Here is a 115,343-nt window from a genome sequence, read left to right on the forward strand (position 1 = left end):
GCCATATCCAGAGCAACGCGTTCTGCATGGAGCTCGCCAGCGCGCAAGTGAGCCCCCATTCCGACAACCCTTCCATGGTTCACAATTACAGAACCGACGGGCGGATTGGGTGAAATTTGACCAGCCGCACCTTCAGCAAGTGAAAAAGCGATTTGCATATAGTGTTCAATTTCCAACGATAACAACACTCCTGAATCATAGATTCCTCATGTAACAAAAAAGCCCCGCAACAGATGTGCGGGGCTGGGTAAGCATGACTAAATAAGCGTCAGTCAAAAGAAAAATTTGAAAAACGCACCATTCCTTCTCCCATCCAGACTTTAACTGTCGGCCTTGGAGTTTCACCAAATCCACCGTCTGCAAAATTGCATCCGGGTCACGGACTAAGAGCCATAAAAGCTCATCACCGCCGGTAGGGAATTTCACCCTGCCCCGAAGGAATATTATTCGATTGTCTCAAAGTCTAGCACAGCTATCAGGGAGCATGCAACCTGCATGTTCAATTTAAAACGAGCAAGTCTTTCCATCTGCTAGAGATAAAATAGCAGTAGCGATAGACCCCATATAGAGTATATATATGGCAGCAGTAAATATTAATGCCGTGATTAGCAGACGTAATGCTTTACTCTATTTATTAACTAATTTGTGCTATTGCTTGCTGAATACTTGAAAAAGTTCGGATTTGCTCGTCGGCCATTTTTGTACTTACTAATGATTGTGCCACTTTTGGAGAGATGCCAGTAATATAAAGCTGAGCGCCCATAAGTCTAAGCACGTCTTGGACGGCCAGTAAACTAGAGAGTGGCGATTCATGATTCCAGTACAATCCGGTTATGTCGATTATGACATGTCCAATTCTGTGTAGCTGAACAAATTCACTAAGTTTTTCTGTTAATAAATTGAATCGATGCGGGCTCATTTCTCCTATAAGTGAAACAGCAGCCAAATCATCCTGAATCATCATAATCGGAAGCATTAGTTGTTCAATTACTGAGTCTTTAGTCGACAATTCATCGCGTTGTCTATATTCGACGGATACGTTGGTTTGTGTACCGATAAAGAAAGAACGACTTCCAATTTCCAAAGGGGTTATGGAAAGACGGTTCCAGAAAAGTGTTCCATCTTTCCTATAATTCTTAAGTGTAATAGTGAGGGGCTTCTTGTTATAAATTGCTGCACGGATTTTCTGGATTGCAAATGGATCGGTCTCCGCCCCTTGAAGAAAACGACAATTCTGGCCAATTGTTTCGGAAAGTGGATATCCAGTCATCGTTTCAAACGTCCGATTTGCGTAGATAATTGGATTATCCGGCTGTGAAGGATCTGTAACTAGGGTAGCGACCCGGCTGCCATCCAACATCGCTTCCAATAGTTGAGTTTGCATAGATTGAGTGAGGTTTTCCATTTTTTCACATCCCTACCTAATTAGAATATTGTCTGTCATTAGTTTAGCACGAGCTAGGAAATCATTTCAAAGTAATGGTTATGTTTTTACCGTTTCATATTGGTAGCTTATATAGTTATAGTTTTGTCGTTGGTACATCTCTTTTGGTGTATCCTCACCGTCAGCGACCAAAATGACTAGTTTGTCAGGATACTGATTTATCAACCATCGTTGCAACTGAGTCCCAATACCTCTATGTCTCATTTCAACTAACACATACAACCCGTCAATTTCGACTGTTTGTTCATTAACAATCAAATCTACAGTTCCTGCCAATTCCTTGTCACAGTGTGCAACCAGCTGCACAACATTAGGATCAGAGAAATTCTTTATATGCATTTTCTGTTTTTGCGCGGCAAACTCTTTCCCGAATTGCTCATCAATGATTCGATGTAAGTGAAGAAGTTCTTTAAGATTGTCAGCAGTTACTAGAGACACTTGGACATCCGCAGAAGGAAGAACCTCCGGAAAGTCTTTCGGATCAAGTACATATAACTCTAGAAAACCAGTATCATAATCATTCCGGTTTAAATAAGCCTTCACTTCTTTTGGAATGGGTTCATTCTCGGGAAATGTGAATTTTAGATGGTGCTGATCTCGTACGGAATGGTAGATCTTTAATGTTTGTTCTGCTTTTTGAAATTCACTGACTGTAGGCATCTTCTTAAATGCGATATAGTTGCTGTCATAATAAAGTGGCATATCCGGCAGGTGATAATGGATATATGTATCAGTAGCAGAAGCGACAAGCCCCGCATTATGGATATGTTCGAATGTAAACTGATTCAGAGTCAACCCCTCCTTCTGTTATCCTATCATATATTTTTAGAATCGGAATCCACTTTTCTGAACATTCTGGTTGACGTCATAAATTATCAGGAATATACTAACAATAACACTACTTTGTCTCACAAGGTAGTTGTTTTTTACACCGCTACCTTGTTAGACAATATACAGATGGAGAGTGGGCACATGTCAGTTAGAAGTGAATTACTTAAAGGGATTTTAGATGGCTGTGTCCTTGCCATTATTGAAAAGGAGACAGTGTATGGTTACGAGCTTTCCGCTAAGCTGCAAAAAGTTGGACTTGACGACGTGAGTGAAGGTACCATTTATCCTGTTTTGCTGAGATTACAGAAAAACAAATGGATTTCAGGTGAAATGCGTTCATCTGATACTGGACCAAGAAGGAAATATTATACGTTAACGCCAGATGGCAAAGAGGCACTGGAACTTATTCGCAGCGAATGGGGAAAACTCACGGTACCGGTAACGACATTGTTGAAAGGAGAGGTAGACCATGGTGACAACTAAGGAATTGATTCAGGAAAATAATGAAAAACGTGAACACTTGACTGAAGCAAACGAAAAGTACTATTCCAACATCCTCGTTTACATCCGTTCAAGGTTTTCACTGTCTGAACGGGCAATGGAAGAACTTCTAATGGAAATGCTGGAACACCTATTAGAAGGTCAACAAGACGGGAAGAGCGCAGAAGAAATCTTTGGGGGAGACCCAAGAGCGTATGCAGACGAAGTGATTGCACAAATGCCAAAAGAGAAGAAGAAAAACCAACTGTTATATGGAATACAGCTGATAGTCGGTGTGCTCGGTTGGATGGTGCTTAGCCGAGGTGCTATTTTGGGCATCTTATCATTTTTCCAACCGGTAGACGAACAACTTTATTTGATTTCAACTGCAGCATTGCTAGTAGCGGTACTTTTGATAGTTGGCATCGGTGTTGTATTGCTTATGAAATTTGTAAGGAAAACAGCATTTGAAGAAAAGAAAAGTACATGGAAGTTTACAATTGCCGGAGGAGTTTTTGGAGTACTAGTATTTGGTTTGTTCATGGGGATAGCCTTTTTCTTTAAGGATAAGGGGCCGGCTATACAATTTCCTTGGTTAGCCTCATTGTTAGCAGGTTTTTTACTATTACTTGTGAGTCAATGGATTGCCCGTAAAAATGAAAGCACTTATTGACGGAAACGAAACCGATGGGCCTCCTGATTCGTAGTATAGATAGACGTTAAAACGGATCAGGAGGTTTACACTATGAATGAAAGCTATTTTGTCGGCTGGGGGACCCTTGCACTGATCAATGCCGTATTAGCGCAAGGGAAAAATAGATCGGGTCTTAACTGGTTCTTGCTTTCACTTTTACTAGGACCTATTGCGACGTTCTTTTTAGCACTATCTGCAAAAAAATAACCTATTTCAAGCGCAGACTTAACTGTCTGCGCTTTTTTAGTGGGCATTTTCATTGCTTTTATATACCCATATAGGTATATTTGAAGAAATAGAAAACAATTGGAGGAATGTTCGATGAGTTGGATCATAATACTATTAATTGTGGCATTCTTTGTGTGGCGCATGAAACCGGCAAAAGGAATTAAGACACTGTCTGCGGCTGAAGTAAAAGCATTAACGAAGGATAGGACGAAGCAATTTGTAGATGTTCGAACACCTGGGGAATATAATTCCCGTCACGTAAAAGAATTTAAAAATATTCCCTTAAACGATTTAGGGAAAAGGTTAGACGAGCTGGACAAAAACAAAGAAACGTATGTGATTTGTCAAAGCGGGATGCGTAGTGCGCGTGCAGCTGGAATGCTGAAAAAGCAAGGATTCACTGATGTTGTCAATGTCAAAGGCGGGATGAGTGCGTGGCAGTGAAATAAGTAATGAGTTTGTTTAAACTGATCTGTTTCTATGCAGAATTACGGGAAATATCTTGTCGAAATCTAAATTATTTCCGGGGAAATAATTGAAATTTGTCGGGAAATAGTGGCTGATTTAACTTGCGAACTATTCAATCTTTGCTATAATGAACTGACTAACTGACAGAAAGGGTTGAGGGTGGCTGATGGATAACTAATTCCTGATTTTTCAAAACGAATGATTCGTTGTGTGAAAAAAGGGATTGGTCTGTCCATTTATAATTGCCGCTTTCAACCTTAGATAAGCATCTGACCGGGTGCTCACTAATAGTGTTGAGGCTATTTAGAGATGCTGACAGAACCGATCCTTCCGATTATGTTGCGGAGGGATCTTTTTTGTGTTCCCTCTTTACTGGAGGAATGTTGATGTTAAAAGGAATAGTGAATAAATTATCAGCGGGATATGGTGATGTAGTTATTTTTAATAACCTTCGTGCAGAAATACCGGAAGGAGCTAGAATCGCAATTGTCGGCCCAAATGGAGCGGGTAAAACTACATTTTTGTCCATTTTGGCAGGGGAGAGAGAACCTTCTTCAGGCAAAATTAGCTGGACTGGAAGGATGCCTTCCATTTCGTATTACCAACAAGAGGCTGAAACAGAAGAGCCGGTGGACTGGACACAAGCTGAATTATTTCTAAAACGCAGTCAATGGCATGTACCCAAAGAAACAAAATATGTTCACGCAAGCGGTGGAGAGCGTGTCAAACTGCGTCTTACAGCTGCGCTGGCAGAAGAACGTGAGATCCTGCTGTTGGATGAACCGACCAACCATTTGGACTCTGAAAGTGTGGAGCAACTCATTGAAACACTACAAGAACGTAAAGGCACGATACTGTTTGTCTCTCATGACAGGTATTTCATCGACCGTCTTGCGGACTGTATTTTCGAAATTGAGAATGGTGAATTGACCGTCTATGAAGGGGATTATACCGATTATCGGAAACAGAAAGAGTACGACCGTATTGTGCAGCAAAAGCATTACGATGAACAGCAAGAGCATATTGCTGAAATTGAAGGACAAATTGAACAGCTGGATAAGTGGTCTGCCAAAGGTCATGCGATGTCTACGAAACGAGGAGGCGCTAAAGAATATTATCGAAAGAAAGTAAAGAAACGGAACGTCCAAATCCGTTCAAAGCGAACGCGATTAGAAGCAGAACTGGAGAAAAGTCGAATAGAAGCACCTGAGGCAGGGACGTCAGTTTCGTTCGAACTGGAAGGGATGCGTAAAAAGGGAAAGCGCGTACTTGAACTGAAAGCTGCGAGCAAAGCATTTAAAAATAGGCAGCTCTTTCAGGATGTGACTTTTACTGTACAGTCAGGTGAACGACTCGCATTGTTCGGGCCAAATGGCGCGGGGAAAACGACACTGTTTCGTATGATTTTAGGAGAAATCGATTTTGAAGGCGATGTCTGGCTATCTGGAGGAATGACTGTTGGATATTTGCGTCAAACCGCATTCGATTTACCAGATGAACAAACGATGTCCGAATATTTTTATTCACCTTCATATGAAGAACAGGGGTTTCTTAGAATTCAGTTGACGAATTTAGGATTCACGGCCGATCAGTGGCAGCTCCCCCTCGGAGCACTTAGTCAAGGTGAACGGTTGAAAGTGAAACTGCTGGATTTCATCCGCAAAAGAACAGATGTGTTATTGCTCGATGAACCAACAAATCATTTGGATCTTCCATCCCGTGAAGAACTGGAGCGGACGTTGGAAACGTATCCGGGCACTTTGCTGTTTGCATCGCACGACCGGTATTTTACCGAGCGTATGGCAGATGGATTGCTGTTATTTGAAAAAGGGACTGTACGTAAAGTACCGTATAGTTTAGTTAACTGGGAAGCCCGAAAGCTTGCTGCCCCCATTCCATCATCTGAACAAGAAGAACTGCGGATTGAAACCGAATTGCAGGAAGTATTAGGAAAGTTGAGTTTGCTGACACCGGGCAATCCGGAATATAATAAGCTGGATCAACGGTTTTTTGAGTTATCTCGACAGCTTAGGGAACTGAAAAGCTAGAATTAGAAGAAGCAGAGACACCGCGCTCTGCTTTTTGTTTTCCGTAAAATGAGAATGAAACCATATTCCATTATGTGTTGTCTAACAGATAGAGGGAAAGTGGAGGTGGCGGATTGGAAAGACATGAACGTGACCGGCTGCTTGTCGAAGCGATGGATCTACATGGTGACTATCTGCTTCGAATTGTGTACGCAATCGTTAAAGAAAAGACCAAAGCAGAAGATATCGTCCAAGAGGTTTTCATTCAATATTACATACATATTGATGAGTTCGAGCACCGTTCCTCCGTTAAAACGTACTTATACCGAATAGCAATAAATCGATGCCGCAATCTGTTTAAAAGCTGGCATTATCGAAAGCTAGAGCTTTCCCATCAAGTAGGCCAATTACTAGTATCTATTCAAGATACGGAGGAACAAGTGATACATGAGGAATCGAGTGAAGAGCTAAAACGACTAATCAATCGACTTCCGTTAAAGTACAAAGAAGTGATCTGGCTTTTCTATTATGCAGAACTGAAGGTTTCTGAAATAGGAGAGGCACTCGGGTGTTCTGTAAATACAGTGAAAACTCGATTAGCGCGTGCGCGTAGACTGGTTAAAGGAATCCTGAAGGAGGAGAATGCTGTTGACTAAAAAAGTGCAGGTACAATTGGACGCAGTATTGCCCGAACGACTGGTTTTAGAAGACACGGTAAAGCAACGAATTCTCCAGCAAGCTCACCAACGGCTCGATGCCGAAGTGGTGCCAAAGCAGTTAACGCTGAAGCCGCTTATGACAGCCACAGCCATTGTCGTCTTGGCAGGAGTTCTGGCAGTTCCTTATGTGGAGCAAGAGCAGCAGGAACGTGCTTTTCAAGAAGCGCTGTCTAGTGAACAGATCCAAAAAGTCGTCGTGCCTAATGTAGCATATCCGAGTTTAATCAATTCCATTTATGTTGAAGAAAATAACGAAGTCATTCATACCGATGAAAAAGGAATCTACTCGTATTCCATCAATGATAAGACAGAGACCGTACTGGTTCCGCCTTCAGAGATTATTGAATTTTCCAGTGTGTCACTAGAGGCAAATGAAAACTGGATGATCTGGGGCAATAGTGAAATTCACATTTTAAATAGGAAAACAGGTAAAGAACATGTGCTGCAAGAGGAGTATATAGAGGTTCAATTGATAGGTGACCAAATTCTATATCTAGCAATCACCGACCACCCAGTATATTATCTTTATAATTTGGAAACCAATTTAAAAATTAAACTTCATGATATTAAAGGCAATGGGATCAGTGTGACGGATGTACGGAATGACAGAGCAGCTATGGTGGAGGAGTTAGAAGGAGAAACTGGCCCATCGGCTTCCGTATCCGTTTATAATCTTGAGAGCAGAAAGCTATGGCAAACCTATAAGATACCTTATGAGAGTGTATCTTATCTAACATTGAATGACGATCGAATGTATGGTCAATTTTCTTATAATGAGAATGACTTTTCCCTTGGTTATCTTGACTTAGATACTGGTAAAGTTCATATGCTGGATGTCCCTGGACATAGCGCGTATGCCATCTATGATAATTTTTTGGCGCTCAGTGTGGACAAAGGAGATAGCGATACCGTAAAACTATTCCACTTGAAAGAGGATGCGGGAGAAGAGATAAAGACGTTGAACGGTGTCGGTGAACGACTCGTTAAACCACGCTTCAATGATTCCGGCAAACTCATTGTAAACGGAGAAGGACAAAGAACACCACTTTACATTATAGACACACAAAAATTAGAGAATGATTAAAACGATTGTTTCATTTATCAGCCAAAGAATTCATTTTTCTATCGTTTTTGACCAAGCTAGGGGTAGTATACAGGTAAAGGGAGTGATGACGTGAGCTTAGAACAAGGATGGAATTTGGACAACAGCTATTGCCAACTGCCAGAAGTGTTTTTTGCAGAAACTGACCCTGAAAAGGCAGTTTCCCCAAAAGTGGTTTTGCTGAATAAAAACCTTGCGGAATCACTAGGATTGCAAGTGGAAAAGTTGAATCCTGAAGTACTCTCCGGAAGTGAACTGCCAGAACGAGCTGAACCGATAGCGCAAGCGTATGCAGGACATCAGTTTGGGAATTTTACGATGCTGGGTGATGGACGTGCAATTCTATTGGGGGAGCAGATTACCCCTTCTGGCGAGCGAATTGATATCGGATTAAAAGGATCAGGCTCTACAGCATTTTCACGAGGCGGTGACGGTCTGGCGGGACTCGGTCCCATGTTACGCGAATATATCATTAGCGAAGCGATGCATGCTTTAGGAATTCCTACATCGCGAAGTCTATCTGTTACATTGACCGGGAATGACGTATATCGTGAAGACGTATTGCCTGGTGCTGTTCTCATCCGGACAGCGAGCAGTTATTTACGGGTGGGGACATTCCAATACGCAGCGGCCCGACAAGTAACCGAGGACTTGGGTACGCTCGCGGATTACGCAATAGAGCGGCATTATCCAGAAGCAGCAACTGAAAATAATCGATATGAACTGCTGCTCGCAAATGTCATTGAGCGACAAGCAGCATTGGTTGCCAAGTGGCAGCTAGTCGGGTTTATCCACGGTGTTATGAATACCGATAATGTGACAATTAGCGGGGAAACGATTGACTATGGGCCATGTGCTTTTATGGACGAATACGATCCAGAAACCGTTTTTAGTTCTATTGATGTAAATGGTCGTTATAAATACGGCAATCAGCCAGGGATTACATCGTGGAACTTAGCGCGTTTTGCGGAAACCTTGTTGCCGCTGCTTGATAAGAATCAGGACACCGCTATTCAAATAGCGGAAAAGCAACTTGCTCAATTTGGTAAGGTGTTTGAGCGTGAATGGTTGAACGGCATGCGAGCAAAGCTTGGTTTGCTGGATGAAAAGCCTGAAGATGAAGCGCTTGCGAAAGAGTTATTGCTGATCATGAAAGATATGAGAGCGGATTACACGAATACATTCAGAGCGTTGACAGAGAAGAGTGCAGAGCAGCCAAATTGGTTCGCAAAGGATGCTTTTAGACAATGGAGAGTGAAGTGGGATGACCGCAGAAACCAACAAGTCGCATCCGCTGAAGCGTCTTATGGAGTAATGCGTCTTAGCAACCCAGTGGTGATTCCGCGCAACCATCGAGTGGAAGAAGCGATTAAAGCGGCGGAGAACGGCGACTTAAGTGTGCTGCACAAATTGAACCAAGTTCTCTCTACGCCCTACGCTTCTTCCAAAGAACAGGATCCTTATACAAGACCATCAATTTCTTCAGCACCTTACCAAACGTATTGTGGAACATAATTTGATGTCAAAAAGTGCGGACGCTTATGAAGCGTTCGTTTTTTTAATGATTGGATGAAATCATTGGTTGTATCCGCCCGGTTGCTCGAGGAACCTGCCCGATTCCACGAGGGACCCGCCCGATTCAGCGAGGAAGGCGCCCGTTTCTACGAGGGACCCGCCCGTTCCGGCGAGCAACCCGCCCGATTCCACGAGCCATCCGTCCGTTCTAACGGAAAACTCAACTCAATCGATTCCTAATATGTTATACTCCACCGTAGAATTTAACAGAAAAGGATTTGGGGAAATGACAAAAGCGATAATCACAAAGAAACCACTTCCCACACTTTGGCTCGTTGTGCTGCTCGGTTCATTGACAGCCTTCGGACCGTTGTCGATGGATATGTACTTGCCGGGATTGCCAGCGGTAGCGGAAGATATGAGTGCATCCACCTCGCTCGTTCAATTAAGTTTAACGGCTTGTCTTGTTGGACTTGGTGCAGGGCAGCTCGTATTTGGCCCGCTAAGTGATATTTATGGAAGACGACGACCACTCGTTCTGACGCTTGTTGTCTATGCCATTGCATCTGTTCTTTGTGCCTTCACAACATCGATATGGCCTTTCATTACCCTGCGATTTGTGCAAGGACTAACAGGCGCTGCGGGTATCGTAATTGCTAGAGCATGTGCCCGGGACCTGTATGCAGGACACGAACTTACAAAATTCATGGCCTTACTTTCCATCGTTAATGGAGCAGCTCCTATACTTGCGCCGATTGCTGGCGGTGCCATTTTAAGCTTTGCCTCATGGCCAGTTGTATTTTTTGTACTAGGCGGAATTGGATTATTGATGTTTGTTGGAACAGCCGGGTTCTTACCGGATACACTTACGATCGAAAACCGTGCAGAAAAAGGGATTCTTTCGGTATTCAAGACGTTCGGGCGGTTACTGAAGGATCATCAATTCATGGGAATTGCACTCACTCAAGCATTCGTTATGGCATCTATGTTCGCTTATATCGCAGGTTCTCCTTTTGTCCTGCAAAACATGTATGGTGTTACACCACAGCAGTTTTCCTTATTCTTCGCGTTAAATGGAATTGGAATTATTGTAGCCGCGCAAATCACGGGACGTCTATCGCATAAAATATCTGAACTGAACTTCCTCATGGCAGGCGTGCTGATTTCATTGATAGGAAGTATATTATTGCTAGTTGTCGTTTGGCAACAAGGGCCTTTGTTCATTGTTGCAACTGCCTTTTTCCTAGTAGTTTCAAGCGTAGGAATGGTCTCCACTTCAGCGTTTTCACTAGCGATGCATCGACAAAGTCACGCTGCAGGGAGTGCCTCGGCATTTCTAGGATTATTGCCATTTGTAGGAGGCGCAGTCGTCTCGCCACTTGTCGGCATTGCAGGTGACCAAACCGCATGGCCGCTAGGAATTGTGATTATGGGCTGCAGTTTGATGGCGTTCATGCTATGCATGGGGCTGGTGCGAAAATCGTCTGAAGTTGAGTAATATAAACTTTATAGAAGGTCACTAAAGAACCAATATGTTGTTTATCCAACATGCTGGTTCTTTTATGATGAAAATAATTGTCCCGCTGTTCACGTTAACTCTCTGTCCATCTTGCTAGAGTTTTGAAGCCTATACGAAATTAAAACTTTATGTTAACCTATTATTAAAATAGGTTAACACATATTTCTATAGTCAAAAGGGGCGTATTACATGAACTGGAAAGCACTCGCACAAGAAGTCATTGACGGAAAAGAAATTTCCAATGAAGAAGCATTATCGATTTTAAACACAAGTGATGACGATATTTTGACTCTATTAGATGGTGCCTATAGGATTAGGCATCATTACTTCGGGAAAAAAGTAAAACTGAATATGATTATGAACGCTAAGAGTGGCTTCTGTCCGGAAGACTGCGGGTATTGCTCACAATCTTCTAAATCGACAGCGCCGATTGAAAAGTATCCATTCATCTCGAAAGAAGAAATTTTAGAGGGCGCAAAACGGGCGTTTGACAATAATATTGGGACGTATTGCATCGTAGCAAGCGGGAGAGGACCGACACGAAAGGATGTGCGCGTTGTCAGTGAAGCCGTTGAGGAGATAAAAGAAAAGTATGGGTTAACTGTTTGTGCGTGTTTAGGGATATTAAAAGAAGAACAGGCAGAGCAGTTAAAAACGGCGGGGGTTGATCGATATAATCATAATTTAAATACTTCTGAACGTCATCATGATTTCATCACAACGTCACATACGTACAAGGATCGTGTGGACACAGTGGAAATTGCGAAGAAGTATGGAATCTCGCCTTGCTCCGGAGCAATTATTGGAATGAAGGAGACTAAAGAAGATGTCGTCGACATTACCCGTGCACTGCGCAAGTTAAATGCAGACTCTATTCCAGTAAACTTCTTGCATGCGATTGATGGAACGAAACTTGAAGGAACAAACGAATTGAATCCACGATATTGCTTAAAAGTGTTAGCGCTATTCCGCTATATGAATCCATCAAAGGAAATTCGAATTTCAGGCGGGCGTGAAGTCAATCTGCGTTCACTTCAACCCATGGGTATGTACGCAGCCAATAGTATATTCGTAGGAGATTATTTAACAACAGATGGTCAAGAACGCAATTCAGACTTTCGTATGTTGGAAGATTTGGGATTTGAAATTGAGCTGACTGAAAAACAAGCTCAAGTCGCTTATTCTTAAAACTCAAAACCCAGCTTAGCATGCAATTTCAATGCATGCTAAGCTGGGTTTTCTATCTAAATCCTGCTGGACGTCAGGAAAAGATTAATCGGATTTTATACTATTTTACGTGCATATCTAACTAGTGTTACATCATTGGATTCGTGTCAGTTTTCAAAAGGCTGAGGGCTTCTTCGATCAGGCGGATGTCAGTGAGGATCATCGATTTAAATTGGGTGGGCGCAAGTTGATATTCTTCGTTGAGGTGATGTAACTCACGAACCATCACATAACTTTCACACTCTGTCTTCATATTCTGTCCCTCCTCTTAAGCAATTTTACCCGGTAAAAGCAAGGTATAAACTAATTTCCAAGAATTCAAGCAAAATTTCCATTACAATTGTTACAACTAGATGACTGATGATTTCAAAAGGTACAATTAACTTATATAATTGATAGTCTAGGTTTAAATTCAAGAAAGTATACAAAAGAAAACTGAATTATAAAATCCGACCTGCTTTTAACTAGAGCAAGGTCGGATTTTCTATCTACTTTTATTTATGAAAGTCACTACTTGAAAAGTCAAAACACCGTCCGCAACGATGTTATCCTATGCAGACGGTATTTATAGGTCATGCTGTAATATCACGCTTTGTAAATACTGAATAGCTGACGATCAGGAAAACGACCAAGTAGACAGCTAACACAGCGAGCGAGAAGGGTAAAGTGATGGCATCGTTTATGACGAAATCAGACTCGTAAACTGTTAAATCCATATGGGTAAACAACAAGTATTTAACGATTTCAAATCTGCTGAGAAGAACGACAATGACATTCCCGGAAAAGTAGATGAACAGGGAAAGCCCAATTGCCATTCCGCTTGAACGGAACACACTCCCAATCATGAACGCGAATGTTGCAGTAATAATTACGTTACCAAACGACAGCAGTAACATGTAAAATCCATGTCCCCATGCAGAAGTCTCGACTACATTCCCGCCCGATACGGTAAGTGCTTGACCTCCACCTGAAGGGAAGAAAATGTAGGCACTCAAGATAGTTGTTGCAAAGCCAATTAGCATAAGTAATAAACCAAAAAGCAATACAGTTACATATTTGGACGTAAGGATTTTCCAGCGTTTCACGGGACGCGTCAGCAGCATTTTAATCGTACCTTGTGAAAACTCTGAAGCCACAATACCTGCAGCAACAACGACAGTGAGTAATAACGCTATGCTTCCGACAGAAGGATCATAAATCATACTTTCTCGGCTTGAATCGCTAAGGGGCGCTACGTCATTCGCAAGTCGATACTCATAGATTTGAACGTTTTCCTCTGCATGACGCTTGCTTTCACCTTTTAGTACATTTGTATCCAATGAGGCTTTTTCCATTTCTAAGTTTCCTTGTACAGTGGTTTTCCAATCAGAGTTGTTGTCATTTAAACCATCTGCCCATTTTACAATTCCAGACATAGAGAAAATCAGTATAATCATGAGCGCAGCCATGATCCAAGTTCCTTTTTTAGCCCAGAGTTTCATCCATTCATTTTGAAGAAGTTTCAGCAAGTTGACCGCCTCCCGTCATTTCGAGGAATTGGTCCTCAAGTGTTTTACGATGTGGTTGGATAGCGAAAAGTTCTATCCCAGCCGCAGCTAAATCTTGAACAAGTTCTGGAACTTGTGTTTTTTCTGCTTGGATCACAAATCCGTCATTCACACTTTCTGCCTGAAATCCAAGAGTAGTGAGAAGTTCAGATGTTTTATCGATAGGAAGGGCTTCTACATAATAATGGGTTTCTTGAGCTTCCCTCATGTCACGAAGGTTGACGAGTTTTCCGTTTTGAATAACGGCAATCCGGTCACACATGAGCTCAATCTCCGAAAGCATGTGGCTTGAAACAAAGACAGAAACATTTTCAGTTTTAGCGATGAGTCGCAAGTAATCTCGGAACTCCCGAATACCTGCAGGATCTAATCCATTTGTAGGTTCATCTAATATTAGAAACTTGGGACGATGCAATAATGCTTGCGCAAGTCCGAGACGCTGCCGCATGCCGAGAGAATACGTACCGACCTTTTCTTGGATACGATTTTGCATTCCGACTTGTTTGACAACTTCATCAATGCGTTCTTTAGTTACACCTTTGTGCATACGTGCAAAGTGTAAAAGGTTTTTGTATCCAGACATGAATTTATACATTTCTGGGTTTTCAACGATAACGCCTACTTTCGAAAGAGCCTCTTCAAAATCCGAAGACAGCGTTTGTCCGTCAATAACGACTTCACCGCCGCTTTTTTTCATCAGTCCTACCAGCATTCGTATTGTGGTTGTTTTGCCGGCTCCATTGGGACCAAGAAAACCCGTAATTTGACCGGGATATAGCTGTAGACTGAGGTCGTCTATAATTTTCTTTCCATGGATTGTTTTGGACAAATTCTTTAATTCCACAATTGCGTTTTGTTCCATGTATGTACCTCCTCCTATATAGTTAAACCTCTATTTAAACAAGATCTATCTATACTATACGGATTATCAATCAAAGCGTTTCACATTTATTAAACAATTTTCTTTTAATTGAAAGGAAAGGCATCCTCACATACGTTCAGACAGACTCACAAATCGATGTATGAAAAGCATTGTAACAACATTCCGAGAGATTCACGAGTACAATAGAAAAAACAACACAAACCTTAGGAGGAAGTAATGATGGAGATAGGAATTAGTACGTTTGTTGAGACAACACCAGATATGCAAACGGGAAAGTTGAAAAGTCATGCAGAGCGTCTGCGGGAAGTCGTGGAAGAGATTGTATTAGCGGATCGGGTAGGCTTGGATGTATTTGGCGTTGGCGAACATCATCGGGCAGATTATGCGGCATCATCTCCCGCGGTGTTGCTTGCTGCGGCAGCTTCCCAGACGTTCAACATTCGTCTGACAAGTGCGGTTACAGTATTGTCTTCTGCAGACCCAGTACGTGTATTTCAAGACTTCGCAACACTTGACGGAATCTCAAATGGGCGGGCTGAAATCATGGCAGGACGGGGTTCATTCATTGAATCATTCCCTTTATTCGGACAGGACTTATCGGATTACAACGAATTGTTCAATGAAAAGTTAGATTTATTATTAAAGCTGAGGGAATCGGAAATCGTTACATGGGATGGAAAACATCGAGCAGCAATTTACCAAAGGGGTGTATACCCGCGGCCTGTGCAAAATCCGCTTCCAGTATGGATTGGCAGTGGCGGTAATCCAGAATCTGTTGTACGGGCCGGAAAGTTAGGATTGCCGCTTGTACTGGCGATCATAGGTGGACGACCTACACAGTTTGCCCCGCTTGTTCAATTGTACAAGCGCACTGCAGCTGCAGCGGGACATGATGTGTCTAAACTGACAATCGCTTCGCATTCGCATGGATTTGTAGGCGAAACTACACGAGCTGCGGCAGACGCATTTTTCCCATCGACTGAATATGCAATGAATGTGATTGGAAAAGAGCGGGGCTGGGGTCCTTATGATCGACAAGCCTATGATGCTGCACGCAGTTTGGAAGGCGCATTATATGTTGGAGATGCTGATTACGTAGCAAAGAAGATTATTAAGTTAAGAAAAGAAGTTGGAATTACAAGGTTTTTACTCCACGTTCCGCTCGGCTCTATGCCACATGACGAAGTGATGAGCGCAATACGCTTGTTAGGTGCCGAAGTCGCACCTAGGGTTCGGGAAGCTATCGCTGAATGGGAAAGAGAATTTTGAAGTAAATAGAAAGAGCAGCAGTAGTCTAAAGATACTGCTGCTTTTTTGCGGATTAAGAGAACAAGGCTAAACTAAATAGCCACTTTTGAACGATCCATAAAGTGATTAGAAGACTTGCTAGTTTTAAAAACTGACCCCATCCTTTTTTATCAACAAAAAGGAAGACGAGTGCAAAATAGGCTGTCTCAATTCCACCTATGATCCATTCAGAAATTTGCAGCCAGCCACCAATACTTGCAATGACAAGAATAACGATTAGGTGAATCCCATCGTGTGGCTCATTAACCGTTTCATCTTGGGTGATTTCTTTCATCATGCAGCTCCTCTCATGTTCAGATTGGAATCTAATCATCATGATTCAATCCCAAAGCGTACTTCACTTCAATCAAGGTCTTAGTTCATACACTATCGGACAAAGGCATAAACTATATTGGAAGATAATCTATGGGACAGGCGACCTATTAGAGAAAGTATAACTAACTCATTAAATTCTGATTATTCTTTACTATAACAGTTTTTCTTGCGAAATAGTTGCTATACTAGAGAAAAATGGAAAGGAATTGGTGATGAATGCTAAACAAACGAACTGGAAAAAAAGTATTTTTAGTTGCGATATTGATCACTTTCGCTTTTCTCCCCATTGCTTATGAACAAACGTTTCCTGCTATTGCTGCCTCAGCGGCTTTCATTACGCCGCCTGCGAACGCTACAGTTACACTCTCGAAAAAATTAGACGTGCTGCTCGCAGATCCGAAATTGAAAGGCGGAATTACCGGAGTAAGTATTCGAAACGCAGATACAGGTAAGCAAATCTACTCTAATATGGGCGATATTCGACTGCGGCCTGCTTCTAACATGAAACTGCTGACAGGAGCTTCGGCTTTAGATGTGCTTGGAACAGACTATCAATTTCAAACAGAGGTAGCAGCCACAGGTAAAAAGAGGGGGTCTATCCTTCAAGGAGATGTCTATTTAGTGGGCAAAGGGGACCCAACACTTCTCGAGAAAGACCTTGTGAACTTCGCAAATGAGTTGAAACAGCAAGGCATCAAAACCATTCAAGGGGATCTGTTTGCTGATGATAGTTGGTATGACGATGACCGGTACTCTCAGGATCTTAATTGGTCAGATGAATTTAACTACGTGGGTGCGCAAGTGTCGGCTCTCACGCTTTCACCGAACGAAGACTATGATACAGGCACAATAATTGTAGAAGTAAAACCCGGCACAAAGTCGGGAGACCAGCCTTCTATTTCTTTAACCCCCGAAACGAAGACGTCAGTCATAGTGAATGAGGCAACCACAGTCGGAAAAGAAGGGAAAAAGACGATTTCCATCCATCGCGAACATGGTACAAATCGGATTATTGTAGAAGGTTCCATTCCAGTCGGGGCCTCAAGTTCGCGCTCTTGGACGGCTGTCTGGCAACCGTCAGAACTTGTGCTCGACGTATTTCAGAGCGCATTAAAAAAAGAGGGAATTCAAGTGCGTGGAAAGAATGGACTTCAACGTGGGGTTACACCTGAAGGCGCTGAAGTCTTGGCAACGAAGAAATCAATGCCATTGAATGAAATCTACGTTCCGTTTATGAAACTAAGTAATAACGGTCATGCAGAGATGCTTGTAAAAGAAATGGGGAGAGTGGTCAAGGGTGAAGGAAGTTGGAACGCGGGTCTTGCGGTAATGTCAGAAACATTAGAAGGATTCGGTATTCAAAAAAATACAGTTGTGCTGAGAGACGGTTCTGGAATGTCACATAAAAATCTAGTCTCATCAGAAACGTTAACTTCACTGCTCGTTCAGGCTCAAAAAGAATCGTGGTATCCGGCTTTCAGAGAATCATTACCACTCGCAGGTGAAGCCGAGCGCATGGTCGGAGGCACGCTTCGTAATCGGTTGACAGGAGACTCGACTAAAGGGAATGTAGCTGCAAAAACAGGTTCAATTACTGGAGTTTCCACACTGTCAGGATATGTAACCACGAAAAAAGGAACACCCCTAGTGTTTTCTATTATGATAAATAATTATATTACAGGTCCAGTGACGCCAATCGAAGACGCCTTAGTAACAGCTATTGCAGAAGCGGATTTATAATTTAAAAGCAGAATTTCCAAAGGATTCTCCTCGGAAGTTCTGCTTTTTTTGTGTTTCAAATTATGGCCATCTGGTTTTAAACAAATATTAACCACAAGATCATAGTAAATATGATTGTCGTGACGCCCATTAACAGGGTCGCCATGGTTTGTGCTTTATAGGCATCTGTCACTTTCATACCGCTGAACTCTGTAACTACCCAGAAGAAACTGTCGTTTACGTGACTCACTGTCATTGCGCCGGCTCCTACGGCCATAACAACAAGTGCTAAAGGAATTGCGCCTTCAATACCCATTGCAGGTAAGAGGGGCGCCACTAATGTAGAAGCAATTACTAAAGCAGCAGTAGATGATCCTTGCGCAGTTTTCAAAGCTGCAGATATGAAGAAAGGAACGAGCAAGAACAAGGCACCGCCTGCAAGGGCAGTGAAATTCATTTCTCCAATCAATTCTGCCACGCCGGATGTGGAAATTACTTTACCAAATGCACCGCCGGCTCCAGTGATCAGTAAGATTGGTGCTGCTTCTTTGAGGCCTTCTCCAATCCAACCCGTGAGCGTTTCTTCGTTCCATTTCGGAAGCAAAAGAAATGCTGCAAGGACTCCGAATAATAGCGCAACGGATGGTGAGCCCACGAACTGCAGGAATAAGCTAAATCCGGATTCACCCATGATGAGTTTGGCAACTGAACCAGCTCCAATTAGGATAATTGGCAAGACGATGGGTAAGAATGCCTTGAATGCAGATGGCATCTCACCAAATGATTTGACGATTTCATCGTAGTTGAAAGTAACAGACTCTTCGTCCTCAGGAACAGAAATCTTAGAACCTACTTTTACCGCCCATAAATATCCGACTAACGTTGCTGGAATCGCGACGATTAGGCCAATTATGATAATTACACCCAAATATCCTTCAGCACCAATATTTCCGGCTGCTGCAATGGGTCCAGGAGTCGGAGGGACTAGTGTATGAGTTGCAAATAATCCGGTTGCCAGTGCAACGGACATCGATGCGATTGTAACGCCAGCACGTTTTGCAAGCGCTTTCTTCAAACTCGATAAAATAACAAATCCAGAGTCACAAAACACAGGGATAGAGACGATGTAACCGATTAGGGACATAGCGAGCTGGGGTCTTTTTTCACCGATTACACGTAAAACAACTTCGGCCATGCGGTATGCAGCACCCGACTTTTCAAGAATAACACCGATAATTGTACCAGCGACAATAACAATCCCTATGCCTTTCATTAACCCGCCAAAGCCTTCATTAACCGTATCGACCACAGTTAAGAGTGGCATTCCAGATGTGATTCCTATAAAAAATGCACCGGCAAGCAGTGATAGGAATGGATGGACTTTCAAGACAGCCGTTAAAAAGATAATAAGAACTACACTGAGAATAATCATGGCAAATAACATTTAACATTCCTCCTTGTTTTTATACTCCAGAATTGCTTGGGTGGTAGTCTCTTTCAATAATCTAAATGGTTCTCTCATTGCATCCGTTACAGTAACGCTTTCTGAAGTGATCGCATGCACACCAGAAAATAAGTCAGCTAGCGCCGTTCGGCTTTCGGGAGTTATAGCGCCAGATACAAGCAGCACAGGAACGTTTTCTTGATGTGCCGCTTGGGCAATCCCGAATGGGGTCTTTCCTGAAAAGGTCTGACTGTCAGAACGACCTTCGCCAGTAATGACCAGATCAGCGCTTTTTAAGTGCTCAACAAAACGAAGAGTTTCGAGTACGACATGTATACCAGGTTGGAAAGTGCTTGGAAAAAATACTTGAAAGACACCTCCAGCACCTCCGGCTGCACCTGCTCCCGGTTTGTCATGAAGGGAAATACTTGTAAGTTTCTCTATGATGTCAGCGAAATTAGTAAGGCTTCTGTCTAAGAGCTTAATATCTTCAGCGGATGCCCCTTTCTGTGGGCCGAAGACAGCCGTTGCCCCTTCTGGTCCAATGAATGGATTGGTAACATCTGCGGCAATCAGAAATGTACTTTCTGCAATTCTCGGGTCAAAAAACTTTGGGTCAATCGAGTGCAATTGCAAAAGAGCAGCACCGCCTTTAGGTATTTCATCACCATTCGAGTCAAGTAACCTCATCCCGAGTGCTTGTAAGATACCTGCACCTCCATCGTTTGTTGCACTGCCGCCAAGGCCGATTATGAAATCACGGAAACCTGAATTCAGTGCGTGAACAATCAATTGTCCAGTTCCGAATGATGATGTTAAGAGCGGATTTCTATCATGAGGTTCTAATCGCATAAGACCGGATGCTTCTGCCACTTCTATTACGCATGTAGATCGATCCCCAAGTATCCCAAAGCGTGCAGGTATGGAATCACCGAGAGGTCCTTCTACAAGGAGAGATACGAACTTTCCATTGGTTGCATCGACTAAACTTTGCATGGTCCCTTCACCGCCATCAGCTGCTGGAAGCAAAATTGACTTACTTGTCGGGATAGCTTCAAGAATTCCTGCAGACATCGCTTCAGCTGCCTGCAGCGCAGACAAACTTCCTTTGAAGGAATCGGGCGCAACGAGTATCTTCATTCAAACATCATTCCTATCGAAAAGTAGTTGATGTCTATCATTATATGTACAGAAAAGTCTAAATACATTAGACTTGTTGTATAAGTACAAGATTATATTATAAGTATTTTTTATACATTGAGGTGATTATCGTGTTGACGAAGCGGCTTGCAGAGGAAATTGTAGAGCAAACGATGCTTAGGCTATCGAGGAATTTGAATGTGATGGATACAAATGGAATGATTCTAGCATCAGGAGAAAAAGACCGCGTGGATCGAATACATGAAGGGGCGGCCACTGTTGTGAAAACTGGGGAATCCCTATGGATAGATGACGATAACTTTATGAAGTGGCCGGGCTCAAAACCAGGAGTAAATTTACCGATTCACTATAAGAGTCAGCTTGTTGGAGTGATTGGAATTACAGGCACAAAGGAAGAATTGAGTGATGTTGCAACGCTCGTGCAGTTGACGACTGAAATGATGGTTCATCAATCATTGCTAACTTCAGAATCAGAATGGAAGCGATCCGCACGGGAATTAGTGTTCAAAGAATTAGTAAGCGGACAGACTCTTTCAGGGGCTGCACGGGATCGGATGAGCATGTTAGACATTTCTTTGGAAGGGCCGTTCACTATGGTGATTGTTCATCAAAATGAGATTGCACGAACCCCTAACCGATTATCGGATTGGCTAACAGAAACTATTGGAATTCGTGCTGTTTTATCAGGTCCGGATGACGGGAACGTATTACCTTTTTTGTTATGGGGAGTAGATCGAGAAGTGGTAAAAAAGAACGTAAAGTCTATTTGCAATCGAAAGGGAGTTTCAATACTGGAAGTTGGAATCGGTACAACGGTGGATGAAGAGAAGGATATTGCATTAGCATATGAATCTGCCCTTCAAGCCATCCGATTTGGTAGAAAGATTGAAATTATATGTGATTTCGAAGCTGTTGAAATGCATGTATTGATGGGAGCGTATCAGCAAACATTACATAGACAATATACAGAAAAGGTGATGGGTGATCTTGATGAGCCGCTAGTAAAGACACTGCACGCGTATTTTGAGTATGAACAGCATGCTCAAAATACTTCTAATGCGCTTGGAATTCATCGACATACACTTTCGTATCGACTAAAACGGATTTCAGAAATCACCGGACTGGATCCGACACAATTTACTTCTGCAGTTCAATTGTATTATGCGCTTGTTCTGTTAGAAAGCGCACAAATATAAAAACCGAGCGTATTCCGCTCGGTTATTTCAATGCAATGAATGCAAGATGACGTCCAGCATTTTTGTCTTGTCGATACGAAAACCCATCTTTGCTTTGAAAAGTACACATGTCGTCAACTTGAATTGCAGTACTTGGAATACCAGCAAGCTCACATTGTGTTTTTACAGTTTGCTGGTTATCAATGTGGTATTTACCTGTAGTGTCATTGAAAGAAACCCAAGAATCAGCATAACCTAGAGCATGGAATTTATCGTAAACATCTTGGTCAACTTCAAACTTGTCTTTACTTAGTGCTGGTCCGATATAGACTTCAAAGTCTTCCGGACGGCATTTTTCCTGTTCGATAAGATGCTTCAACAGCTTAGGTACAATCTCTTTGACTGTGCCTTGCCAGCCTGAATGGATGACACCTACAATTCCAGCCGGTTCATTGTATAAAAGAACAGGGACACAATCAGCCATGAAACCACCGAGCACAATGCCTTTCTCGAATGTATACAATGCATCGGTATCTGGAATGGCAGTGGCTTGATCAGTTGAGCCGCGTCCGCGATCCGTAAATGTGACTTTGTAAAAGTTTGCACTATGTGTTTGGTTTGCAAAGACAAAATCCCCAATGGAACAATCCAGAGACTTTGCAAGCATTTTACGGTTTGTCAGGATATCACTAGGATGTTGACAGGAATGTAAAGCCATATTATTTTGTTCAGGAGAGCAAGGATCTTTAAGGGTTATCCCTCCGAACCAATGATCATTCATTTTAATCATTTCTTTTTTCACAATTACCACCTCACCTCACTTTACTATATCGAAAGCCATCCTGTTCGAGAAGGAAATCATTCTATTTAATAGATATTGAAATAGCCAATGCGGAAGAGACCGTCTAAATAACGGTCTCTGTTCATTCTTTACATTTTATTCCGATATGGTAGGTAAGGCTGAATCGGTGTATTAATAATGGACGCAGGAATTTCCAGTGAAATCCCCATTTGAATTTCATACGGTGTCGTAATTTAATTGGCTGCGAGCAGTTCTTCTGATGTGATTCCATAGTTGGCTGCTATGGACTCTATAGAGTCACCTTTCTCTACTTGATGGGCATCTCGAATTTTTTCTACTTTACAAGCAGCCTGTTTGAATAAGGGTTGTTTGGAAAGAGGGTCGACAAGGTCAATGGTTAACTCATTGGCAGCCTCTTTCTTGTCCCAATTTCCGAAATGGAACGGAACAAAGACGATTCCCTTTTGAACTACGTTTCCGATACGTGCAGGCACTTCAATTACGCCTCGTGGAGAGGAAATACGGACAACCTCGCCTTCGACAATTTGAAGAGCATTCGCGTCCTCTTCATTAATTTCGACATAACCATGCTGTGCAGCCATATGAAGAATCGGTGAGCGTGCAGTTTTAGTACGGGTATGCCAATGCCAAACGAGTCGTCCAGTTGTCAACCACAACGGGTACTCATCATTCGGCTGTTCGAATGGAGGGACGTGACGGGTAGGTCGTAAAATTGCACGGCCATTAGCTCCGAGATCGGCAAACTCTTCTTTTGAAAGGGCGCGGCCGGTAAATTGGTCTTTCCCGAACGGCTGAGCATCGTCTGGTTTTGTATGGAAGTTGAAATCCGAGTAAAGACGCGGTGTTCCGTTGGATTGGTCATCCGGTACAGGCCAGCGAAGACCATTTTCTTTCTCCAAACGTTCGTACGTAATACCGGACATGTCACAAGGACGTCCTTTTGAAATAACCTTAAACTCTTCGAAACATTCCTCTGGTGTATTATATCCAACCGATGGCTGACCGTCTTTATCTTTAAAGTCCATACGTTTAGCAAATTCCAGTAAGATTTCAAAGTCTGTTTTAATGCCCTCGGGTGGATCTATCGCTTTTCTTAATAGATTGATGGTACGGTCTGCATTTTCCATCGTACCTTCCTTTTCTCCCCATAAAGCTGCTGGTAAAATGACATCCGCAACCGCAGAAGTTTCGGTTAAGAAAGGATCTTGAACGACGACAAAAGTACTTTCCAGTGCCTTTCGTGCTCTATCTCGATTTGGCAGAGAAACCATAGGATTTGTTCCGATGTTCCAAAATAGGCCGACTTTCTCTTTTTCTATCAAGGAAATAATGTCTTCAATTCCTTTCTCGGGTCCTGCGGGCAATTTCTTCTCCTCTACATTCCACAATTCAGCCATTTCTTTAATGTGCACAGGGTTTGTAGGATTGCGGTGCGCGGGATAAGTTCCTACACCGCCTGCTGTGCGATTTGCTGAAGAACTTGGCTGTCCGGCCATGTGAAGCGGACCGCTGCCAGGCTTTCCGATCAGTCCGCGTATAAGGTGGAGGTTGTTGACTGCCACACACGCAGTAGTGGCTTCCGCACTTTGATACACTCCCTGCAGCGTTGTCGTAACTAGTGAGTCAGTTGTACCCAGCACCTCGGCTAACTTTTTCAGTTTTTCAAGAGGCACACTTGTTGCTTCCGCAGTGCGTTCTAAAGACCAGTCACTTACGGAATCCTTCATATCTTTAAAACCCACCGTATGATTATCGATGAATGCATGGTCGAGTTTACCATTTTGTAAGACTTCATGGATGACACCGTTGAGAAGGGGCAGATTTGTACCCGGTTTTAATGCGATATGAAGATCCGCTTCTTTAGCAGTAAGGGTCTCACGGGGATCCACGACGATTATATATGGCTTGCCTGTCCTTTTTTTCGATCCATAATACGCTCAAATAGGACTGTTCCAGTTTCCGCCGCGTTATGGCCAAATAGCATAAGCGTATCCGTCTCATCGATGTCATCAGATGAAGCGGGCGTACCGTCTGCACCAAATGATTGCAACAGACAAAACTCGGTCGTGGCTGTACATAGCCTTGTATTTGCATCAAGCAGATGGGTTTGTAATCCAGCACGGCCTATTTTAGCGGTCGTATAATAGTCTTCTAGGAATCCTTGTCCCGTCGAGTAAATACTTATGCTATTAGGACCGAGCTCTTTCATAGATTGTTTACTCTTTTTTACAATCAATTCAAATGCTTGGTCCCACGTGGCTTTTTCGAGTAACCCTTGAGCATTCCGAATCATAGGAGAAGTTAGCCGGTCAGGTGCTTGGTTCGCCTGCCATTGATTTTCCCGTTTAGGGCCCAGTCTGCCACGGTTCGTTGGATGCTCCCCATTTCCTTTGATTCCTACAATTTGTTCGTCTTTCACAGCTATATAGCACCCACATCCGACAGAACAGATGTTGCACGTGCTGTATACCCACTTATCCGGTTCACCTTGACTGTAGAGGTTCTGATCGATTCGTTCCTCTTGCCAGGACATAAATTTTTAGCCTCCTTAGTTCGTTATAGGTAGATAAAAGGTTGGTACTACATACTTCACTTCCATATGACCGTAAGTCTGTTCGAGAATTTGAGCGACTGTCTCCAATTTGGAATGCATCTTATTCATAGATTGGCCGAGATCTTGTTTGATTTGAGTTGATTCGTCAGGAATCCAATCTACCGCGCGAGCCCAGGATTCGTAAAAAGGCATAGCAACTTCGTTTGCATGGTAAATATGAGTACACTCTTTTTTAAAAGCCGAAAGGGGCAGCGGGGATTGTGTTGGTAATATCTCCGACAAAGAGTTAAGTGCGCTGTCCTGGTCTTCAAGAGCTTTTTTCAGAAGTTGTAAAAGCGGATGCCTAAATGAGCCGATAGCAGCAATCGATCGTTTGTTTTCTTGATGGATTTCAGAAAAAAGCTGTTCAAGTTTTGAAGGCAATTCATATTCACTCCCTTTTAAAGATGTAGGGATTAGTAAACTACCACTCCTTGTATGGAATAAAACAACAATTCCAATAACTAATGAAGAGAATGAAGAGGATTAGTGTAAATACTAGCTTGATGGGGAATAAATAGTACTAAACGATGCGTTGTCAAAACAGAGACGTTGACAACCTTTATATGGTGCATTATTGTAGACTATTATATTCCCTAGTAAGCAGATAGGAATTAATCAGAAATATGAAGAAAAGGGGATGCCGAAATACATGAAAGCGCTCTGGAACCGATATGCGAACGCGTCTTTAATTCTTAAAATAACGATAGCATTAATACTCGGAATAGTGGTTGGATTGCTGATGGGAGAGCAAGCAACTGTGCTTGCGCCACTTGGTGATTTATTGATTCGTCTTCTGACGTTTTTAATCATTCCACTAATTCTCTTTACACTCATCGTCGGTGTAAATCAAACGACAATATCAAACCTTGGCCGCATGGGCGGTAAAGTATTCATCTATTACACGGTCAGTTCTGCAATCGCGATTACCGTGGGACTCGCAGTTGCCACACTGTTCCAGCCAGGGTCAGGCATGAAGTTGGATGGTAATGAGTCATTCGATGTGCCGGACAATCCTGGTATCGTCCATGTATTATTGAATATTGTTCCATCAAATATTGTCACGGCCTTTACGGAAATGAACTTGCTTGGGATCATTTTTACTGCACTCGTTTTCGGGATTGCCATTTCTGCAATGCGCAGTTCAGAAGGGTTGAATGAGCTAGGCAATCATCTGATGAAAACGGTCAGTGCATTGAATGAAGCATCATTATTCATCCTAAAAGGAATTTTGCAATATGTCCCAATTGGTGTGTTTGCCATTATGGCGAAAACAGTAGGAAGCCAAGGTGTGGACACGCTCCTTTCCTTAGGAGGCATGATTGGCGTGCTATACGCGGCCTTGCTTGCGCAAATCGTATTATACGTTGTTGCGATGTTGCTGTTTAAAGTGAATCCGCTCACGTTTTTCAAGCACGCTCGGACTCCGGTTGCAACAGCATTCGTTACGCAAAGCAGTGCAGGTGCATTGCCACTTTCGTTAACGGCAGCACATGATTTAGGTTTGCCGCGCAGTTTGTATGGATTCAGTTTACCGCTCGGCGCTACCATCAATATGGATGGTGCTGCGATACGGATCGCAGTATCTGCCGTTTTTGCTGCAAATATATCCGGTAATCCTCTGTCGTTGACTGATATGTTATTGGTTGTTTTGATCGGGACACTAGCTTCCATTGGCACTGCAGGCGTTCCTGGTGCAGGGATTGTTATGATTGCGACAGTTTTTGTACAACTCGGTTTGCCTATTGAAGCGGTCGCTTTGCTGACATCAATTGATGCTTTAATCGGCATGGGTGCTACAGCACTGAACGTTACGGGTGACCTTGTAGGAACCACACTTATCAGTCGGACTGAAAAACGAAAGAGTACATCAAAAGAACAAGAAGAAACAGCAGTACATTCTTAAAAATAGCCGCATATAGATTAGTAAAGGCAGTAGACAAGGACAGATAGATGTCTTTGTTTACTGCCTTTTGTATAAGTAACCTAGTTGAATGGGACCATCTGGAACTAATGAATGTTAGTTACAAATGACAGAACATTGTACTTTCACAGGTACTTAACTCGTTGGATTACTCTATTAGGTCACAGGAAATTGGAAAGTACCTTTAATGGTTCTTGTCGGGGTATATATTGTCATGACAGTTGCAGGAATAGAGGCTGGACGGGATAAGTTCGTAACGGAAGTAGTTACTAGAAAGCTGAAAGATTGATTTAATACCATTAGGGGTATATGATGAAGTCAATCACATCATAAGGAGTGTATATTATGACATCTCAAGCGACTGTTTATGTATCTTCTACGTGCCCTTATTGCACGATGATGACCAATTATTTGGAGGAACAAAAAATAACTTATGAAACAATTAATGTTTCACGAGATCCAGAAGCAGGAAAACATCTTGTGAAAACGACTGGACAGATGGGGGTGCCTCAAACCAAATTGAATGACGTTTGGATTTTAGGATTTGACCCTGAGGGCGTTCAAAAAGCGCTGCGCGGAGAATCTCAGTGAAACGTTTTATTAACAAATTCCGCTATATGACATGTTCGATTGAAACAGACGTGGAAAAAGAAATGACACAAAAAATCTTTCCAAAGTTTTGCATTGGACACGCAGCACTATTTGCAACTGGTGTTTTTCTTGTGATTATAGAATGGATGAACTAACAAACCGGCAATCCCTTTTCCCTAGCGTGAAAAGGGATTGCCGGTTTGATTTTTTTTCTTGAACTTGCGATACTTTACTAAAGGAGTGAATGAATTTTTTGTGAATTCATTCACATCATGCACTTATACGAAAAGGGGAGTGGCCATGAAGCTGGATCGATTGCGTCAGTCATTTGAAGAACTAGCGAAGTTTACAGACGAGGGCGAAGGCATCAATCGGCTTGCGTATACAGAAACAGAGCGGAACGCACGTGAATACATGATCCGTCAATTTGAAAAAGCGGGCTTAGTTGTGCGAACTGATTACGCAGGGAATGTCATCGCACGGCGAGAAGGATCGAACCCAGAGTTACCTGTAGTGGCGACAGGTTCCCACATCGATTCGGTTTACGCAGCAGGGGAGTTTGACGGGACGGCGGGTGTACTCGTCGGACTGGAAGTAATGCGTTCTCTTGCAGATGAAAATATTGAAACGAAGCACCCATTGGAAGTGATTATTTTCGCTTGTGAAGAATCATCACGTTTTGGTGCGTCAACCCTTGGAAGTAAAGCAATGTCAGGGCGATTAGATCCGGCATATACACGGTCCTTAACCGACAAAAATGGAATTACTTTAATGCAAGCATTTGAAGAAAACGGCTTGGATTTAGAAGAAGTCCATTTAGCTATGCGGTTTCAAGATGAATTCAAAGCATTTGTTGAATTGCACATTGAGCAAGGACCGGTATTAGAAAGACAACAGGCGGCAATCGGCGTTGTTTCTGCAATCGCTGCGCCTGTTCGATTCCACGTTCATGTGGGAGGGACAGCCGACCACTCGGGCACGACTCCGATGGATTATCGTCATGACGCTCTTCTCGGCGGGGCAGAAATCGCTTTAGCAGTTGAGCAAGCTGCTTTAGCTGAACTAAAATATGGGACTGTCGGAACGGTCGGAGTCTTCTCTATTCAACCGGGTGCGATGAATGTCGTACCGAGTGCTTCAGAAATGGATGTCGATATTCGTGGTACTAACATAGAGTCCCGGCAGCGTGTCGTCAGTGCACTTGAAGAAGCTGTTCAAGATGTTGCTGAGACACGTGGTTTAGATATATGGATGGAGCCGATTTCGAGTGAAGACCCCGTGCAAATGGATAGCGGTGTGGTGAAAGAGTTTCAGGAAGTGTGTGAAGAACGTGGGGTGAAGTGGCTTGAAATGCCTAGCGGTGCAGGCCATGATGCTATGAATATGGCGGCGTTTTGCCCGACGGGAATGATCTTTGTCCCTTCTAAAGAGGGGCTGAGTCACAACCCTGCTGAATACACTTCGATGGAAGAGTTGATGGAAGGTGCAGAAGTGATGCGTGCGTTCATGTTAAGACAAGCCGAAATTGTATAAGCGGGCAGCCAGCGTGGCGGGACAGAAGTTGTCTCGTCATGTTTTTTATTATAAAGCAGTAGGTGGAGACAGTTTGCCCTTCTTAAAATCCACGGAACACAGCTCAAAAGTCTTTTAACTAGGTTGAATTGTGTCCCGTTATTGGCAAACTTACTGAAGTGTCGGGGAATCCGCCCAATGTGTCGGAGAAAACCGCAAGAGTGATTGAGAATTCCCTCCAGATGAACGACAACCCTCCTAATATAATCGACAACCCTCCTAATATAATCGACAACAAAAGTGTACAAAAAAAATAGCCCGCGGGAAGCGGACTATCTGGATTATTTTGCAAAGGGATCTTTGTGGTCGTACTGGTTGTTGTGCACAACATCACTTCGTAAATACTCAAGGATGTCGTCGACAATCTCCACACCGTTTTTCAAAGATTCTTGTTCCTGAAGCGTTGTATTCTGTCCTGGATATAAAACCTGGTCAAACCCAGGCGCTGGTTTTACATTGTTTAATTCTTTCATCATTCCTGAAATATTGGCTCTGAATAGGTCGGCACTAGTGAAGGCACCCGGATCGATTACAACAAGTCAATGGATGAAGCAAACAAAGCGGTTATCGATAAAATTACCGGATCCGCACCATTCCTAGTGGATGTTGTTCCGGCGAAAGAAAAAATTAAAGAACTTAACGAAGGTAAAGTAATCCTGCATGCAGGTCCGCCTATCGAGTGGAATGACATGACAGGTCCGATGCAGGGTTCTTGTATCGGTGCGGCAATTTATGAAGGATGGGCATCTTCAGAAGAAGAGGCTGAAAAACAGCTTGCTGGCGGAGAAGTGAAGTTCATTCCTTGCCACCACGTAAATGCGGTAGGTCCAATGGGCGGAATCACGTCTGCAAATATGCCTGTATTCGTTGTTGAAAATCGTACAGAAGGCAACGAAGCCTATTGCATTATGAACGAAGGAATTGGTAAAGTTCTTCGTTTTGGTGCAAATTCACAAGAAGTAATTGATCGTTTGAAGTGGATGCAGGATATTCTTGGGCCTACAATCTCAAAAGCGCTTGCGCTTACTGAAGACGGCTTAAACTTAAACGTTATTATTGCGAAAGCCATTACAATGGGTGACGAATTCCACCAGCGTAATATTGCAGCTTCATTAATTTTCTTGAAAGAAATCAGCCCATATATCGTTCAATTGGATATGGATGCGAAAGATTGTAAAGATGTCATTCAGTTTTTGGCTGACACAGACCAATTCTTCCTTAACATCGCAATGGCAACAGGTAAAGCTGTCATGGACGGAGCACGTACTATTCAGGATGGTACAGTCGTTACGGCCATGTGCCATAATGGTAAAGACTTTGGTATCCGCATAAGCGGCATGGGAGATGAGTGGTTTACAGCGCCTGTAAATACACCACAGGGCTTGTTCTTCACTGGATTTTCTCAAGATGATGCCAATCCGGATATTGGAGACAGTGCAATTACTGAAACGTTCGGTGTCGGCGGTATGGCAATGATCGCGGCTCCAGGTGTAACTCGTTTCGTCGGAGCTGGCGGTTTTGATGATGCTCTCGCAACTAGTAATGAAATGACGGAAATCTGTGTTTCTCAAAATAGTAACTTTACAATTCCTACTTGGGATTTCCAAGGTGCTTGTCTTGGAATCGATGCTCGCAAAGTTGTTGAAACAGGTATCGAACCAATTATCAATACAGGTATTGCAAATAAGAAAGCGGGAATGGGTCAAGTAGGTGCCGGTACAGTTCGTGCACCTAAAGAATGTTTTGAAAAAGCAATCGAAGCATATGCCGTGAAGCTAGGATTAATTTAATGGAACGCCCGTCTGCAGAAGGGACGATTTTGCAAGCAGAGGGATATGAGCAAAATATTCCTCTGCTGCTGACTCGGCAACCAGCGGGCCGCGTTCACAGTGTTTTTCAAAATGGAGTTAACATTCGAATGGGCAAAAAACTGTTTTTCATCGGTACGACTAAAAATGGCCAATTGCCATTCGGAATCCATCTAGCTCAGAATCAGCTGCAAGAGTTATTGGAAGTGATTAAGTAAGAGACTGATGTCTCTTGGAATCCTGCTGAACTTTGCTTGACGTTTGATAACGGAGTTCCTTTTATTTCTCTTGAAAATGCTGTTCCTTTTTCATGGGAGCTATTCAGTCATGAAATGACCAGTCAGGAAGTTTCGGATAACCTGGCAATGCTTGTTTCTGTGCTGTTAACAGAACCCCGTATTACAGGTCTGCATATAGACATCGAATCTTTTTTAGTAACGTACTTAGAAAAGGGCACATTTGTTGACTCGGTCGGACAACATATAGAAAAACTATTAACTGTGTTGGATACATCTGGTGCGGCTGCAATTGAAACTGAACTAAGATACTTGTTAGGTCGCGGTAAAGGGTTAACTCCTTCAGGAGATGACCATTTAGTCGGCCTGCTTGCGATTCATGCAGCGACAGGAGTTGTGTCGGAAACATTTATCGAAACCATAAAGCTCCTTTTACAAAGCGAATCACTGACAACAGACATTGGAAAAGAGTATTTGCTGTATGCAATACAAGGGAAGTTTAGCTCATCTGTTGTAGGCTTATCTTCAGCATTGACACAGAAGCCAGATATTTATATGCTAAAACCACTGCTTTTGGAATTGCTCGATATGGGACACAGTTCTGGCATCGATACAATCTTTGGCATGTTACTCGGCTTATTAGCGCGAAGGAGGAAACTAGAATGACAGAAAAAGTAGTAATTGCACTTGGGGGCAACGCAATCCTGCAACCAAAACAGGAAGCGACGTATGAGAATCAGCGTGAAAACGTACGAATCAGTACTGAAATCATCGCAAAAATTGTCAAGAACGGTCATGAAGTCATTGTTACACATGGTAATGGCCCACAAGTAGGCAACATTCTTCGTCAAAACGAAGAAGCTAAAGATGTTGTTCCTGCACTTCCATTAGACGTTTGCAGCGCAGAATCACAAGGATTCATCGGGTACATGATGGAACAAACTTTAAAGAATGAACTTAATAAGTTGGGTCTCGACAATCAGGTAGTCAGCATGCTGACGCAAACAGAAGTAGATCGTAACGATCCTGCATTTAAAGATCCATCTAAGCCAATCGGTGTTTTCTATTCTGAAGAAGAAGCGAAACAACTAGCTGAAGAAAAAGGATGGGACGTAAAAGAGGACGCGGGTCGTGGTTGGAGACGCGTTGTTGCTTCACCAAATCCGAAGTCTATCCTTAGCTCAGAAACGATTAAAATGCTGACGGATAACAAAATCATCGTAATTGCTTCAGGTGGCGGCGGGATTCCAGTCGTACGTGAAGAAGATGGTAGTTTAACAGGAATTGAAGCAGTTATCGATAAGGACCGCAGCGCATTCCGATTAGCTAAAGAGGCTAAAGCGGATGTACTTATGATCTTAACTGATGTCGATAACGTATTTGTAAATTATGGTAAGCCCGATCAAAAAGCGCTTGGAACAATTACACTTGAAGAAGCAAAAAGGTATGCGGACGAAGGTCAGTTTTCTGCAGGCAGTATGGGGCCAAAAGTAGAAGCCGCTATGAAATTTGCTGAAATGGGTGGACGTGCAATTATTTGTTCACTAGGACAAGCGGACCTTGCAGTTGAAGGGAAAGCGGGAACACAAATTAAAAAGTAAACTACTGGATGGTATTGGCTAAAGTCTCGCAGACACTAGCCAACGTTGACGACGTAAAACCGGTAACTGAATAATAATCAACCAAAAGTTGTCCCATACTGGGGCAGCTTTTTTCTTTGGGAATTAATATGTTTCATATCCTGGATAGATCAATGATATAGGAATTGTCTGAACAGTGTATTTTCACGTATACTTAACAAAACATGTAAAGGGGGGATGAGATGAAATTCGTCATTTCTCCATTAGGAGATACAGCTGTTGTGCTGGAATTTGGAAGAGACGATCTTGAAGAATCAGAGAAAAAGATTAGAACCGTTACGTCTGTCTTGGACTTAAAACAACCAGGCTGGTTCATCGAGTACATACCTTCGTATACGTCCGTTACAATTTTTTATAATGTACATTGGTTTAAAAAAGGGAGTCATCCATATGAGAAGGTGTGCACAGAAATCGATAAGTTATTGAAGCACATTGAACCTTATGAGTTAAATAAGAGGCGTACAGTGAGAATTCCTGTACTATACGGTGGTGAATATGGCCCGGATTTATCAATTGTTGCTGAATTGAATGGCATGACAATAGACGAAGTGATTGAAATCCATACAGCTGGCGTCTACACGGTTCAAATGCTAGGGTTTGCGCCGGGTTTCCCATTTTTGACGGGCATGTCTGCTAAAATTACTGCACCTCGAAAGAAAAATCCCCGGCTGAGTATACCGCCCGGATCTGTAGGGATAGCAGGCGGACAGACGGGTGTTTATCCCATACAGACTCCAGGAGGATGGCAGCTAATAGGACAAACGCCAGTTGAGTTGTTCTTACCTCAAGAGACACCTCCTAGCTTATTACGTGCTGGTGATCGGCTTGAATTCTTCTCTATCACAAAAGCACAATATAATGCGTATCGGGAGGGAGCAACATGATACAAGTAGTAAAGGCAGGATTGTTAGATACGATTCAAGACAGCGGAAGAATCGGCTATCAACAATTTGGTGTCATTCAAAGTGGAACAATGGATACAGTATCCAGCCGAATTGCTAACCTTCTAGTAGGAAATGCAAAAGGTGAATCAGTCCTAGAAGTTACGTTAGTAGGACCGACGCTATTGTTCAAAGAAGCCTGTCTTATTTCTTTGTGCGGCGGGGATTTTACGCCCGAAATCGATGGAATGCCAGTTCCGATGTGGAAGCCGGTTATCGTAAAAGAAAATTCTATTTTGACAATAGGTGCTGCTAAAAAAGGAAGTCGTCTAGTAATTGCGGTTGCGGGAGGATTTGACGTACCACGCGTTCTTAACAGTAGTTCTACATACTTAAAAGCTGCAATTGGCGGATTTCTTGGCAGAAGTCTGCAAAAAGGAGATTCGTTACCTATTAAAACGTTGGGAGAAAAGTCTAAAAGGATGTACGAGAGCCTTTTTGGTAAACTAACTGAATCCTTTTGTACGACGACCTGGTCTGTTGCACACCTCATTCGACCATTTGTCGGGGAATCTTATTCAATTCGAGTTTTAGCAGGGAGACAAAAAGATTTATTCACTAGTCAAAGCCAGAACTTCTTTCTATCATCTGATTACACGATCAATTCTCAATCAGACCGCATGGGCTACAGACTGCACGGCCCGCAACTTCTATTAACTGAAACAAAAGAGCTCCTTTCGGAAGCTGTCACATTCGGCACTGTCCAAGTACCAGCAAATGGACAACCGATTGTTTTGATGGCGGATCGGCAAACGACAGGGGGCTATCCGAAAATTGCTCAGGTAATTTCAGTGGATCTACCGCTGCTTGCTCAAGCAAAACCAGGGGATTCAATTCGATTTAAAGAAGTTTCCTTACATACCGCACAGCAATTACTGCAACAACTGGAAACAACTATTAGCGACCTGCGTTTAGGCATTGAGCTTAAACTAATTGCTGGAGGGATTCGATCATGTTATTTGTAGATATTAATTGTGACTTAGGAGAAAGTTTCGGTGCTTATCAGCTAGGAAATGATGCAGAAATAATGAAATTCATTACTTCTGCGAATATTGCCTGCGGTTTTCATGCGGGGGATTCGAAAACGATGCATAACACGATAGATCTTGCCTGTAAGTATAATGTTGCGATTGGCGCACATCCAGGATTTCCTGATTTAAATGGGTTTGGCAGACGAGAAATGAAGCTAACAGAGCGAGAGATATATGACCTGATGATCTATCAAATTGGAGCACTTCAAGGGTTTGTAAAGGCAGCGGGTACAACGCTGCATCATGTAAAACCGCACGGGGCTCTGTATAACATGGCAGCTAAAGATAAAAATATCGCAGGAGCTATTGCGTTAGCTGTCAAAGCAGTTGCGCCTGAGGCAATAGTATATGCCTTAGCGGGTAGTGAACTTATTCTGGAAGCAGGAGCGGCGGGTCTTATTACTGCAAATGAGGTATTTGCTGATCGTACTTACGAGCCGGATCTTTCTCTTACACCTAGGTCGCATCCGGGTGCAGTCATTCAAGATGAAGATGCGATGATCAGACAAGTGTTAAAGATGGTGAAAGCAGGGGTCGTGCCTACTAAGAATCACAAGGAAATTAAAATTCAAGCAGATACGATTTGTATTCATGGTGATCATATTCGTTCGTTGTATTTTGCAGAACGACTTAATGAAGAGCTCGTAAAAGAAGAAGTGACTGTTACAAAAACAGGTGATTTCATCCATAAGATTCGATAACTTTTATTAAAAGTGATGACTCATGAACGATGACGGAATCTTTGCTATACTTAATGCATGACAACACTTACAGCGAACCAAATCAGCCAATTACATAGTAATGGTGTCTATACTACACCACCTGAACACCCGCTTTTTTCATTAACAACGTTGACAACCTATTCTAGAGAAAAAGATGTACTGACAGTTCTGCAGACAGTCAGTAAAAGTCCAAATACAACTGTAGCCGCTTCGTTTTTCATGCGCCGATACGGAATGTTTACAGCGATGCAGCTTGTCCAATACATTCTATATGAAGAACTCTGGCAAGGGGGCTCCGATCATCTGGAGTTTGGCGCTGTTCAAGAATACGGTAATCAAACAATCAGTACTTTTCCGATTGTGGACGGTTGGATGGAAGCATCCATAGACCGTGCGGGAGAAGTTGTTCGTCAGATTCTTCTTCAAATCCAGATGGTCATTGAAGCACTAAGGTCCGCGGCTGCAATCTCACCAAATGTTTTGTGGGAAAACGTATTTGGTTTCTGGTTATGGCAATTCCACGTCATGTTGAATGATCCCGTGACGTCGGATGATGCACGTACAGTTTTAAATTACTTGAAAAGTGATGACTTATGGGAAGGCATTTCGTCACAATCGAAGTTTGCCACTTACTTAAATGGATGTGAGCCAACGGAGTTATTGAATACAACCGTGAGGAAAACGTGTTGTCTCTCAAAAGATGTACCGGGGCTCATGCAATGTGGTTTTTGTCCACTTAAGCAATGAGGGATCTTCTACTTTGTACGAAAAGCTATATAAGATTGCTTCATTGAATAGAGCGCGCCCATTGCTGCGCCACTATAGAAAAAACCCATAAAGATGCCTGCTGAAAGACTATGCGGATGACTGATAAATATTGACAGGGTCAAGGCAACAACAGTAGAAACTGTAGAAAGCCATGTAGGGCGAACACGAAACACCCATTTTGCAATTAAAATTACAGCAAATGTAACAGGTACTGCCCAGAAGGCATCCCAAATATTTGTATGGATTGTTGGGAATTCCGTCAACATGGAAACCACTCCTTTTAGAGCTTAGTGTGGAACCATTCATAAAAGACTATACATAGACTGGAGCTATTTACATGCCGATTCAACGACAAATGAAAATAAGAAGCCGCGGTATCCAGATTGGCACACTGCCAACGGGGGAAAATAATTGTTTAACCGATATTGAAGGCATACGCGTAGGCCATGTAACTCTTGACGAGCCTTTACAAAATGGGGAATACATTGCGACAGGTGTGAGTGCTATTCTTCCTCATAACGGCAATCCTTTCCGAGAAAAGCTAGCTGCAGCAAGCTGCGTTATAAATGGGTTTGGGAAGACTACAGGGCTTGTTCAGCTAGACGAATTGGGTGTGCTGGAATCCCCGATTATGCTAACAAATACATTTAGTGTTCCAGCTGCAACAGAAGGCGCGCTCCGATGGTTACTTGACCAAACACCAGAAATTGGAGACACAACAGGCACTGTCAATATTGTGGTGGGGGAGTGTAATGACAGCCGGATTAACTCGATTAGAGAGCTGTCTGTAACATCCAAACACGCCATACAGGCGATCGAAAATGCTTCCAGTGAACCGTCTGCAGAAGGTGCCGTGGGAGCTGGAAAAGGAATGGTCTGTTTCGGTTACAAAGGAGGAATTGGAACGTCTTCTCGTATCGTTGAATTAGATGACGCTACCGACTCGTATTCAGTAGGATGCCTAGTATTGAGCAACTTTGGTAAAAGGGAAGAGTTTGCTCGTGATAGATATATTAAACGGACATCTGCTTCACAACCCGATGCCCCAGAGCCTGCAGATGGATCGATTATGATTGTTCTAGCAACAGACGCACCTCTAGATAGCCGGCAGTTAAAGCGAATTGCAAAACGTGCAAGTGTCGGTCTTGCACGAACAGGAAGTCATTACAGTAACGGTAGTGGAGATATTGTCATTGCGTTTTCAACAGCACAAAGATTCCCGCACGATCAAAACGACGCGGTTGAAAAAGTAATCTGCCTCCGCGATAGCCACCCTGTCATGAATCAATTGTTCCAAGCAACAGCTGAAGCGACGGAAGAAGCTATTTTAAATTCGTTATCCCAGGCAGTTGAGACGACAGGTAGAAATGGGTTAACAGTTTATCCGATGCCGTTCAGTTAACTGTTCCATGTGAAACAATCGACTAACTAACCTATTAAACTGAAGTACAGAAAAGAAAAAGCCGATACAACGCAAGCGTTGTATCAGCTTTTTCTTATTATAGAATTACTTCCAGTGACCTTCGTTAATAAGCTTCTTCTTACCAACAAATGCGTAAGTAACTAAAACTATATTTAAAACTAGCATTATGATTAAAATGTAGAGTGCTATGTTGTAACTTTTTGTAATGTCGAAGATATAACCATAAGCAGGCAGCGCCACAATCCCTGCGATTGCAAGTCCTAATGAAGCAGTTGAGTAAATTTGGCTGTACTCACGGCTTCCAAATAAGCTGCTTGTAAGAGCTGGTGCTAGCGTACCTACAGAGTTTGATACAGTAAATCCAAATAATGTGGTGGAAAGGATGATAAGTAAAGAGCTGTTTGTTCCGAACAAAAGACCGAACACCGAAACAATCGCTAAGACCATTGCCAAATAGATTGTGTTCCGAGAACCGATTTTATCGACTAGAAATCCTAGAACTAGCGCGCCTAACAATACACCGATCAAATACCCTGCCATTGCATTTCCAGCAAAAATCGAGTCATAGCCAGCAGGAAGTGACACAATATAGGATGGGATATGAATAGCGAAACTTGCGATTGATACTATGAGTAAGAAGAACAAGAATAATGAATAGAATGCAGCAGACTTTCTTGCAATCGTAAATGTTATGCCTTTATCTGCTTCAGTATCAACAGGTTCTGCACCTACAGCTGCTTCTTCTTCCGCTCCGTAAGGCATAATCCCAACGGCTTGTGGTGACTTACGGATTAGGAACAGGATTGTAGGTACAACGATGATAATTGCTGCTATACCTAATGAAATATAACCTGTACGCCATCCAGCATCTGCAATTGTACGGCCGACAAGTGGTTGTGCTAGTGCACCAAGAAGTCCCTGAGAGGCCCCAATTAGTCCAAGTGCCATACCATTTTTCTTTTTAAACCATTGATTGACAATAACCGGACCGGCGATAACTGTATTGAATACACCACCAACTGCCAACGGTATAGAGAAAATATACCAACCCCAAACCGAGTTGCTGAAACCGAATGCAACGAATGCGCCGGCTTGTAAAATCATTGCAGCAATCAGTACAACACGAGTGTCATACTTTGCTAGGATTTTACCGCCAATCGGTAAGAAAATCATAGTTACTATTGAAGCAATACTAAAGTATATTGTTAAATTTCCTGTAGAAATTCCTAAATCTGATGTAGCTTCTGGGATAAACAGACCCGCTGAGTTATTAAGCGCACCTTTCCCGACACCGACAATAATACATAGTGCTACGAGTGTCCACCAAGCATAGTGGATTTTTTTCTTGGACTTCGCCATTCATTGCCACTGCTTTCTATATTAGATTTTACAATCAATATTTGTAGTCTCTGTTAAGGCGATCCGTAATTAGTGAGAATGTACTCTCATCATAAAAAAACTGCAATCATGCAGTTAGTCAAAGTAAGTGTGATAGGTTTTACAAGATATCGTCTAGCAGAGTCTGCAAAATAAATCAACTGTAAACCGAGCATACGCAAACTATAAGGAGATGTCAATAGTAATTATTTAAGATTAAAACTTCTGATTTCAGTATACAATTATTTAAGGTTCAACTAACTCAAATGTAGGAAAAGGACTCTATCCAACAACTTTCAGAGTAGATAGAAATCAATCAAAACCCGTTGGGTAACAATCATTCTTTATAATCAGTGCTATCCGTATAGTACCCATTCATTAATCGCTCACTTTTGGAATAATAGTATTGCAAAAACATTAAATAGCATAAAATATAATTTCATTATACTAAATTATCTTGTTATTATGAAAATATTTTGGTAGAGTTAATTAACAGTAAAATCTGACAGACTGTATTTTCTGTTATGAATTCGGAGGTCTTTATGAAACTATATATTTCCGTCGATATGGAAGGTATTACAGGGTTACCTGACGAGTCATTTGTAGACTCTCATCGGCACAATTATGAACGTGCCAGAAAGATTATGACGCAAGAGGCGAATGCAATTGCATCAGCTGCATTTGAAAAAGGTGTACAAGAAGTACTCGTGAATGACAGCCATTCTAAAATGAATAATCTGCTTGTTGAGGAGCTGCATCCTGATGCGGAACTTATTACCGGTGAAATGAAACCGCTTTCAATGGTTCAATCGTTAGATCATACATTTGCGGGAGCGGTGTTTGCGGGCTATCATGCTCGGGCGGGACAGCCTGGAGTCATGAGCCATACGATGATTTTTGGTGTTCGTAACATCTATATAAACGATGTGGTCGTAGGCGAGCTTGGCTTTAACGCATACGTGGCCGGTCACTTCGATGTCCCCGTTTTGTTAGTCGCAGGTGATGACGGAGCGTGTCGGGAAGCTGAAGCGCTTATTCCAGGCGTTGTCACGGCACCAGTCAAACAATCGATTTCTCGTTCATCTGTAAAAACATTGCATCCCATAAAAGCACAAGCCTTACTAAAAGAGAAAATGACAGAAGCTCTTGAAAAACGAACTGCTATAAAACCGCTTAAAGCACCAGAGAATCCCGTAATGAGAATTGAGTTTACAAATTACGGCGAGGCAGAATGGGCAGCTATGATGCCTGGATGTGTTATTGAAGAAGGAACAACCATTGTTCGTTTTGAAGCAAAAGATATTATAGAAGCGTATCGTGCCATGCTTGTCATGACTGAGCTCGCTATGCAAACGAAATTTTGTTAAGGAGGAAACAGCGTGCCGCTATACATTTTGAAGCGTTTCATCATGATGATTGTCACCATTTTAATTATTGCCACGCTTACCTTTGTACTGATGCGAGCGATACCAGGTTCGCCATTTGACGAAGAACGAACGTCAAATCCTACAATTCAAGCAAATTTGGAAAAGTTTTATAAACTGGATCAGCCAATGCCGATTCAATACTTAAATTATTTGAAGTCTATTGTGACATTTGACTATGGACCTTCTATAAAAAAGCCAAATGAATCGGTTAACACTTTACTTGCCAGGGGGTTCCCGATTTCCTTTGAACTTGGAATAGCGACCATTGTTGTCGCTGTCATATCTGGAATTATACTAGGGACGTTTGCTGCGCTCAGGCATAACGGCATTATCGATTACGGGGCGATGACCTTTGCTGTGGTAGGGATTTCAATTCCAAACTTTGTATTAGCAACACTTCTCATTCAGCAAGTGGCAGTCAATTGGGCGATACTGCCTCCAGCCACCTGGAGCAGTCCAAAACATATGATTTTACCCGTTATCGCGCTCGCTACAGGTCCGACTGCCATTATTGCCCGGCTCACACGTGCGAGTATGCTTGAAGTATTGACTCAAGATTATATTAAAATGGCACGCGCAAAAGGGTTAAAGCCATTTAGAATTGTCGCGCGTCACGCACTTCGTAATGCACTAATGCCTGTTGTTACGATCATGGGGACAATGCTTGCAGGGATTTTAACAGGAACATTTGTTATCGAAAAGATTTTTGCGATTCCGGGCATGGGGAAATACTTCGTTGAGAGCATTAACAATCGAGACTATCCCGTTATTATGGGCTCAACCGTTTTTTATAGCGCATTTCTAGTGTTCATGCTGTTTTTGGTGGACATCGTGTACGGGTTCTTGGATCCCCGCATTAAGCTTCACAAAAAGGAAGGTGAAGTCTAATGGTTACAAACGATACAAGAGCCTCCATTCCTGATGAGTGGTTTCGTAAAAAAGGCGAAGACCACGAACAAGCCGAAGCGGTTGTCAGGCCATCCCTTTCCTATTGGAAAGACGCATGGCGCAGGCTGAGGAAAAACAAATTGGCTATGGGTGGATTGGTCTTTTTAGTCATCTTGACCTTACTCGCCATATTTGGCCCGATATTTTCACCGTATGAAGTGACAGCGACAAGTTTAAGAAACCAAAACATGGCTCCAAGCGCTGCGCATTGGTTCGGAACAGACGAAATGGGCCGGGATGTATTCACCCGTACGTGGTATGGCGCTCGTATTTCGTTATTCGTGGGCGTCATGGCAGCATTGATCGACTTTTTCATTGGCATTATATATGGCGGAGTCAGCGGATATAAAGGCGGACGAACAGACTCATTCATGATGCGCATTATTGAAATTCTTTACGGTCTGCCCCATTTGCTAGTGGTCATCTTGTTAATGGTAGTGATGGGACCGAGCCTGACAACCATCATATTGGCACTCACCATTACGGGATGGGTAGGAATGGCGCGAATTGTGAGAGGTCAAGTATTGCAAATCAAGAATTATGAATTCGTCACGGCTTCCAAATCTTTCGGAGCACGGACGCCGCGTATTATTCGTAAAAATTTACTCCCTAATACGATGGGCCCCATTATTGTTCAAATGACACTGACTGTCCCAAGTGCAATCTTTGCTGAAGCATTTCTAAGTTTCTTAGGACTTGGTATTCAAGCGCCCTATGCAAGTTGGGGAGTCATGGCGAACGATGCACTGCCAGTAATCCTGTCGGGTGACTGGTGGCGATTATTCTTCCCGGCGTTCTTCATCTCGATTACGATGTTTGCGTTTAACGTACTGGGAGATGGGATGCAGGATGCGCTCGATCCGAAATTGAGGGGGTAATGAATGTGTTAGGACAACAGCTGGCAAGTCTGTCCAGTTTGACAGATGCTCCGCGTAGTGAGCAAGAATCATCTGGATACAGTCATGCCACAGAAGAAAAAAAGAGACTATCAAAAGTGATCTCACAAGATACGATGCTCTCAGTTCGCAATTTGGAAGTATCATTTAAAACGTTTGGCGGGGAAGTTCAAGCAATACGCGGTGTTTCTTTTGATCTTTATAAAGGAGAAACTCTGGCCGTCGTCGGGGAATCCGGATGTGGTAAAAGTGTCACAGCGAATACGATCATGGGGCTGATTCCACAACCTCCAGGCAGAATTCGAAACGGTGAGGTACTTTTCAAAGATAGAGATTTGACGAAACTAAGCAAAAGAGCATTACGGGAGATTCAAGGAGTAGATATTTCCATGATCTTTCAGGATCCAATGACTGCACTCAATCCAACGTTAAAAATCGGCGAACAATTAATGGATGGGTTACGCACTCACCATAAGGTCACGCGGGCAGAAGCGAAAAAGAAGGCAGTTGAAATGCTGAATCTCGTTGGGATATCCAATCCCGAAGAGCGGCTTAAACAATATCCCCATCAGTTCTCGGGGGGGATGCGCCAACGAATTGTTATTGCAATCGCGCTGATCTGTGAGCCTGAACTATTGATAGCGGATGAACCCACGACAGCACTCGATGTGACCATTCAAGCACAGATTCTAGAGCTATTTAATGAGATACAGCGAAAAACAGGTGTGGCGATTATTCTCATTACCCATGACCTGGGCGTTGTGGCAAAGATTGCGGACCGCATCGCAGTCATGTATGCAGGAAAGATCATTGAAATCGGGAATAAGCGGGAGATTTTTTACACCCCGCAGCATCCATATACGAAAGGCCTCTTAAACTCAGTACCGCGTCTGGACTTGCAAGAAGAAGAGCTCCAGCCCATTGAAGGTACGCCGCCGGACTTGTTTGCACCACCCGAAGGATGTCCCTTTGCAGCACGATGCCCTTTCGCCATGGAAGTATGCGATCGCGTTTATCCAGTAACTACAGAGTTAACTGCGCAGCATACCGTAGACTGCTGGCTGCAAGATCCGAGAGCTCAAGCCGCGCTATCTTAACTGTATGTGCTTTCGCATAGATCTCGGTAGCAGTACTCACCGTTGTCTGAAACGAAAAGTAACATTGCTCATCTCCAACGTGTACAAAGCATCAAAGGATTCATTATAAAAAAGGGGGAAGTCACATTGAAGAAGTGGATCAAGTTTGTATTGTTTACCGCACTAATCGTAGTACTAGCTGCTTGTACGGCAAACGAAGATGCAGGGAAGAAGCCTGAAGCAGGATCAGAAAACACCGGTAAAGAAAGCGATACCGATAAGTCTACAGCAGAAAAAGTACTCTATTTGAATAATGGGGAAGAACCTACATCATTTGACCCGTCCGTTGGTTTTAACGCGGTTTCATGGAGTGCGCTCAACAACTTAATGGAAGGTCTTACTCGTTTGTCTAAAGATCACTTGGCAGAAGAAGCCGCTGCTGAAAAGATCGACGTCTCTGAAGATGGTTTAACGTACACATTTACAATTCGAGATGGTGCAAAGTGGTCAAATGGAGACCCGCTTACAGCAAACGATTTTGTCTTTGCTTGGCAGCATATGTTAGATCCTGAAACTGCGTCTCCTGCAGCATTCCTAGCATACTTCATTGAAGGCGCTGAAGACTATAACAATGGAGAAGGCACTGTTGAAGATATTGGAATTGACGCACCTGATGAAAAAACATTTGTTGTAAAACTTACAGCTCCAAACGAAGCATTTTTGAATATTATTACAAACCCAAGCTTTTTCCCAATCAATGAAAAAGTTGCAACAGATAATCCTAAATGGTTTACCGAAGCAGATACATTCGTATCCAATGGTCCGTTCAAATTGGCACAATGGGACCACGACGTAAAGTTCGTATTTGAAAAGAACGAAAACTACTGGGATGCAGACAAAGTGAAACTAGACAAAGTCAATTGGGAAATGGTCAGCGATTCAACAACTGCGTACCAGATGTACCAATCAGGCGAGCTTGACAGCACAGATGTCCCATCCGAAATTGCAGAAGATTTGAAAGGCAATGATGAAGTGAAAATGGAAGACCAAGCGGGTCTGTACTTCTTCCGTTTCAATACATCAATGGAACCATTCCAAAACAAGAAAATCCGCAGAGCATTTGGTGAAGCGGTCAATCAAGAAGATATCGTCGAGTTCGTTACGAAGAATGGTGAAAAGCCGGCTCACGGTTTTGTTTCTTACGGATTCATCGGGCCGGATGGTAAGGAATTCCGTGACGCAGCAGGAGATCTAGTCGCTTTTGATCCTGAGAATGCGAAGAAATTACTAGAAGAAGGTATGAAAGAAGAAGGATACTCGGAGCTCCCTAAAGTGACGTTGACGTACTCGACAAGTGAGTCGCATCAAAAAATTGCAGTTGCTTTGCAGTCAATGTATAAAGAAAACCTTGGTGTAGATGTCGAGTTGCAAAACGTAGAAGCAGGAGTATTCCTTGCAGATCAAAAAGAATTTAAATACCAGTTCTCTCGCTCGTCTTTCTTGCATGACTATGCAGATCCTGTGAATGCACTCGAAAGTTTCATCACGGATTCATCGATGAACCGTACAACATGGTCAAATCCTGATTACGACAAACTGATCGAAGCGATTAAAAATGAAACAGATGAGAACAAGCGCTGGACATTGTTACAACAAGCGGACAAGATGCTGATGGACGAAATGCCAGTATTCCCACTTTACTATTACAACCAGTCAACATTAGAAAAGCCTGGCGTTACAGGAATTCTCCGTCACCCAGTCGGCTATCTGGATCTGAAGTTTGCTGACAAAGAATAAGTAGGAGAAAACTGTGTGCGTCGGGTGGTCGTCGCACACAGTTTTTATTGTCTGTACAGGGATAGAGGAGGACTAATGTATGAAAATCCAGTCAATTGAATGGAGTAGAGTTGCCGTTCCGTTAACAAAACCATTTAAAACCGCATTACGAACGGTGCACACCGCTTATTCAATTTATGTAAAAGTCACAACAGAAGATGGAAAAAAAGGCTGGGGTGAAGCACCGCCAACCCATGTCATTACAGGCGATTCGATGGCGAGTATTGCCCATGCAATTGAAGAAGTACTTGCGCCGAAGCTGATAGGGCTAGATATCTGTAACCGGGCGGAACTATTCACGGTCATGCATAAATCGATCATAGGGAATTCGAGCGCGAAAGCTGCGTTAGATATGGCCATACACGATTTGCTGGGTCAACTAGCTGGTATGCCTTTGTATCAGTTTTTAGGAGGCCATAAGAACACACTCGAAACAAATTTCACGGTAAGTGTGAATGATCCTGTAGAAATGTCAGAGGATGCGGTTCGCTATGTAGCAGAAGGATTTACAACTTTGAAGGTGAAGGTCGGTACAGGATCTGCCGAGTTAGACATTGAACGGGTGAAAGCGATTCGTGATCGGGTAGGGCCTACAGTTAAAATTCGATTAGACGCCAACCAAGGCTGGCAAGCAAAAGAGGCAGTTCGCACAATAGGATTGATGGAAGATGCGGGTCTTGGAATCGAACTTGTGGAACAGCCCGTCCATGCGGATGACATCGAAGGATTGCGCTACGTTACTCAACACACATTAACACCGATTATGGCCGATGAAAGTGTCTTTTCACCTAAAGATGCGTTGCGTGTATTACAAAATAGAGCTGCGGACCTCATTAACATTAAGCTCATGAAGTCGGGTGGCATTCACGAAGCACTCAAGATTAATTCACTTGCAGAAAGCTACGGAGTGGAGTGCATGACGGGCAGTATGATTGAAACAAAGCTAGGTATCACGGCTGCTGCACACTTTGCAGCAAGTCAGCCTAATGTAACGCGGTGTGACTTTGATGCTCCTCTGATGCTTAACGGCGATCCAATAGTAGGCGGAGTTCAGTATTCACAAAAGACCATCACACTTCCGCAGCAGACAGGGCTCGGCGTACAGATTGACTCATCTTGGTTAACGCATCATAGAACATCTGGAAACGAGGAGGAATTACGATGACAGAGTCACCATCCGTATTGTTGTCTGTGAAAAATTTGAAACGACATTTTGACGTAGGCAAAGGGAAAACACTAAAGGCAGTAGATGGACTGAGTTTTGACGTCTATAAAGGAGAGACTTTCGGTCTGGTTGGAGAGTCGGGTTGTGGAAAGTCGACTGCGGGAAGAACCATTTTAGGGTTGTATAACAACACGGACGGCGAGGTTTTGTTCGAAGGGGAAAACGTTCACGGTATGAACGATAAAGAACGTCAAAAGTTCTTGAAAAAGATGCAAATGGTTTTCCAAGATCCGTATGCTTCACTTAACCCGCGTTCCACAGTTTTTGAAATCATTGCGGAACCGATGGAAATCCACAAAATGTACTCATCAAAAAAAGAATTGCGTAAACGAGTTCATGAACTGTTGGAAGACGTTGGATTGAATCGTGATCATGCCAATCGGTATCCCCATGAATTTTCTGGCGGACAACGACAACGGATTGGGATTGCACGGGCGCTTGCACTTGACCCGGAATTCATCATTGCAGATGAACCCATTTCCGCTTTGGATGTATCTGTCCAAGCTCAAGTTGTGATGCTTTTTCAAAGGCTGCAGCGTGAGAAAGGGTTGACTTATTTATTCATCGCGCATGATTTGTCGATGGTCAAGTATATTTCAGATCGGATTGGCGTCATGTATTTAGGTCATCTAGTCGAGTTGACGACGAGTGATCAGCTATACAATAAGCCGCTTCATCCTTATACAGAAGCGTTATTGTCTGCAATTCCGATACCAGATCCTGATATAGAAGAATCGAGAGAACGCATATTACTAGAAGGAGAGCTGCCAAGTCCAATCGAACCGCCTTCAGGGTGTGTATTCCGTACACGATGCGCGTATGCGATGGATGTTTGTGCAGAGCGTAAACCGCAGTGGCTGGAAAAAGAGGAAGACCATTTCGTCGCATGTCATCTGCATGATGAAACGATTATGAAAGATAGTAGGAATCCAAGGAAACAAGTACAAGTATAAGTATAAAGGGGAGTTTGATGATGAAGAAATTACTGCTTACTGGATTTGAACCTTTTTTAGCCTATCCGCAAAATCCAACTATGCAAATCGTTGAGAAACTCCATGGTTCCGTCATAGGAGACTACATGATTAGCGGGAAAATTTTATCCGTCGACTTTAACGCGTCTGGATCAGAGTTACTAAGGCTTATTGAAGAAGAAGAACCCAATGCATTACTATCATTAGGGCTTGCAGGCGGCCGTCATAAGATGACTCCTGAGCGGGTAGCGCTGAATGTCAAAGACGGAGAGCCGGACAATAATGGGCACCAGCCAGTTGATGAAGTAATACGGCCAGGTGGCCCGCCAGCCTACTTTTCTACGTTGCCCATTCGTGAAATGGTGAATCGTTTGTCTGAGGAAGGACTGCCTGCTGCGATTTCGAATTCTGCGGGTACATATTTATGCAACAATGTTATGTATGAAGGGTTGTATTGGGCTGCAGAGCATAATCCTGAAATGTCCGCTGGATTTTTACACATACCAGCTTCATTTGAATTAGCTATTCAAAATGGAAAAATTCCGGGATGGTCTTTAGAAGATTTGCTTAGAGGAGTTACAATTTGTATTCGTACACTTTCTGAGTAGAAGTCTGTCAAATTGTTATTGTACAGTGTCTTTTCGTGTCGCGAATTGTCGTGAAATATGTAATAAAGACCATGGGCGAAATAGGATAATAAGGATAACTTTTGAAGAAGACCATTTATTTTAATGGTACGCAGTATATTGAATATTTTATAACTAAGAATTAGTAATCCCTTTATAGAGCGATTTACCATCACTGAAAAATAAATAATGACTATTCTAGGGAAATTTAATGTCGCTCGCACCGCCCTACTACTCACTTTGTTACACATTTGTCACAATTGAAATAATCTATGTATTTGGTATTCTGAAAAAATAGTATTGCCAACCTAAATATTGTGTAGTATAGTTGAAAAAGCTTATAAAGTCTGAAAATTACATCTACCTTTTTTTGTACATATCACCAAGGGCAAGGAGGAACTACGTTGGCTGAGACAGTTTTGGAAATTGAGAACCTGCGAACATCATTCAACATTAAAGGGAACTATTACGCAGCTGTGGACGGTGTATCACTAACTGTTCATAAAAATGAAGTCGTGGCGATTGTCGGTGAATCAGGATGTGGAAAAAGTGCACTCGCACTATCCATCATGGGTCTTCATAATGCGAAGACTACAAAACTGGAAGGTCAAGCAAACTTGAAAGGGCAGAATCTTCTGAGCCTGCCGGTAGAAAAGTTGAATAAGATTCGCGGAAAAGACTTGGGCATGATCTTTCAAGATCCGATGACAGCTCTTAATCCGCTCGCAACAATTGGCAGACAAATCGAAGAGCCGATGGACTATCATATGAAACTTTCAGGATCAGCAAAAAGAAAACGTGTCCTGGAGCTGCTCGAACAGGTTGGTATCAAAAACGGTCCACGAGTCTACAAACAATATCCTCACGAATTATCGGGTGGGATGAGACAACGTGTCGTCATTGCAATCGCGCTTGCATGTAATCCGGTAATGCTCATTGCTGACGAGCCAACTACAGCGTTGGATGTAACAATCCAAGCTCAGATTATGGACTTGATGAAAGACTTACAACGAATTACAGACTCTGGCATCATTCTTATCACTCATGACCTTGGAGTCGTTGCAGAAATGGCAGACCGCGTAGCAGTTATGTATGCGGGTCAATTCGTGGAGATTGCAGACGTGAATACATTATTCGCCAAACCATTGCATCCTTACACACGCTCACTATTGAGCTCAATCCCTTCTAACATGACAGATAAGGAAGAGCTGCATGTAATAGAAGGAATCGTACCGTCGATTCAGAACTTAGATCGCGAAGGATGCCGCTTCGCACCTCGGATCCCATGGATTTCTGAGGAAGCGCATGAAGACAATCCAACGCTCCATGAAGTGGAACCAGGACATTTTGTACGCTGTACGTGCTACAAAGACTTCCACTTCCCAGAAGAACGAGTGGAGGATGAAAACTATGTCACTACTTAATGTAAAAGATTTAGAAGTACACTTTCCAATCCGCGGAGGTTTCTTCCGCAGGGTAGTCGATCAAGTACGTGCAGTCGATGGAGTCAGTTTCGAATTGGAACCTGGTGAAACGTATGGGCTAGTTGGAGAGTCAGGTTGTGGGAAAACGACAACTGGACGCGCAATTATCGGACTTAACAAAGCAACTGGCGGGGAAGTCTTGTTCAACGGACAGAATCTTGCAAACATGAATAGTCACGATCGCAAAAAACATATTCGAGACATTCAAATGATTTTCCAAGATCCTTATTCTTCACTAAACGGGAGAAAGAATGTCCTGAATATCATTGCTGAACCACTTCGCAACTTCGAACGGTTATCGCCTAAAGAAGAGTTGACACGGGTACAGAACATGATTGAGCGTGTTGGCTTAAGTCCAGAATCGATTTACAAATACCCGCACCAATTCTCAGGCGGACAGCGTCAACGAATCGGGATTGCGAGAGCACTAATGCTCAATCCAAAACTGATTATTGCAGACGAACCTGTTTCAGCATTAGACGTATCTGTACAGGCTCAAGTTTTGAACTTTATGCAAGAGATTCAAAAAGACTTTGGATTAACTTACTTATTCATATCCCACGACCTCGGCGTCATTAAACATATTTGCGATCGTATCGGCATTATGTATAAGGGTCGTTTTGTTGAGGAAGGTACAGCTAAAGATGTGTATACGAATCCGCAGCACTTATACACGAAACGGTTAATCGCATCGATTCCAGAAATGGATCCTGAAAAACGTTTTGAGAAAAAGGAAATCCGTGAAGAAATCAACAACGCATACCGAAATGAATACGATAGCTACTTCGACAAAGACGGCAGGATGTTCGACTTGAAACCGCTTACGCCCACACATTCAGTTGCTGTGCAGCAAGGGGGTATGTAAAGATGGTTAAGTTTGTCATTCGACGCATGCTCGTCATGATTCCACAGCTCTTCTTGTTAAGTCTCATCATATTTGTACTGGCAAAACAAATGCCGGGTGATGCAGTTACAGGAGCATTCATGGGGAATCCGAACGTGACTGCTGAACAAGTGGAAAAAATCCGTGAACAATATGGATTGAACGATCCTTGGTACGTACAGTACGGGGCGTGGGTAGGAAAAGCTGTCAAAGGTGATTTAGGACAATCCTATACTCACAAGCAGCCGGTTACCTCGCTGCTGGCTGGACGCGTAGTAAACACAGTGACTTTATCGCTCTTTGTCTTAATCGTTTCCTATGCAGTCGCTATACCGCTAGGCATAATAGCGGGGAGGTGGACGGACTCCTGGGCGGATAAACTGATAGTCACCTATAACTACTTTTCGTTCGCTACACCGTTGTTCGTATTTGCATTACTTATGTTGTTCGTGTTCGGTTTCATACTCGGCTGGTTCCCAACTGGAGGCAGTGTTGATATCCGAATCGAATCAGGCACCTTTGCACAATTCATGAGTAAATTACATCACTTAGTACTGCCAGGATTGTCCGGAGCTTTACTTGCAACTTTCGGAACAATCCAATATTTACGGAATGACATTATCGATACAAAGTTAAAAGACTTTGTTAAAACAGCACGCTCGAAAGGTGTCCCTGAAGGTAAAGTCTACACACGGCACATTTTGCGTAACTCTCTGTTGCCAATCGCAGCATTCCTAGGATATGAAATTACAGGATTGATTGGCGGTTCAATTTTCTTAGAAACCATCTTTAGTTATCCAGGCCTCGGTCAGCTCTTCATTCAATCGATTACAGGACGCGACTTCACCGTCGTAACAGCTATTGTCATGATTTCAGGAACAGCTGTTATTGTCGGAACCATGCTCTCAGATGTCATATTGAGTGCAATCGATCCGCGTATCCGAATTGAATAGAATAGCAGATGAGGAGGGAGCACAGATATGGTTACAGTAAATCAAAAAGAATTGATTGCTAAAGAAAAAGCGAATAATCCGTCACTGTTAAAAACGATTTGGCGGGAAATCAGACACGATAAGATGGCAATGATTTCGTTAGTGTTGTTACTTGGTATTATTATCACGGCGTATAGCTCACCGTTATTTATCGACCAGGAACAACTGCAGCGTGTTAATTTCTTGGAAACATGGGAAGAACCTTCCGAAACCCATCTGCTTGGAACGGATGATGGCGGAAGAGATGTATTCGGTCAATTACTCATAGGAACGAGAAACTCCTTTACAATTGGACTCAGTGTGACACTTATCGCCGGTCTGTTTGGTTTAACAGTCGGTCTGATCGCAGGATACTTCGGCGGTTTGGTGGATAACGTCATTATGAGAATAATAGACTTCTTGCTGGTATTACCGAGTACGATGTTCATCATCGTATTCATCGTAATCGTCCCGGACTACTCAGTGTTTACATTCGTCTTAATGATGAGTGCATTCGCCTGGTTCGGAAAGGCCAGGCTTATTCGATCCAAAGGGCTTGCCGAACGAGAATTGGATTACATCAATGCATCCAAAACACTCGGCACACCAAGTTGGAAAATCATGTTCTTTGAAATGTTCCCGAATTTAAGCTCACTTGTCATTGTAAATATGACATTGACGCTCGCGGGTAACATCGGTCTTGAGACCAGTTTGACATTCCTAGGTTTTGGACTTCCGGCAAGTACTCCGTCTCTCGGGACGCTGATTGCATTTGCGACAAATCCGGATATCGTTCAAAACAAATGGTGGGTATGGTTACCTGCATCGTTACTGATTCTAATAATGATGCTGTGTATAAATTACATCGGGCAAGCGGTGAAACGCGCGTCGGATGCAAGACAAAGATTGGCTTAAAAAAAGGGGAGGTAAGACAATTGAAGAAAAGAAGTTTAATGTTGCTGGCAAGTCTAATGCTCGTCCTCAGTGTATTCCTAGCTGCTTGTAATGGCGACAATAGTGCTGACGGCGGAAAAGACACAGGTAAGGATAAAGGAAAAGACGATGGGAAAACAGAACAAGGCGGAGAAGATACTACAGCAAAACTTGACTTCCCACTAGATGTATCAAATGATGCTGAACCAATGGAAGATGGAGAAATGACAATTGCAATGGTTGCTGGTGAGCCATTCGAAGGTACATTGAACCGTAACTTCTATTCAGGTACTTATGACGCTGAAATCCTTAGTTATTTTGACGAAGCACTTCTAGATACAGATGGTGACTATTTGATCACTAACGATGGTGCTGCAACATATGAACTTTCAGAAGATAACAAAACACTAACTTTGAAAATCAAAGACGGCGTAAAATGGCATGATGGAGAGCCAGTTAAAACTAGCGATCTCCTTTACTCTTATGAGCTTCTAGGACATCCTGATTATGCAGGAAACCGTTATGACTTCATGATTGAAAACGTAGTAGGTATGCCTGAATACCACGAAGGTAAAACAAAAGAAATCTCTGGTATCGAAATCATTGATGATCAAGAGATGAAGTTCACGTACACTGAAGCAACACCTTCAATCCTTTCAGGATTCTGGTCATATGCAACTCCACGTCATCATGTAGGAGACGTTATGACTGGCGAAGTTACTATCAAAGATCTTGAATCTTCAGACAAAATACGTGTAAATCCAATCGGTTTCGGTCCTTACAAAATTGACAAGATTGTACCAGGTGAGTCTGTTCTTTACTCACGTAACGATGACTATTGGAGAGGCAAGCCGGCTCTTAAGTCAATCGTACAAAAAGTTGTAAGCCCAGCAACAATTGTTGAATCAGTTAAAAAAGGCGATATCGACCTAGCTAGTATCCCAGCAGATCAGTACGAAACAGTTAAAGACGTTGACAATATCGAATTGTTGGCACAAGTTGACTATGCATACACGTACATTGGTTTCAAACAAGGTAAGTGGGATGCAACTAAGAAAGAAAACGTAACAGATCCAGATGCAAAAATGGCAAGCAAAGAACTTCGTCAGGCAATGTGGTATGCAATGGATAACGCGACAATTGGTGAAAAACTTTACCACGGTCTTCGTTTCCCAGCAACATCACTAATCATTCCTGTATTTGAAAGCTTCCACGATGAAAGCGTTGAAGGACGCATGTTTGACCCGGAAAAAGCGAAACAACTTCTTGATGACGCTGGCTTTGAAGATAAAGATGGCGACGGATTCCGTGAAGATCAGAATGGTGAAGAATTGGTTATCAACTTCGCTTCTATGTCAGGCGGAGAAACTGCTGAGCCAATCGCTAAAGCTTACATGCAAAACTGGGCTGACGTTGGTTTGAAAGTTGAACTAGTTGACGGTCGTCTGCACGACTTCAACGCATTCTACGACATGGTTGAAAATGATGATCCTAAGATTGACATCTACCAAGGTGCTTGGGGAACTGGTTCTGACCCAGATCCATCTGGTCTATACGGCCGCACAGCATCATTCAACTACACTCGCTACACTAGCGAAAAGAACGACGAGTTGTTGAAAGCTGGTACTTCTGAAAAGGCATTCGATACTGAATACCGTAAAGATATCTACAACCAGTGGCAGGAGCTTATGTTTGAGGATGTTCCAGTTGCACCAACGGTTTACCGTTATGCACTAACATCAGCTAACAAGCGCGTAGTTAACTACTCAATCGATCCAGGTTCAGATCTTCGTCTGTTCCAGATGGGGGTTGCTGAATAAGTCACGAAATGTAACCGTCCCTTACAAAAGGGACGGTTTTTTTGTGCGATTCAATTGAATTTAATGGGTATACTACCTGTAAGGAGTTGATGATGACATGTCTGCAAAAAATTCAGATCGATTTATTATTGCCTATAATCGTATTGAAAAAACACTCTCTAAAAAAGTGGATGAAAGTGGATTTCTGCCGTTTTATCGTCTCATTGAAAAAGCAAAAGTCAAAAATTCAGTAGTTCGTAATTATGAAGAAGACTTACGGGAATTTGGTGATTTGCGAAACGCGATTGTTCATCACCGAACGGGGTTAGACTACGTGATTGCCGAACCGCATGATGATATAGTGGAACTGATTGAATTGATTGAACGCAAAGTAAGCAACCCGTTGAATGTGGGCGCGCTATTCGGTTGTAAGGTACATACGTTAAAAGCATCAGACCCCCTTACGACTGCCCTTAGGCTAATGCAGCACAACAAATTTGGCCAGGTGCCGATCTACGAAAATGACAAATTCAAAGGACTCATTACAGCTGCTGGTATTACTCATTGGCTCGCGGGCCAATCGACAGAGAAAACTATTTCCCGGGAAATACCGACACTTTCTGACGTGTACAACTATGAAAAACGTAAAGAATCGTTTGAATTTGTCAAAAAAGATCTATCTGTGTATGAAGCGGAGGATTATTTTAAACGTGCTATTTCAAAGGGGACGCGCCTTGAGGCGCTTCTAATCACGGAGAATGCCGGCCATAATGAGGAGTTGATTGGGATTATCACCCCTTATGATTTGTTGAAGATTGACTGATGGAACTGCGATTCGGGAGTGATGAATGATTGAGCGCCCATAAACACCGAGAAACGGTCATCACTTATGGAGTGAACCATATCTATAAGCCCGGATAAGTAATTCCTAAAGAAATACCTCCATACCTCTGCATTGGCAGACGATTGGAGGTGTTTTTTGTCATCCTGTATGGACACGATCATAGGAATACTTAAAACTTTCTTTCTTAGGACGAATCAGCAAGAAAAATAACGTAAGCGGTCCGATTCTTCCTAAAAACATAACTGCGCAAATAATCCACTCTCCAACGGGACTTAAATCACCGGTAATTCCTGCAGATAATCCTACGGTCCCGAATGCCGATACCGTCTCCATTAACAGAGGCAAGAAAGGAAAACTTTCTGTGATGGTCAACATGAAGAACGCAGTAAATACGAGCATGGAGCTAACCGCTGCGATTGCAAGAGAGCGAAAAATGATTTCCGATTTAACCGTGCGTTTGAATAAATGTGGTTCCGTCATCCCTCGGAAATAGGCAAGTGTTGCGACTACAATAACGATAAACGTAGTCAATTTAATACCTGATGCTGTAGAAGCGCTGCCTCCGCCGATAAACATCAGGAGTAAAGTAAGTAAAAGAGAACTGTCTTCCATGTCTCCCACATGTACCATGTTGAATCCAGCTGTTCTAGGAGTTACCGCTTGAAAATAAGACGTCAGTACTTTGTCTCCTATCGGCATGCTGCCGATGGTTTTCATGTTGTGATATTCCAGAGCAAATAATAGAACTGTTGCAATAAGATTAATCGTCAGTGTCCCGGCAAGCATGATTTTTGTATGGAGGGACCATTGTTTGCGAGAACGTTTTGTCACAACGTCCATGACAACTGTAAAGCCAAGTCCTCCGATGATGAAGAGGGAGGATAGAATGAGAGTGACAGGCAAGTCTCCCGCAAATCCTATTAAGTTTTCAGGGAATAACGAAAAACCAGCGTTGTTAAAAGCGGAAATAACATGGAATAGACTATAGTAAAGACCGTGTTTCCAGCCAAATTCCGGAACCCATAAAAGAGATAATAAAATAAATGCTATTCCTTCTGTTATGAATACAAAACCTAAAATGTTTTTCAAAAACTTGACGGTTCCTCCTAATGATTGCTGGCTGAAGGACTCCTGGAGAAACATACGGTTTTTCATCCCGACCCTTCGTTTTAGCAGCATTAAAAGGGCTACTGCAAATGCCATTAATCCGACCCCGCCTATTTGGATCAGGGCAAGCAACACAATCTCCCCAAACAGTGTAAGAGTAGATGCTATGTCAAAGACACTTAGCCCCGTAACAGTTGTCGCGGAGGTTGCAGTAAATAATGCGTTTGTCCATGTAATTGGCGCAGTCGTTGCAAATGGCAGTTTAAGTAACACAGTTCCAATTAGTATCGTAATCATAAAACTGGTAGCAATCAGAACTGGGGGAGTTAGCCGTCTTTTCTTATGAATGAACGAGGTGAACACCGGAAGACCTCCTTGGCTAATGGGATATGTTATTGTTTGATTATTGATCGAATCGAAAAAATTACAATAGGTCAATAGATGGAATAAACCGGAAAGTTAAAAGGTATGTTCATCAATAAGTTCAACGTGATAGGAGATAGTTAACTTGAATCTAGAAACTGGAAACATCCCTTCCTCACCAGCTGCACTGGAGTTCAACTGTGTAAGTTATAGTGTCAAACAAACAAAAATTATTAAAGAAGTAAGCGGACGGATTCATAAAGGAAAGATTACGGCATTAATCGGACCGTCCGGAGCAGGAAAGACAACATTGCTTAAACTGTGTAATGGGCTCATCAGTCCAGTGAGCGGAGCGATATACGTAGAAGACGAGAGAATTGAAGAACAATCTCCAATGTCAGTCAGAAGACGTGTCGGAATTGTGCTTCAAAATTCTCCTATGGTACATGGTACAGTCCGTGATAACTTAGCACTTCCTTTACAACTGCAAGGACTCGCATTGTCTGATGAACGAGCAACCACGATTATGGACCGTGTCGGACTTCCAGCCTCTTTGCTAACCCGAGACGCCCGCGAACTCTCAGGAGGTCAAAAGCAAAAAGTATCAATCGCTCGTACTTTAATCAATCAATCTCAAATTTTGTTGTTAGATGAAATCACAGCTTCTCTGGACCCCTCATCACTTCAGGAAATAGAAGAATTGATTGTTAAATTGAATGAAACGGAACAGATTACCGTTGTTTGGATCACCCATAACCTTGAACAGGCTAGCCGGGTAGGAGATTACTTTTGGGTGATGATGAATGGGGAATTGCGTGCTGAAGGTTCTAAGGAAGATATACATGCATCTGAGGATGAACAAGTGAAGCGGTTCATGAAAGAGGTGTTGTCATGAGTTGGATGACATTAAGTTTAACGCTGATTTTTGTATTCATCCCTCTGTTATTATCAAAAACGCTCAATCTAGGTCTGGAACGAGATACGATTATCGCAACAGTGCGCTCGACTGTCCAGCTTATTGCGGTTGGGTTTGTATTGAAGTTTGTGTTCGACTCCAATCATTCTGTGTTCATCCTTTTCATGGTGCTATTGATGATTATAGCGGCGGTACAAAATGCCCGCCACAAAGGGAAAGCAATTAAGGGGATTACGTGGAAGTTATTTGTCACGTTTGTCGCAATTGAAGCGTTGACACAAGCCGTGCTGCTCGGGTTACATATTGTTCCTGCTACTGCTCAGTATATTATTTCATTAAGTGGCATGGTGATCGGGAATTCGATGGTTCTTGCGATTTTGTTTTTAAACCGATTCACGGCTGAAGTAGAAGCGCACCGGGAGGAAAGTGAATTGATTCTATCCCTCGGCGGTACGCCTAAACAGTCCATCAATCGTCAGTTGCTGAAAGCGATTCAGGCGAGTATGATTCCGACGATTGAAAGTCAGAAAACAATAGGACTTGTTCAACTGCCAGGTATGATGAGCGGACAAATCATTGCAGGTGCGGATCCAATTCAGGCAGTCCAGTTCCAATTGCTTGTTGTGTTTTTACTTCTAGCCACTGCAGCCATGACGAGTGTTTTGCTCGGCTTTTTGTCTTATAGAAGTTTGTTTTCAGAACGTATGCAATTGTTGAAGATGGAATCGGACTAATTCAGGATCAGCGCTGTGTCAGTCTTCTAGATAGCGGATAAATGCCTATGCTTTGAAAGACAAGGGATAGAAGGACGACCGCGAATCCAAGAGAAACGATGAGGTCAGCATCTCCGTTCGCTTCTGCTTCTAAACTAAGCAGCAAGAACACGGACATCGTTCCACGAATGCCGGACCAGGATAGAAGGAAGGCATCACTAAAACTAATGCGCTGTTTTAATCCGTCAAAAACTTGCATCGTTCCAGAGATGACTAAAAATCGTATGAAAACCGAAACGAGAAAGATGATAACCGCGAGTATCCAGTGATCAAACAAAAGGTATTTTGCTGATGTAATTCCGATCAGTAAAAATAGCAGCGAAAGCAAGGCGGGTTCTATCACTTCCCAAAACCCATTTAGTGCTGTCCTGTATTCTTTCTCGTTCGCAGTACGTTCAAGTTCCGCGGATAACATGACTCCAGCTGACACCGTCGCAAGGACACCCGAAAAGCCAAAGAATTCGGCAAGGTGAAAAACTCCGTAAGCAATGACAATGCTGAGCAGAACTTGGTTTTCTTTTTGAGGAGCAAGGTGGAGGGCTTTACTGAAAAGCCATCCGATGAGTAAACCAAGTCCCGCGCCCCCGATGGATACATATAGAAAGTCTCCAAAAAAGGACAGCAGATGAAAAGATGTGCCGTTGGTAAACATACCGAGGAACACTCCGAATAGAACAACGCTTGTCCCGTCATTAATCATCGACTCACCGTCCACGATTTGAGAAATGGCGGGATCGTCTGTAGATTGTCTCAAGATCGAAACGACGGACACTGGATCAGTTGGCGTAAGAATGGATGCAAATAATAAAGCCCCTACGAACGTAATGCTGATGAACAGTCCGCCAAACGCATAGACAAAGCCGCCAAGTGCCATCGCAGTTAAGATTAGACCGATTGTACTAAGCGTCCCAATCACTCCTTTATGGGTGCTCAGGGCTTTTGCAGAGTATTGATAAGCGGAGACAAACAGAAGTCCAGGAAGGAAAACGTCATAGATGACATCTTTGGATACGGACATGTTGGAGAAGTAGGGGATGAAGGACAATCCAATTCCAACGAGTACCAGAAATACGGGCAGCGGAAAGTTCTTTTGCCACCGATCGATTGTAATCGCGGCATAACCGATTGTAAGTAATAGCGTAATTTGTACAGCAACCATAACTTCTCACCCTTCCCTCCACTTATTCCATCTGTACCACTGGATGTAGGGGTTGAAACGGATGAAAGAGGATGGTAAGTAGTCTTGACCTGAGGAACACAACAAAAAAACACTCAGCCGACAACCCTAAAGTTGCCAGCTAAGCAGCTTTTCCTTTCACTCCTGAAATTGTTGAAACATATCACCTAAGCAAGTAACCATCCGACTCATCACAGCGCCGCTTCCTAAAGCCGCGGCTGTGCTGCAGGCTTCTAACACTTCCTGCTCCGAACACCCTGCGTCTACACAGCCTTTGGCATGAAAAGCAATACAAGTTTCATCTCCTGCATATACACTGACAGCTAGCGCAATCAGTTGCTTCTGCTTCCCGTCAAGTGCGCCCTCTGCAAAACAACTTTCAGTAAAGTTATGAAAGCCGCTGCCGATTTTAGGTAATTGTTCAGTGAAGTGGCTAACCCCTTCTTTGTACCTTTTTAACACGCCGTCTGCTGAATAATCATCCATCTGTCAAACACCCTCCTGTTCAATTCAGGAGTAGCATATGTATTTTTGCACCAATCATACGGTTACAGCATTACGACTTGTCGCGAAATAAGACGAGTTCAGGAAGAAGTTCGTCACCCACCTCCAACGTGATAAATGAATAGAAGGGCAACTTTCTTTTGTCTGTAGGCGATCCGGGATTCATAAGAAGAGTCCCTTTAAAATACTTAATAACTGGAATGTGCGAGTGACCAAAGACAATGGCATCCACGGACTCGTCAGCAAATGCTTCTACCGCACGTTGTTCAGTTGTTTTCTTTTCACCATGCCCATGGACTAAACCAATTCGCAATCCACCCACTTCAATGACTTGCTGCGCCGGAACAATAGTGCGGATCTCTTCACCATCGACATTCCCATAGACACCTACCACTTCCGTGTATGCAGAGAGTGTTTCATATACGTCAGGTGAACGCCAATCCCCTGTATGAATGATCAAGTCAGCCTTGCTGCAAGCAGCCAGCAAACGCTCTGGTAATTTTTTGCCTCTGCCTGGAATGTGAGTATCACCAGTGATGATTACTTTTACACTCATTTCACTCCATCCTTTCCTGAACATAATAATGTTCATAAAGCTGTGTCAGTCATATCACTTCGCTGAGGTAAGCAAACGTAATGTTTGTTGTTTTTCAACCAGTTTTTCGGTATCAAGCGCTTCAAAAAAGGAGTGGTCAAATCGGTTCCATACATATTCACTAATCCGACGAACATCATACAACGTTGCTTCGCAAGACGAACGGGCACGTGCAATGTAAAGAAGGGAATCTAGCATTGCGTTTAGTACACTTGCGTCTTGTCGTCCGTAAAAACTCATTTGGCTGTAAGCTGCATATAGATAATCTTTAAAACTAAAACGGGGAACTATCAAGCTGGGCCGGTTTTCTTTTGTATACGTAACTGTCATCCCGCCGGGTAAGCGGGAAGCGCATTGCAGAACTTCGCCCAAAGAGTGTATGCAGCGCACTGCAGTATTTGGATCATTGATACCTGGCGAAAGGGTGCGAAGCCCAATTTCAGAAATTTTTTCAATTCCGTATTCTATATCTTGAAGGGTCGATCGTTCCACACCTATTTTAAAATGAGCAGATAGATCGGTTTCAGGAAGTGTCTGTTGATGATAAACCGTCGCCAAGGTAGTCTCTGTTCCTGCAAATGATCCGATTGGAGTAGTCACGTCTATCACCGCATCATTCTTTTCAGCCCATTCTCTCAACGCATCAAAGTGAATATACTGTACATAACCAAATGTAGTACTTTTAAATTCCGTGACCCGAGAATAATCCGTGCTGAGTGAAGGTTTTTCATTTGTCGTCACAACAGGGTCTTCATTTACGATTGCTTGGTTACTTTCAATCGTACGCAGCACATCCTCTACAAGCTCTCGAATAAGACGGCTCACTTGAATGGACGTACCGACTTTATGGATGAAGTATGCAAAAAATGCTAAACAGACAACAGCTAAAAATACAGCAACTGAAGCTGAAATGACTTCATGTGTAATCGATTGTTTCCTCATGAACAGCAGCGACAAAATGGAATAGACAAAACCACCCATGAATAGCCCCAGTACACGTTGAGTAGAAGGTGCATTTAAAAAGGTTTGCAGCGTTCGCGGTGAAAATTGAGAAGAATACATGGTGAGTACGACCATGATTGTAGAGAATGTGATTGTTGTCATTGTAAGAAGTGCACCTGAAATCGTCCCTAAAATCGTTTGAGCCAAATCGACCGAAGTCCTTAGATATGAAGGGATGTAATCTTTCACTTCAGCATTGAACGTTGTATCGATGAGTACAGTTGCTAACGATAGAAGTGAGGCAAGAACAGAATAGAAACTGGGAATGAACCAAATGCTCTCACGCATTTTTATAATCAATCTTTTGAGCATTTAGTGTGGCCTCCTGTCCATAGTGAACGCGTACTTTTCGTTACTACTAGCGTACCCTTCAATTCAAATGTAAAAACAGAAACACATGCGTTATGAAACTTTCCAATACACAATACGTAATATAGAAAAGCAATAATAAAAACAGCCGTCCCTCCTTTTGGAAGAACGACTGTAAAGTTAATCAATTACTTTATCAAGAAACTGTGAAAGTTTTGCTTCATACTCACCCGTGATATTGTCAAACGCTTTCGTATGACCCGCATCTGGTACAATCCATAACTCGTTATCACCACTAGCTGCATCAGACAACTCTGCAGCCATTTCAGTAGGAACCAAGTCATCTGCGTCTCCATGAATCAGCAGCAAAGGAACTTCGTTATTTTTTACTTGCTTCACTGCAGATGCTTCTTGAAGCGTATAGCCAGCGCGTATTTTAGCAATGACACTCGTCACGTCAAGTAAAGGAAATGCTGGTAATCCATAAATGGATTTCAGCTGATGCGAGAGTTCTTTCTTCACAGTACTGTAAGCACTGTCGGCGATAATTCCTTTTACTTGCGGAGGCAGCTGTTCACCACTTGTCATTAAAACGGTTGCCGCTCCCATGGAATTTCCTTGCAAAATGATTTGTTCCGCGTCATGCTGTTGAATGAGATATTTAATCCAATCTTTGTAGTCTAGGCGTTCATGCCAGCCGTAACCAATATAATCGCCTTCACTGTCTCCATGACCGCGTGCATCAGGGAGCAGAATATCGAATCCTCGATCGTAATAAAACTTGGCGTATTTCCCCATGTCTTCGCCAGTATTGCGGAAACCGTGGGCAAGAATGATTGCTTTATGTGTATTGCTTTTATCGTTTTTGATGAATTGGGCTTTGAGTTTTAAATGATCATAGGACTGCATCGTAATTGTATTTTTAGGCTGATCAGCATACCAGTCTTTCGCTTCTTTTAACAGTAGCTGGTCTGGTTCACTAGCCAGTTCGTTAACAGCTGCAGGCTCGCTATGAAGTTTTACTTCAGTGCCGCGCTTAATGCCTTGGTCGTAAAAGTAATTGCCGGCAAAGACTAACGCAACTAGCAATACAACAATGAGTGTACTGACAGCAATTGCTATTTTTCTTTTCAAAAAATTCCACCCCCTAAAAATTAGTGTACCATCTTTTTCATCAAATGGGAGTGACAAGTTCTAAGGAGGACAATTCATGAATTTAAAACCATTACTTACAATTTGGAGCAGACCGACTGAAACATTACGGTACTTGAAGGACGAGACAAATACAGGTTATGCTATTCTTATTTTTGCCATCGCCGCACTTGCCTCGGGGGGGTACCAAGCAGGAAGTTCAGGGTTACTTAGCAATTTACCACTGGGTGCGCTCATTCCACTGTTCATCTTATTCACATTTGTGGGTGCCCTCATTTCGTGGGTGATTGGCGCAGCAATCTACCACTGGATAGGAAAAGCGATGTTTGGGGGAACCGGTACATTTGCTGATATGCTCCGTGTTGTGCCGGGTACTACACTACCCACCATTTGGCTGGCACCAGTCAACTATCTAGTGATTTTGGGTTATGGAAAGTTAGCATTCGAAGCACCCCCTGCAGAAGCGTTAGCGATAACGAACCTGCCAATGGGAGTCTACTTGATCTCTATGTTTCTGACATTTGCAGTTGGAATTTATAGTACAGTCATATCATGTAAAGGAATCGGTATAGTACATGGATTCTCCGCATGGCGAGGTCTTGGGGTCGTTCTCGTTACGGTCGTCATTGCCATTATCGCATCTATCGTGATTTCATTAATAATCGGGATCATTTTCGCTTCAATCTTTACACTATAATCACAAAAAAACCGGAATCCCCATTTAAGGGGTTCCGGTTTTTGTAATCATTGAAGTGATTTATCGTAAGTATAAACCAACACAGTAAATCATAATTAATAGACTTTATCGCCATTAAAAATGGAATTCTTCACAATGGCATAATCCACTGTACGAATGGCGTCTAGGCTCTTACCGCCTGAATAGGAAATGGACGACTGCAAATCTTGCTCCATTTCAGTAAGAGTATCTTGAAGGGGACCTTTGTATTCTACATACATTTTCTTACCTTCAACGTTTTTCTTTTCGCCTTTTTGAAACTCTGAAGCAGAACCGAAGTACTCTTTGAACTGCTCGCCGTCACGCTCAACTGTTTGACCAGGTGATTCCTCGTGGCCTGCAAAGAGTGAACCGATCATCACCATACTTGCGCCAAAACGGACTGATTTTGCAATATCCCCGTGTGTGCGGATACCGCCATCGGCAATAATTGGCTTCGAGGCAGCTTTTGCACACCAGCGAACTGCTGCTAGTTGCCAGCCGCCTGTACCGAAACCGGTCTTTATCTTTGTGATACACACTTTACCAGGCCCGATACCGACTTTTGTTGCATCAGCTCCAGCATTCTCAAGTTCACGTACGGCTTCTGGTGTACCAACGTTACCCGCAATAACAAAACTCTCAGGTAAGTGCTTTTTAATATGTTGAATCATACGGATCACGGCGTTAGAATGACCGTGCGCAATATCAATTGTAATATAATCAGGAATTAGTGAATCTGCAGCAAGCTGTTCCACAAATCCATACTCGTCTTCTTTAACACCAACACTAATTGAAGCAATTAGTCCTCGGCTATGCATGTCACGGATGAATGCTGGACGAGATGCAGGGTCAAAACGGTGCATAATATAGAAATAACCGCCTTCAGCAAGTTGAATGGCAATTTTTTCGTCAATGATTGTCTGCATATTAGCAGGAACGACAGGCAAGCGGAATGTATGTTTTCCTAGTTTAACGGAAGTATCACATTCAGAACGGCTGTCTACGATACATTTAGCGGGAATTAGTTGAATATCTTCATAATCGAATACTACATCCATTATTGAACACTCCTAAAAGCGAATAATTTGTTTGAGGCGAGCTATAATTGTTCGTCCTTATGTAATGTACAAGATTCTGGGGTTGTTGTCAAACAATTATTAGACTATTTTTGGGGTTTCTAAAATTGTGATTGATAGCCTGCTGTGTCAATATAAAGTAAACACATAGTTTTCTATTGAAAGCGTTATCAAAATGAGAGAGGAAGGACATCTATGGCCTTTTTATTGAAGCGGAGTAAATTATTTATTTTCCTGATTTTCATTCTTATGCTAGTGGGGGTTTATACGTTTTTAACTCTCCCGAAGCGAGAGATTCCTGAAACACCCGTAGATCTAGTGATGGTATCCTCTATTCTTCCAGGTGCAGAACCAGAAGAAGTCGAAAGAACCGTGACAAATCCGCTTGAAAGGGCAGTTAAGAAAGTGGACGGCATCGATACGATGAAGTCAGTTTCTGCAAATTCAGCTTCGATTATTACTCTGTCATTGAAGGATGGAATCGATTCCGAACAGACGATTAACAAATTACAGCAAGAAGTCCAGCGTTCTGCGAGTGAACTGCCTGAAAATGCACAAACGCCTGAAGTGAAAAAACTCGATTTGGCCTTTCCGCTCGTTTCTTATATGTTTACAGGAGACGAAACGGCGCTTGCGGACTTAGAGACCTCATTCGCAACTCTATCAGATGACCTCCAGTCTATAGAAGGAGTCGCAGGAACCACTGTCAAAGGATTTGCAGAGAAGGAAGTTATGATCACACTGGATCCTGACAAATTAGCTGAAAATCGTCTACAGCCATTTGATGTGCTCAATGTGCTGCAGCAAGCGAATCAGCCGCTGTCACTGGGAACACACGATGACGGCAAAGAGCGTGTCGTCTTAACCGTGAAACAGGATGAGGGAATTGAAAGACTGAAACAATTACAAATTGGAGATGCTGCAATTCCGCTGTCTAAATTAGCCGATATTGGAGAAGTGGCAAAAGATGCGAAGGACATTGTTACGTTTGACGGACAATCAGCAATTTCCTACACAGTTTTCCTACAGCCTGGCCAAGACATCCCTTCTATGGATAAAACCATTGCAAAGAAACTGGATCGTTATATGGAAGATCTTCCTAAAGAAGTAACAGCTCATACGTATGAATCTCAAGCTGAAAATGTGAACTCAATTTTTGATAGTTTGTATATTTCATTACTCATTGCGGTTATTGCCGTACTCGTGGTGACAACTGCTGGACTGACATTGTACGGTTCGTTTGCAGTTGCGTTGACCGTTCTCGCATCTGTGCTTGTCGGCCTGATTCCAATTCCATTTATGGGGGGTGACTTGAATCAGATTTCAGTCATTGGGCTTATTATCGCTATCGGAATTCTGGTCGATGACAGCATCGTTGTGAATGACAACATTCAGCGGCGATACAAACTTGGGGATTCACCTCTGGATGGTGCTGTAAACGGTGTCAAAGAAGTGTATACATCCATTATCTCTTCCAGTTTGGCAATTGTTGTAACGTTTTCACCGCTGCTTTTGCTTTCGGGAGGAAATGGTGCATTCATTAAAGCACTGCCAAGTATATTAATTACAACTATTATTGCTTCAACTGTATTATCCGTAACGCTCGTTCCAATGCTTCAATACATCAAAACGAAAAAACGCAATAAAAAAATATCGGATACTCCAGGATTCTTAGGAAAGCCTTTGGAGAAAATCGCGGTATTCTATTCAGAAAAAGTATTGCGCACTGTTTTAAAAAGACCGTTACTTGTAGGGATTGGCGGGCTAGTTATCGCGACAGGACTGCTGTTCTTAGCGATGCTGACACCGTTCGAATTCTTCCCAGCTGCGGACAAAGAAGAAGTGACCATGAATGTCCGGCTCGCGGCAGGGACGACAATAGACGAAACAAATAACGAAATCCAAAAGATTATTGACGAAGTTTCAAGCGAAGATGAAAACGTAAAAGAAACGGCCATTTTCACAGGCAGCGGGTTACCGAATCTATTTGCTGCTTCTATGGAGAATACGGGTGAAAATACCGGGCAAGCCGTATTCCGTATTAAAAAAGACAATACAAGTGCTTCTGAATTCATCGACAAGTGGGAACCGGAATTACGCGATCGTTTTAGCGATGCGGAAATCTTCCTGGATACAATTGTTCAAGGACCGCCCGTCGGTGCTCCGGTGACTGTGACGATTAAAGGCGAGGATATCGACCAGCTCGCACAGCTGCGAGATGACTTGAAAAATCGCTTGCTTGAAAAGGGCGCAGACATTGTAACGGATAACTTAGGAGAACCCGTTCCAGCAATTCAGTATGAGCCGAATCGTCAAGCACTTGAGGACAATGGGATTTCCTTAAGCTTAGTAACGAATCAGCTGCAGCTGCTGACGCAAGGTGTCCCTTTGTTCAAGTTGTATGAAGGGGATATTTCAAAGCAAGTTGTATTAAAGGAAAAAGGTGTGAACGAAGGGGAGGAGATAGACCTTTCGCAAAGTGTTGTCCCTTCCATGACAACCCAAGGTCCACCTAAACTTATTCCGTTGAATGAATTGCTTTCTTCGGAAAAAACATCTCTTATTGCACAAGTTCCTCATGAAAAGGGGGAGCGTGCGATTACGCTGAAAGCATATGGCGATGCAGATGGATTTAAAGCGGGTATGTTAGACGCCGCAGATACAGAGAAGAAAGATTTACCAGAAGGCTATACGATTTCGACTGGCGGCGAGAATTCAGATCAACAGGCATTCTTTGCAGAAATCGGTATTCTGTTCCTAGTCGTTCTGTTACTCGTGTACCTAGTAATTGCATTCCAATTCAAATCGTTCAGTCTGCCGTTACTCGTTTTGTTTGCGGTGTATCTCGGTATTTCTGGTGCGATCCTAGGATTGTTCATCACACAGACGCCTCTCAGCTTCCTTGGCGTCATGGGGATTGTGTCGTTGACAGGGATTGTTGTACGAAATGCAGTGGTGCTCATCGATTTCGTAGAAGCACGCCGTCTCCTTGGCAATATGGATGTCATTGAAGCGATCGTTGAATCAGGCTACGCACGTATCAAGCCAATCATCCTGACTTCACTGACGTCGATTGTTGCCTTGATACCAGTGGCTGTCTCCGGTGACCCATTGTTTGAAGCACTGGCAATTACAATCATTGCCGGGCTGGCATTCTCAAGTTTGTTTACATTAGTGATGATACCATCGTTGTATCTGGTATATTACAAACTGATCGGACGTAAAGCAGAACGTGTTTAATAGAACAAAAAAATCCACAGCCATCCAGCTGTGGATTTTTTGTATTCATTTTATCGTGCATTGCTTAACGCAACGGCTATTTTAGCTCCAACTACTGCATTATGTTTCACAAGTGCAATGTTGGCGACTAAACTTTTGCCGTCTGTAAGATCTTTAACTTTTCCTAGCATGAAGGGTGTAACATCTTTTCCTTTAATGCCTTTTTCTTTTGCTTCAGTTAAGGCCTCGTCAATAATTTTGTTAATCATTTCAGGGTCAAGTTCATCTGCTTCAGGGATCGGATTCGCAATTACAGCTCCGCCTGCAAGCCCCAGATGCCATTTCACAGCTAGTGTATCCGCAATAACTTCAGGATTGTCCGCACGGAAGTTTACAGGGAATCCACTCTTACGTGTATAGAATGCAGGCAATTCATCCGTTTCATATCCGATAACAGGTACACCTTTTGTCTCCAGGTATTCCATCGTCAAGCCAATATCCAGAATCGATTTGGCACCTGCACAAACAACAGCGACGTCTGTTTTCGCAAGTTCTTCTAAATCTGCAGAGATGTCCATTGTCGTTTCAGCTCCACGGTGTACTCCACCAATTCCACCTGTTACAAACATACGGATTTCAGCAAGATCTGCACAAATCATAGTTGCAGCGACAGTGGTAGCTCCGAGTTGCTTTGTTGCAAGTAAGTGTCCGATATCCCGACGTGAAACTTTTGCTACATTATCACTTTTCCCGAACATTTCAAGCTCATCGTATGACAAACCGATCTTAATTTGACCGTCAATTAGTGCAATTGTTGCGGGAACAGCACCGTTGTCGCGGATAATTTGTTCTACGGCACGTGCAGTTTCCACGTTTTGTGGATAAGGCATTCCGTGAGAGATGATTGTCGATTCTAGTGCCACGATTGGCTGTCCAGCGGCTTTAGCGTTTAAAACTTCTTCTGAGAAGACGATATATGATTTCATTTGTATTCCTCCAGTTCGTTTTTTAATCCATTGGCAGTTAGTTCTGGTCTGACGGTGTAATCTGATGCAAGTGTTTTTGCTGCATTTACGAGTCCGTAAGCAATTGCGTCATTAAGGGGATATTCAGAAACCGCGGCGTGCAGAACGCCTGATACGAAGGCATCTCCAGCGCCTGTAACGTCCTCTACCGAAACGCCAGGAATTGCTGGGTGATGGAGAATGGCACGTGTACTTCGATCACCAGCCATCACGCCTTTTTTACCACGTGTAATAATTGCATGTTCGGTTCCGGAGTTGAGGAGTTCCGAAACCGCAGCCTTCCAATCCTCTTCCGAGTCAATGGTAACTCCGGTTAACGTTTCAGCTTCATCCTCATTGCAGATGAACCACGTCAGACCTTCTAGAGTATCAGGTAAGTTTGCCATTTTAGGGCCTGAGACAGGAACGACAGCAAGCGGAACTTGGTGTCGGATGGCGGCACCCCGAATAACTTCTGCCGTTTCTTTCGTTACATTAAGATCCATAACAATCATCTTTGCGCGTGCCAAATGACGTTCTAGAGAAGTGATGTATTCTGCGTTCAAAGCTGAATAAACGTCCATTACCGCCATTGCAATAACGAGCTCACCATGGCTATCCAATACTGCGGAATAGGATCCTGTAGATGCATCTGGAAGTAACTGGACAGAGGTCAAATCCATATAAGGAGATGAATGCGTTGCAATCAAGTCCCAGTCTGCATCTTTACCCGCAGTTGTAAGCAATCGGACGGGATGATCTAGCCGCCCTAGGTTTTCAGCAATGTTACGCGCAACGCCGCCAATCGTGACGGAGAGTTCAGCAGGATTAGAAGTTCCTGAAGCAACCTGTCCAACTACATGGAACTTCCTATCGACGTTTGCGCCGCCAATACAAATGATTTCGTCTTCTGGAGCTAACACATACGCTCTTCCAGTGATGTACCCGCGTTTTGTTAATGATGATAATAGATTAGCTGCTGCAGGTCTTGAGAGACCCAGATTGTCTGCCAATTCTTGTTGGGAATAGTAAGGATTTTGACGCAGCAGCCGGATGAGCTGTTGTTCTTTTTCGTTCATCTTCAACACCTCCTCACTCTCTTTAAACTTATGTTTACATTATAAACATAAGTTTATTGCGTTGCAAATCAAATGTTTAACCTTTTCTAGATGACTCTTTTTTCTAAAAAGCGTACACTCGAAAGTGGACAGGCGAAAGCCGGATTAGATTTACGGTTTTTTAGCCTAATAATGAAAGATTCATTTACTAGAGGAGGGTTTTTATGGCAAACCAACATACCGAAACTAAACTACAATGGGACACACCTGAAACGCTGCGTGCGTTACTATGTGAGCTTGTGAGCTGGGAAAGCAGAACCACAACCGAAGGAGAAAAAGCCTTCCCGCATCGCCTCGCAGAAAGATTACGAAGCATTCCTTACTTTGAATCGCATTCTGAACAGGTAGAATTACATGATGCAGGTCTTGGCCGGAATTCTGTCACCGCGTTATATAAAAACCATGAAGCACAAGACACAATCGTGCTCATCAGCCATTACGACACAGTTTGGACAGAGGAATATGGCGCGCTTGAACCCTTCGCATTTCATCCAGAGGAGCTAACTGCAAAATTACATGAATATAAAGAAGAACTGCCTGAAGAAGCAATAAACGATTTAGAATCAGGAGAGTATTTGTTTGGCCGCGGAACTATGGATATGAAAATGGGACTGGCATTACATATGTCTTTAATAGAAAAAGCGTCCTTAGAACAATGGCCAGTTAACTTAGTTCTGCTTGCTGTACCGGACGAAGAGGTAAGCTCAGCCGGAATGCGTACTGCAGTTAAGTCACTCGTTCGCATGAAGCAGGAACATGACTTAACATATACGTTGTTCTTAAATGGCGAACCCGTTTTCTCTCAAGAGCCAGGCGACCCGAAAGAGTACATTTACTCTGGTTCCATTGGTAAAATCATGCCTGCTGCCTTGTTTTATGGAAAAGAAACGCATGTTGGAGAACCGTTAAAAGGAATTACTTCAACATTTATGGCGTCATTCTTAACGCAGCGTATGGAATGGAATAATATTTTTGAAGAAACAGATCATGGGGAAACGACACCGCTGCCTGTTACATTGCAGCAAAAAGATTTAAAAGCGCACTACTCTGTGCAAACACCATATCGCTCGACTGCACTTTACAACGTCTTCACAATGAGACGTACAGCAGCAGAAGTGATGGAGTTATTTGAAGATATCGCAAAGGATGCAGTCCAAGCATGTAGTGCAGCATATACTGAAATTAGTAAACGTGAAGGAATTGCTAAGGTGGGGGAAATCAACCTGCTCAAGTTCGAGGAATTGATGGATTACGCCAATAACAAATTAGGCGAAGCTGAAGTGAAACGGATTATTACGGAAGTGTCAGGTGATTGGGAACTCGATGATCGCGACAAATCATTTAAAATCGTTGATGTGCTCATGATTGAATGCCAAGAGCTTGCACCTGCAACCGTTCTATTATTCGCACCGCCATATTATCCTGCCGTGAATACATCAGACGATGCACTCGTTCAGGAGCTTGTCACACTCATGCAAGATAAAGCAATTTCACTCGGAACTGAAGTTTCACAAATCCACTATTTCAATGGGATTAGTGATTTAAGTTATGTCCATTATGAAGATGAAGGAACAGGCTGGAAATCATTTGAACGAAATACACCTGTATGGGGTGCAACTTATTGGATGCCGTTTGAAGAGATGAAAGCGCTCGATGCGCCTGTTTTGAATGTTGGACCGTTTGGTAAAGACGCCCACCAGCGCACAGAAAGACTGCATATCGAAAGTGCATTCGTTCGTCTTCCTCAAATGTTAGAGACGCTTGCCCAACACTTTTGTGGGAAGTAACGCAGCAGAACAGGATAGAGAAAGCTTGTTTAGTTAACCATATACATGAATAGACGGAAGGAGAGTGAATGAGATGGCAAATTTCTTTAAAAAAATGGCTCAGTCGCTAAAAGGGGATACGTCAGCCAAAGATCAGCAGCCAAAGACAGAAACACGTGGTACAAAAGACATTGAAGAGGAAGCTTTTGTCATGCCGATTGATGGAACTGTTATTCCATTATCGAAAGTACCTGATCCTGTATTCGCACAGGAAATGATGGGGCCAGGATTTGCAATTGACCCTTTAGGAGATACAATCTGCTCGCCTGTCGACGGTAAGGTTGTGAGCGTGTTTCCGACAAAACACGCGATTGGACTGGAATCGGATTCAGGCGTGGAAATCTTAATTCATGTAGGTTTGGATACGGTTAAATTGAACGGGGAAAGTTTCGGTCTGTTGGTTGAAAACGGCCAATCAATAAAGCGCGGAGATGCTCTTTTGAAAATTGATGTCGACTATATTCGAGCAAACGCACCCTCTGCTATTACCCCGGTCATTTTCACAAACACGGGGAAAGAGAAAATCCATTTACTGAAGGAAGGCAGCCTAACGAGCGGTGAAAGTGGTCTCGTTCGTGTAGATGCTTAAAGAAAAATAGACAAAAAGTCGATTGCAGAACTCGCTGCAATCGCTTTTTTATGCATATCCGAAAACTTTTTAACATAAATTCGTAAAAACGCTTACATTCTTTCTGTTTTTTTGGTTTAATTGGTATAGACAACTAGACCAATAGAACGGTATAGTGAATAGTAAGATAACTAAAAAGGAGTGAGAAGAAGATGATGAACTTTATTCAGCGCATCGGTAAATCTTTGATGTTTCCGATTGCGACCTTGCCGGCAGCTGCTTTGCTTTTACGACTTGGGCAGCCTGACCTGCTAAACATTCCGCTAATCGCTGCAGCGGGAGATGGAATTATTGGTAACTTAGCTCTAATCTTTGCCATTGGTATCGCAATGGGATTTGCTCATGATAATAGTGGCGGAGCAGCATTGGCCGGGGCTGTCGGTTTCTTGGTACTTACTAGTGCTTTAAAAGCAGTCGATGAATCAATCAACATGGGTGTCTTCGGCGGTATCATTTCCGGTATTGTTGCTGGAGCTCTTTACAACCGTTTTTATAATATAAAACTTCCTGATTTCCTAGCATTCTTTGGTGGACGAAGATTCGTCCCTATTGTTACAGCAGCTACAATGACAGTACTTGCAGGTGTTCTCTTCTTTGCATGGCCGCCAATTCAAAGTGTTATCGATAGTATCGGTAACTGGGTACTCGGCGCAGGAACACTTGGGGTAGGCGCATATGGATTCTTAAACCGTCTATTGATCCCTACAGGCCTTCACCACGTTATTAACACAGTAGTTTGGTTCGACTTCGGTACATTCACTGATGCAAGTGGAGAAGTTGTTAAAGGGGAAATCAACCGATTCCTTAAGGGAGATCCAACAGCAGGACCATTCTTGTCCGGTTTCTTCCCGATTATGATGTTTGGTCTTCCAGCAGCATGTCTTGCAATGTATGCTGCAGCAAAAAAGGAAAAGAAGGCAATTGTCGGCGGTATGCTATTCAGTATCGCATTCACTTCATTCCTAACTGGTATTACAGAGCCGATCGAATTCGCGTTCATGTTCCTTTCACCAGTTCTATATGTAGTGCACGCATTGCTAACAGGTGCGTCAATGATCGTTTCGTATATGTTTGACGTCCATCATGGGTTCGGATTCTCAGCAGGTGCAATTGACTACGTCCTGAACTTTGGATTGGCACAAAATCCATTGATTCTTCTAGTCATCGGTCTCGTATTCGGTGTCATCTACTTTGTAGTCTTCTACTTCCTTATTGTGAAGCTAGACTTGAAAACACCAGGCCGTGAAGATGACGAAGATATGGTAGAAGATACTGCAGTCTACAGCGACGATATCGTTGAAGTTAAGGCTTATCACACAATTGAAGCGCTTGGAGGTCTTGACAATATTCAAGCCATTGACTACTGTACAACTCGTTTACGTCTAACTGTTAAAAATTCTGATGTTGTCGATGAAAAAGAATTGAAGCGTTATGGCGCGATGGGTTACATGAAGATTAGTAAAACAAACGTTCAAGTCGTTATCGGAACAGCTGTTGAATTCTTAGCTGAAGCGATGAAACGACGCATGAAGAACGGAAACCCAGCTCCGAAGACAGAAGAGTCCATGGAACTGGATACACAGCCGCACAGTGTTAAAGCATTACCTGAATCTGATTTCCATATGCCGATTGACGGAGACATCATTGAGCTTTCAGAAGTTCCAGATGAAGTGTTTGCGAAGGAAATGATGGGGCCTGGTTTCGGAATCATGCCGAAAGGGAAAACGATTCATTCACCGATTGACGGTAAAGTCGTCAGCGTATTCCCGACAAATCATGCCATTGGTCTAGAAACAGATACAGGGGTAGAAGTTCTCATCCACGTAGGACTTGATACAGTAAAGTTAAACGGTAAAGGATTTGAATTGCTTGTAGAAAACGGTCAGCTTATTCAGCGAGGCGATGCATTGTTGAACATTGACTTAGACTACATCAAAGCAAATGCTCCGTCCGTTGTAACACCTGTCATCTTTACGAACGTTGATAAAGCCAACTTGCATATTTTGAAAACAGGTTTCCAACGTAAGGGTACAGACTCAATTGTAAAAGTTGATGAATAATAAATGATTACGCCGGCGGGAGAGACGACAGTCACTCTTCCGGCGTATTTTCTTAAGGAGTGGACGACGATGACACATACAATTTTACTTACGAATGGAACGGTCGTAACACCTGAAGGAGTTTTAGAGAACACAGATCTTTTTATCAAAGATGGGATCATTCAGGAAATAGCAACGTCTATAGAACGCGAAGCAGACGAAGTGATACAGGCAAACGGAGGGTACGTTCTTCCCGGTTTCATCGACATGCACATTCACGGTGCAGCGGGTGCAGACGTGATGGATGCGACAGAAGAAGCACTTGAAACGATGGCAAACGTATTGCCGAATGAAGGAACGACGTCATTTTTAGCAACTTCCATGACGCAATCACCTGAAGCAATCGAAGCTGCGATGAAAAATGTTGCGTCATTCTCAACTAAACCAGGACAAGCACAAATGATTGGTCTTCACTTGGAAGGACCGTTTGTTTCACCAAAACGAGCAGGCGCACAACCGTTAGAGCATATTTGTCCACCCGATGCAGAGCAATTTGACGTGTGGCAACGAGCATCTGGCGATAAAATTAAGATGGTAACACTTGCTCCAGAAGAACCGAACGGATTTTCTTTTATTCAAAAGTTAGCATCTGAAGGAATCGTTGCATCAATGGGACATACAGACGCTACCATTGCACAAATGGAAGAAGCCGCTAAAGCTGGAGCGTGTCAAGCGACACATCTTTATAATCAGATGTCACCTTTCCACCATCGTGAGCCAGGCGCAATCGGCGGAGTTCTTCTTGAGGATGAACTATCTGCAGAAGTCATTGCGGATTTCATCCACAGCCATCCAAAAGCAGTGGAACTCGCATACCGTGTGAAAGGCCCCGACGGAATCATTTTAATTACCGATGCAATGCGGGCGAAAGGCCTTGAACCAGGCGAATATGAGCTTGGGGGTCAGCCTGTTCATGTGTCTGAAAAAGATGCACGACTTCAAGACGGAACACTCGCTGGAAGTATTTTAACGATGGAAAATGCAGTGAAAAATATTGTAAGTATATTAAACATTAGTCCTTTAGAAGTAGCAAAGATATCCTCAGGAAATGCCGCGCGACAGCTGGGTCTGACTCAAAAAGGAAGTTTGGTCGCTGGAAACGATGCAGATATCGTTATTCTCGATAAAGAGTGGTCAATCATGCAGACGATTTGCGGTGGCATAACAGGGTATGAACGTAATGCTGTGGGATAAGCTGGGCCCGAGCCAATCAAGTGGTGCAGTGTATAAGAGAAGGATGGATTGGTGGTGCTTTAAATGCTTGATAAACAATCAGCTATTCCGATATATGTACAAATTGAAGACTATTTAAAACAGCAGATTGCGCAAGACGTGTATCCTGTTAAGTCAATCATTCCTTCAGAGCGTGAGCTGTCGGAGTTGTTTGGGGTCAGTCGAATGACAGTTCGGCAGTCACTGACAAACCTTGTCAAAGAGGGATTATTGTATCGTGAAAAAGGTCGAGGTACATTTGTTGCAGAAGAAAAGATGGAACAGCCTTTGAACGGTCTGACTAGCTTCACAGAAGATATGAAAGCACGTGGGCTGTCACCAGGAACAAAGCTGATCGGCTTCAGCCAGGTGCGTCCCGATCCGCAAATTAGGGCTAGATTAGGTCTATCTTCAGAAGCGCTTGTGCATAAGGTGGTTCGAATACGCTATGCGGACAATACACCGATGGCAATTGAACGGTCTTATCTGCCAGTTGACTTACTTCCGACACTTTCAGAGGAAGCCTTGCAAGGATCTTTGTATGCGTTCATAGAGCAACAAGAAAAACTAGTGATCGGACAAGCGACTCAACGTATGGAGGCAGCCCTTGCAAAAAAAGAGGACGCTGAATACTTACAAATTGCCATTCCGGCGGCCGTTGTGCAGATAGAACGAGTGAGCACGCTTGAAGATGGCCGGACATTTGAAGTAGTGCGGAGTACGTATCGTTCAGATCGTTATAAATTCATAAGTGAAATCGGAAGGTGAGTGTCATGAATTCATATTTTAGTGAAATCATTACTCTTTTGTCTGAAATAGAACAGGAAGCAAAAGAACCAATTGAAAATGCTGCTGCACAAGTCGCGGAACGCCTTGGTAACGGCGGAATTATCCAACTCTTTGGATCTGGACATTCTCAACTGATTGCACAAGAAGGCTTTTACAGGGCGGGAAGCTTAGCTCCTGTTAAACCTATATCGATCGGTTCGCTGATGCTGCACGAAGGGGCATTACTATCTTCCAGAAATGAAAAGGATCCTGATTTTAGCGAAACCTTTATATCAGAACTTGATATACGTCCAGAGGATGTTGTCATCGTCATATCAAATTCAGGTCGTAATCCTGTCCCGATCGATATTGCGCAGTATGCAGTATCACAAGGCGCTTATACGGTTTCCATTCAATCTTTGTTGTATACTGAAGAAGAACATCCTTCGCGTCATGGTTCCGGTAAACGGCTAGAAGCTATGAGTTCCGTCGTGCTGGACACGAAAGTACCGCCGGGTGACGGTATCCTCCATATTAACGAGGTACAATGCGGTCCGGCTTCATCTATAACAGGGAATGCATTATTGCATTCATTGTTTTGTGAAGTAGTTTTGTGTATGACTGCGAATGGGGTGGAACCGCCTGTTTTTAAGAGCGGTAACTTAGAAGGAAATGCTGAACATAACGATGCACTTGTCGCACACTATAGCGACCGCATCGAGTTTTGAATTAAAAGGAGAGATTTTTCATGGAAAAGAAAACGTACACGATTACAAGCAGCGAAGGGCTGCACGCACGACCATGTTCTATGCTCGTATCTGCTGTGACACCATTCCAATCGGAAGTCACAATTACGTATAAAGAACGCACAGCCAATTTGAAATCCATCATGGGTGTTATGGGGATGGGAATCGAATCAGGTGCACAAGTTGAAATCGTTGCAGAGGGCGCTGATGAGGCAGAGGCGATCGCAAAAGTGGACAGCATTATGAAATCAGAAAGCATCGGCGAGTGAAGCAAACAATAACAGGTATTGGTGTTTCTGACGGCATTGCGATCGCCAAAGCGTACCGCTTGGAAACGCCTGACCTAACAGTGGAAAAAACAACAATCGACAAGCCTGAACAAGAACTGGCGCGATTCGAATCCGCAAAATCAGAGGCTGCCGTAGAACTGGAAGCAATTCGAGCGAAAGCCGCTGAAAACTTTGGAGCAGACAAAGCCGAAATTTTCAGTGCGCATTTGCTTGTTTTAAATGACCCTGAACTTGCGAATACCGTTAAAGGCAGTATCGAACAAGGTATTAATGCGGAATATGCCTTGCAGCAGGCTGCAGATACGTTCACGGCGATGTTCGAAGCGATGGACAATGAATACATGAGAGAACGAGCTGCAGATATACGAGATGTTACAAAACGTCTCCTTGCGAAGTTGCTCGGTGTCCATGTATCAGACCCATCCACAATCGATGAAGAGGTAATCATCATAGCTGATGACTTAACACCTTCTGCTACTGCTCAATTGAACAAGCAGTTTGTTAAAGGATTTGTTACTGATATCGGCGGACGTACATCGCACTCTGCCATCCTTGGAAGAATGCTGGAAATTCCAGCGGTTGTCGGTACGAAAACTGCGATGGCATCCATCGAACAAGGCACGTCGCTGATTGTCGATGGAACGGACGGTACCGTTTTACTGGAACCGACTGGAGAAGAACTGAACTCGTATGAAACGAAGAAATCACAATTTGAACAAGACAAAGAACTGCTAAAACGTTTTGTTACGGAAGCAACGATTACGAGTGATGGACACCACGTAGAAGTTGGAGCGAACATCGCATCTACAGAAGACTTACCATTAGCGGACAAAAACGGAGCTGAAGGTGTTGGGTTGTTCCGGACAGAATTCCTCTATATGGGTAAAAGCGATTTTCCGACAGAAGAAGAGCAGTTCGATGCTTATAAAACTGTTTTGTCATCTATGAACGGCCGTCCAACGGTTGTTCGTACGCTCGATATTGGGGGAGACAAAGAGCTCAGCTACTTCAGTACGCCGGAAGAGATGAATCCTTTTCTAGGTGAACGTGCGATTCGTTTATGCTTTGAACACCCTGAAATGTTCCGCACACAGCTCCGCGCTTTACTGCGGGCAAGTGTTCACGGCAATCTGAAAATCATGTTTCCAATGATTGCGACGCTTGAAGAATTCCGTCGCGCAAAAGGCATGCTGTTAGAAGAACAAGAGAAACTTCATGCGGAAGGCATTGAAGTAAGTGATTCGTATGAGGTTGGCATGATGTTGGAAATTCCTGCCGCTGCGGTTATTGCTGACTTATTTGCCAAAGAAGTCGACTTTTTCTCTATCGGAACAAATGACTTGATTCAATATACGATGGCTGCTGATCGCATGAATGAAACAGTATCGTATTTATATCAGCCGAACCACCCATCGATTTTACGTTTGATTAATAACGTTATTCAAGCCGCTCATAAAGAAGGCAAGTGGGTTGGCATGTGTGGGGAAGTAGCGGGAGATCCGTTATCCATCCCAGTGTTACTTGGTATGGGATTGGACGAGTTTTCCATGAGTCCGTCGAGCATTTTGAAAGCGCGTGCTCAGTTTGCAAGCCTTTCTAAAGCGGAGTGGGAAAGCTATATTCCAGAAATCCTGCAAATGGAGACGTCTGAAAAAATTATCGAGTTTGTAAAAGCGCATAGCTAAAATAGAAAAGCGGAACCGTCATGACGGTTCCGCTTTTGCCAATTTACTTTTTATCTTCAAACTCAATTTTTTGACCATCAGGCATTGTGATTTCAATTTCAAATTTGACGTAGTCATCTTTTAAATCGAATGCGTCCAATGTTTGTTTGATTGCTTCTTCTTTAGAAGTTGTTTCTGAAATGTCCAGATTTTCAAGTCTTGGGTAGATTTCATCGAAAGCATCTTTGCCTTTCAAGTTGTTATTAGAAAGTTCGTCCTCAACAGCGGCTTCAATTTTGCCATTGTCTTGTTCAATTTCAATTTCATATTCTTTGTCTTTCCCGTAGTCCACTTCCAATTCAAATTCATCATAAGCGAGTTTATCCATTTGTTCTTTCATATAATCCTGATCATTGTCAGAACTTGCAGCATCGTCGTTTGTGCCCGAATTGGTTGAATCTGTTGACTCGTCCGTTCCAGTCGTGGAATCATCTGTAACGGTTCCAGGTTCCGTGGCCGTGTCTTCAGTGCCTGTCGTATTCGTATCGTTCGCGTCGCCATTACCGCAAGCTCCGAGAAGTAGTGCAGTCGCCAAAACGCTTCCAGCTATGGATGCTGACTTTTTCATGTTGAACAAACCTCCTGGTGTATTCGCATTTCTTATAGTGTTCCCCTCATTTTGGATTACAAACGGGTTTGTTAAGAGTTACAATTGTTAGAATGCAGGGATTAATTAAAATTGGAAGGAATGATTGGATGACTGATACAGTAGAAAAGCTTTTTGAAGAATTAAGCACATTCTTAGATCGTGAACAAGTGACGCGAAATGAGACCGTTCGAAACTTACATAGCAAGGATGAATCTTACCACACTCCGAGCTTGCCAGATCTTGTGGCGTTTCCAAAAAGTACACAAGAAGTGAGCCGTATTGTAGAAGCAGCGAGCGGATTACAAATTCCAGTTATTCCGTTTGGTGTCGGATCGAGTTTGGAAGGACACGTCATCCCATATGATCACGGGATCACAATCGACTTTTCTATGATGAATCGGATATTAGAAGTGAATCCGGCAGATATGTTAGTTACTGTACAACCGGGTGTAACACGCTCAGAATTGAATAAAGAACTGAAAAAGCATGGATTGTTTTTCTCAGTCGACCCAGGAGCAGATGCGACACTTGGCGGAATGGCAGCAACGAATGCCAGTGGAACGACTTCGGTTAAATATGGTGTTATGCGAGATCAGGTCAGAGATTTGGAAGTTGTTCTAGCAGATGGAACGATTATACACACGGGGAACAAAGCAGCAAAATCCTCATCAGGCTACCATTTGAACGGATTATTCGTCGGTTCAGAAGGGACACTCGGCTGCTTTACAGAATTGACGCTGCGTGTATTTGGAATTCCTGAAGTAACAACTGCCGCACGTGCAACGTTTACATCCATTACCAATGCGATTGAAGCGGTACCGGCCATATTGCAAGCAGGGATTCCTATTGCGCGGGTGGAACTGGTCGATACTGAATCGATTCGCCAAGTGAATGCCTATAGTGAAACGGACTATGCAGAACTTCCCACACTATTTTTGGAGTTTCACGGTAACGAAGCAGGTCTCGCTCAAGATGTAGCCTTCACAGAAGACATTGTTGCAGACTACGAGTGCAAGGAAATCCTATTTGAAACGGAAACAGCAAGCCGCAATCGGTTGTGGGAAGCACGACACAATGCAGCCTATGCCTATACACATGGTTTTCCAGGCAAACAAATGATGTTAACAGATGTATGTGTACCAATTTCTAAATTAGCAGAAGCCGTAGTTTTCGCTCGCGAAGAACTAGACAGAACCGGATTAGAGGGCGGAATAGTTGGGCACGTCGGGGATGGTAACTTCCACGTATTGCTGATGATCGACCATGACAATGAAGAAGAATTAAAGAAAGCGGATGCGTACAATGAAACCATTGTCCGCCGTGCACTCGCTTGTGGCGGGACATGCACAGGCGAGCATGGCGTAGGAGTCGGCAAGCAGAAATACCAGCGCGAAGAGCACGGGGCTGCGTATGACGTTATGCTGAAGATCAAGCACGTGCTCGACCCTGAGAATTTATTGAATCCAGGGAAGTTAATCAAATGAGTTAAGTGGAAAGGGCTCTTGCAAAGCCCTTTTTTACATGGAGTGAACCAGCATGTGGTTCACGCGCGCGGCAGTGTGCTCATAAATCTTGATATCTGCTCATAAAACTCAAAATGTGATCATAAACATGGAAATCCGCTCATAAACTCAGCAAAGTGATCATAACCAGGAAAAAACGCTCATAAACTAAAAAATGCGCTCATAAAACTTGATTTCCGCTCATAACGCCACCTGCAGGTAGAGCCCTGTTGACCTTCTCAAAGCATCGCGGTTTTTACATTAACATTCCCGAAACAATGTCAACTCACGATTATTGAGCAGCAGCTCCAAAAAGACTTTTAGCGCCTTTGTCTGGTACTGCGAACTGGTCACGATTGAAAATTGGCGGACAAAAGGTAAGTCTTTTACGGGTAATTGCACTAACTCCCCATAACGAATGTCCTTTTGAACCGCCCACTCTGATAACAGACTAATTCCTAATCCTGCCCCTACGGCTTCCTTAATGGGCTGGGTACTGGTGAACTGCATAGTTCGGACAGGAGAGATGGAGTGGCGGTCGAAGATGGATTCTGCAGCTTCTCTTGTGCCGGAGCCTTCTTCGCGGATGATCCACGTCTGTGCTTCTAACTCTTTCCATTCAAGATCTCGTTCTGTTAACGTGAGTGGATGATCTGCGGATGCTACTAGGATCATCCGGTCTTCGGCAAATGCTTGAGTGGTCAATTGGCGGTTTTCCTTAAACCGTCCTTCCACGATGCCCACATCAAGCTGCCTGCTCATGATAAGGTCGGCAATCTCTGCTGTATTTCCAATTGTTACATCAGGCTGAATGCGCGGATAATCTTTCAGTAAGCGAGCCAAGATATGAGGCAGCACGTATTCACCAAACGTATAGCTGGCTCCAATTGACAGCTGCCCGCTTGCTTCGTTGGACAAATCGTTGACCAAGTGCTGCATGCGGCCATAGAGCCCGACAATCTCTTTCGCATGGTGGTAAACAATCTCGCCGGCTTTTGTCAGCCTAACATATTTGTTGGTCCTTTCAAGCAAGCGCACATCCATCGTTTCTTCCAAGGAACGTATATACTGACTGACAGCAGGTTGTGTCATGTGAAGTTCTTCAGCTGCGCGTGAGAAGTTCTGCTTTTCGGCAACCATTACAAACACATTCAAACTCTGGTCCATAGGATCACTTCTTTCTCATATATACATTTACTTATGACAGCTATTATATATTGTTATTTTCCTTATAGAAAGTAGAAGCGTATACTAAATTTCAGGAGGTGTTTCATATGAATTCAACCATAATAACACCGTCACCAAAGAAACCATCAAAAGGGGTAGCTTGGATCGGCGGAATCGCATTTACATTTTTTATAGCATTTTTAGGATATTTACTCGCAAAGTTACCAGGCTTTGATCATATTGGGCAATTAGCGTCTGCTATTATTATTGCGGTTGTCTTCCGTCAGTTCTTTGGCTATCCTGAAGCAATTCGCTCAGGAATTGCTTTTTCTTCTAAACGGTTACTAAGAGCGGCGATTATTTTGTACGGTATAAAGCTTAATATCGACACCGTATTAAGTGATGGACTTGGCTTGCTTGCACGTGATGTAGGAGTAATCATCTTTGCTATCTTCATGACACTCTGGCTTGCTAAAATGTTTAAGGCTGATAAAAACATATCACTCTTATTGGGCGTCGGAACGGGAGTTTGCGGCGCAGCTGCGATTGCAGCAATTGCGCCAATTGTGAAAGCTAAAGATGAAGATACCGCGATCGGTGTCGGCATCATCGCACTAATGGGTACAGTCTTTGCGATAGGTTATACCATACTGCGTCCATTTCTGCCAATTGACGCTATTCAGTACGGAATGTGGTCGGGCATCAGTTTGCATGAAGTTGCGCACGTTGCATTGGCGGGTGCTCCTGCAGGCGAAGATGGCTTGGCGATTGCATTGCTTGCAAAGCTGGGCCGGGTATTCTTGCTTGTTCCATTATGCTTCATCTTCATCGCAATTATGAAACGTAAAAGTAAAGGAACAGAAGAAGCGGATGCAAAAATTGAATTTCCATGGTTCCTGGTTGGCTTCATCATTTTAAGTGTACTAGGAAGTTATGTATTTGGACCGATCATTCCAGTATCGGACGGCGTGTACGAATTCGTCTCCGTGTTAACAACATGGCTCTTAACAGCCGCAATGGTAGGACTTGGGTTGAATGTTAGCCTGCGTGATTTGCGTTCTCGTGCACTTCGACCGCTTGCTGCCATGGCTGTTACATCCATCTTGCTTTCTGTTATTGCATACTTCATTGTTTAAACGAAAGTCTTTAATAGAAAAACCACGTACGACAGGAAATTTCCTGTCGTACGTGGTTTTTATAAATTTAAAGAAATTTTCGAGAAGATAAGAACAAACAGGTTATTCAATCGAGAAGCAAAAAGTGCGACTCTCTGTGAGAGTAGTCGCTACATTCGGCCCGATTTGAAAATCGAAAACAGAAGAAATATAAACATTAAAATGGCGATAATTGCTCCGATTTCGATGACTGGCAGATTCAGCAGCATATTATTTTCTCCAGCAATGGCGGATCCGATAATTAGTCCCGTCATTAGAATGCTGAAAGCGAGAAGAATGACACTGAAAGCAAGTCGGTTGCTTATAATATCCATACGTCTAAGTATGAAGCTCGTCTGTCGCAAGTTAATATCCAGCTTTAGTTTTCCCTTTTTGGCGGCTGTACTAATGTCTTTGAAATCGCGCGGTATATTCGCAAGGATTTCAGCATTTTCACTAAAATTTTCCCAGGCCGTTCTAAGCAAAGAGGAAGGACTATAATATTCTTTGATAAGTTTTTTACCAAAAGGCTCCACACCGTCCATGATGCTCATATCAGGGTCTAACTTTGAGACAAGCCCTTCTAACGTTAATATAGTTTTGCCGAGCACCGTGATTTCACTCGGAATCTTTACTTGATGACGATAGGCAACTCCAAACAAATCCATGAAGATGTCACCCAGGCTCATGTTTTGCAAAGGGACGTCATAATACTTCGTCTTCAGCATGCCTAAATCTTTTTGAAGGCTTTTGATATCCGTTTCGTCTTGTAAAATTCCCATTGAATCCATTACTTTAATAATTCCTTTTGTGCTTCCTCGCTCCAATTCCATAATTAGCTTTGCAAATTGAAGTTTGAGATCATCATCCATAACGCCAATCATTCCAAAATCGATAAATGAAATAACATTACCAGGCATTATGTATATATTTCCCGGATGAGGGTCGCCATGGAAAAAACCATGATTTAGTACTTGGCTAAACATGGAATGCACTAGTCTTCTCGCAATCAGCTTTCGATCATATCCGTTTTTGTCGAGCAAGTCGATATCATTGGACTTAATACCCTCGATCATCTCCATTGTCAAAACCTTTTTGGACGTTAACTCCCAGTAAATCTCCGGAATGTATACAGAAGGATCTTTTTTGACTTGTCGAGCGATGCGCTCAGCATTTCTACCTTCGTTCTCATAATCGAGCTCACTTAGAAGCGAGTCCGCAAATTCATTGATAATGGCACGAACACCATACAACTTTCCCCATTCTGTGTTGTTTTCTATAATAGAAGCTATTTCTTTTAAGATTGATAAATCCGTTCCGACAGTTTGTCGTATGTCAGGTCGCTGAACTTTCACTGCAACTTTCTCGCCGCTGTGGAGAAAAGCAGCATGTACTTGACCGATGGAGGCAGTTGCGAGTGGTTTGTCATTGAATGATTCGAATAGCTCGTTTAATGGTTTACCCAATTCTCTCTCGATAATCTCCTGGACATCATCAAACGGAAAAGGTTCCGCATGATCCTGGAGTTTCTCCAGCTCGCGTATGATTTCCGGTGGGACTAAATCGCGTCGTGTACTTGCAATCTGACCTAACTTTATGAATGTTGGGCCGAGTTCTTGCAAAGTTCGATTTAATTTCTGTCCTATATGTTGAAGGTTGGTGTCCATAGGTTCGCTTTTCATCGTTGCCGCAGCTCTGCGTTCGGTAATCCCGAGGCGGAACAACACGTGGCTAAATCCATTTTTTAAAAATGCATTCACTATTTCTTGAAAACGATACGTTCTTCGGATTGAAATTTTAATCACACCAACACCTCCATTCAACTTATTATAATACCCTATAAAGCTTTCTCGCAAACGAGTTAACGATGTCTTAACCTGTGAAAGTAATAGAAACGACCTTGACAGGTGGATTTCTAAAACATATACTGTTCAACATTGACTTGTTAGTCAATCAAAAAAGAGAGGGTTGAAAAACAGTTAATGACTCCTAAAAATGAAGAACAATTTAAAAAAATTCGCGATCAACGTCAGCAAGAATTAAGACGTTCTGCAATTCAAATGTTTAGTCAGAAAGGATTTGCAGCTGCAAAAATTAGCGATATCACTTCTCATGCTAATCTGAGTCACGGACTTTTCTATCATTACTTTACCTCGAAAGAAGAACTGTATATTGAAGTAATTCAAGAGATTTTGGCTGACTTTATCGAACTAGTTGAAGAAGCAAATGAACTACAAAAAAGTTCACTTGGTAAAATGGAGTGGTTAACAGATGCAACGCATTCAGGTTCTATCCGAGAAGGCGTTTACCGTCATATTTTAATCCTTCAAGCGCTGTACTCTGACCACTTAAACGAACCGGTTAAACTTGAAATCGTTGCTTTGTATAAGAGAGCGGTAGATGGGATTGCAACTATTATTCAAGAGGGTCAACAAGAAGGTCATTTCATCGAGGGTGATCCTGAAGAGCTGGCAACATACCATTTAGCTTTAGCGCATGGGCTGCTGTTGTGGAATGCGAGAACGGATAGCCCGATTGAACTGTCTACTGAAAAAGTGTTAAGACAGTTAAAAAGAAGCGGAAATGGAGGAATGTGTCAATGAATAAAAAGATGTTAGCACCAACAATTATTTCAATTGCAATGGCAACTGTCATGGCGGGTGCAGCAATTTCACCAGCAGTTGGGTTAATCGCTTCTAACTTCCCAAATGCAGATCCTGTTCTAATTAAACTCATTTTGACAGCTCCTTCATTGATTATCATCCCGTTTTCTTTTGTATCCAGCTATTTAACGACGAAAATCTCTAAACGTGCAATCGTCATGATTGGTTTGATAATTTATATAGTGAGCGGAGTAGGTGCACAGTTTACCAATACAATTGAAACGTTACTTGCTTTTAGATTTGTATTGGGTGCAGGGGTTGGACTAGTTATGCCACTTTCAATTTCACTAATCAGTGATCATTTTGTTCGGAGACAACAAGTAAAGATGATGGGATACAGCTCTGCATTCAGTAATCTAGGCGGCATCGTTACAATGACGCTTGCAGGATTTTTGGCTACATTTGGCTGGAAGGTTCCATTCAACGTGTATTGGATGGGTGCCGTTATTTTCATTTTAGTATACTTTTTCTTACCGAAGAATGAACCGGTTAAGCCACATGGAACTGGTCCAAAAAAAAAACTGCCATTATCTGTTTACGGGTATGCGCTTGCTTCAGCAAGCATTATGCTTGTATACTACGGGATTGCGACCAACATGGCGCTGTATCTTGAACAAGGAAAATTAGGCGGTTCCAGTGTTGCGGGGGCAGTAATTTCCTTTACTACAATTGGAGGAATGATTACAAGTTTAACATTAGCTCAACTTCAGGATACCCTTCGGAAGTATCTCATTCCGGTTAGTTTGTTGTTGATGGGCTTGGCATTCGCTAGTCTATCGTTAACTTCATCGATACCAGTAATTTTGGCATCCGTCTGTGTTGTAGGTTTAGGACAAGGGATTTTGTTTCCCCTTATCAATGTAAAAGCACTTGGATTAGTCAATCCGTTAAATAGTGACAGAGTAATTGCGGTAGTTTCTAGCTGCATCTACATCGGACAATTCAGTTCGCCTCTAGTATTGGACTCGATTGCAAGGCTGCTTGGACATCCGACTATTCGTTTTCAATACTTCTTCATCGGTTCAGCGTTAGTAGTGAGCGTCGTAGTAATGATGATTATCATGTTTGCTTCAAAATCTAAAAAAGATTCTTTAATTGAAGAAAACCTTCTTTAAAAGATAATTTTATACACAACAAAACGGGCACGCCATTAAAAGGCATGCCCGTTTTGTCGGTTATATTTTCTTTTCTAGACGTTCTATTTGAAGAATACGGAAACCGGCTTTCTCCAGCTTAGTACGAAGCGCATCAATTTCACTCTCTGACTTTTCACCTTCGAGCGTTAACACTACACGTCTAACGAGCACGGAGCCGTTATCTAATGTAAGCATACCTTCGATATTTTCTCCACGAAGTGTACGGGCTAGCTTTTCAATCATTCCACGTGCTTCTGTAGAGGAAATTGTGAGATTCAAACCACCTGTATTGACGCCGAAAGCATCTTCAAACACACCTTCAATTTTGTTATGTGTCAAAATCCCAGACAGCTTGCCATGATCGGTAACTGCAATGAAAGGCAGAGCTTTAATCTTTAACAGTGCATCTAAGAACGATGAATTCTCTTCAATGCAGTCTTCTTGATGTTTAACGATTTTATCAAGCGTTTCATCGGCATTCCCATTTTGTTCATACAAGTATTCGATAAGGTGTATCTTGTAGATCATACCCTTATAGTTATCGTTGGAATCTACGACAGGAACGGAACGAAAGCCGCTCTTTCTAATCTTCTCTAATGCCTGTGCTGCAGTGTCAGTATCATTCACTGTCGTCACATAATTTCTTTCAACGAATAAGTCGCGTACGCGCATCCATAACCCCTCCAATTGTTTTCAATCATTTCAAAATGTTTTGTCAATACCATTATAAATGGAAAAGAGAGTATTGAGCAAGAAGCTTTTTTAGGCGCTATTCAACTTCTATTGTATAGTACATAGCCCGAAATGTCTTAAAAGCCACTGAGTTGTCACAACACGTTTAGTGTATTCCCGTTTTCCCTTAAATATAATCTGTTTTTAACAGGTTGCTTCATAGCGAAGAAGGGGTAAACTAAGGAGAAGAGATAGTCGGAAAAGAGGGACGTGCATGTATTTTTCATTCAAGCATGATGATTGGGAATGGATTGAAGTGGAGCAGAAAGTGGATTTGAAGGCTGAACTCGCCCATCAATCTCATATGAGCAGTAAATGGCTCGAAACCCTTGAAAAAAACAAGCAAGATGTTATTGGAAACTTTACTGGAGTTGAAGGTGAAGAAGCGCTGTGGGGAAGGTTAACATACGACCAAAGTATGGAAAGTAAAAAGGACACTAAGACTTTCTCGTTTTTTTTAACAAAAGACACTTTGTTAACTTCACAGTTGAATCAGAATTTGTTTTCAGTAGAATCACGCGAAGAAATGGAACAAAAGCTTAATGTTTCTGCAAATGCAACTCAAGCTTTCATTGTGCTTATAAATACAGTACTGCATAAGTTTCTTGAACAAATTGATCAGTTTGAGTATCGGCTGCGCGAGCTGATTTGGGGCATTAAAGAAAACAACAATCTAGATTTATTGGAACGAATCGCTCAAAGTAGGCATGAGTTAATTATATGGAACAACCTAGTAATTCCTTTGGTAGAAATCCAGTTTACACTAAAAGAGACATTTGATGATAAGATCCTTCAAACTCCTGAATACAGTCGGCTGCGTACGAGACTAGATCGGATACGAATGCTCATAAAAGAGTACAGTCAAGAAGTAGAAGCCTTGACGGATATGGAGAATTTAGTTTCCAATCAACGAGGTAATGAAATCATCAAAACGCTAACTGTTATTACAACAATATTTACCCCTGCTGCAGTGTTTGGTGCGATATGGGGAATGAACTTTAAGTCCATTCCTGAGTTTGAATGGGCGCACGGTTATGCGTTTGCCTTAACGGTTATCCTTACGACGACATTTAGTTTGTTCTTTTACTTAAAAAAGAAAGGCTGGATGGGCGAAATCCTCAAAACAAAGTCAAATAAATCTATGTTCCGTTAAAAGTATCGAGGAGTGTATGAAATGACAGACCAAGAACTAGATAAGTTCCTTCATATTCGTACGGAAGGAACGATTGAAGTTTTACAAAGTTCAGCACACTACAATCGATACGAAGCTACACCGTATCAAGTGTTAGATGTGCTTTTTGATACATACCCTTTGAAACCAACCGATCATATTGTCGATTTCGGATGTGGTAAAGGCCGCGTCCCTATTTACAGTGCCTATCGGTTTAAAAACCATGCAACGGGTATCGATCTGAATGGAAGATTGCTGCAAGAAGCCTACGTTAATTTGGCTGAGTTCCGAGCAGGACAAAAACGTTCAGGCGGTTCAATTGAATTCGAGCAAAAGACAGCTGAAACTTATGAAATTCAAGCTGGACAAAACATATTTTACTTTTTCAATCCATTTTCTGTCGAGATCTTTCAATCTGTAATTGACAATGTCTTGAAATCTACAGAATCTAAAAAGCGGAAGGTAGATGTAATTCTTTACTACCCCACAAATGCTTTTGTGTTTTTCTTAGAAGAAGAGACCCCATTTGAACGGATAGAAGAAATACTGATACCCACTTTATCCATTGATAACGATGATGAAAGAATCTTGATATACCGATATGAATGAGAAATAGCCAGCCCATATAGGCTGGCCGTTTCAATATACGAATGATTTTAGCAGATCTTCCACTTTGTCTTTTGTAAGAGGACGTGAGTACAAGTAGCCTTGCACTTCATCACACCGCAGCGTACTCAAGAAAGAAGCTTGCTCTGCTGTCTCAACACCTTCTGCAATCACATCGATATTCAGGTTTTTTGCAAGTTCAATAATGGTCTTAATGATTGCAGTATTACTGCTGTTTAAATCTTGTAAAAATACCTGGTCAATCTTTAAGTGGGTAATGGGGAACTTACTTAAATAACTTAGGGACGAATAGCCAGTTCCAAAATCATCAATGCTTACACGAATTCCTTCGGTGTGAAGACGCTGTAAAATCTTTTGAGAATAGATGACATCTGTTGTCATGCTCTCAGTAATCTCTATATTTAAGTAAGCAGGATCTAACCCTGTCTTATGCAACACATCAAGTACTTCGTCTACAAAAGAGGGCTGCTTAAATTGACGGATTGAGACGTTCACACTCATGCGAAGACTTTGGAAGTTTTCACATTGCCAAGTTTTTGCTTGCGCGCAAGCAGTTTCAAGAACCCATAACCCAATAGGAAGAATAAGTCCGCTCTCTTCTGCTATTGGAATGAATGTACCCGGGGAGATAAGTCCTTTTGTAGAGTGGTTCCATCGTACAAGCGCTTCAACACCTGTCATTAAGCCAGTTTTCATGTCGTATTGCGGCTGGTAATATAGCTCTAATTCATCCTTGCTAATCGCTTGCCTTAAGTCCATTTCCAATAAAGTTTTCTCCATCAAATTATTGTTCAATTCTTGAGTGAAGAAACGAAATGTATTTTTACCTTGTTCTTTTGCCATGAACAGAGCCGTATCCGCATTTCGCAAGAGCCTATCATAATCTTCCCCATCTAAAGGAAAACGGCTGATTCCGATACTTGGGGTGATATACACTTCAATCGAATTGAATGTATAAGGATGTGAAATAGCATCAATGATTTGCTGTGAAACTTCATCTAACTTTTCTCGCTTCGTTTCTCTCAGCATGATAACGAATTCATCTCCGCCAAGACGACAAGCTAAATCGTCCGGACCAATGCAGCGAGACAATCGGTCAGCAACCGCTTTTAACACTTCATCGCCTATAAAGTGGCCAAGCGAATCATTAATGTTTTTGAACCGATCTAAATCCAAATACATAATTGAAAACTCACTATTGGCTTGCTCAATCGCTTCGCTGACGTCTAACTTGAATAACCTACGATTCGGTAACCCAGTTAATGAATCATAATAGGCCATATGTTCAACAAGTTTTTCAGCCTTTTTTCGATCAGTTATATCCATACAAGTACCTACTACTTCTACAACAACGTCATTTTCACGAACGGGTGACAAATAAATGATGAACGTGTGGTTCGAGTAGTCTATTTCAAAATGGCAGGACTTCCCTTTTAATGCTGCATGTATGTAAGGACGCAGCAGCGTAAGTTCTTTTTCACTAAAAGGATACGCTTCGGTTTTACTATTCAATAAAGTTTTGGTTAGGCCGAGCTTCTTACAAATTTGCCCTTCCAATAATGTAATGCGAATTTTTCCGTTTTCGTCTTGTTCATATCTGAAAATCGCATTTTGTAAATTTTCCACAGTCTTTCGAAAGTCATTTTTTAAAGCGGACTCCAACGCCTGTTCCGCTTCGATACGTGCAGTAATGTCTGAACGTATTGAAATATATTCATATGGTTTATCGTTACTATCTTTAAAAGGAACAATTGCGGTACTCATCCAATAAAACGTGCCGTCTTTGGCTCTGTTCTTCACTTCGCCTTGCCAAATCTGTCCGCTCTTTATCGTTTGCCACATATTAGCAAAGAATTCTTCAGGATGATGGCCAGAGTTAATAATCCGATGTGTATTACCTAAAAGTTCTTCTGCTGTGTACTTAGAAAGCTCACAAAATTTATCATTAACGTATTTAATAACCCCTGAAGCATCAGTTGCCGCAACAACGGAAGATTGATCTAGAGCTTCTTCTAGATTATGAAGCATTTGTAACGTGGCACTATACGCTTCGGATTGTATTTGTTCAGAAGTAATGTCCACGTCAATGGAAATATAATGAGTCGTTTTTCCCTCATTATTCATAACAGGAACCATTGTCGCGCTCGCCCAATAAGGAGAACCATCCTTCTTGAGGCCTTTTACGACAAACTGTCTGATGAGCTGATGGCTGTCTGCTTGATTCATCTCGTCAAACATTTCTTGCGGATCATGATTTGGAGATAATAATTGATAAGTATTGCCTATTAACTCTTGTTCACTAAATTTAGTTAGCTCACAAAAACGAGAATTTACATAGGTAATGATTCCATTTGTGTTTGTAATCGAAACACAGAACTTTTCTTCTAGTAACCGGGAGAGAGAAGTTGCATGTTGAACTTCTGTTAGCACCATAGTTTCAGAATCCTTTCTGGTTATAGGTGGTATATGCAAGACTTTAGGTACTTTTCTGACTGAATCCCATATTCAATGTAAACAAATGAGCAAAATTACCTAACTGCAATAATTTGATTATAACATTGTACCCTCACACCATCTAGTGTTTTATAAATGGAAATTGCAGTGCTCATTTCACTATCAATAATTTTATGGGAATGGGAATACCCTTGGCTGGTTGCGGCAAATGGAATAGGGGGGTATTATATAGAGTATATAAGGATTTATAAGAATATTATCGGCATTCATACTAAAGTTTACATAACTTCTTGAACCACTTTTTAAAATACACTAACACCACTAAGGAGCTGTCAGAAATGGAAGGACAGTTAGACAGAATTAGAAGAGATTCTTTAAAAAACAAAGTAGTTTCGGCAGAAGAAGCGGCGTCATGGATAGAAGATGGAATGACTCTTGGTCTTAGCGGCTTTACTCGTGCAGGAGATGCGAAAGCGATACCGGAGGCATTAGTAAAACGTGCTGAAACCGAAACGTTTAAAGTGAATGTGTTTACTGGTGCATCTTTAGGTCATGACATCGACAAATTATTTACAGAAGCAGGGATTGTCGATAAACGCCTACCTTTCCAAGCGGATCCAACGATGCGGAAGGGTATTAATAATGGAGAATTACTGTTTGTGGATCATCACTTATCCAACACATCTGAACTTGTACGCGGAGGCGTCTTACCCCAAATAGATATTGCAGTTATTGAAGCAGTCGCAATCGCTGAGGATGGTTCCATCATCCCTTCGACGTCGATTGGCAATTCTTTGATATATGCGGAACACGCAAAGGCTATTATTGTTGAAATCAATGTCGCCCATTCTGAAGAATGGGAAGGAGTTCACGATATATATGATCCAGGAGTCCTCGGTGACCGTGAACCGATTCCTTTGAAGCATCCTGATGAAAGAATTGGTACTTACGGAATTCCGATCGATCCTGAAAAAATAGCAGGTATTGTGTTAACAGAAGAATATGATTCGTTTTCTACGATTGACCAGCCGGATGATGAAACTGAAGTAATGGCTGAACATTTACTTCAGTTTTTACGCAGCGAAATTAAAGCAGGAAGATTAACTAATGAACTTGCACCTCTTCAGTCTGGAATTGGTTCTCAGGCCAATGCTGTCCTTCACGGGATGATCAATTCTGAATTTGAAAACTTGGAATTGTATTCAGAAGTCCTGCAAGATTCAGTATTCGAACTGATCGATGCGGGGAAAGTGAAGTCAGCTTCTTGTACTTCGATTACGGTCACAGAGGAACGAATGAATAAATTACGCAATAATTTATCGTTTTATAAAGAAAAGATTGTGATGCGGCCTCAGGAAATTTCGAATCATCCGGAAGTTATACGCAGACTCGGTACAATCTCGATTAATACAGCTCTAGAGTTCGATATTTACGGGAACGTAAACTCCACTCACGTGACAGGAACTAAAATGATGAATGGGATCGGTGGGTCAGGGGACTTCGCCCGGAATGCCCGGCTTGCTATATTCGTTACGAAATCACTTGCGAAAAAAGGAGCAATCTCAAGTTGTGTGCCATTTGTATCTCATGTGGACCACACAGAGCATGACGTCGATATTATAGTTACAGAACAGGGGTATGCAGACTTAAGAGGGCTCGCTCCTAAAGAGCGTGTACCGCTTATTATTAACCAATGTGCACATCCTTCTTTCCGAGATGAATTATGGGCATATTATGAGGAAGCTGCCTTACGCGGCGGGCATACTCCGCACATTTTGGAGAAAGCGTTAAGCTGGCATATTCGTCTTTCCGAAACGGGAACAATGCGTGAGTCTAAGGAAGGGGTGACACATCAATGAGAATTTCCATGTTTGGAGGCACTGGCCGAGTAGGGTCATTGATGTTGAAGCAGCTTTTAGAAAATGGACATCATGTTACAGCTCTTGCTAGAAATCCTGAAAAGGTTCCTCAGCATCCGAATCTGACAGTCATTCAAGGAGATGCAAAAGAGGCAGCGGCGATTGCTTCTACCATACTTGGATCAGAAGTTGTAGTCAGTGCCCTTGGCACAGACAAAACAACTACATTGAGCGATGCGCTGCCCGAGATCATTCAAGCGATGAAAGATGAAGATATAAAAAGAATTATTACAATTGGAACGGCAGGCATTTTACAAAGCAGAATCGATTCCAATCTGCTCCGTTATGAAGCAGGAGATTCGAATCGCAAACTAACGGCTGCTGCCGAAGAGCACCACGCTGCTTATCGTGCTCTTGAAGCGTCTGATTTAGACTGGACCATTGTCTGTCCTACCTATTTACCTGACGGAGAAGCAACAGGTAATTACCGCACCGAAGACAATTTGCTTCCAGAAGACGGTAAACAGATTTCAACTGAAGATACTGCAAACTTTGCTGCATTTGAGTTGTTTGCATGCAATCATCTTCGAGCTCGTGTAGGGATTGCTTACTAAGAATAGAAATGAGTTCTACTGACTGAAAAAACGTCCATTCCTCTATTAAAGGAATGGACGTTTTTTAGGATAATTGAGACAAAAACATGGTTGCGATGCCAAAGTAAATAAGTAATGACAATATATCGTTCAAGGTCGTGATAAGAGGACCTGAAGCAACAGCTGGATCTACTTTAAATTTGTTTAAAATTAAAGGGATCACTGTACCAGCAATCGTGCCGATGATTAACGTTGCAAGCAAGGAGATGCCGACAACAAATCCTAGCACCATATTGCCTTGCCAGAAAAATGCAATCACAGCAATCAGCAGTCCGCAAGTAACACCGATAACTATTCCTACGAATAATTCCCGTAACACTAATTTAATTGCCTTTTTCCAAGTCATCTCTTCCGAAGCCAGTCCTCTTACGACAACTGCTAATGATTGTGTTCCTGTATTACCTGTCATACCTGCAATCATGGGCATGAAAAAAGCAAGAGCCACTACTGCATCCAGCGTTTCCTCGAACTTAGAGATAATGCTCCCGGACACTAGTCCAATCATTAATAACAAAATAAGCCATGGTAATCTTCGACGTGCTGCGACAAGCGGTTTTGTTCTAAAGTCAATCGACTTTCCGGAAGCGAGCAGCATTTCAATATCTTCATCCGCTTCTCGAACGACAATATCCAAAACTTGTTCGCCTGAAATAGTACCTACTAGAATATTAGCGCCTGTTGTAATTGGAATAGCCTCGAAATCGTAGCGGCCAATTAGTCTAGCTACATCTTCTTGTTTGGTTAGTGCATCAACTTGAACTGGCTGGTCTCTCATGATTTCAGAAATGAGCTGATGCTCTTCCGACAAAAGCAAATCTCTAAATGTAACAACCCCAATTAATCTTTGACTGTCGTCTACCACGTAAAGATAATTCACGAAGTGAGCTAGATTTTCGAAGTTCTTTATCTTCTGCTCCGCCTCTCTCACTGTAGCATCTGGAGAGATCGGGATGTATCGATTGGTCATTACCCGTCCTGCTGTTTTAGCGGGATAGTCCATAATGTGCAGTATAGATTCCATTTCTTCGCGGCGCATCTGAGAGATTAAGTCATCCATCTTAGTTTTAGATAGCCCCGTAAGCAAAAAAGCTAAATCATTATTCTGCATCATATGTAATAGTTCAGTTGAACGGTCCGGGCCGATACTTTCCAAGACAGCGAGCTGCTCGTCTTTGTTGAGATAACGTAATATCTCGGTGATTTGTTGAATTGATAGCCACTCTAGAAACAATGATTTTCGTTTGCGGGGAAGTTCTTTGTACTGCAAAGCGATTTCATGACTTTTTAGTTCGTGAATAATTTCTAAGAAAGTATCTTTTTTTCCTTCGTTAAGCACTCGAATGATAGCCCTGCCTAATTTAGCCTTGTCTAATTTCTTTTTCACTTTTTCTTTTTGGAACAGCGCCAAAAGATTCACCCCACGATAACTATAATAATTTTTTCATCATATAAGCCATATGCCCTTTAGTTGAGACGAAGAAACAACCGAATGGTTAATGATTTGAATAATAAGTAGGTATTTTTGAATAAACATTCACTTTTTAGATAATTCATGTTTTAATAGAAAACATACACTTTCAGAAGGAGATGATTATTCGATATGAAAAAGACAAGGATTACCGGATACACATCTCCACCAGATCCAAGTTAGCCCCTTCAAAATAGAGTCACAAAATAAAGGAGGGACTTTAGAAAAATATCAATATTACAGTTTTATTACCGTTTTTGTAATTTTCGTGTTTAATTGAATTTTAATAGGGAAAAAGAAAATAGGGTGTACCACTAAATAGCCACTTGGCTAAAAAAGGGGAGTTTTATAGAATGGGAAAATTGAAATTGATGTTAGTGATGCTAATTGCATCCGTATTAATGCTGGCAGCATGCGGTAAAGATGACGATGAAAAATCGACCGGAAGTGCGGGCGACGGGGACGCTGGCTATGACTTAGTTAAAAAAGGGAAGTTTACGTATGCTGCAAGTGGTGTATACAAACCTTTCAGTTTTGAAGAAAATGGTGAGTTGACAGGTTTTGATATTGAAATTGGTAAAGCGCTTGCAGAAAAAATGGACCTTGAGCCCAACCCTGTGACGAATCCATTTGAAACGATTTTACAAGGTTTAGTTGGTAAGAAGTTTGATGCAATTATTGGTTCAATGGCATATACAAAAGAACGTGCTAAACAAGCGGACTTCACAGAACCCTATTACTATTCAGGCGGTATGGTTTTCGTAGCTAAAGATAATGACGAAATTAAGAACCCAGATGATTTAAAAGGAAAGAAAATTGGTGTAGTTGCACAGTCCACATACGAGCCCCCAGCTAAAGAACTCACTGATGACGTTCAATATTATACAAGCGACGTTGTAGCGCTAAAGGATTTAACTGTTAAAGGTCGTTTGGACGGCGTAATTACATCTGACGTAGTAGGTTTTGAGGCAATCGATAATGGATTTGAAGTCAAAGAAGTTGGAAAGCCGATGTGGGTTGAGCAAGCGTCTATCGCAGTCCACAAAGATAATCCTGAGTTAACAAATGCACTGGATGAGGCACTTAAAGCAATAATAGACGATGGCACATACAAAGAGATTTCAGATAAGTGGTTCGGTCGCGATCTGCTTGATATTGATTTGGAAGGTGTCGAGTTATTAGAATGAGTGAACTTCCCACCTATTTAATGGAAAGTTGGTGTGCCGGTGCCTGAGATATTTGTAACGTTTTATGAAGTATTTATGCAAACGTATAAAGGTTTTCTAAAAGCAGGGTTATTAACAATTGAAATCACAGCGATTGCAGTCGTGATAGGAACAGTTCTTGGTGTCATCTTCGCACTGATGAAGATTTCCAATTCAAAAATATTACAGACGATTGCAAACTTATATATTACGCTGATTCGGGGAACTCCGTTAATTGTCCAGATTATGTTTCTCTACTTTGGAATTACTTCAATCATTGTACTTGAAAACTTTTGGGCGGGTGCAATTGCCCTAGGTATTCATAATGGCGCATACATTGCAGAGATATTCCGCGGATCCATTCAAGGAATTGACAGAGGACAGCGGGAAGCTAGTCTTGCACTCGGGATGAATAGTTCTCAAACGATGAGAAGGATTGTATTCCCCCAAGCATTACGACGTGCAATTCCGCCACTGGGCAATCAGTTTATCATTACATTGAAAGACTCATCGCTAGTCTATGTAATCGGAGTATCTGAATTGTTCGGTTTGGCTAACCGTGTAGCAGCCTCCAACTTCAAACAATTTGAAACGTTTCTTGTAGTCGGTCTTTACTATCTTATTCTCGTTCTGATATTCACAGCATTACTCAAGTGGTATGAGAACAAACTGGACGTGGATAAATAATGGGGGCAGATTCTATGATTAAAGCAAATAACGTTCATAAGTATTTTGGGAAACTGGAAGTATTAAAAGGAATTGACATGGAAGTGCATCCTGGAGAAGTTGTCGTACTTGTTGGAGTCAGCGGCTCAGGTAAAAGCACTCTTCTTAGATGTTTAAACTTCTTAGAATTGACTAATGAAGGTACAATTACGATTGATGGAAAAAAGGTGAATCAAAAGAAGGATAATCTTGCAAAAGTTCGAGCTGAAGTGGGGATGGTATTTCAGCATTTCAACTTGTTTCCTCACAAAACAGTGCTTGAAAATGTAATGGAAGCACCCTTGATGGTAAAGAAGATGGAGAAATCAAAAGTCAAAACAATGGCGCTTGATATTCTGGAAAAGGTGGGGCTGTCTGATAAGGCAGATGTCTATCCAAACAAGTTATCTGGCGGTCAAAAGCAACGTGTGGCGATTGCCCGGGCACTCGCAATGGAACCGAAAGCACTGCTGTTTGACGAGCCGACGTCGGCGCTGGATCCCGAATTGGTCGGGGAAGTCTTGCAAGTTATGAAAGACTTGGCTAATGAAGGAATGACAATGGTGGTCGTTACCCATGAGATGAAGTTCGCGAAAGAAGTTGCGGATCGAGTGATTATGTTAAACGAAGGTGTTATTATCGAAGACGCAGATCCGGACACGTTCTTTAATCATTCGAAAAACGAAAGAACTCGGCAGTTTTTAGAAATGGTCAATGTCTAATTGAAAAAACCGGGGCCCTTGTCAACCATTGACGAGGGTCCCGGATTTTTCACCGTTTAGGTGTATAGTTCAATTCTTTAAAGAGACTTGTTCGCTCCATGTCGGTTAAATCACGCCATTGGCCAACTGGCAAATTCCCCAATGTTAAGTTCATAATTCGCATTCTTCTTAAACTGACAACATTATAGCCAAGTGCTGTACACATACGGCGAATTTGACGATTAAGACCTTGTGTTAAAGTAATGTTAAACTTACGAGAACCTAATTTCCGGACTTTACACGGCTTAGTCACGGTATCCAAAATCGGCACGCCTCGTTCCATCTCCCGTACAAATTCATCCGTAATAGGACGGTCAACGGTAACGATATATTCTTTTTCATGCCCGTGTTCTTCACGTAAGATTTCATTCACTATGTCCCCGTCATTTGTGAGTAATAGCAATCCGTCCGAATCTTTGTCTAACCGGCCAATGTGAAAAATACGGAGGGGATGGTTAACAAAATCGACGACGTTTCCATCAACATGACGTTCGGTAGTACTTGTAATGCCGACCGGCTTATTTAACATGAGATAGACGAGCTGTTCTTCGACAGATACCGGTTTTCCATCTACTTCTACTAAATCTCCTTCTTCGACCTTACTTCCAAGTTCAGCGGGCTCTCCATTAATAACAACGCGTCCTGCTTCAATCCATTTATCCGCACCGCGGCGAGAAGTGATTCCAGCTTCACTAAGAAATTTATTAATACGCATGAGACCCCACCTTGTCTGAATTCCATTTCTTTTATTGTAGCGTCTTTTAGCTGCCATTCAAAGCCTGCAAAATAATATATAGTATTCAGAAAAGATAATGATTGACAGAGAGTTAGATAGGATGTAAGATTGGGTACAACTTTCAGATGGGTAGTTGGTGTCGGGAGCGACGCCGCCCACGGGGAGCAGAGACTAGATGAGAAGAGCATAGCTGAGAAATCTTTGAAATAAGAAGAGTAGCATCGTGTTGGACGGATCCAGAGAGTCGGTGGATGGTGGGAACCGACCTGTCTAGCGGTGTGAATGGACTTATGAGAGCCATAAAAAATCTGTCGAAGGTCTTTTATGGACGCCATTCCCGCGTTATGGGAAGTGCTTATTAGCACACAAAGTGAGGATACATTTGTATTCTAATTGAGGTGGCAACGCGGATTTTTCCGTCCTCTGCAACCGGACTTAACTGTCTGGATGCAGGGGGCTTTTTGTCGTTTTAGGAACTTTTAATAGATTGGGGAGAGAAGAATGACAACCGAAAAAATAGGACTAAGAGTAACAGCTAAACGAATAAGCGGAGAGACCTTAACCCCCACCTTAGTCTATCTAAGATTGCAAGGCACACATAAGTTTTTATTGGAAAGTTCGTCAGGGAATACGAAAAAAGGCCGCTATTCTTTCATAGGTGCGAATCCTTTGAAATCGTACAAAGGCCATCCGGATGGCGTGGAAGAAACAAATTATCAAGAAGGGTCCTCATTTGTTCATGAAGGAGAGTTGTTTACCCTTTTGAAACAGCTGATGCCAAGAGTTACAGCAGACAGTGAATTTCCATTCACCGGTGGTGCCGTAGGATACGTTGGGTATGAAGCTGGAAGTGCGGATAAAACGGAAGTGATGGGTGAATTCCCAACTGCATATTTTAACATTTACGACACAATCGTTATCTATGATCATCAGCTAAACGAAGTGACTTTGCTTCATACAGAAATCCGGCCTGCGCACGAGTCACCTGATTTGGATGAACTTGCAGCAACGTTGCTAACGGGTGTTGCTGATGAAGAAACTGAAGTAACGCTATCAGACTTTCGCAGTGAAGTATCACAACAGCTTTTTGAAGAAAATGTACAACAAATCATCGGTGAAATAAAAAGAGGAAAAGCAGAGCAAGTTGTCCTGTCACGAAAAATGGAAGCAGATATAGAAGGCGACCCTTTCCAATTGTATCGCTTGTTACGTGAACGTAATCCTTCCCCTTACATGTACTATATGGAGTTTGCGGATCACATCGTCATCGGAGCATCTCCAGAAAGTCTAGTAAGCGTCCAGGAGAATAAAGTCCAAACGAATCCAATTGCAGGAACGCGAAAACGCGGACTTACTCACAAAGAAGATCTTGAATTGGAACAATCATTACGTGCAGATCCAAAAGAATTATCAGAACACGACATGCTCGTTGAGTTAAGTCAAAGTGAAATGAAACAGTTCTGTGATCCGGCAAGTGTCAATGTAGCGGTTTATCAAGAAATCGTGCGATATGAGCATGTCATGCATCTAGTGTCAGAAGTAACAGGTGATTTAGCTCCAGGCTTACACGCACTGGATGCACTAAAAACGAGTTTGCCAGCAGGAACTGTAACAGGAAGTCCTAAACGTATAGCGATGGAGATGATTGAAGAATTTGAGACCGAGAAAAGAGGCATTTACGGTGGTGCCATTGGTTATATAGGACTAAATGGAAATATCGACTTTGCACTTACGATCCGGACAATGATTGTGAAAGACGATGTGGTCAGTGTTCAGTCTGGCGCTGGAATAGTAGAAGCATCAAATCCCCATTCCGAGTTTCTGGAGACGGTCAATAAAGCCAAATCCCTGACGTCATTAACCAGTAATGGTAAGTAGAGAAATATGAATCGAGAAGAGAAGAGGAGAGAAGAGCTATGAAAGATTATATAGAGGCAACCCTATCAAATCGAAATTTAACATTTAATGAAATGAAGGAAGCTGCCAAGTTGTTATTTGATGAAGGTACAGACGCTGCTGAAATTTCAAAGTTGCTTACCGCTCTCGCCGTAAAGGGAGAAACGGCCGATGAAGTAGCGGCATTGGCATCGGTGATGGAAACGTACGCGCTCCGTCCAGAGTTTCCGGATCGTTCGTACATCGATAATTGCGGAACTGGGGGGGACGGTTGTAACAGTTTTAACATTAGTACAGCTTCTGCATTTGTCATGGCGGCATCCGGAGTACATGTCGCAAAACATGGGAATCGTAAAATTTCGAGTGCATCTGGCAGTCATGATGTCTTAGAGGAGTTAGGGATTCACAACGATCTGACGATGGCTGAAACAGAAGAAATGATGGAGCGGGTTGGAATCGCATTCTTATATGCACCAAATGTACATCCCAAGATGAAGAGAATTGGCGAGATTCGCAGGCAAATTGGTACTCCAACTATTTTCAATCTTGTAGGTCCTTTAACAAATCCAGTAGCACTTACTGCGCAATACACAGGAATTAATCGAAAAGAATTTGTTATGGAATACGCAGCTGTTCTAAGTATGCTAGGACGAAAACGTGCAGTAGTAGTGTCCGGGGCTGGCGGTGCGGACGAAGCAACGCTGGCTGGACGAAATACGTTAGTTCTCGCAGATAATGGAGATCTTATCCCATTTACGTTGACACCTGAAGACGTGGGGCTTATGCCTGCTAGCTTAGATGCAATTAGGGGTGGGGATGCAGCTCACAACGCGGCAATTATCCGATCCATATTTAACGGGAACCGTGGTCCTGAGTTTGACACAGTTGCTTTAAACGCAGGTATTGGCTTGTTTACTGAAGGTGCTGTAAAAACAGTAAAAGAAGGCGTAAGAATGGCAGAAGAAAGTATTCTTTCAGGAAAAGCTAAGCGGAGACTAGAGGACAGCGCCGAATTTTGCGCACAGCGATTGAAACAGGCGGTGAGCCAATGACGATTTTAGACGAGATACTCCGTGAAAAGGAAAAAGAAGTGACACAACTTTTAACAGAGCCGATCCATGAAAAAAGGATCCATGAAATCGAACGACCATCACTGCTCGACCGTATTCAAAATGCCAACCAGCTTCAAGTCATTGCAGAAATGAAACGGGCTTCTCCTTCAAAAGGAATGATAAAAGAAGGAGCGAATCCAGTTGAACAGGCTAAAATTTATGAACGTGCTGGTGCAGTATGTGTCTCTGTGTTGACGGATTCACATTTCTTTAAAGGATCATTTGATGATTTAGCGTCAGTAGCGAAGGTGATTGGAATTCCTATACTTTGTAAAGATTTCATCATTCATCCGATTCAAATTGACCGTGCTAAACAGGCGGGTGCCTCGGTCATTTTACTCATTGTTGCAGCGTTACCGGATGCGGATCTCAAAGCGTTACATGCATATGCAAAGTCACGCGGATTGGAAGTATTGGTAGAAGTGCATGATCGGACGGAATTGACGCAGGCATTGGAAATAGGTGCGCAGCTGATCGGAGTGAATAATAGAGATTTACGAACATTTGAAGTGGATCTTGCTAGGACAGAAGAAATAGCTCGAGTGTTTCCATTCGACTCTAATCACGTGCTGATCAGTGAAAGTGGAATTACTGGAAAAGAGGATGCAGAACGAGCGGCAGCAGCAGGAGCTGGTGCTGTATTAGTTGGAGAAGCATTGATGAGAAGTTTAACTCCTAATCATGCGATAGCAGAACTGCAAGTGAAGCGGATGGTGAATGAGCAATGACAAAAGTGAAGATTTGCGGACTTTCAGAAGTTCGACACGTTAAAGCCGCTGTAGAAGCAGGTGCGGATGCAATCGGTTTTGTTTTTGCTCCATCCCGCAGACAAGTCACGATTGAACAAGCTAAAGAACTTGCTGCGTACATACCAGAATCTGTCTTAAAAGTTGGTGTGTTTGTGAATGAAACCGCAGCTGAAATCCATAAAATTTTTGAGGCTGTTCCTTTGGATGTTGTGCAATTTCATGGAGATGAAACGCCGGAGTTCATCCAACAAGTGGGATTGCCTAGTATAAAAGCCTTTTCCATTAGAAATATAGATGATGTGCAAGCTGCTTCTGACTATAAGGCAACCCCATTATTTGATGCTCCGGGAATCGAGTACCAAGGGGGAAGCGGGCAGACGTTCAATTGGAATCTCTTGATGGGAGAGGACATTCAAAAGCAGCCTTTTATATTAGCAGGGGGCTTGGATACTCATAATGTTGCAGAAGCAATTGAGCGGGTTAAACCGACCATGGTGGACGTTTCCAGTGGTGTTGAGATCGAGAAGAGAAAAGACGAGGAACTGATCCGAGCATTTGTACGCGCGGTAAAGTCAAAAGATGAGGAGAGATATGCATGATTCAGACAGCAGAGGGTAAAGGAAGATATGGAAGATTCGGTGGACAATACGTTCCTGAAACATTAATGGGGGCATTGTTGGAACTTGAAGAAGCGCACGATGCTGCACTTGCGGATGCAGCATTTCTAGAAGAATTAACTGGTTATTTGAAAGACTTTGTAGGGAGAGAGAACCCGCTCTACTTCGCTGAGCGCTTGTCCGAAGCGGCGGGCGGTGCAAGAATTTACTTGAAACGGGAAGATTTGAATCATACGGGCGCTCATAAGATCAATAACGCACTCGGTCAGGCACTGCTTGCGAAGCGCATGGGAAAACAAAAAGTAGTAGCTGAAACAGGAGCTGGCCAGCATGGTGTTGCAACGGCAACAGCGTGTGCGCTGCTTGGTTTAGACTGCGTCGTTTTCATGGGGAAAGAAGATATCCGACGTCAAGAATTGAACGTGTTCCGAATGGAGCTGCTTGGAGCGCGTGTAGAATCAGTTGAAAAAGGAGTAGGGACGTTAAAAGATGCAGTGAATGAAGCATTGAGATACTGGGTTGCACACGTTGAAGACACGCACTATATACTCGGTTCTGCTCTTGGTCCACACCCGTTCCCAAAGATTGTACGTGATTTCCAGCAAGTAATCGGACAAGAAACAAGACGGCAGATACTAGACAAAGAAGGACGGCTTCCTGATGCGATCGTTGCCTGTATTGGTGGCGGAAGTAATGCAATTGGCATGTTCCATCCATTTGTAGCAGATGAGGAAGTTGCTTTGTATGGAGTGGAAGCTGCAGGGGGAGGACTCTCTACAGGAAAGCATGCAGCCGCGATTGCTGAAGCTAAAGAAGGTGTATTGCACGGTGCTTACATGTATGTACTGCAAGACGAGGATGGATTCATACAGGAAGCCCATTCTATTTCTGCAGGACTGGATTATCCTGCAGTTGGTCCAGAGCACTGTCACCTTAGTGATATTGGAAGAGTGACATACACCTCTGCGACGGATGCAGAAGCTTTAGAAGGTGTGCAATTGCTCGCGAGAAAAGAGGGGATTATTCCTGCGCTTGAAAGTGCGCATGCCATCCACTTTGCATTTGGTCTCGCCAAGAAGATGAAAAAAGACGAAATACTTGTAGTGTGCTTATCCGGGCGGGGAGACAAGGACGTTCACACTGTTCGTGAAGCATTAGGAGGCGAATCCCTATGAAGAAATTTTCGTTAACGGCTGCAATTCAGAAGCGTAATTCAATCAATCAATCTGCATTCATCCCCTATATGATGGCAGGTGACGGTGGGTTAGAAGTCTTAAATAAGCGTATTTCCTTCTTAGAGAAATCAGGGGCTGACGCAATCGAAATCGGCATTCCATTTTCAGATCCTGTGGCAGATGGAGAAGTGATTCAAGATGCAGGAAGCCGGGCACTTGCGCACGGTGTAACTTTGCGAAAAGTAATGCGAGAGCTTCAAAAAGAGAAGCATTCGATTCCCCTTGTCATTATGTCTTACTTGAATCCTATATTATCTTTTGGTATTCCTGAATTTGTAAAATCTTGTGAACAAGCAGCCGTTCGGGGGCTAATCATTCCCGATTTGCCTTATGAAGAGAGAGAGCTGCTAACGAATGCTCTTATGGATAAAGATATAGCACTTGTGCCTCTTATTTCTTTAACTAGTTCTAAAGAGCGCATCGAAAAGATTGCCCAAGCTGCAGAAGGATTTATTTATGCGGTTACAGTAAATGGTATAACAGGAATTAGAAATGGATTTGATGAAGAGTTGGGAGACCATCTAAATGAACTGAAACAGGTATCGAAAGTACCTGTCTTGGCAGGTTTCGGCATATCTACGCCAGAACAAGTCCGTGATTTTTCTTTACTTGCAGATGGTGTGATTGTGGGCAGTGCAATTGTCAGTGCGTTTCATGAAGAAAACTATGAAAAGATCCAATCTTTAATTGAAGCAGATCGGGTCATTGTTAAATCGTAGTATACAAAGAGTGATTCAGTGATCCATCAAACAACGGAGTCGTAAGGAATGTGAAACTTTTCCTTGTAAAAAACGTACAAATGAGGAAAGGAGGTGTGCGGGATGGATTGGAGTGACGTGAAATCAGAAATGGAATGGACTCATGAAAAAGTAACATCACTTGCAGGATGGTCCGTTGACGAGAAAACGGTACTTACCATTGCGGTATACTACGTTCTTGCACAACGTGATTTTAATCCGCCGAGTTTTTTACGGACGATGGAAGCGTTAGAAAACCGTACAGGATGGTTATCACCAGTCCGCGGCAATTTCTTACCAATGCTTGCTGCTTTTTTAGACAGTCCTGCCATCTCTGCTGATGAAGCAGTAGAGTTACTTTATACAAAGCAGAAAGTTATTCGAAAAGCCGGTTTTAAAAATACGGTCCATTCCTATTTAGCGGCAATGCTAATGACATCTAATCCCGCATCCTTCAAAGCGGAAGCAATTCAAGCAAAGCAGTTGTATGATGCCATGAAAAAACAACATTTTTTACTAACGTCAGATGAAGATTACTCCTATTCCATGCTGTTAGGTAAGGCGAAAAATAATCCTGTTGAACAAGCTGCTCTTATGCGCCAATATTATGATGTTTTACATAGGAGGGGATTCAAGTCAGGACCTGAATTGCAATGGCTCTCCCAAGTGTTAACGGTAGACTACTGTTCGTTTAGCCAAGAACTGGCTTCCCGCGCAGAACAACTTATGTCCCATATTCGTAAGCGAGTCAACTTAAAACCATTCCACTACCCTGTTATCGGGTTCATGACATTGTTAAACTGTTCCGACGAACAAGTGGAGGAGCTAATCGGCCTTACAAATTTCATCGCAAAAGGGGAATTGTTTAAGTGGCATAAGTCACTTGCTTTCTCTTTTGCTGCGGGTTATTTCCTTTTGAGGTTGATAGAAAATAAAAAAGCAGCCAAAATTTCCAGAGAAATGAATGTTTTAGTACAGCAAGCCATTATCGCTGCAACTGTAGCAACTATTGCTTCTTCCACTACATCTGCTCTCTCCTAAGAAGTTACATAACTTGCATGTAAAAACCCAGCCGATAATTCAAACGCTGGGTTTTTTGCATACGGCATTTTAGAATAGTGCTTCATATTTATATAAGAGAATTTGTGATAGACTTAAAGGAATATTGAATTTGTTGAGGAGGAAATCTGTTGAAAATACTGCCAAAAAGATTAAAACAAGGGGATACAATTGGGATTGTTGCGCCCGCAAGTCCGCCAAACCAAGAAAGCTTATTGAAATCTTTTTCGTTTTTGGAAAGTTTGGGTTTAAAATGGAAACTTGGGAAACACGTAAAAGACGTTAACGGATATCTCGCCGGTACAGATGAGGATCGTCTTAAGGATTTAGAAGAAATGTTTGCGGATCCAGAAATTGCAGGAATTTTTTGTGCTGGCGGCGGCTACGGTACTGCACGATATGCAGATCGACTTGACTATCAGCTTATTCAAGAAAACCCTAAAGTTTTTTGGGGCTTCAGTGACATTACATTTCTTCATACAGCGATTGCAAACTATACAGATCTTGTGACGTTCCACGGACCAATGCTTGCATCCTGTGTCGGGAAAGATACATTCCACGAACTCTCCGCTAAAATGTTTCAGCAATTATTTCAACCAATGGAATTGCATTACTCCGAGGCGATTAGTCCCCTCGAAACACTTTCACCTGGAGTGGTTTCCGGAGAAATGACAGGAGGCAATTTATCCTTACTTGCGAGTGGCATTGGGACGAAGTTTGAAATTAACACCAAAGGAAAGATTCTTCTTATTGAAGATGTCGGGGAAGAGCCTTACCGCATAGACAACTTGCTGAATCAGTTAAGGTTGGCAGGGAAATTTTCAGATGCGGCTGGAATTGTAATTGGAGACTTTGCAAAAGCCGAGCCTAAAAAAGAGCCTTCATTATCTCTTCAGGAAATTCTTCACCATTACACTGCAAACCTCGGGAAGCCGGTTTTAAGTGGTTTTAAAATTGGGCATTGTGAACCGCACTTTGCCGTTCCTCTTGGTGCGAAAGCACGGCTGGACGCAAATGAAAAAACACTTACGATACTGCCTGGCGTTGAATAAGAAAATAATAGATTGGGAAGGGGAATGATTGAACAATGGTACAAATGGATTCGGTGTGGATGTGTGCCGTACCAGTTGCAACAATCTGGACGTCACCTGAGTCAATTAGAGAACTGGATGAATCGGGTATTACAAATCCTATGAGCATGAATCGATGGATTGCAGCTATGACGCTTGAAGAACGCTTTGCACTGTGCAAGGAAAATAGCATTCAAAGTCAACTGATCTATGGAGAGCCAGTCATCGTAAAGGAGATTCAAAATGGATGGGCCAAAGTGATTGCCGTATGGCAGCGTTCCGTAAAGAATCGTTTTGGTTATCCAGGATGGGTTCCGGTTCAGCAATTGAAAGAAGCCGAGCCGGTTGGGGAATCTAACGGGGTGATCCGAGTTGACGTCTCTAAATGTCAGCTATGGAATCTGGACCAAACGCCAACCTCCATCGTTCTTCCATTCAACACGATTTTACCTAAAGTCGAAACGACTGAGGAGTGGGTTACCGTTAAAACGCCTGACGGTAAACGGCTAATACGTAAGCAAGACGTTTGTGAAGGGTCGTCCATTCATCACTTTGAAAAGTATCCCGCAAGCAAAGCTGCAGAGCGCGCAGTTGAATTTTTAGATCTGCCATACTTCTGGGGCGGGATGTCATCATACGGGTATGATTGTTCTGGATTAACATACAATATGTTCAAAGCATGCGGACACTTCATATCAAGAGATGCAAGTGATCAAGCGAATGAAGGCATCGCGATTCCTATTGACAGCCCGGATACTTGGGAGCGCGGTGATTTACTCTTTTTTGCAGATGAGTCAACGGGTAAAATCAGTCATGTCGGGTTTTACTATGGAAATGGTCAAATGATCCACGCGACTTCTTCTAAAAAAGGAGCAATCGAACTACGGGTTTTAGCAGAAACGCATTATGCGAAAAAGCTGAGCGCAGTACGTAGGTACGACAAGGGCGCTGGATCACTTTAAGACTTTAACTAGGAGGTGTATACTAGTTAGGTGAAAAAAGATGTGGTTAAAGAAAGGAAGAGCGATATGGTAGAATCACGAAAAATGAGTGAATCCAGAACAATACAAACGAAGCTTGTTTTACCGCCTGATACAAATCATCTTGATACGATTTTCGGAGGACAAGTACTCGCTTTTATAGATGAAATTGCTGCAATAACTGCTATGAAACATGCTCAAATGCCAGTTGTAACAGCATCCATTGACTCTGTTGACTTTCTGTCATCTGCTGTCGTCGGAGACGTGTTAGAACTAGAAGCAAATGTAAGTTCCACTGGGCGGACTTCTATGGAAGTATACGTCATGGTGCACTCATCGAACCTATTAACGAATGAAACCAAACTTACTACTGAGTCATTTTTGACAATGGTCGCAATCGGGCCTGACAATCGTCCAACTCCAGTGCCAAGTGTGGTGCCTGAGAGTGAAGGAGAGAAAAGGATATTTGAATCAGCTCCAGCTCGTAGATTGCACCGGAAACAGCGTTTAGAAATGAAGCACTAAAGAGAGCGGCCGCTAATTAGTAGCGGTCGTTTTATTTTATGCCATTTAATCGACGTATATTTCAAGTGAAACCTTCCCTGAACCTAATCCGTATAGTCAGAAAAAGGGGGATTTTTACAATGAAAGAAACAATGCAAGAGCGACAAATGGCACTTACCTTATTGAAAAACGAATATAATCGAATTAGCCGCAGGTTGACTGATGCTGAACAGCGCCTGCAAACAGCGATTTCAGAAAGTAGACGATTAGAACGTCAGCTCACAAAAGAGCAGCGTGATGTCATGAAACTCGGCAAATTTTCTTTTTTGAACAAACTGAAAGAATTGACGGGAGCATGGGATCAGCAAATGCAAAAGGAAATTGCAGAGGCGGCAGAAGCTGAAGTTGCTTTTAATGAGGCGCAAAAGCATGTGGAGGATCTTACACAAGAAGTAACAGTATTAAAAGAAGCATCCCGCAACCCGGACTATGTGCATCTTCAGGAAGACTGGATAGAATTCATGCAGGAAAAGGAACTATGGATCCGGCAAAATGACTCTGCCTCTCAAGCCACTTTGCAAAAGATTGCAGATGACAGAGTCCGGTTGCGTTCCATGATACGGGAAGTGAAAGAAGCGAAGGAAGCTGGAGTAAAGGCGGTTCGAGCGCTCGATCAGGCAATTGGCAAACTTAGTAATGCAGAAGGTCTATCTATGTGGGACACTTTTTTGGGCGGCGGCCTGCTTGTCTCAGCATTGAAGTATTCCGAAGTCAACAGCTCGGACGACCTAGTCCATCAAGCGCAGCGTGCACTTCGTCATTATGAAACAGAATTAATGGATGTCCAAGAAGCTGCAACAGCATCATTCCAAGTGAATCGAAACGATATTTTTACATTTACAGATCTTTTCTTTGATAATATATTTTCGGATTTTGCTGTTCACTCGCGCATTACTGAAGGAAAAAGTAAGTTGAATGAAGTGTTACAAGACGTTCGTCACATTCAGGCTCAATTGGACCGAAAGTTGGATGAGGCTGCTGCAGAACTGGCTAACTTGGACGCTGAAGAAAAAAGCATTCTCTTAGCATGAGCAGATGGACATTCAACAACTTAATCGTATTCTAAAAACTCAATGCGATTTCCGAAAGGATCATGTGTGAAAAAACGGTCGCGCCCTGCAATCGGAGGTTCTTCGCTGATTAGATAATCCGCGTCTTGCAACAGACTTTTAAGCGCGGATAGGTTCTCAACCGTAAAACCAGGGTGTGCTTTTTGAGCTGGTAGGAACTCCGGTTGAATCCCAATATGCACTTCTTGTGCACCGCATTGAAACCAGCAGCCTCCACGGGATTTCAAATTTTCAGGTTTCTCGATTTCTATCATGCCAAGCAGATTCCCATAAAATATTCGTGCTTTTTCTTCGGAGCCCGGAGGTGCCGCGATTTGGATATGATCGATTCCTTTTAAAACAGCGTTCAATGTCATCACATCTCCTTTCTTTCACTATACATTCCAATCTCCAAGTTGAATAGTTGGATAATTCAATGACCTCTGTTCGGTAAAACGAAAGACTCGCTGTATGTATAAGAAAACCACTTCATTTAAGAAGTGGCTGTAAGAATTATTTATGATTTGTATATGATAGCGCTACTCCTGCAACACTGCCAACTAGAACAAAAGCAAACAGCGCAAACATAATATAAATGAACCACATGAAGAAGCCCCTCCTTTACCGTGTCATGCCATTACTTTAACACGCAGTGTGGGTTCCGGCAATGTCATTTATCCTAGAAGAAACACCCAAAAAGTTCATATTACCTTGTCGAATCATTGGGAGGCAGATGCCCATCGACAGAATTTGGTTCGATGGCTGCAGATTGTTGTGTTTGCAGCAAGTCACGAATCTCCTTCAAAAGTTCTTCTTTAGGATCTACAGATGGTGTTTCATCGGGTTGGTCCGCTTCCTTCTTTTTAAACTTCGACAATAATCGAATGACCATAAAGATTGAAAAAGCAATGATCAGGAAGTCAATAACGGATTGTACAAAGACGCCATATGTAATTACGGTTTCTGTATTAGGAAATGTATAAGCCAATTTTGAAAAGTCGATTCCGCCAGATAATAGTCCAATTAAGGGCGTAATAATGTTTTCAACAAGTGAAGATACAATTTTTCCAAATGCTGCACCAATAACGACAGCAACTGCCAGGTCGAAAATGTTTCCTTTGAATGCAAACTCTTTAAACTCTTTCCACATAGTCTATTTCACCTCCCTATCAATAAATTTTGTATGAATTTTATTCCTCTTCTCCGTCGAAACCAACCCATCTATAGACGGTTAAATCGATCGTTCCATTGGGAAGAAAGTGAATTCCTTCAGATTCTAACAACTGCCTTTGACGATTCCCTTTCTCTTCTGCATCTGCTGGAGTCGATATTCCACCTTTTGCATTAATAATTCGATGCCAAGGCAAGTTATGTTTCGCACTCATAGAGTGAAGCACACGCACAACTTGTCGGGCACCGCGGCGATTTCCCGCTCCAGCAGCAACCTGACCATACGTCATAACATAACCTGCTGGAATAGATTGAATGACACGTATCGCTTTTTCTGTAAATGGATTCAAAGAATTGTCCTCCTTTCATCATGAAGAGTCAGCGCACAGAGACGTTGGATTTGGCGTAGTTTCTGTTCATATAGGTGGCATATATACTTGTTGTGATTAGCAGCCAAAATGTACTTGCAGAAATGCCTCCGACAATATCGCTTGGATAATGAACACCAAGATATATCCGACTGACACAAATCATCCCGATCATAATGAATGCTCCGATAACGAATAGAACACGCCCCGAGTTTTTTGCGTTTTTCCATAGAATGAATGCTAAAATTACATACAAACTTGTAGCCATCATCGTATGTCCACTTGGAAAGGAGTAGCCGCTGATTTCAATTAGACGATTCAAATCTGGACGGGTGCGCTGAAAGAATAGCTTCAACACAAGGTTCAGCGCGGCAGTACCTCCAATGACAATCACAAACAGGATTGTCTGGGCTTTTTGTCGAAAGTAAAGTAACAGACCTAGTGTAACTGCGGAGATAGCCAGAACTGTTTTTGTGGAGCCGATCGTAGTGAATACTTTCATCACGCTAGTAAGTCCAGGGGCTTCCGCGCCTTGAACGATACTAATAATAGCTGTATCAAATCGTTCAATGGTTCCGTTTCCTATAGAGGAAGCCACATATCCAAAAACAACAGCAAGAATGAGACAAGAGACGAGAGCCGTTACCAATCGACCCGATAGTTCACGCATTAAGTTCAAACCCTTCTATGTTTAAGTACAATCTCACTAATTTTCACGAAGCTTGTCGTAAATTGCAAGAGATATTGCTAGCCTTCTAGAAATGGAGTTGTTGAATGGTTATTTTGCTAACATTGATTTCTTATATAATAGGGAACTTTTTGCCTGCATTGCAACTCGGAAGGCACGCGGGGAAGAAGATTACGGATGAAGGAAGCGGCAATCCGGGGGCGAGAAATGCAGGAAGAGTATTTGGTAAAAAAGCTTTTTTCGTTGTATTTCTACTTGACGCTGGTAAGGGTGTGCTAGCTGTATCGATGGCGTTTTGGTTTGATGGACGGCCTGCGATTCTGATGCTGGCTTTGGCTGCTGTCATGCTAGGACATTGCTATCCGTTTGTCCATCGCTTTAAAGGCGGCAAAGGGGCAGCGACGTTCATCGGCGGTTTACTCGTTTTTAATGTGACATGGGTGGTTCCCATTTTAATAACTTTCGCCGTTCTGTATCCTTTTATCAAGAAATTCACTGCCGCAAGTGTATATGCAGCATTGTCCATTATTCCATGCAGCTTTTGGATATATGATGAGCAGGTAACGGTCATTGCATCATTTATAGTTGGATTGCTGCTGTGGACTCATCGTGCCAATCTTAGTTTTCAAAGAGGAGGGAGTGAATGAAATGACGTATATTTATAGAATAGCGAAAACGAAACATGATGAAGAACAAATTCATAAGTTGAACTATGAAACATTCGTAGAAGAAATACCACAACACGAATCCAATGGTCAAAGGCTTCTGAAGGATCAATTCCACAGCGAGAATACATATTTACTATGCATGAAAGGATCTCACATTATAGGGATGATTGCTGTGCGGTCTGCACGTCCATTTTCTTTAGACAAAAAGATTGGACCAGTGGAGGCAAGGCTGTCGAATCCCCCGCACCATCCAGTAGAAATCAGACTGCTGTCCATAAAGGAACAGTATCGAACAGGGCGACCATTTCTAGGCATGATGCAAGCACTTGTGAACTGGTGTTTGAAAGAAGGATATGACGCCGCTTTCATCTCTGGAACAGTAAGAGAATTGAAGCTGTATCGTCAACTTGGTTTTGTGCCATTTGCTGAGACGACAGGAACGGCGGAAGCCAGTTTTGTACCTATGATGCTGACTCAGGAAACATATGAAGCAGGTCCAGCTGGCCGAATTGCAAAACCAATGGTGAATTTCCTTCCTGGTCCTACGCAAGTTTCTGAAGATGTCAAAAATGCGCTAACTATAGATGCGATTTCACATAGATCATCCGCACATGCCCGTACTCTTACATCTGTACAGGATCATCTAAAATCGCTGACGAATGCACGCTATGTGCAAGTGTTGCAAGGGACAGGGACGCTAGCTAATGATGTAGTTGCAGCACAGCTGAGCCGGCTGCCTGGAAAAGGTCTCATTTTAGTGAATGGAGAATTTGGGAATCGACTTTGTGATCATGCTATCCGTTTCGGAATGGATTTTGATGTCTTTGAGTCAGCATGGGGTGAGGCATTTGATATTAACGAACTTCAAAGGTTCATGGATACCCAAGAGTTCAGTTATATATGGTTCGTTCACTGCGAGACTTCCACAGGTGTGCTGAACGATTTAGAAAAGATTGGTGCCGTATGCTTACAGCGAAACATTCCAATTGCAGTCGATTGTGCGAGTTCTCTTGGAACGGTACCTCTTAACCTTGAGAATATCGATTTTGCATCATCGGGAAGCGGAAAAGGTCTCAGCAGTTTCTCAGGATTAGCACTTGTTTTCCACAAAGAGAACGTAGAACCTGACAAAAAAATACCCCGATACTTGGACCTGGGTATGTATGCTGCCGCAGAGGGAATTCCTTATACACAATCCTCCAATCTGATTCAAGCATTGGAGAAAGCGGTTTGTCAGTTGAAGTGCAATCAGGAGAATCACTTCGAGGCTATTCAAAAAAGAGCTAACATTCTTCGGTC

Annotated in this window: 111 protein-coding genes, 1 pseudogene, 1 riboswitch and 1 other annotated feature (1 of these 114 running past the window's edge); of the genes and pseudogenes, 76 read left to right on the forward strand and 36 right to left on the reverse strand. The window is 42.6% G+C overall.

Features of this window, described 5'->3' with window-relative positions:
• The 3 genes and pseudogenes from QT716_RS07145 to QT716_RS07155 form a co-directional block, all read right to left on the reverse strand.
• Window positions 1-158: pseudogene (locus tag QT716_RS07145) on the reverse strand (bifunctional diaminohydroxyphosphoribosylaminopyrimidine deaminase/5-amino-6-(5-phosphoribosylamino)uracil reductase RibD); the annotation flags it as partial.
• 139 nt (window positions 159-297) lie between these two features.
• Window positions 298-444, reverse strand: a riboswitch (FMN riboswitch).
• Between the two features lie 190 nt (window positions 445-634).
• Window positions 635-1,384, reverse strand: a complete 750-nt coding sequence (locus tag QT716_RS07150) for a PAS domain-containing protein (protein ID WP_317935381.1) — start codon at window positions 1,382-1,384, stop codon at window positions 635-637.
• Window positions 1,385-1,483: 99 nt separating this feature from the next.
• Window positions 1,484-2,239 carry a GNAT family N-acetyltransferase gene (locus QT716_RS07155; RefSeq protein WP_317935382.1) on the reverse strand — a complete coding sequence of 252 codons (756 nt, stop codon included), beginning with the start codon at window positions 2,237-2,239 and terminating at the stop codon, window positions 1,484-1,486.
• A 177-nt stretch (window positions 2,240-2,416) separates the two neighbouring features.
• On the opposite strand from QT716_RS07155, the gene QT716_RS07160 reads away from it, so the two are divergent.
• The 10 genes from QT716_RS07160 (at window position 2,417) to bioB (ending at window position 12,215) form a co-directional block, all read left to right on the forward strand.
• On the forward strand, window positions 2,417-2,758 hold the full coding sequence (locus tag QT716_RS07160) for a PadR family transcriptional regulator (RefSeq protein WP_317935383.1): 342 nt from the start codon (window positions 2,417-2,419) through the stop codon (window positions 2,756-2,758).
• Window positions 2,745-3,428: a DUF1129 family protein gene (locus QT716_RS07165; RefSeq protein WP_317935384.1), complete on the forward strand. Its 684-nt coding sequence runs from the start codon at window positions 2,745-2,747 to the stop codon at window positions 3,426-3,428. Before QT716_RS07160 ends, QT716_RS07165 begins: the two co-directional genes overlap by 14 nt.
• A gap of 72 nt (window positions 3,429-3,500) precedes the next feature.
• Window positions 3,501-3,656, forward strand: coding sequence for a hypothetical protein (locus tag QT716_RS07170; protein WP_317935385.1), 156 nt, complete (start codon window positions 3,501-3,503; stop codon window positions 3,654-3,656).
• A 114-nt stretch (window positions 3,657-3,770) separates the two neighbouring features.
• Window positions 3,771-4,121, forward strand: coding sequence for a rhodanese-like domain-containing protein (locus QT716_RS07175; RefSeq protein WP_317935386.1), 351 nt, complete (start codon window positions 3,771-3,773; stop codon window positions 4,119-4,121).
• Between the two features lie 410 nt (window positions 4,122-4,531).
• Window positions 4,532-6,193, forward strand: coding sequence for a ribosomal protection-like ABC-F family protein (gene abc-f, locus QT716_RS07180; protein WP_317935387.1), 1,662 nt, complete (start codon window positions 4,532-4,534; stop codon window positions 6,191-6,193).
• Window positions 6,194-6,306: 113 nt separating this feature from the next.
• Window positions 6,307-6,828: a sigma-70 family RNA polymerase sigma factor gene (locus QT716_RS07185; protein ID WP_317935388.1), complete on the forward strand. Its 522-nt coding sequence runs from the start codon at window positions 6,307-6,309 to the stop codon at window positions 6,826-6,828.
• Window positions 6,821-7,975 carry a WD40 repeat domain-containing protein gene (locus tag QT716_RS07190; protein ID WP_317935389.1) on the forward strand — a complete coding sequence of 385 codons (1,155 nt, stop codon included), beginning with the start codon at window positions 6,821-6,823 and terminating at the stop codon, window positions 7,973-7,975. The genes QT716_RS07185 and QT716_RS07190 overlap by 8 nt, the downstream gene beginning before the upstream one ends.
• Before the next feature lie 90 nt (window positions 7,976-8,065).
• Window positions 8,066-9,508, forward strand: coding sequence for a protein adenylyltransferase SelO (locus tag QT716_RS07195; protein WP_317935390.1), 1,443 nt, complete (start codon window positions 8,066-8,068; stop codon window positions 9,506-9,508).
• 286 nt (window positions 9,509-9,794) lie between these two features.
• Window positions 9,795-11,006, forward strand: a complete 1,212-nt coding sequence (locus tag QT716_RS07200) for a multidrug effflux MFS transporter (protein WP_317935391.1) — start codon at window positions 9,795-9,797, stop codon at window positions 11,004-11,006.
• Window positions 11,007-11,216: 210 nt separating this feature from the next.
• Window positions 11,217-12,215: a biotin synthase BioB gene (bioB, locus tag QT716_RS07205; protein ID WP_317935392.1), complete on the forward strand. Its 999-nt coding sequence runs from the start codon at window positions 11,217-11,219 to the stop codon at window positions 12,213-12,215.
• 127 nt (window positions 12,216-12,342) lie between these two features.
• Here bioB and QT716_RS07210 read toward each other — a convergent pair whose 3' ends face one another.
• The 3 genes from QT716_RS07210 to QT716_RS07220 all read right to left on the reverse strand — a co-directional run bounded on the left by QT716_RS07210 (window position 12,343) and on the right by QT716_RS07220 (window position 14,663).
• Window positions 12,343-12,507: a hypothetical protein gene (locus QT716_RS07210; protein WP_317935393.1), complete on the reverse strand. Its 165-nt coding sequence runs from the start codon at window positions 12,505-12,507 to the stop codon at window positions 12,343-12,345.
• Window positions 12,508-12,826: 319 nt separating this feature from the next.
• A complete protein-coding gene (locus QT716_RS07215; RefSeq protein ID WP_317935394.1) occupies window positions 12,827-13,762 on the reverse strand; it encodes an ABC transporter permease in 936 nt (311 codons plus the stop codon).
• Window positions 13,740-14,663, reverse strand: coding sequence for an ABC transporter ATP-binding protein (locus QT716_RS07220; RefSeq protein WP_317935395.1), 924 nt, complete (start codon window positions 14,661-14,663; stop codon window positions 13,740-13,742). Before QT716_RS07220 ends, QT716_RS07215 begins: the two co-directional genes overlap by 23 nt.
• A gap of 240 nt (window positions 14,664-14,903) precedes the next feature.
• Between QT716_RS07220 and QT716_RS07225 the strand changes: the two genes are divergently transcribed.
• A complete protein-coding gene (locus QT716_RS07225; protein ID WP_317935396.1) occupies window positions 14,904-15,953 on the forward strand; it encodes an LLM class flavin-dependent oxidoreductase in 1,050 nt (349 codons plus the stop codon).
• A 52-nt stretch (window positions 15,954-16,005) separates the two neighbouring features.
• Here the strand turns inward: QT716_RS07225 and QT716_RS07230 are convergent, their stop codons facing one another.
• Window positions 16,006-16,269: a hypothetical protein gene (locus QT716_RS07230; protein WP_317935397.1), complete on the reverse strand. Its 264-nt coding sequence runs from the start codon at window positions 16,267-16,269 to the stop codon at window positions 16,006-16,008.
• Window positions 16,270-16,523: 254 nt separating this feature from the next.
• Between QT716_RS07230 and dacB the strand changes: the two genes are divergently transcribed.
• Complete coding sequence (gene dacB / locus QT716_RS07235) at window positions 16,524-18,047, forward strand: D-alanyl-D-alanine carboxypeptidase/D-alanyl-D-alanine endopeptidase (protein WP_317935398.1); 1,524 nt, start codon at window positions 16,524-16,526, stop codon at window positions 18,045-18,047.
• Between the two features lie 76 nt (window positions 18,048-18,123).
• Here the strand turns inward: dacB and QT716_RS07240 are convergent, their stop codons facing one another.
• On the reverse strand, window positions 18,124-19,470 hold the full coding sequence (locus QT716_RS07240) for a GntP family permease (protein WP_317935399.1): 1,347 nt from the start codon (window positions 19,468-19,470) through the stop codon (window positions 18,124-18,126).
• Entirely contained in the window at window positions 19,471-20,610 is a 1,140-nt protein-coding gene (locus QT716_RS07245) for a glycerate kinase (RefSeq protein WP_317935400.1), read from the reverse strand.
• 131 nt (window positions 20,611-20,741) lie between these two features.
• On the opposite strand from QT716_RS07245, the gene QT716_RS07250 reads away from it, so the two are divergent.
• Window positions 20,742-21,827 (forward strand): CdaR family transcriptional regulator, encoded by a 1,086-nt coding sequence (locus tag QT716_RS07250; protein ID WP_317935401.1) that lies wholly within the window; start codon window positions 20,742-20,744, stop codon window positions 21,825-21,827.
• Window positions 21,828-21,849: 22 nt separating this feature from the next.
• Here QT716_RS07250 and pgeF read toward each other — a convergent pair whose 3' ends face one another.
• The 4 genes from pgeF to QT716_RS07270 form a co-directional block, all read right to left on the reverse strand.
• Window positions 21,850-22,608, reverse strand: a complete 759-nt coding sequence (pgeF, locus tag QT716_RS07255) for a peptidoglycan editing factor PgeF (RefSeq protein ID WP_317935402.1) — start codon at window positions 22,606-22,608, stop codon at window positions 21,850-21,852.
• A 233-nt stretch (window positions 22,609-22,841) separates the two neighbouring features.
• Complete coding sequence (locus QT716_RS07260; protein WP_317935403.1) at window positions 22,842-24,518, reverse strand: molybdopterin-dependent oxidoreductase; 1,677 nt, start codon at window positions 24,516-24,518, stop codon at window positions 22,842-22,844.
• A gap of 5 nt (window positions 24,519-24,523) precedes the next feature.
• Complete coding sequence (locus QT716_RS07265) at window positions 24,524-25,162, reverse strand: molybdopterin-dependent oxidoreductase (RefSeq protein WP_317935404.1); 639 nt, start codon at window positions 25,160-25,162, stop codon at window positions 24,524-24,526.
• Window positions 25,163-25,177: 15 nt separating this feature from the next.
• Window positions 25,178-25,606 carry a hypothetical protein gene (locus QT716_RS07270; protein ID WP_317935405.1) on the reverse strand — a complete coding sequence of 143 codons (429 nt, stop codon included), beginning with the start codon at window positions 25,604-25,606 and terminating at the stop codon, window positions 25,178-25,180.
• Window positions 25,607-25,874: 268 nt separating this feature from the next.
• On the opposite strand from QT716_RS07270, the gene QT716_RS07275 reads away from it, so the two are divergent.
• The 4 genes from QT716_RS07275 (at window position 25,875) to QT716_RS07290 (ending at window position 29,270) form a co-directional block, all read left to right on the forward strand.
• On the forward strand, window positions 25,875-27,128 hold the full coding sequence (locus tag QT716_RS07275) for a dicarboxylate/amino acid:cation symporter (RefSeq protein ID WP_317935712.1): 1,254 nt from the start codon (window positions 25,875-25,877) through the stop codon (window positions 27,126-27,128).
• Window positions 27,129-27,491: 363 nt separating this feature from the next.
• A complete protein-coding gene (locus tag QT716_RS07280; RefSeq protein ID WP_317935406.1) occupies window positions 27,492-27,737 on the forward strand; it encodes a glutaredoxin family protein in 246 nt (81 codons plus the stop codon).
• Complete coding sequence (locus QT716_RS07285; protein WP_317935407.1) at window positions 27,734-27,892, forward strand: hypothetical protein; 159 nt, start codon at window positions 27,734-27,736, stop codon at window positions 27,890-27,892. Before QT716_RS07280 ends, QT716_RS07285 begins: the two co-directional genes overlap by 4 nt.
• 145 nt (window positions 27,893-28,037) lie before the next feature.
• Entirely contained in the window at window positions 28,038-29,270 is a 1,233-nt protein-coding gene (locus QT716_RS07290) for a Zn-dependent hydrolase (RefSeq protein ID WP_317935408.1), read from the forward strand.
• 320 nt (window positions 29,271-29,590) lie between these two features.
• On the opposite strand, the gene QT716_RS07295 is transcribed toward QT716_RS07290, so the two are convergent.
• A complete protein-coding gene (locus QT716_RS07295) occupies window positions 29,591-29,785 on the reverse strand; it encodes a hypothetical protein (RefSeq protein WP_317935409.1) in 195 nt (64 codons plus the stop codon).
• A gap of 66 nt (window positions 29,786-29,851) precedes the next feature.
• Between QT716_RS07295 and QT716_RS07300 the strand changes: the two genes are divergently transcribed.
• The 8 genes from QT716_RS07300 (at window position 29,852) to QT716_RS07335 (ending at window position 36,434) form a co-directional block, all read left to right on the forward strand.
• Window positions 29,852-31,099: a DUF1116 domain-containing protein gene (locus QT716_RS07300; RefSeq protein ID WP_398292757.1), complete on the forward strand. Its 1,248-nt coding sequence runs from the start codon at window positions 29,852-29,854 to the stop codon at window positions 31,097-31,099.
• Entirely contained in the window at window positions 31,099-31,335 is a 237-nt protein-coding gene (locus QT716_RS07305) for a hypothetical protein (RefSeq protein WP_317935410.1), read from the forward strand. Before QT716_RS07300 ends, QT716_RS07305 begins: the two co-directional genes overlap by 1 nt.
• Before the next feature lie 36 nt (window positions 31,336-31,371).
• Window positions 31,372-32,019, forward strand: a complete 648-nt coding sequence (locus QT716_RS07310; RefSeq protein WP_317935411.1) for a DUF2877 domain-containing protein — start codon at window positions 31,372-31,374, stop codon at window positions 32,017-32,019.
• Window positions 32,016-32,954: a carbamate kinase gene (arcC, locus tag QT716_RS07315; protein WP_317935412.1), complete on the forward strand. Its 939-nt coding sequence runs from the start codon at window positions 32,016-32,018 to the stop codon at window positions 32,952-32,954. Before QT716_RS07310 ends, arcC begins: the two co-directional genes overlap by 4 nt.
• A gap of 221 nt (window positions 32,955-33,175) precedes the next feature.
• Window positions 33,176-33,877, forward strand: coding sequence for a 5-oxoprolinase subunit PxpB (gene pxpB, locus QT716_RS07320; RefSeq protein WP_317935413.1), 702 nt, complete (start codon window positions 33,176-33,178; stop codon window positions 33,875-33,877).
• Window positions 33,874-34,899 carry a 5-oxoprolinase subunit C family protein gene (locus QT716_RS07325; protein WP_317935414.1) on the forward strand — a complete coding sequence of 342 codons (1,026 nt, stop codon included), beginning with the start codon at window positions 33,874-33,876 and terminating at the stop codon, window positions 34,897-34,899. Before pxpB ends, QT716_RS07325 begins: the two co-directional genes overlap by 4 nt.
• Window positions 34,887-35,666, forward strand: coding sequence for a LamB/YcsF family protein (locus tag QT716_RS07330; RefSeq protein ID WP_317935415.1), 780 nt, complete (start codon window positions 34,887-34,889; stop codon window positions 35,664-35,666). Before QT716_RS07325 ends, QT716_RS07330 begins: the two co-directional genes overlap by 13 nt.
• Before the next feature lie 57 nt (window positions 35,667-35,723).
• Window positions 35,724-36,434, forward strand: coding sequence for a hypothetical protein (locus tag QT716_RS07335; RefSeq protein WP_317935416.1), 711 nt, complete (start codon window positions 35,724-35,726; stop codon window positions 36,432-36,434).
• An 8-nt stretch (window positions 36,435-36,442) separates the two neighbouring features.
• Here the strand turns inward: QT716_RS07335 and QT716_RS07340 are convergent, their stop codons facing one another.
• A complete protein-coding gene (locus QT716_RS07340; protein WP_317935417.1) occupies window positions 36,443-36,721 on the reverse strand; it encodes a hypothetical protein in 279 nt (92 codons plus the stop codon).
• An 89-nt stretch (window positions 36,722-36,810) separates the two neighbouring features.
• Between QT716_RS07340 and QT716_RS07345 the strand changes: the two genes are divergently transcribed.
• A complete protein-coding gene (locus QT716_RS07345; RefSeq protein ID WP_317935714.1) occupies window positions 36,811-37,857 on the forward strand; it encodes a DmpA family aminopeptidase in 1,047 nt (348 codons plus the stop codon).
• Between the two features lie 105 nt (window positions 37,858-37,962).
• On the opposite strand, the gene QT716_RS07350 is transcribed toward QT716_RS07345, so the two are convergent.
• Complete coding sequence (locus tag QT716_RS07350; protein ID WP_317935418.1) at window positions 37,963-39,237, reverse strand: MFS transporter; 1,275 nt, start codon at window positions 39,235-39,237, stop codon at window positions 37,963-37,965.
• Window positions 39,238-39,797: 560 nt separating this feature from the next.
• On the opposite strand from QT716_RS07350, the gene QT716_RS07355 reads away from it, so the two are divergent.
• The 14 genes from QT716_RS07355 to QT716_RS07420 all read left to right on the forward strand — a co-directional run bounded on the left by QT716_RS07355 (window position 39,798) and on the right by QT716_RS07420 (window position 55,153).
• Window positions 39,798-40,622, forward strand: coding sequence for a M55 family metallopeptidase (locus tag QT716_RS07355; protein WP_317935419.1), 825 nt, complete (start codon window positions 39,798-39,800; stop codon window positions 40,620-40,622).
• Between the two features lie 12 nt (window positions 40,623-40,634).
• The gene (locus tag QT716_RS07360; RefSeq protein ID WP_317935420.1) at window positions 40,635-41,570 is read left to right on the forward strand and encodes an ABC transporter permease; all 936 of its coding nucleotides are present in this window, start codon (window positions 40,635-40,637) and stop codon (window positions 41,568-41,570) included.
• Window positions 41,570-42,508 carry an ABC transporter permease gene (locus QT716_RS07365; RefSeq protein ID WP_317935421.1) on the forward strand — a complete coding sequence of 313 codons (939 nt, stop codon included), beginning with the start codon at window positions 41,570-41,572 and terminating at the stop codon, window positions 42,506-42,508. The genes QT716_RS07360 and QT716_RS07365 overlap by 1 nt, the downstream gene beginning before the upstream one ends.
• 134 nt (window positions 42,509-42,642) lie before the next feature.
• Entirely contained in the window at window positions 42,643-43,623 is a 981-nt protein-coding gene (locus tag QT716_RS07370; protein ID WP_317935715.1) for an ABC transporter ATP-binding protein, read from the forward strand.
• Window positions 43,624-43,749: 126 nt separating this feature from the next.
• Window positions 43,750-45,399 carry a peptide ABC transporter substrate-binding protein gene (locus tag QT716_RS07375; RefSeq protein WP_317935422.1) on the forward strand — a complete coding sequence of 550 codons (1,650 nt, stop codon included), beginning with the start codon at window positions 43,750-43,752 and terminating at the stop codon, window positions 45,397-45,399.
• 79 nt (window positions 45,400-45,478) lie between these two features.
• Complete coding sequence (locus QT716_RS07380) at window positions 45,479-46,603, forward strand: mandelate racemase/muconate lactonizing enzyme family protein (RefSeq protein WP_317935423.1); 1,125 nt, start codon at window positions 45,479-45,481, stop codon at window positions 46,601-46,603.
• Window positions 46,600-47,616, forward strand: coding sequence for an ABC transporter ATP-binding protein (locus tag QT716_RS07385; protein WP_317935424.1), 1,017 nt, complete (start codon window positions 46,600-46,602; stop codon window positions 47,614-47,616). Before QT716_RS07380 ends, QT716_RS07385 begins: the two co-directional genes overlap by 4 nt.
• Window positions 47,617-47,636: 20 nt before the next feature.
• Window positions 47,637-48,242, forward strand: coding sequence for a pyroglutamyl-peptidase I (gene pcp, locus QT716_RS07390; protein ID WP_317935716.1), 606 nt, complete (start codon window positions 47,637-47,639; stop codon window positions 48,240-48,242).
• Between the two features lie 422 nt (window positions 48,243-48,664).
• A complete protein-coding gene (locus tag QT716_RS07395; protein ID WP_317935425.1) occupies window positions 48,665-49,684 on the forward strand; it encodes an ABC transporter ATP-binding protein in 1,020 nt (339 codons plus the stop codon).
• Window positions 49,671-50,609: an ABC transporter ATP-binding protein gene (locus QT716_RS07400; protein WP_317935426.1), complete on the forward strand. Its 939-nt coding sequence runs from the start codon at window positions 49,671-49,673 to the stop codon at window positions 50,607-50,609. Before QT716_RS07395 ends, QT716_RS07400 begins: the two co-directional genes overlap by 14 nt.
• Before the next feature lie 2 nt (window positions 50,610-50,611).
• The gene (opp4B, locus tag QT716_RS07405; RefSeq protein WP_317935427.1) at window positions 50,612-51,580 is read left to right on the forward strand and encodes an oligopeptide ABC transporter permease; all 969 of its coding nucleotides are present in this window, start codon (window positions 50,612-50,614) and stop codon (window positions 51,578-51,580) included.
• Window positions 51,581-51,607: 27 nt separating this feature from the next.
• Window positions 51,608-52,513, forward strand: a complete 906-nt coding sequence (locus QT716_RS07410; protein ID WP_317935428.1) for an ABC transporter permease — start codon at window positions 51,608-51,610, stop codon at window positions 52,511-52,513.
• Window positions 52,514-52,533: 20 nt separating this feature from the next.
• On the forward strand, window positions 52,534-54,351 hold the full coding sequence (gene opp4A, locus QT716_RS07415; RefSeq protein ID WP_317935429.1) for an oligopeptide ABC transporter substrate-binding protein: 1,818 nt from the start codon (window positions 52,534-52,536) through the stop codon (window positions 54,349-54,351).
• A 97-nt stretch (window positions 54,352-54,448) separates the two neighbouring features.
• On the forward strand, window positions 54,449-55,153 hold the full coding sequence (locus QT716_RS07420; RefSeq protein WP_317935430.1) for a CBS domain-containing protein: 705 nt from the start codon (window positions 54,449-54,451) through the stop codon (window positions 55,151-55,153).
• 159 nt (window positions 55,154-55,312) lie between these two features.
• Here QT716_RS07420 and QT716_RS07425 read toward each other — a convergent pair whose 3' ends face one another.
• Complete coding sequence (locus QT716_RS07425; RefSeq protein WP_398292773.1) at window positions 55,313-56,644, reverse strand: TrkH family potassium uptake protein; 1,332 nt, start codon at window positions 56,642-56,644, stop codon at window positions 55,313-55,315.
• A gap of 145 nt (window positions 56,645-56,789) precedes the next feature.
• Between QT716_RS07425 and QT716_RS07430 the strand changes: the two genes are divergently transcribed.
• Window positions 56,790-57,539 carry an ABC transporter ATP-binding protein gene (locus QT716_RS07430; RefSeq protein WP_317935431.1) on the forward strand — a complete coding sequence of 250 codons (750 nt, stop codon included), beginning with the start codon at window positions 56,790-56,792 and terminating at the stop codon, window positions 57,537-57,539.
• On the forward strand, window positions 57,536-58,294 hold the full coding sequence (locus QT716_RS07435) for an ABC transporter permease (RefSeq protein WP_317935432.1): 759 nt from the start codon (window positions 57,536-57,538) through the stop codon (window positions 58,292-58,294). The genes QT716_RS07430 and QT716_RS07435 overlap by 4 nt, the downstream gene beginning before the upstream one ends.
• Window positions 58,295-58,301: 7 nt before the next feature.
• Here QT716_RS07435 and QT716_RS07440 read toward each other — a convergent pair whose 3' ends face one another.
• The 5 genes from QT716_RS07440 to QT716_RS07460 all read right to left on the reverse strand — a co-directional run bounded on the left by QT716_RS07440 (window position 58,302) and on the right by QT716_RS07460 (window position 63,054).
• Window positions 58,302-59,492 carry a cation:proton antiporter gene (locus QT716_RS07440; RefSeq protein WP_317935433.1) on the reverse strand — a complete coding sequence of 397 codons (1,191 nt, stop codon included), beginning with the start codon at window positions 59,490-59,492 and terminating at the stop codon, window positions 58,302-58,304.
• A 156-nt stretch (window positions 59,493-59,648) separates the two neighbouring features.
• Window positions 59,649-59,996, reverse strand: coding sequence for a carboxymuconolactone decarboxylase family protein (locus QT716_RS07445; RefSeq protein WP_317935434.1), 348 nt, complete (start codon window positions 59,994-59,996; stop codon window positions 59,649-59,651).
• Window positions 59,997-60,066: 70 nt separating this feature from the next.
• Window positions 60,067-60,570 (reverse strand): metallophosphoesterase family protein, encoded by a 504-nt coding sequence (locus QT716_RS07450; RefSeq protein WP_317935435.1) that lies wholly within the window; start codon window positions 60,568-60,570, stop codon window positions 60,067-60,069.
• A gap of 54 nt (window positions 60,571-60,624) precedes the next feature.
• Window positions 60,625-61,923 carry a DUF2254 domain-containing protein gene (locus tag QT716_RS07455; protein WP_317935436.1) on the reverse strand — a complete coding sequence of 433 codons (1,299 nt, stop codon included), beginning with the start codon at window positions 61,921-61,923 and terminating at the stop codon, window positions 60,625-60,627.
• A gap of 177 nt (window positions 61,924-62,100) precedes the next feature.
• Window positions 62,101-63,054, reverse strand: a complete 954-nt coding sequence (locus QT716_RS07460; protein ID WP_317935437.1) for an alpha/beta hydrolase — start codon at window positions 63,052-63,054, stop codon at window positions 62,101-62,103.
• Window positions 63,055-63,130: 76 nt separating this feature from the next.
• On the opposite strand from QT716_RS07460, the gene QT716_RS07465 reads away from it, so the two are divergent.
• Complete coding sequence (locus QT716_RS07465) at window positions 63,131-63,769, forward strand: Yip1 family protein (RefSeq protein ID WP_317935438.1); 639 nt, start codon at window positions 63,131-63,133, stop codon at window positions 63,767-63,769.
• A gap of 95 nt (window positions 63,770-63,864) precedes the next feature.
• Here the strand turns inward: QT716_RS07465 and guaC are convergent, their stop codons facing one another.
• The gene (guaC, locus tag QT716_RS07470) at window positions 63,865-64,848 is read right to left on the reverse strand and encodes a GMP reductase (protein WP_317935439.1); all 984 of its coding nucleotides are present in this window, start codon (window positions 64,846-64,848) and stop codon (window positions 63,865-63,867) included.
• A gap of 213 nt (window positions 64,849-65,061) precedes the next feature.
• Between guaC and QT716_RS07475 the strand changes: the two genes are divergently transcribed.
• Entirely contained in the window at window positions 65,062-68,106 is a 3,045-nt protein-coding gene (locus QT716_RS07475; RefSeq protein ID WP_317935440.1) for an efflux RND transporter permease subunit, read from the forward strand.
• A gap of 50 nt (window positions 68,107-68,156) precedes the next feature.
• Here the strand turns inward: QT716_RS07475 and QT716_RS07480 are convergent, their stop codons facing one another.
• Both QT716_RS07480 and QT716_RS07485 read right to left on the reverse strand, forming a co-directional pair.
• Complete coding sequence (locus QT716_RS07480; RefSeq protein ID WP_317935441.1) at window positions 68,157-69,071, reverse strand: pseudouridine-5'-phosphate glycosidase; 915 nt, start codon at window positions 69,069-69,071, stop codon at window positions 68,157-68,159.
• Window positions 69,068-70,168, reverse strand: a complete 1,101-nt coding sequence (locus QT716_RS07485; RefSeq protein ID WP_317935442.1) for a carbohydrate kinase — start codon at window positions 70,166-70,168, stop codon at window positions 69,068-69,070. The genes QT716_RS07480 and QT716_RS07485 overlap by 4 nt, the downstream gene beginning before the upstream one ends.
• A 203-nt stretch (window positions 70,169-70,371) precedes the next feature.
• Between QT716_RS07485 and QT716_RS07490 the strand changes: the two genes are divergently transcribed.
• The 8 genes from QT716_RS07490 (at window position 70,372) to ptsP (ending at window position 79,461) form a co-directional block, all read left to right on the forward strand.
• Window positions 70,372-71,994: a M20/M25/M40 family metallo-hydrolase gene (locus QT716_RS07490; protein ID WP_317935443.1), complete on the forward strand. Its 1,623-nt coding sequence runs from the start codon at window positions 70,372-70,374 to the stop codon at window positions 71,992-71,994.
• Window positions 71,995-72,067: 73 nt separating this feature from the next.
• Window positions 72,068-72,622 (forward strand): PTS sugar transporter subunit IIA, encoded by a 555-nt coding sequence (locus QT716_RS07495; RefSeq protein WP_317935444.1) that lies wholly within the window; start codon window positions 72,068-72,070, stop codon window positions 72,620-72,622.
• A 191-nt stretch (window positions 72,623-72,813) separates the two neighbouring features.
• Window positions 72,814-74,721 carry an N-acetylglucosamine-specific PTS transporter subunit IIBC gene (nagE, locus tag QT716_RS07500; RefSeq protein WP_317935445.1) on the forward strand — a complete coding sequence of 636 codons (1,908 nt, stop codon included), beginning with the start codon at window positions 72,814-72,816 and terminating at the stop codon, window positions 74,719-74,721.
• A gap of 69 nt (window positions 74,722-74,790) precedes the next feature.
• Complete coding sequence (gene nagA, locus QT716_RS07505) at window positions 74,791-75,954, forward strand: N-acetylglucosamine-6-phosphate deacetylase (protein WP_317935446.1); 1,164 nt, start codon at window positions 74,791-74,793, stop codon at window positions 75,952-75,954.
• Window positions 75,955-76,017: 63 nt separating this feature from the next.
• Entirely contained in the window at window positions 76,018-76,740 is a 723-nt protein-coding gene (locus tag QT716_RS07510) for a GntR family transcriptional regulator (protein ID WP_317935447.1), read from the forward strand.
• Window positions 76,741-76,745: 5 nt separating this feature from the next.
• On the forward strand, window positions 76,746-77,468 hold the full coding sequence (locus tag QT716_RS07515; RefSeq protein ID WP_317935448.1) for an SIS domain-containing protein: 723 nt from the start codon (window positions 76,746-76,748) through the stop codon (window positions 77,466-77,468).
• A gap of 20 nt (window positions 77,469-77,488) precedes the next feature.
• Window positions 77,489-77,755 carry an HPr family phosphocarrier protein gene (locus QT716_RS07520; RefSeq protein ID WP_317935449.1) on the forward strand — a complete coding sequence of 89 codons (267 nt, stop codon included), beginning with the start codon at window positions 77,489-77,491 and terminating at the stop codon, window positions 77,753-77,755.
• Window positions 77,752-79,461, forward strand: coding sequence for a phosphoenolpyruvate--protein phosphotransferase (ptsP, locus tag QT716_RS07525; RefSeq protein ID WP_317935450.1), 1,710 nt, complete (start codon window positions 77,752-77,754; stop codon window positions 79,459-79,461). The genes QT716_RS07520 and ptsP overlap by 4 nt, the downstream gene beginning before the upstream one ends.
• A 43-nt stretch (window positions 79,462-79,504) precedes the next feature.
• Here ptsP and QT716_RS07530 read toward each other — a convergent pair whose 3' ends face one another.
• Complete coding sequence (locus QT716_RS07530; protein ID WP_317935451.1) at window positions 79,505-80,068, reverse strand: YusW family protein; 564 nt, start codon at window positions 80,066-80,068, stop codon at window positions 79,505-79,507.
• Between the two features lie 128 nt (window positions 80,069-80,196).
• On the opposite strand from QT716_RS07530, the gene QT716_RS07535 reads away from it, so the two are divergent.
• Complete coding sequence (locus QT716_RS07535) at window positions 80,197-81,573, forward strand: FAD-binding oxidoreductase (protein WP_317935452.1); 1,377 nt, start codon at window positions 80,197-80,199, stop codon at window positions 81,571-81,573.
• Window positions 81,574-81,852: 279 nt separating this feature from the next.
• Here the strand turns inward: QT716_RS07535 and QT716_RS07540 are convergent, their stop codons facing one another.
• A complete protein-coding gene (locus QT716_RS07540) occupies window positions 81,853-82,758 on the reverse strand; it encodes a LysR family transcriptional regulator (protein ID WP_317935453.1) in 906 nt (301 codons plus the stop codon).
• A 107-nt stretch (window positions 82,759-82,865) separates the two neighbouring features.
• Between QT716_RS07540 and QT716_RS07545 the strand changes: the two genes are divergently transcribed.
• The gene (locus QT716_RS07545) at window positions 82,866-83,894 is read left to right on the forward strand and encodes a YeiH family protein (RefSeq protein WP_317935454.1); all 1,029 of its coding nucleotides are present in this window, start codon (window positions 82,866-82,868) and stop codon (window positions 83,892-83,894) included.
• 149 nt (window positions 83,895-84,043) lie between these two features.
• Here the strand turns inward: QT716_RS07545 and QT716_RS07550 are convergent, their stop codons facing one another.
• Window positions 84,044-85,717, reverse strand: coding sequence for an ABC1 kinase family protein (locus tag QT716_RS07550; RefSeq protein ID WP_317935455.1), 1,674 nt, complete (start codon window positions 85,715-85,717; stop codon window positions 84,044-84,046).
• Window positions 85,718-85,894: 177 nt separating this feature from the next.
• Between QT716_RS07550 and QT716_RS07555 the strand changes: the two genes are divergently transcribed.
• Window positions 85,895-86,515: a TetR/AcrR family transcriptional regulator gene (locus QT716_RS07555; RefSeq protein WP_317935456.1), complete on the forward strand. Its 621-nt coding sequence runs from the start codon at window positions 85,895-85,897 to the stop codon at window positions 86,513-86,515.
• The gene (locus QT716_RS07560; RefSeq protein ID WP_317935457.1) at window positions 86,512-87,690 is read left to right on the forward strand and encodes an MFS transporter; all 1,179 of its coding nucleotides are present in this window, start codon (window positions 86,512-86,514) and stop codon (window positions 87,688-87,690) included. The genes QT716_RS07555 and QT716_RS07560 overlap by 4 nt, the downstream gene beginning before the upstream one ends.
• A 60-nt stretch (window positions 87,691-87,750) precedes the next feature.
• Here QT716_RS07560 and QT716_RS07565 read toward each other — a convergent pair whose 3' ends face one another.
• Window positions 87,751-88,383, reverse strand: a complete 633-nt coding sequence (locus QT716_RS07565) for a CBS domain-containing protein (RefSeq protein WP_317935458.1) — start codon at window positions 88,381-88,383, stop codon at window positions 87,751-87,753.
• A 274-nt stretch (window positions 88,384-88,657) separates the two neighbouring features.
• Here QT716_RS07565 and QT716_RS07570 point away from each other — a divergent pair, with 274 nt between their 5' ends.
• Window positions 88,658-89,596 carry a magnesium transporter CorA family protein gene (locus QT716_RS07570; RefSeq protein ID WP_317935459.1) on the forward strand — a complete coding sequence of 313 codons (939 nt, stop codon included), beginning with the start codon at window positions 88,658-88,660 and terminating at the stop codon, window positions 89,594-89,596.
• Window positions 89,597-89,617: 21 nt separating this feature from the next.
• Window positions 89,618-90,223, forward strand: a complete 606-nt coding sequence (locus QT716_RS07575; RefSeq protein ID WP_317935460.1) for an SAM-dependent methyltransferase — start codon at window positions 89,618-89,620, stop codon at window positions 90,221-90,223.
• Between the two features lie 30 nt (window positions 90,224-90,253).
• Here the strand turns inward: QT716_RS07575 and QT716_RS07580 are convergent, their stop codons facing one another.
• Window positions 90,254-92,674 (reverse strand): EAL domain-containing protein, encoded by a 2,421-nt coding sequence (locus QT716_RS07580; protein ID WP_317935461.1) that lies wholly within the window; start codon window positions 92,672-92,674, stop codon window positions 90,254-90,256.
• Window positions 92,675-93,033: 359 nt separating this feature from the next.
• On the opposite strand from QT716_RS07580, the gene QT716_RS07585 reads away from it, so the two are divergent.
• Together QT716_RS07585 and QT716_RS07590 are read left to right on the forward strand one after the other, a co-directional pair.
• A complete protein-coding gene (locus QT716_RS07585; protein WP_317935462.1) occupies window positions 93,034-94,554 on the forward strand; it encodes a succinate CoA transferase in 1,521 nt (506 codons plus the stop codon).
• Window positions 94,551-95,168: an NAD(P)-dependent oxidoreductase gene (locus QT716_RS07590; protein WP_317935463.1), complete on the forward strand. Its 618-nt coding sequence runs from the start codon at window positions 94,551-94,553 to the stop codon at window positions 95,166-95,168. The genes QT716_RS07585 and QT716_RS07590 overlap by 4 nt, the downstream gene beginning before the upstream one ends.
• Window positions 95,169-95,232: 64 nt before the next feature.
• Here QT716_RS07590 and mgtE read toward each other — a convergent pair whose 3' ends face one another.
• On the reverse strand, window positions 95,233-96,615 hold the full coding sequence (gene mgtE / locus QT716_RS07595) for a magnesium transporter (RefSeq protein WP_317935464.1): 1,383 nt from the start codon (window positions 96,613-96,615) through the stop codon (window positions 95,233-95,235).
• A 413-nt stretch (window positions 96,616-97,028) separates the two neighbouring features.
• On the opposite strand from mgtE, the gene QT716_RS07600 reads away from it, so the two are divergent.
• From QT716_RS07600 to QT716_RS07610, 3 genes are read left to right on the forward strand one after another with little or no spacing between them, the layout of a single operon-like run.
• Window positions 97,029-97,862, forward strand: coding sequence for a transporter substrate-binding domain-containing protein (locus QT716_RS07600; RefSeq protein ID WP_317935465.1), 834 nt, complete (start codon window positions 97,029-97,031; stop codon window positions 97,860-97,862).
• Window positions 97,863-97,901: 39 nt separating this feature from the next.
• The gene (locus QT716_RS07605; RefSeq protein ID WP_317935466.1) at window positions 97,902-98,567 is read left to right on the forward strand and encodes an amino acid ABC transporter permease; all 666 of its coding nucleotides are present in this window, start codon (window positions 97,902-97,904) and stop codon (window positions 98,565-98,567) included.
• 14 nt (window positions 98,568-98,581) lie between these two features.
• Window positions 98,582-99,307, forward strand: a complete 726-nt coding sequence (locus QT716_RS07610) for an amino acid ABC transporter ATP-binding protein (protein ID WP_317935467.1) — start codon at window positions 98,582-98,584, stop codon at window positions 99,305-99,307.
• A gap of 49 nt (window positions 99,308-99,356) precedes the next feature.
• Here QT716_RS07610 and rluF read toward each other — a convergent pair whose 3' ends face one another.
• Window positions 99,357-100,061 carry a 23S rRNA pseudouridine(2604) synthase RluF gene (rluF, locus tag QT716_RS07615; RefSeq protein ID WP_317935468.1) on the reverse strand — a complete coding sequence of 235 codons (705 nt, stop codon included), beginning with the start codon at window positions 100,059-100,061 and terminating at the stop codon, window positions 99,357-99,359.
• A gap of 213 nt (window positions 100,062-100,274) precedes the next feature.
• Window positions 100,275-100,509 (forward strand) — a binding site (T-box leader).
• 74 nt (window positions 100,510-100,583) lie between these two features.
• Between rluF and QT716_RS07620 the strand changes: the two genes are divergently transcribed.
• From QT716_RS07620 to QT716_RS07670, 11 genes are all read left to right on the forward strand, one after another.
• On the forward strand, window positions 100,584-101,960 hold the full coding sequence (locus tag QT716_RS07620) for an anthranilate synthase component I family protein (protein WP_317935469.1): 1,377 nt from the start codon (window positions 100,584-100,586) through the stop codon (window positions 101,958-101,960).
• Window positions 101,961-101,998: 38 nt separating this feature from the next.
• Window positions 101,999-103,030: an anthranilate phosphoribosyltransferase gene (trpD, locus tag QT716_RS07625; RefSeq protein WP_317935470.1), complete on the forward strand. Its 1,032-nt coding sequence runs from the start codon at window positions 101,999-102,001 to the stop codon at window positions 103,028-103,030.
• A complete protein-coding gene (trpC, locus tag QT716_RS07630; RefSeq protein WP_317935718.1) occupies window positions 103,027-103,818 on the forward strand; it encodes an indole-3-glycerol phosphate synthase TrpC in 792 nt (263 codons plus the stop codon). Before trpD ends, trpC begins: the two co-directional genes overlap by 4 nt.
• The gene (locus QT716_RS07635) at window positions 103,815-104,438 is read left to right on the forward strand and encodes a phosphoribosylanthranilate isomerase (protein WP_317935471.1); all 624 of its coding nucleotides are present in this window, start codon (window positions 103,815-103,817) and stop codon (window positions 104,436-104,438) included. Before trpC ends, QT716_RS07635 begins: the two co-directional genes overlap by 4 nt.
• Window positions 104,435-105,631 (forward strand): tryptophan synthase subunit beta, encoded by a 1,197-nt coding sequence (gene trpB / locus QT716_RS07640; RefSeq protein WP_317935472.1) that lies wholly within the window; start codon window positions 104,435-104,437, stop codon window positions 105,629-105,631. The genes QT716_RS07635 and trpB overlap by 4 nt, the downstream gene beginning before the upstream one ends.
• The gene (gene trpA, locus QT716_RS07645) at window positions 105,628-106,410 is read left to right on the forward strand and encodes a tryptophan synthase subunit alpha (protein WP_317935473.1); all 783 of its coding nucleotides are present in this window, start codon (window positions 105,628-105,630) and stop codon (window positions 106,408-106,410) included. The genes trpB and trpA overlap by 4 nt, the downstream gene beginning before the upstream one ends.
• A 102-nt stretch (window positions 106,411-106,512) precedes the next feature.
• Window positions 106,513-107,469 (forward strand): DUF4003 family protein, encoded by a 957-nt coding sequence (locus tag QT716_RS07650; protein WP_317935474.1) that lies wholly within the window; start codon window positions 106,513-106,515, stop codon window positions 107,467-107,469.
• A 149-nt stretch (window positions 107,470-107,618) separates the two neighbouring features.
• Window positions 107,619-108,539: a S66 peptidase family protein gene (locus tag QT716_RS07655; protein ID WP_317935475.1), complete on the forward strand. Its 921-nt coding sequence runs from the start codon at window positions 107,619-107,621 to the stop codon at window positions 108,537-108,539.
• Between the two features lie 44 nt (window positions 108,540-108,583).
• Entirely contained in the window at window positions 108,584-109,519 is a 936-nt protein-coding gene (locus QT716_RS07660) for a C40 family peptidase (protein ID WP_317935476.1), read from the forward strand.
• Between the two features lie 66 nt (window positions 109,520-109,585).
• Window positions 109,586-110,062, forward strand: a complete 477-nt coding sequence (locus QT716_RS07665) for an acyl-CoA thioesterase (RefSeq protein ID WP_317935719.1) — start codon at window positions 109,586-109,588, stop codon at window positions 110,060-110,062.
• Between the two features lie 119 nt (window positions 110,063-110,181).
• Window positions 110,182-111,132 (forward strand): hypothetical protein, encoded by a 951-nt coding sequence (locus tag QT716_RS07670; RefSeq protein WP_317935477.1) that lies wholly within the window; start codon window positions 110,182-110,184, stop codon window positions 111,130-111,132.
• Window positions 111,133-111,152: 20 nt separating this feature from the next.
• On the opposite strand, the gene QT716_RS07675 is transcribed toward QT716_RS07670, so the two are convergent.
• The 4 genes from QT716_RS07675 to QT716_RS07690 all read right to left on the reverse strand — a co-directional run bounded on the left by QT716_RS07675 (window position 111,153) and on the right by QT716_RS07690 (window position 113,358).
• A complete protein-coding gene (locus QT716_RS07675; protein ID WP_317935720.1) occupies window positions 111,153-111,527 on the reverse strand; it encodes a VOC family protein in 375 nt (124 codons plus the stop codon).
• Between the two features lie 329 nt (window positions 111,528-111,856).
• Window positions 111,857-112,300: a large conductance mechanosensitive channel protein MscL gene (gene mscL, locus QT716_RS07680; protein ID WP_317935478.1), complete on the reverse strand. Its 444-nt coding sequence runs from the start codon at window positions 112,298-112,300 to the stop codon at window positions 111,857-111,859.
• Between the two features lie 40 nt (window positions 112,301-112,340).
• Window positions 112,341-112,670: an MGMT family protein gene (locus QT716_RS07685; protein WP_317935479.1), complete on the reverse strand. Its 330-nt coding sequence runs from the start codon at window positions 112,668-112,670 to the stop codon at window positions 112,341-112,343.
• Between the two features lie 28 nt (window positions 112,671-112,698).
• Window positions 112,699-113,358, reverse strand: coding sequence for a phosphatase PAP2 family protein (locus tag QT716_RS07690; protein ID WP_317935480.1), 660 nt, complete (start codon window positions 113,356-113,358; stop codon window positions 112,699-112,701).
• Between the two features lie 104 nt (window positions 113,359-113,462).
• Between QT716_RS07690 and QT716_RS07695 the strand changes: the two genes are divergently transcribed.
• Together QT716_RS07695 and QT716_RS07700 are read left to right on the forward strand one after the other, a co-directional pair.
• Window positions 113,463-114,023 carry a glycerol-3-phosphate acyltransferase gene (locus tag QT716_RS07695; RefSeq protein WP_317935481.1) on the forward strand — a complete coding sequence of 187 codons (561 nt, stop codon included), beginning with the start codon at window positions 113,463-113,465 and terminating at the stop codon, window positions 114,021-114,023.
• A 1-nt stretch (window position 114,024) separates the two neighbouring features.
• Window positions 114,025-115,343, forward strand: the 5' portion of a protein-coding gene (locus QT716_RS07700) for an aminotransferase class V-fold PLP-dependent enzyme (RefSeq protein WP_317935482.1). It continues 292 nt past the right edge of the window; only the first 1,319 of its 1,611 coding nucleotides appear in the window; the start codon lies at window positions 114,025-114,027; its stop codon lies beyond the right edge, outside the window.

This window comes from Sporosarcina aquimarina (assembly GCF_033253705.1).
GTDB lineage: Bacteria > Bacillota > Bacilli > Bacillales_A > Planococcaceae > Sporosarcina > Sporosarcina aquimarina.

Coding starts and splice junctions, on each gene's coding strand:
- trpC (WP_317935718.1), top strand. CDS start 103,027: ATGACGATTTTAGACGAGATACTCCGTGAAAAGGAAAAAGAAGTGACA.
- QT716_RS07575 (WP_317935460.1), top strand. CDS start 89,618: ATGACAGACCAAGAACTAGATAAGTTCCTTCATATTCGTACGGAAGGA.
- trpA (WP_317935473.1), top strand. CDS start 105,628: ATGAAGAAATTTTCGTTAACGGCTGCAATTCAGAAGCGTAATTCAATC.
- QT716_RS07350 (WP_317935418.1), bottom strand. CDS start 39,237: ATGGCGAAGTCCAAGAAAAAAATCCACTATGCTTGGTGGACACTCGTA.
- arcC (WP_317935412.1), top strand. CDS start 32,016: ATGACAGAAAAAGTAGTAATTGCACTTGGGGGCAACGCAATCCTGCAA.
- QT716_RS07490 (WP_317935443.1), top strand. CDS start 70,372: ATGGCAAACCAACATACCGAAACTAAACTACAATGGGACACACCTGAA.
- QT716_RS07565 (WP_317935458.1), bottom strand. CDS start 88,383: ATGCGCGTACGCGACTTATTCGTTGAAAGAAATTATGTGACGACAGTG.
- QT716_RS07610 (WP_317935467.1), top strand. CDS start 98,582: ATGATTAAAGCAAATAACGTTCATAAGTATTTTGGGAAACTGGAAGTA.
- QT716_RS07435 (WP_317935432.1), top strand. CDS start 57,536: ATGAGTTGGATGACATTAAGTTTAACGCTGATTTTTGTATTCATCCCT.
- trpD (WP_317935470.1), top strand. CDS start 101,999: ATGAAAGATTATATAGAGGCAACCCTATCAAATCGAAATTTAACATTT.
- QT716_RS07545 (WP_317935454.1), top strand. CDS start 82,866: ATGAATTCAACCATAATAACACCGTCACCAAAGAAACCATCAAAAGGG.
- QT716_RS07445 (WP_317935434.1), bottom strand. CDS start 59,996: ATGGATGATTATTCAGCAGACGGCGTGTTAAAAAGGTACAAAGAAGGG.
- QT716_RS07380 (WP_317935423.1), top strand. CDS start 45,479: ATGAAAATCCAGTCAATTGAATGGAGTAGAGTTGCCGTTCCGTTAACA.
- QT716_RS07560 (WP_317935457.1), top strand. CDS start 86,512: ATGAATAAAAAGATGTTAGCACCAACAATTATTTCAATTGCAATGGCA.
- QT716_RS07675 (WP_317935720.1), bottom strand. CDS start 111,527: ATGACATTGAACGCTGTTTTAAAAGGAATCGATCATATCCAAATCGCG.
- opp4B (WP_317935427.1), top strand. CDS start 50,612: ATGGTTAAGTTTGTCATTCGACGCATGCTCGTCATGATTCCACAGCTC.
- QT716_RS07450 (WP_317935435.1), bottom strand. CDS start 60,570: ATGAGTGTAAAAGTAATCATCACTGGTGATACTCACATTCCAGGCAGA.
- guaC (WP_317935439.1), bottom strand. CDS start 64,848: ATGGATGTAGTATTCGATTATGAAGATATTCAACTAATTCCCGCTAAA.
- QT716_RS07365 (WP_317935421.1), top strand. CDS start 41,570: ATGGTTACAAACGATACAAGAGCCTCCATTCCTGATGAGTGGTTTCGT.
- QT716_RS07280 (WP_317935406.1), top strand. CDS start 27,492: ATGACATCTCAAGCGACTGTTTATGTATCTTCTACGTGCCCTTATTGC.
- QT716_RS07540 (WP_317935453.1), bottom strand. CDS start 82,758: ATGGACCAGAGTTTGAATGTGTTTGTAATGGTTGCCGAAAAGCAGAAC.
- QT716_RS07370 (WP_317935715.1), top strand. CDS start 42,643: ATGCTCTCAGTTCGCAATTTGGAAGTATCATTTAAAACGTTTGGCGGG.
- QT716_RS07330 (WP_317935415.1), top strand. CDS start 34,887: ATGTTATTTGTAGATATTAATTGTGACTTAGGAGAAAGTTTCGGTGCT.
- QT716_RS07230 (WP_317935397.1), bottom strand. CDS start 16,269: ATGATGAAAGAAATCACCCAAGATGAAACGGTTAATGAGCCACACGAT.
- QT716_RS07210 (WP_317935393.1), bottom strand. CDS start 12,507: ATGAAGACAGAGTGTGAAAGTTATGTGATGGTTCGTGAGTTACATCAC.
- QT716_RS07535 (WP_317935452.1), top strand. CDS start 80,197: ATGACTGATACAGTAGAAAAGCTTTTTGAAGAATTAAGCACATTCTTA.
- QT716_RS07165 (WP_317935384.1), top strand. CDS start 2,745: ATGGTGACAACTAAGGAATTGATTCAGGAAAATAATGAAAAACGTGAA.
- abc-f (WP_317935387.1), top strand. CDS start 4,532: ATGTTAAAAGGAATAGTGAATAAATTATCAGCGGGATATGGTGATGTA.
- pcp (WP_317935716.1), top strand. CDS start 47,637: ATGAAGAAATTACTGCTTACTGGATTTGAACCTTTTTTAGCCTATCCG.
- QT716_RS07220 (WP_317935395.1), bottom strand. CDS start 14,663: ATGGAACAAAACGCAATTGTGGAATTAAAGAATTTGTCCAAAACAATC.
- nagE (WP_317935445.1), top strand. CDS start 72,814: ATGATGAACTTTATTCAGCGCATCGGTAAATCTTTGATGTTTCCGATT.
- QT716_RS07580 (WP_317935461.1), bottom strand. CDS start 92,674: ATGGTGCTAACAGAAGTTCAACATGCAACTTCTCTCTCCCGGTTACTA.
- QT716_RS07665 (WP_317935719.1), top strand. CDS start 109,586: ATGGTAGAATCACGAAAAATGAGTGAATCCAGAACAATACAAACGAAG.
- QT716_RS07465 (WP_317935438.1), top strand. CDS start 63,131: ATGAATTTAAAACCATTACTTACAATTTGGAGCAGACCGACTGAAACA.
- QT716_RS07585 (WP_317935462.1), top strand. CDS start 93,034: ATGGAAGGACAGTTAGACAGAATTAGAAGAGATTCTTTAAAAAACAAA.
- QT716_RS07340 (WP_317935417.1), bottom strand. CDS start 36,721: ATGTTGACGGAATTCCCAACAATCCATACAAATATTTGGGATGCCTTC.
- QT716_RS07690 (WP_317935480.1), bottom strand. CDS start 113,358: ATGCGTGAACTATCGGGTCGATTGGTAACGGCTCTCGTCTCTTGTCTC.
- QT716_RS07245 (WP_317935400.1), bottom strand. CDS start 20,610: ATGAAGATACTCGTTGCGCCCGATTCCTTCAAAGGAAGTTTGTCTGCG.
- QT716_RS07650 (WP_317935474.1), top strand. CDS start 106,513: ATGGATTGGAGTGACGTGAAATCAGAAATGGAATGGACTCATGAAAAA.
- QT716_RS07355 (WP_317935419.1), top strand. CDS start 39,798: ATGAAACTATATATTTCCGTCGATATGGAAGGTATTACAGGGTTACCT.
- QT716_RS07695 (WP_317935481.1), top strand. CDS start 113,463: ATGGTTATTTTGCTAACATTGATTTCTTATATAATAGGGAACTTTTTG.
- mscL (WP_317935478.1), bottom strand. CDS start 112,300: ATGTGGAAAGAGTTTAAAGAGTTTGCATTCAAAGGAAACATTTTCGAC.
- QT716_RS07495 (WP_317935444.1), top strand. CDS start 72,068: ATGGCAAATTTCTTTAAAAAAATGGCTCAGTCGCTAAAAGGGGATACG.
- QT716_RS07335 (WP_317935416.1), top strand. CDS start 35,724: ATGACAACACTTACAGCGAACCAAATCAGCCAATTACATAGTAATGGT.
- bioB (WP_317935392.1), top strand. CDS start 11,217: ATGAACTGGAAAGCACTCGCACAAGAAGTCATTGACGGAAAAGAAATT.
- QT716_RS07480 (WP_317935441.1), bottom strand. CDS start 69,071: ATGAAATCATATATCGTCTTCTCAGAAGAAGTTTTAAACGCTAAAGCC.
- QT716_RS07475 (WP_317935440.1), top strand. CDS start 65,062: ATGGCCTTTTTATTGAAGCGGAGTAAATTATTTATTTTCCTGATTTTC.
- QT716_RS07515 (WP_317935448.1), top strand. CDS start 76,746: ATGAATTCATATTTTAGTGAAATCATTACTCTTTTGTCTGAAATAGAA.
- QT716_RS07385 (WP_317935424.1), top strand. CDS start 46,600: ATGACAGAGTCACCATCCGTATTGTTGTCTGTGAAAAATTTGAAACGA.
- QT716_RS07240 (WP_317935399.1), bottom strand. CDS start 19,470: ATGTTATTTGCCATGATTATTCTCAGTGTAGTTCTTATTATCTTTTTA.
- QT716_RS07590 (WP_317935463.1), top strand. CDS start 94,551: ATGAGAATTTCCATGTTTGGAGGCACTGGCCGAGTAGGGTCATTGATG.
- QT716_RS07440 (WP_317935433.1), bottom strand. CDS start 59,492: ATGGTTGCTGTACAAATTACGCTATTACTTACAATCGGTTATGCCGCG.
- QT716_RS07620 (WP_317935469.1), top strand. CDS start 100,584: ATGACAACCGAAAAAATAGGACTAAGAGTAACAGCTAAACGAATAAGC.
- QT716_RS07670 (WP_317935477.1), top strand. CDS start 110,182: ATGAAAGAAACAATGCAAGAGCGACAAATGGCACTTACCTTATTGAAA.
- QT716_RS07410 (WP_317935428.1), top strand. CDS start 51,608: ATGGTTACAGTAAATCAAAAAGAATTGATTGCTAAAGAAAAAGCGAAT.
- QT716_RS07170 (WP_317935385.1), top strand. CDS start 3,501: ATGAATGAAAGCTATTTTGTCGGCTGGGGGACCCTTGCACTGATCAAT.
- dacB (WP_317935398.1), top strand. CDS start 16,524: ATGCTAAACAAACGAACTGGAAAAAAAGTATTTTTAGTTGCGATATTG.
- QT716_RS07485 (WP_317935442.1), bottom strand. CDS start 70,168: ATGAACGAAAAAGAACAACAGCTCATCCGGCTGCTGCGTCAAAATCCT.
- QT716_RS07300 (WP_398292757.1), top strand. CDS start 29,852: ATGGATGAAGCAAACAAAGCGGTTATCGATAAAATTACCGGATCCGCA.
- QT716_RS07455 (WP_317935436.1), bottom strand. CDS start 61,923: ATGCTCAAAAGATTGATTATAAAAATGCGTGAGAGCATTTGGTTCATT.
- QT716_RS07150 (WP_317935381.1), bottom strand. CDS start 1,384: ATGCAAACTCAACTATTGGAAGCGATGTTGGATGGCAGCCGGGTCGCT.
- QT716_RS07570 (WP_317935459.1), top strand. CDS start 88,658: ATGTATTTTTCATTCAAGCATGATGATTGGGAATGGATTGAAGTGGAG.
- QT716_RS07345 (WP_317935714.1), top strand. CDS start 36,811: ATGAAAATAAGAAGCCGCGGTATCCAGATTGGCACACTGCCAACGGGG.
- QT716_RS07530 (WP_317935451.1), bottom strand. CDS start 80,068: ATGAAAAAGTCAGCATCCATAGCTGGAAGCGTTTTGGCGACTGCACTA.
- QT716_RS07325 (WP_317935414.1), top strand. CDS start 33,874: ATGATACAAGTAGTAAAGGCAGGATTGTTAGATACGATTCAAGACAGC.
- QT716_RS07175 (WP_317935386.1), top strand. CDS start 3,771: ATGAGTTGGATCATAATACTATTAATTGTGGCATTCTTTGTGTGGCGC.
- QT716_RS07660 (WP_317935476.1), top strand. CDS start 108,584: ATGGATTCGGTGTGGATGTGTGCCGTACCAGTTGCAACAATCTGGACG.
- QT716_RS07200 (WP_317935391.1), top strand. CDS start 9,795: ATGACAAAAGCGATAATCACAAAGAAACCACTTCCCACACTTTGGCTC.
- QT716_RS07555 (WP_317935456.1), top strand. CDS start 85,895: ATGACTCCTAAAAATGAAGAACAATTTAAAAAAATTCGCGATCAACGT.
- rluF (WP_317935468.1), bottom strand. CDS start 100,061: ATGCGTATTAATAAATTTCTTAGTGAAGCTGGAATCACTTCTCGCCGC.
- QT716_RS07160 (WP_317935383.1), top strand. CDS start 2,417: ATGTCAGTTAGAAGTGAATTACTTAAAGGGATTTTAGATGGCTGTGTC.
- QT716_RS07420 (WP_317935430.1), top strand. CDS start 54,449: ATGTCTGCAAAAAATTCAGATCGATTTATTATTGCCTATAATCGTATT.
- QT716_RS07225 (WP_317935396.1), top strand. CDS start 14,904: ATGGAGATAGGAATTAGTACGTTTGTTGAGACAACACCAGATATGCAA.
- pxpB (WP_317935413.1), top strand. CDS start 33,176: ATGAAATTCGTCATTTCTCCATTAGGAGATACAGCTGTTGTGCTGGAA.
- QT716_RS07600 (WP_317935465.1), top strand. CDS start 97,029: ATGGGAAAATTGAAATTGATGTTAGTGATGCTAATTGCATCCGTATTA.
- QT716_RS07295 (WP_317935409.1), bottom strand. CDS start 29,785: ATGATGAAAGAATTAAACAATGTAAAACCAGCGCCTGGGTTTGACCAG.
- QT716_RS07400 (WP_317935426.1), top strand. CDS start 49,671: ATGTCACTACTTAATGTAAAAGATTTAGAAGTACACTTTCCAATCCGC.
- QT716_RS07510 (WP_317935447.1), top strand. CDS start 76,018: ATGCTTGATAAACAATCAGCTATTCCGATATATGTACAAATTGAAGAC.
- QT716_RS07635 (WP_317935471.1), top strand. CDS start 103,815: ATGACAAAAGTGAAGATTTGCGGACTTTCAGAAGTTCGACACGTTAAA.
- QT716_RS07265 (WP_317935404.1), bottom strand. CDS start 25,162: ATGTCCTGGCAAGAGGAACGAATCGATCAGAACCTCTACAGTCAAGGT.
- QT716_RS07290 (WP_317935408.1), top strand. CDS start 28,038: ATGAAGCTGGATCGATTGCGTCAGTCATTTGAAGAACTAGCGAAGTTT.
- QT716_RS07520 (WP_317935449.1), top strand. CDS start 77,489: ATGGAAAAGAAAACGTACACGATTACAAGCAGCGAAGGGCTGCACGCA.
- trpB (WP_317935472.1), top strand. CDS start 104,435: ATGATTCAGACAGCAGAGGGTAAAGGAAGATATGGAAGATTCGGTGGA.
- QT716_RS07305 (WP_317935410.1), top strand. CDS start 31,099: ATGGAACGCCCGTCTGCAGAAGGGACGATTTTGCAAGCAGAGGGATAT.
- nagA (WP_317935446.1), top strand. CDS start 74,791: ATGACACATACAATTTTACTTACGAATGGAACGGTCGTAACACCTGAA.
- QT716_RS07275 (WP_317935712.1), top strand. CDS start 25,875: ATGAAAGCGCTCTGGAACCGATATGCGAACGCGTCTTTAATTCTTAAA.